The 115,343-nt window shown below is 68.9% G+C and carries 106 protein-coding genes and 8 pseudogenes (1 of these 114 running past the window's edge); 60 read left to right on the top strand and 54 right to left on the bottom strand.

The window, feature by feature from the left end:
• A protein-coding gene (locus tag PZB75_RS00575) for a GNAT family N-acetyltransferase (protein ID WP_275533282.1) crosses the window boundary here: on the bottom strand, positions 1-202 show its 5' end (the start). The gene continues 389 nt to the left of window position 1, outside the view; 202 of the gene's 591 nt are visible here — the first part of the coding sequence; the start codon lies at positions 200-202; the stop codon falls past the left edge of the window.
• A gap of 503 nt (positions 203-705) precedes the next feature.
• Positions 706-1,020 (bottom strand): hypothetical protein, encoded by a 315-nt coding sequence (locus PZB75_RS00570; RefSeq protein ID WP_275538924.1) that lies wholly within the window; start codon positions 1,018-1,020, stop codon positions 706-708.
• Here PZB75_RS00570 and PZB75_RS00565 point away from each other — a divergent pair.
• The 7 genes from PZB75_RS00565 (at position 911) to PZB75_RS00535 (ending at position 7,052) form a co-directional block, all read left to right on the top strand.
• Positions 911-1,717 carry a GH3 auxin-responsive promoter family protein gene (locus PZB75_RS00565; protein WP_275533281.1) on the top strand — a complete coding sequence of 269 codons (807 nt, stop codon included), beginning with the start codon at positions 911-913 and terminating at the stop codon, positions 1,715-1,717. The genes PZB75_RS00570 and PZB75_RS00565 overlap by 110 nt on opposite strands.
• 4 nt (positions 1,718-1,721) lie before the next feature.
• Positions 1,722-2,639, top strand: a complete 918-nt coding sequence (locus PZB75_RS00560) for a TIGR03619 family F420-dependent LLM class oxidoreductase (protein WP_275533280.1) — start codon at positions 1,722-1,724, stop codon at positions 2,637-2,639.
• A 1,431-nt stretch (positions 2,640-4,070) separates the two neighbouring features.
• Positions 4,071-4,310, top strand: a complete 240-nt coding sequence (locus PZB75_RS00555) for a hypothetical protein (RefSeq protein ID WP_275533279.1) — start codon at positions 4,071-4,073, stop codon at positions 4,308-4,310.
• Between the two features lie 230 nt (positions 4,311-4,540).
• Positions 4,541-5,191, top strand: coding sequence for a hypothetical protein (locus PZB75_RS00550; RefSeq protein ID WP_275533278.1), 651 nt, complete (start codon positions 4,541-4,543; stop codon positions 5,189-5,191).
• A gap of 32 nt (positions 5,192-5,223) precedes the next feature.
• A complete protein-coding gene (locus PZB75_RS00545; protein WP_275533277.1) occupies positions 5,224-5,739 on the top strand; it encodes a GNAT family N-acetyltransferase in 516 nt (171 codons plus the stop codon).
• A 405-nt stretch (positions 5,740-6,144) separates the two neighbouring features.
• The gene (locus tag PZB75_RS00540) at positions 6,145-6,588 is read left to right on the top strand and encodes a hypothetical protein (protein WP_275533276.1); all 444 of its coding nucleotides are present in this window, start codon (positions 6,145-6,147) and stop codon (positions 6,586-6,588) included.
• A gap of 101 nt (positions 6,589-6,689) precedes the next feature.
• Complete coding sequence (locus PZB75_RS00535) at positions 6,690-7,052, top strand: hypothetical protein (protein ID WP_275533275.1); 363 nt, start codon at positions 6,690-6,692, stop codon at positions 7,050-7,052.
• A gap of 182 nt (positions 7,053-7,234) precedes the next feature.
• On the opposite strand, the gene PZB75_RS00530 is transcribed toward PZB75_RS00535, so the two are convergent.
• From PZB75_RS00530 to PZB75_RS00520, 3 genes are all read right to left on the bottom strand, one after another.
• The gene (locus PZB75_RS00530) at positions 7,235-7,360 is read right to left on the bottom strand and encodes a hypothetical protein (RefSeq protein WP_275533274.1); all 126 of its coding nucleotides are present in this window, start codon (positions 7,358-7,360) and stop codon (positions 7,235-7,237) included.
• A gap of 1,321 nt (positions 7,361-8,681) precedes the next feature.
• Positions 8,682-11,138, bottom strand: a complete 2,457-nt coding sequence (locus PZB75_RS00525; protein ID WP_275533273.1) for an FtsX-like permease family protein — start codon at positions 11,136-11,138, stop codon at positions 8,682-8,684.
• Entirely contained in the window at positions 11,132-11,869 is a 738-nt protein-coding gene (locus PZB75_RS00520; RefSeq protein WP_275538526.1) for an ABC transporter ATP-binding protein, read from the bottom strand. The genes PZB75_RS00525 and PZB75_RS00520 overlap by 7 nt, the downstream gene beginning before the upstream one ends.
• A gap of 198 nt (positions 11,870-12,067) precedes the next feature.
• Here PZB75_RS00520 and PZB75_RS00515 point away from each other — a divergent pair, with 198 nt between their 5' ends.
• Together PZB75_RS00515 and PZB75_RS00510 are read left to right on the top strand one after the other, a co-directional pair.
• A complete protein-coding gene (locus tag PZB75_RS00515) occupies positions 12,068-13,339 on the top strand; it encodes a sensor domain-containing protein (protein WP_275538525.1) in 1,272 nt (423 codons plus the stop codon).
• Positions 13,339-13,971 (top strand): response regulator transcription factor, encoded by a 633-nt coding sequence (locus PZB75_RS00510; protein ID WP_275533272.1) that lies wholly within the window; start codon positions 13,339-13,341, stop codon positions 13,969-13,971. Before PZB75_RS00515 ends, PZB75_RS00510 begins: the two co-directional genes overlap by 1 nt.
• Before the next feature lie 37 nt (positions 13,972-14,008).
• Here PZB75_RS00510 and PZB75_RS00505 read toward each other — a convergent pair whose 3' ends face one another.
• Positions 14,009-14,218, bottom strand: a complete 210-nt coding sequence (locus tag PZB75_RS00505; protein WP_275533271.1) for a hypothetical protein — start codon at positions 14,216-14,218, stop codon at positions 14,009-14,011.
• A gap of 258 nt (positions 14,219-14,476) precedes the next feature.
• Between PZB75_RS00505 and PZB75_RS00500 the strand changes: the two are divergent.
• Positions 14,477-14,689: pseudogene (locus PZB75_RS00500) on the top strand (Type 1 glutamine amidotransferase-like domain-containing protein); the annotation flags it as partial.
• A gap of 49 nt (positions 14,690-14,738) precedes the next feature.
• Here PZB75_RS00500 and PZB75_RS00495 read toward each other — a convergent pair.
• Both PZB75_RS00495 and PZB75_RS00490 read right to left on the bottom strand, forming a co-directional pair.
• On the bottom strand, positions 14,739-16,280 hold the full coding sequence (locus tag PZB75_RS00495; RefSeq protein ID WP_275538524.1) for an ISL3 family transposase: 1,542 nt from the start codon (positions 16,278-16,280) through the stop codon (positions 14,739-14,741).
• 280 nt (positions 16,281-16,560) lie between these two features.
• A pseudogene (locus PZB75_RS00490) lies at positions 16,561-16,737 on the bottom strand (IS1380 family transposase); the annotation flags it as partial.
• A gap of 749 nt (positions 16,738-17,486) precedes the next feature.
• On the opposite strand from PZB75_RS00490, the gene PZB75_RS00485 reads away from it, so the two are divergent.
• Positions 17,487-18,212, top strand: coding sequence for a methyltransferase domain-containing protein (locus PZB75_RS00485; protein ID WP_275533270.1), 726 nt, complete (start codon positions 17,487-17,489; stop codon positions 18,210-18,212).
• The gene (locus tag PZB75_RS00480) at positions 18,173-18,631 is read left to right on the top strand and encodes a hypothetical protein (RefSeq protein ID WP_275538923.1); all 459 of its coding nucleotides are present in this window, start codon (positions 18,173-18,175) and stop codon (positions 18,629-18,631) included. The genes PZB75_RS00485 and PZB75_RS00480 overlap by 40 nt, the downstream gene beginning before the upstream one ends.
• Positions 18,632-18,979: 348 nt before the next feature.
• Here the strand turns inward: PZB75_RS00480 and PZB75_RS00475 are convergent.
• From PZB75_RS00475 to PZB75_RS00465, 3 genes and pseudogenes are all read right to left on the bottom strand, one after another.
• Positions 18,980-19,090 (bottom strand): annotated as a pseudogene (locus tag PZB75_RS00475) (IS5/IS1182 family transposase); the annotation flags it as partial.
• Positions 19,091-19,118: 28 nt separating this feature from the next.
• Complete coding sequence (locus PZB75_RS00470; protein WP_275533269.1) at positions 19,119-19,544, bottom strand: DUF5959 family protein; 426 nt, start codon at positions 19,542-19,544, stop codon at positions 19,119-19,121.
• 292 nt (positions 19,545-19,836) lie between these two features.
• Positions 19,837-20,625, bottom strand: coding sequence for an SAM-dependent methyltransferase (locus PZB75_RS00465; protein WP_275533268.1), 789 nt, complete (start codon positions 20,623-20,625; stop codon positions 19,837-19,839).
• Between the two features lie 352 nt (positions 20,626-20,977).
• On the opposite strand from PZB75_RS00465, the gene PZB75_RS00460 reads away from it, so the two are divergent.
• The 4 genes from PZB75_RS00460 (at position 20,978) to PZB75_RS00445 (ending at position 23,690) form a co-directional block, all read left to right on the top strand.
• A complete protein-coding gene (locus tag PZB75_RS00460) occupies positions 20,978-21,319 on the top strand; it encodes a hypothetical protein (RefSeq protein ID WP_275533267.1) in 342 nt (113 codons plus the stop codon).
• Positions 21,320-22,005: 686 nt separating this feature from the next.
• Positions 22,006-22,398, top strand: coding sequence for a DUF6624 domain-containing protein (locus PZB75_RS00455; RefSeq protein WP_275533266.1), 393 nt, complete (start codon positions 22,006-22,008; stop codon positions 22,396-22,398).
• Positions 22,395-22,622, top strand: coding sequence for a DUF6624 domain-containing protein (locus tag PZB75_RS00450; RefSeq protein ID WP_275533265.1), 228 nt, complete (start codon positions 22,395-22,397; stop codon positions 22,620-22,622). The genes PZB75_RS00455 and PZB75_RS00450 overlap by 4 nt, the downstream gene beginning before the upstream one ends.
• A 198-nt stretch (positions 22,623-22,820) precedes the next feature.
• On the top strand, positions 22,821-23,690 hold the full coding sequence (locus PZB75_RS00445) for a nucleoside-diphosphate kinase (RefSeq protein ID WP_275533264.1): 870 nt from the start codon (positions 22,821-22,823) through the stop codon (positions 23,688-23,690).
• A gap of 8 nt (positions 23,691-23,698) precedes the next feature.
• On the opposite strand, the gene trpD is transcribed toward PZB75_RS00445, so the two are convergent.
• The gene (gene trpD / locus PZB75_RS00440; RefSeq protein ID WP_275533263.1) at positions 23,699-24,775 is read right to left on the bottom strand and encodes an anthranilate phosphoribosyltransferase; all 1,077 of its coding nucleotides are present in this window, start codon (positions 24,773-24,775) and stop codon (positions 23,699-23,701) included.
• A 134-nt stretch (positions 24,776-24,909) separates the two neighbouring features.
• Here trpD and PZB75_RS00435 point away from each other — a divergent pair, with 134 nt between their 5' ends.
• Genes PZB75_RS00435 through PZB75_RS00410 form a run of 6 tightly spaced genes read left to right on the top strand, consistent with a single transcriptional unit; the run spans position 24,910 to position 31,145 of the window.
• Entirely contained in the window at positions 24,910-25,863 is a 954-nt protein-coding gene (locus PZB75_RS00435; RefSeq protein ID WP_275533262.1) for an NAD(P)H-hydrate dehydratase, read from the top strand.
• A gap of 34 nt (positions 25,864-25,897) precedes the next feature.
• Positions 25,898-27,037 (top strand): hypothetical protein, encoded by a 1,140-nt coding sequence (locus PZB75_RS00430; protein ID WP_275533261.1) that lies wholly within the window; start codon positions 25,898-25,900, stop codon positions 27,035-27,037.
• Positions 27,037-28,578 (top strand): AMP-binding protein, encoded by a 1,542-nt coding sequence (locus PZB75_RS00425; protein WP_275533260.1) that lies wholly within the window; start codon positions 27,037-27,039, stop codon positions 28,576-28,578. The genes PZB75_RS00430 and PZB75_RS00425 overlap by 1 nt, the downstream gene beginning before the upstream one ends.
• A complete protein-coding gene (locus tag PZB75_RS00420; RefSeq protein WP_275533259.1) occupies positions 28,565-29,188 on the top strand; it encodes a hypothetical protein in 624 nt (207 codons plus the stop codon). The genes PZB75_RS00425 and PZB75_RS00420 overlap by 14 nt, the downstream gene beginning before the upstream one ends.
• Positions 29,189-29,226: 38 nt before the next feature.
• Complete coding sequence (locus PZB75_RS00415; protein WP_275533258.1) at positions 29,227-30,138, top strand: NAD(P)-dependent oxidoreductase; 912 nt, start codon at positions 29,227-29,229, stop codon at positions 30,136-30,138.
• Positions 30,135-31,145: an aldo/keto reductase gene (locus tag PZB75_RS00410; protein ID WP_275533257.1), complete on the top strand. Its 1,011-nt coding sequence runs from the start codon at positions 30,135-30,137 to the stop codon at positions 31,143-31,145. The genes PZB75_RS00415 and PZB75_RS00410 overlap by 4 nt, the downstream gene beginning before the upstream one ends.
• Positions 31,146-31,186: 41 nt before the next feature.
• Here the strand turns inward: PZB75_RS00410 and PZB75_RS00405 are convergent, their stop codons facing one another.
• Positions 31,187-32,269 carry a hypothetical protein gene (locus PZB75_RS00405; RefSeq protein ID WP_343286212.1) on the bottom strand — a complete coding sequence of 361 codons (1,083 nt, stop codon included), beginning with the start codon at positions 32,267-32,269 and terminating at the stop codon, positions 31,187-31,189.
• 81 nt (positions 32,270-32,350) lie between these two features.
• Between PZB75_RS00405 and PZB75_RS00400 the strand changes: the two genes are divergently transcribed.
• The gene (locus PZB75_RS00400) at positions 32,351-33,040 is read left to right on the top strand and encodes a PIG-L family deacetylase (protein WP_275533256.1); all 690 of its coding nucleotides are present in this window, start codon (positions 32,351-32,353) and stop codon (positions 33,038-33,040) included.
• Here PZB75_RS00400 and PZB75_RS00395 read toward each other — a convergent pair.
• The gene (locus tag PZB75_RS00395) at positions 33,027-33,506 is read right to left on the bottom strand and encodes an NUDIX domain-containing protein (protein ID WP_275533255.1); all 480 of its coding nucleotides are present in this window, start codon (positions 33,504-33,506) and stop codon (positions 33,027-33,029) included. The genes PZB75_RS00400 and PZB75_RS00395 overlap by 14 nt on opposite strands.
• A 211-nt stretch (positions 33,507-33,717) precedes the next feature.
• On the opposite strand from PZB75_RS00395, the gene PZB75_RS00390 reads away from it, so the two are divergent.
• Complete coding sequence (locus PZB75_RS00390) at positions 33,718-35,124, top strand: hypothetical protein (protein WP_275533253.1); 1,407 nt, start codon at positions 33,718-33,720, stop codon at positions 35,122-35,124.
• Complete coding sequence (locus tag PZB75_RS00385) at positions 35,121-35,645, top strand: GNAT family N-acetyltransferase (RefSeq protein ID WP_275533252.1); 525 nt, start codon at positions 35,121-35,123, stop codon at positions 35,643-35,645. The genes PZB75_RS00390 and PZB75_RS00385 overlap by 4 nt, the downstream gene beginning before the upstream one ends.
• 113 nt (positions 35,646-35,758) lie before the next feature.
• Here PZB75_RS00385 and PZB75_RS00380 read toward each other — a convergent pair whose 3' ends face one another.
• From PZB75_RS00380 to PZB75_RS00335, 10 genes and pseudogenes are all read right to left on the bottom strand, one after another.
• A complete protein-coding gene (locus PZB75_RS00380; RefSeq protein ID WP_275533251.1) occupies positions 35,759-36,592 on the bottom strand; it encodes a class I SAM-dependent methyltransferase in 834 nt (277 codons plus the stop codon).
• A 296-nt stretch (positions 36,593-36,888) separates the two neighbouring features.
• On the bottom strand, positions 36,889-37,572 hold the full coding sequence (locus PZB75_RS00375) for a hypothetical protein (RefSeq protein ID WP_275533250.1): 684 nt from the start codon (positions 37,570-37,572) through the stop codon (positions 36,889-36,891).
• 181 nt (positions 37,573-37,753) lie between these two features.
• A pseudogene (gene istB / locus PZB75_RS00370) lies at positions 37,754-38,523 on the bottom strand (IS21-like element helper ATPase IstB).
• On the bottom strand, positions 38,520-39,938 hold the full coding sequence (gene istA / locus PZB75_RS00365) for an IS21 family transposase (RefSeq protein WP_275533248.1): 1,419 nt from the start codon (positions 39,936-39,938) through the stop codon (positions 38,520-38,522). The pseudogene istB and the gene istA overlap by 4 nt, the downstream one beginning before the upstream one ends.
• Positions 39,939-40,005: 67 nt before the next feature.
• A complete protein-coding gene (locus PZB75_RS00360; RefSeq protein WP_275533247.1) occupies positions 40,006-41,040 on the bottom strand; it encodes an NUDIX domain-containing protein in 1,035 nt (344 codons plus the stop codon).
• An 86-nt stretch (positions 41,041-41,126) separates the two neighbouring features.
• Positions 41,127-41,537: pseudogene (locus PZB75_RS00355) on the bottom strand (class I SAM-dependent methyltransferase); the annotation flags it as partial.
• Positions 41,534-42,025 carry a hypothetical protein gene (locus tag PZB75_RS00350; RefSeq protein ID WP_275533246.1) on the bottom strand — a complete coding sequence of 164 codons (492 nt, stop codon included), beginning with the start codon at positions 42,023-42,025 and terminating at the stop codon, positions 41,534-41,536. The gene PZB75_RS00350 and the pseudogene PZB75_RS00355, both read right to left, overlap by 4 nt.
• 554 nt (positions 42,026-42,579) lie before the next feature.
• Entirely contained in the window at positions 42,580-43,086 is a 507-nt protein-coding gene (locus PZB75_RS00345; protein WP_275533245.1) for a hypothetical protein, read from the bottom strand.
• Between the two features lie 232 nt (positions 43,087-43,318).
• Complete coding sequence (locus PZB75_RS00340) at positions 43,319-44,401, bottom strand: hypothetical protein (protein ID WP_275533244.1); 1,083 nt, start codon at positions 44,399-44,401, stop codon at positions 43,319-43,321.
• Between the two features lie 69 nt (positions 44,402-44,470).
• Positions 44,471-45,340, bottom strand: coding sequence for a hypothetical protein (locus PZB75_RS00335; RefSeq protein WP_275533243.1), 870 nt, complete (start codon positions 45,338-45,340; stop codon positions 44,471-44,473).
• A gap of 347 nt (positions 45,341-45,687) precedes the next feature.
• Here PZB75_RS00335 and PZB75_RS00330 point away from each other — a divergent pair, with 347 nt between their 5' ends.
• A complete protein-coding gene (locus PZB75_RS00330) occupies positions 45,688-46,113 on the top strand; it encodes a hypothetical protein (RefSeq protein WP_275533242.1) in 426 nt (141 codons plus the stop codon).
• Positions 46,114-46,483: 370 nt separating this feature from the next.
• Here PZB75_RS00330 and PZB75_RS00325 read toward each other — a convergent pair.
• The 10 genes and pseudogenes from PZB75_RS00325 to fxlM all read right to left on the bottom strand — a co-directional run.
• Positions 46,484-46,594 (bottom strand): annotated as a pseudogene (locus tag PZB75_RS00325) (PLP-dependent aminotransferase family protein); the annotation flags it as partial.
• A 30-nt stretch (positions 46,595-46,624) separates the two neighbouring features.
• Positions 46,625-47,029, bottom strand: coding sequence for a winged helix-turn-helix domain-containing protein (locus PZB75_RS00320; RefSeq protein ID WP_275533241.1), 405 nt, complete (start codon positions 47,027-47,029; stop codon positions 46,625-46,627).
• Between the two features lie 460 nt (positions 47,030-47,489).
• A complete protein-coding gene (locus PZB75_RS00315) occupies positions 47,490-48,407 on the bottom strand; it encodes a hypothetical protein (protein WP_275533240.1) in 918 nt (305 codons plus the stop codon).
• 316 nt (positions 48,408-48,723) lie between these two features.
• A complete protein-coding gene (locus PZB75_RS00310) occupies positions 48,724-49,026 on the bottom strand; it encodes a tRNA-dependent cyclodipeptide synthase (RefSeq protein ID WP_275533239.1) in 303 nt (100 codons plus the stop codon).
• Between the two features lie 561 nt (positions 49,027-49,587).
• Positions 49,588-50,586 carry a hypothetical protein gene (locus tag PZB75_RS00305; RefSeq protein ID WP_275533238.1) on the bottom strand — a complete coding sequence of 333 codons (999 nt, stop codon included), beginning with the start codon at positions 50,584-50,586 and terminating at the stop codon, positions 49,588-49,590.
• 131 nt (positions 50,587-50,717) lie between these two features.
• A complete protein-coding gene (locus PZB75_RS00300; RefSeq protein WP_275533237.1) occupies positions 50,718-51,593 on the bottom strand; it encodes a thiopeptide-type bacteriocin biosynthesis protein in 876 nt (291 codons plus the stop codon).
• A 15-nt stretch (positions 51,594-51,608) separates the two neighbouring features.
• Entirely contained in the window at positions 51,609-52,850 is a 1,242-nt protein-coding gene (locus PZB75_RS00295; protein ID WP_275533236.1) for a lanthionine synthetase C family protein, read from the bottom strand.
• Positions 52,847-55,915: a lantibiotic dehydratase gene (locus PZB75_RS00290; RefSeq protein WP_275533235.1), complete on the bottom strand. Its 3,069-nt coding sequence runs from the start codon at positions 55,913-55,915 to the stop codon at positions 52,847-52,849. Before PZB75_RS00290 ends, PZB75_RS00295 begins: the two co-directional genes overlap by 4 nt.
• Positions 55,916-56,007: 92 nt before the next feature.
• Complete coding sequence (locus PZB75_RS00285) at positions 56,008-56,190, bottom strand: FxLD family lanthipeptide (RefSeq protein ID WP_275533234.1); 183 nt, start codon at positions 56,188-56,190, stop codon at positions 56,008-56,010.
• Between the two features lie 69 nt (positions 56,191-56,259).
• Positions 56,260-57,477 (bottom strand): methyltransferase, FxLD system, encoded by a 1,218-nt coding sequence (gene fxlM / locus PZB75_RS00280; RefSeq protein WP_275533233.1) that lies wholly within the window; start codon positions 57,475-57,477, stop codon positions 56,260-56,262.
• A gap of 252 nt (positions 57,478-57,729) precedes the next feature.
• On the opposite strand from fxlM, the gene PZB75_RS00275 reads away from it, so the two are divergent.
• From PZB75_RS00275 to PZB75_RS00265, 3 genes are read left to right on the top strand one after another with little or no spacing between them, the layout of a single operon-like run.
• Positions 57,730-57,933, top strand: coding sequence for a hypothetical protein (locus PZB75_RS00275; protein ID WP_275533232.1), 204 nt, complete (start codon positions 57,730-57,732; stop codon positions 57,931-57,933).
• Positions 57,933-58,454 carry a DUF6879 family protein gene (locus tag PZB75_RS00270; RefSeq protein ID WP_275533231.1) on the top strand — a complete coding sequence of 174 codons (522 nt, stop codon included), beginning with the start codon at positions 57,933-57,935 and terminating at the stop codon, positions 58,452-58,454. The genes PZB75_RS00275 and PZB75_RS00270 overlap by 1 nt, the downstream gene beginning before the upstream one ends.
• A complete protein-coding gene (locus tag PZB75_RS00265) occupies positions 58,435-59,283 on the top strand; it encodes a helix-turn-helix transcriptional regulator (RefSeq protein ID WP_275533230.1) in 849 nt (282 codons plus the stop codon). The genes PZB75_RS00270 and PZB75_RS00265 overlap by 20 nt, the downstream gene beginning before the upstream one ends.
• A 251-nt stretch (positions 59,284-59,534) precedes the next feature.
• On the opposite strand, the gene PZB75_RS00260 is transcribed toward PZB75_RS00265, so the two are convergent.
• The 5 genes from PZB75_RS00260 to PZB75_RS00240 are packed head-to-tail and all read right to left on the bottom strand — an operon-like array spanning position 59,535 to position 63,431.
• Positions 59,535-60,251: a type I-E CRISPR-associated protein Cas6/Cse3/CasE gene (locus PZB75_RS00260; RefSeq protein ID WP_275533229.1), complete on the bottom strand. Its 717-nt coding sequence runs from the start codon at positions 60,249-60,251 to the stop codon at positions 59,535-59,537.
• Entirely contained in the window at positions 60,248-60,646 is a 399-nt protein-coding gene (locus PZB75_RS00255) for a type I-E CRISPR-associated protein Cas5/CasD (RefSeq protein ID WP_275533228.1), read from the bottom strand. Before PZB75_RS00255 ends, PZB75_RS00260 begins: the two co-directional genes overlap by 4 nt.
• Positions 60,574-60,996 carry a type I-E CRISPR-associated protein Cas5/CasD gene (gene cas5e / locus PZB75_RS00250; protein ID WP_275533227.1) on the bottom strand — a complete coding sequence of 141 codons (423 nt, stop codon included), beginning with the start codon at positions 60,994-60,996 and terminating at the stop codon, positions 60,574-60,576. Before cas5e ends, PZB75_RS00255 begins: the two co-directional genes overlap by 73 nt.
• Before the next feature lie 3 nt (positions 60,997-60,999).
• A complete protein-coding gene (locus PZB75_RS00245; RefSeq protein WP_275533226.1) occupies positions 61,000-62,226 on the bottom strand; it encodes a type I-E CRISPR-associated protein Cas7/Cse4/CasC in 1,227 nt (408 codons plus the stop codon).
• Positions 62,223-63,431 carry a type I-E CRISPR-associated protein Cse2/CasB gene (locus PZB75_RS00240; RefSeq protein WP_275533225.1) on the bottom strand — a complete coding sequence of 403 codons (1,209 nt, stop codon included), beginning with the start codon at positions 63,429-63,431 and terminating at the stop codon, positions 62,223-62,225. The genes PZB75_RS00245 and PZB75_RS00240 overlap by 4 nt, the downstream gene beginning before the upstream one ends.
• Before the next feature lie 53 nt (positions 63,432-63,484).
• On the opposite strand from PZB75_RS00240, the gene PZB75_RS00235 reads away from it, so the two are divergent.
• Both PZB75_RS00235 and PZB75_RS00230 read left to right on the top strand, forming a co-directional pair.
• The gene (locus tag PZB75_RS00235; protein ID WP_275533224.1) at positions 63,485-64,156 is read left to right on the top strand and encodes a hypothetical protein; all 672 of its coding nucleotides are present in this window, start codon (positions 63,485-63,487) and stop codon (positions 64,154-64,156) included.
• 199 nt (positions 64,157-64,355) lie between these two features.
• The gene (locus PZB75_RS00230) at positions 64,356-64,646 is read left to right on the top strand and encodes a hypothetical protein (protein WP_275533223.1); all 291 of its coding nucleotides are present in this window, start codon (positions 64,356-64,358) and stop codon (positions 64,644-64,646) included.
• 193 nt (positions 64,647-64,839) lie between these two features.
• On the opposite strand, the gene PZB75_RS00225 is transcribed toward PZB75_RS00230, so the two are convergent.
• Entirely contained in the window at positions 64,840-65,724 is an 885-nt protein-coding gene (locus PZB75_RS00225; protein ID WP_275533222.1) for a hypothetical protein, read from the bottom strand.
• Between the two features lie 310 nt (positions 65,725-66,034).
• Positions 66,035-67,188 (bottom strand): annotated as a pseudogene (locus PZB75_RS00220) (ParA family protein).
• 418 nt (positions 67,189-67,606) lie between these two features.
• Between PZB75_RS00220 and PZB75_RS00215 the strand changes: the two are divergent.
• The 19 genes and pseudogenes from PZB75_RS00215 to PZB75_RS00125 all read left to right on the top strand — a co-directional run bounded on the left by PZB75_RS00215 (position 67,607) and on the right by PZB75_RS00125 (position 88,139).
• Positions 67,607-70,438, top strand: coding sequence for a hypothetical protein (locus PZB75_RS00215; RefSeq protein ID WP_275533221.1), 2,832 nt, complete (start codon positions 67,607-67,609; stop codon positions 70,436-70,438).
• A gap of 170 nt (positions 70,439-70,608) precedes the next feature.
• Entirely contained in the window at positions 70,609-71,448 is an 840-nt protein-coding gene (gene mobF / locus PZB75_RS00210) for a MobF family relaxase (RefSeq protein WP_275533220.1), read from the top strand.
• 246 nt (positions 71,449-71,694) lie between these two features.
• Positions 71,695-72,822: a site-specific integrase gene (locus tag PZB75_RS00205; RefSeq protein ID WP_275538522.1), complete on the top strand. Its 1,128-nt coding sequence runs from the start codon at positions 71,695-71,697 to the stop codon at positions 72,820-72,822.
• Positions 72,819-73,162 (top strand): annotated as a pseudogene (locus PZB75_RS00200) (helix-turn-helix transcriptional regulator). The gene PZB75_RS00205 and the pseudogene PZB75_RS00200 overlap by 4 nt, the downstream one beginning before the upstream one ends.
• A 343-nt stretch (positions 73,163-73,505) precedes the next feature.
• The gene (locus tag PZB75_RS00195; protein WP_275533219.1) at positions 73,506-74,171 is read left to right on the top strand and encodes a hypothetical protein; all 666 of its coding nucleotides are present in this window, start codon (positions 73,506-73,508) and stop codon (positions 74,169-74,171) included.
• Positions 74,171-75,097 (top strand): hypothetical protein, encoded by a 927-nt coding sequence (locus tag PZB75_RS00190; RefSeq protein WP_275533218.1) that lies wholly within the window; start codon positions 74,171-74,173, stop codon positions 75,095-75,097. The genes PZB75_RS00195 and PZB75_RS00190 overlap by 1 nt, the downstream gene beginning before the upstream one ends.
• Positions 75,067-75,489 (top strand): hypothetical protein, encoded by a 423-nt coding sequence (locus PZB75_RS00185; protein ID WP_275533217.1) that lies wholly within the window; start codon positions 75,067-75,069, stop codon positions 75,487-75,489. The genes PZB75_RS00190 and PZB75_RS00185 overlap by 31 nt, the downstream gene beginning before the upstream one ends.
• A 271-nt stretch (positions 75,490-75,760) precedes the next feature.
• Positions 75,761-76,579, top strand: coding sequence for a hypothetical protein (locus tag PZB75_RS00180; RefSeq protein ID WP_275533216.1), 819 nt, complete (start codon positions 75,761-75,763; stop codon positions 76,577-76,579).
• Between the two features lie 150 nt (positions 76,580-76,729).
• A complete protein-coding gene (locus PZB75_RS00175) occupies positions 76,730-77,998 on the top strand; it encodes an ATP-binding protein (protein WP_275533215.1) in 1,269 nt (422 codons plus the stop codon).
• Positions 77,999-78,409: 411 nt separating this feature from the next.
• On the top strand, positions 78,410-78,784 hold the full coding sequence (locus tag PZB75_RS00170) for a hypothetical protein (RefSeq protein WP_275533214.1): 375 nt from the start codon (positions 78,410-78,412) through the stop codon (positions 78,782-78,784).
• A gap of 27 nt (positions 78,785-78,811) precedes the next feature.
• Complete coding sequence (locus PZB75_RS00165) at positions 78,812-79,195, top strand: hypothetical protein (protein WP_275533213.1); 384 nt, start codon at positions 78,812-78,814, stop codon at positions 79,193-79,195.
• A 20-nt stretch (positions 79,196-79,215) separates the two neighbouring features.
• On the top strand, positions 79,216-80,223 hold the full coding sequence (locus PZB75_RS00160; protein WP_275533212.1) for an IS3 family transposase: 1,008 nt from the start codon (positions 79,216-79,218) through the stop codon (positions 80,221-80,223).
• Positions 80,224-80,405: 182 nt separating this feature from the next.
• Positions 80,406-81,344, top strand: a complete 939-nt coding sequence (locus tag PZB75_RS00155) for a hypothetical protein (protein WP_275538521.1) — start codon at positions 80,406-80,408, stop codon at positions 81,342-81,344.
• Positions 81,345-81,996: 652 nt separating this feature from the next.
• A complete protein-coding gene (gene mobF, locus PZB75_RS00150) occupies positions 81,997-83,889 on the top strand; it encodes a MobF family relaxase (protein ID WP_275533211.1) in 1,893 nt (630 codons plus the stop codon).
• Between the two features lie 757 nt (positions 83,890-84,646).
• On the top strand, positions 84,647-85,075 hold the full coding sequence (locus tag PZB75_RS00145; RefSeq protein ID WP_275533210.1) for a hypothetical protein: 429 nt from the start codon (positions 84,647-84,649) through the stop codon (positions 85,073-85,075).
• 439 nt (positions 85,076-85,514) lie between these two features.
• Positions 85,515-86,378, top strand: a complete 864-nt coding sequence (locus tag PZB75_RS00140) for a replication-relaxation family protein (protein WP_275533209.1) — start codon at positions 85,515-85,517, stop codon at positions 86,376-86,378.
• A 160-nt stretch (positions 86,379-86,538) separates the two neighbouring features.
• Positions 86,539-87,399 (top strand): TIGR02391 family protein, encoded by an 861-nt coding sequence (locus PZB75_RS00135; protein WP_275533208.1) that lies wholly within the window; start codon positions 86,539-86,541, stop codon positions 87,397-87,399.
• Positions 87,400-87,471: 72 nt separating this feature from the next.
• On the top strand, positions 87,472-87,939 hold the full coding sequence (locus tag PZB75_RS00130) for a hypothetical protein (protein ID WP_275533207.1): 468 nt from the start codon (positions 87,472-87,474) through the stop codon (positions 87,937-87,939).
• Positions 87,940-87,944: 5 nt separating this feature from the next.
• Positions 87,945-88,139: a hypothetical protein gene (locus PZB75_RS00125; RefSeq protein ID WP_275533206.1), complete on the top strand. Its 195-nt coding sequence runs from the start codon at positions 87,945-87,947 to the stop codon at positions 88,137-88,139.
• Between the two features lie 84 nt (positions 88,140-88,223).
• On the opposite strand, the gene PZB75_RS00120 is transcribed toward PZB75_RS00125, so the two are convergent.
• Positions 88,224-88,898, bottom strand: coding sequence for a hypothetical protein (locus PZB75_RS00120; protein ID WP_275533205.1), 675 nt, complete (start codon positions 88,896-88,898; stop codon positions 88,224-88,226).
• Between the two features lie 264 nt (positions 88,899-89,162).
• Between PZB75_RS00120 and PZB75_RS00115 the strand changes: the two genes are divergently transcribed.
• The 5 genes from PZB75_RS00115 (at position 89,163) to PZB75_RS00095 (ending at position 92,986) form a co-directional block, all read left to right on the top strand.
• The gene (locus PZB75_RS00115; protein ID WP_275533204.1) at positions 89,163-90,854 is read left to right on the top strand and encodes a pRL2-11; all 1,692 of its coding nucleotides are present in this window, start codon (positions 89,163-89,165) and stop codon (positions 90,852-90,854) included.
• 16 nt (positions 90,855-90,870) lie between these two features.
• On the top strand, positions 90,871-91,068 hold the full coding sequence (locus PZB75_RS00110) for a hypothetical protein (protein ID WP_275533203.1): 198 nt from the start codon (positions 90,871-90,873) through the stop codon (positions 91,066-91,068).
• Positions 91,069-91,393: 325 nt separating this feature from the next.
• Positions 91,394-92,017, top strand: coding sequence for a hypothetical protein (locus tag PZB75_RS00105; protein WP_275533202.1), 624 nt, complete (start codon positions 91,394-91,396; stop codon positions 92,015-92,017).
• A gap of 179 nt (positions 92,018-92,196) precedes the next feature.
• Positions 92,197-92,478, top strand: coding sequence for a hypothetical protein (locus tag PZB75_RS00100; RefSeq protein WP_275533201.1), 282 nt, complete (start codon positions 92,197-92,199; stop codon positions 92,476-92,478).
• A gap of 25 nt (positions 92,479-92,503) precedes the next feature.
• Positions 92,504-92,986, top strand: coding sequence for a hypothetical protein (locus PZB75_RS00095; RefSeq protein ID WP_275533200.1), 483 nt, complete (start codon positions 92,504-92,506; stop codon positions 92,984-92,986).
• A 74-nt stretch (positions 92,987-93,060) separates the two neighbouring features.
• On the opposite strand, the gene PZB75_RS00090 is transcribed toward PZB75_RS00095, so the two are convergent.
• Entirely contained in the window at positions 93,061-93,786 is a 726-nt protein-coding gene (locus PZB75_RS00090; RefSeq protein WP_275533199.1) for a DUF4145 domain-containing protein, read from the bottom strand.
• A gap of 70 nt (positions 93,787-93,856) precedes the next feature.
• Positions 93,857-94,837: a hypothetical protein gene (locus PZB75_RS00085; RefSeq protein ID WP_275533198.1), complete on the bottom strand. Its 981-nt coding sequence runs from the start codon at positions 94,835-94,837 to the stop codon at positions 93,857-93,859.
• Positions 94,838-95,165: 328 nt separating this feature from the next.
• Here PZB75_RS00085 and PZB75_RS00080 point away from each other — a divergent pair, with 328 nt between their 5' ends.
• Positions 95,166-96,155 carry a DUF4238 domain-containing protein gene (locus PZB75_RS00080; protein ID WP_275533197.1) on the top strand — a complete coding sequence of 330 codons (990 nt, stop codon included), beginning with the start codon at positions 95,166-95,168 and terminating at the stop codon, positions 96,153-96,155.
• A 79-nt stretch (positions 96,156-96,234) separates the two neighbouring features.
• Here the strand turns inward: PZB75_RS00080 and PZB75_RS00075 are convergent, their stop codons facing one another.
• Positions 96,235-97,191: a hypothetical protein gene (locus PZB75_RS00075; protein ID WP_275533196.1), complete on the bottom strand. Its 957-nt coding sequence runs from the start codon at positions 97,189-97,191 to the stop codon at positions 96,235-96,237.
• 94 nt (positions 97,192-97,285) lie between these two features.
• Here PZB75_RS00075 and PZB75_RS00070 point away from each other — a divergent pair, with 94 nt between their 5' ends.
• On the top strand, positions 97,286-97,462 hold the full coding sequence (locus tag PZB75_RS00070) for a hypothetical protein (RefSeq protein ID WP_275533195.1): 177 nt from the start codon (positions 97,286-97,288) through the stop codon (positions 97,460-97,462).
• Positions 97,463-97,510: 48 nt separating this feature from the next.
• Here PZB75_RS00070 and PZB75_RS00065 read toward each other — a convergent pair whose 3' ends face one another.
• Positions 97,511-97,738 (bottom strand): hypothetical protein, encoded by a 228-nt coding sequence (locus PZB75_RS00065; RefSeq protein ID WP_275533194.1) that lies wholly within the window; start codon positions 97,736-97,738, stop codon positions 97,511-97,513.
• A 250-nt stretch (positions 97,739-97,988) separates the two neighbouring features.
• On the opposite strand from PZB75_RS00065, the gene PZB75_RS00060 reads away from it, so the two are divergent.
• Positions 97,989-98,552 (top strand): AAA family ATPase, encoded by a 564-nt coding sequence (locus tag PZB75_RS00060; RefSeq protein WP_275533193.1) that lies wholly within the window; start codon positions 97,989-97,991, stop codon positions 98,550-98,552.
• Between the two features lie 124 nt (positions 98,553-98,676).
• Here PZB75_RS00060 and PZB75_RS00055 read toward each other — a convergent pair whose 3' ends face one another.
• From PZB75_RS00055 to PZB75_RS00035, 5 genes are all read right to left on the bottom strand, one after another.
• Positions 98,677-99,600: a hypothetical protein gene (locus tag PZB75_RS00055; protein ID WP_275533192.1), complete on the bottom strand. Its 924-nt coding sequence runs from the start codon at positions 99,598-99,600 to the stop codon at positions 98,677-98,679.
• 411 nt (positions 99,601-100,011) lie between these two features.
• Positions 100,012-101,313: a hypothetical protein gene (locus tag PZB75_RS00050; protein WP_275533191.1), complete on the bottom strand. Its 1,302-nt coding sequence runs from the start codon at positions 101,311-101,313 to the stop codon at positions 100,012-100,014.
• A gap of 44 nt (positions 101,314-101,357) precedes the next feature.
• A complete protein-coding gene (locus PZB75_RS00045) occupies positions 101,358-102,446 on the bottom strand; it encodes an IS630 family transposase (RefSeq protein ID WP_275533190.1) in 1,089 nt (362 codons plus the stop codon).
• 34 nt (positions 102,447-102,480) lie between these two features.
• Positions 102,481-103,629 carry an NACHT domain-containing protein gene (locus PZB75_RS00040; RefSeq protein ID WP_275533189.1) on the bottom strand — a complete coding sequence of 383 codons (1,149 nt, stop codon included), beginning with the start codon at positions 103,627-103,629 and terminating at the stop codon, positions 102,481-102,483.
• Positions 103,586-104,050 carry a helix-turn-helix transcriptional regulator gene (locus PZB75_RS00035; protein ID WP_275533188.1) on the bottom strand — a complete coding sequence of 155 codons (465 nt, stop codon included), beginning with the start codon at positions 104,048-104,050 and terminating at the stop codon, positions 103,586-103,588. The genes PZB75_RS00040 and PZB75_RS00035 overlap by 44 nt, the downstream gene beginning before the upstream one ends.
• Positions 104,051-104,214: 164 nt before the next feature.
• Between PZB75_RS00035 and PZB75_RS00030 the strand changes: the two genes are divergently transcribed.
• Complete coding sequence (locus PZB75_RS00030; RefSeq protein WP_275533187.1) at positions 104,215-104,385, top strand: hypothetical protein; 171 nt, start codon at positions 104,215-104,217, stop codon at positions 104,383-104,385.
• Positions 104,386-104,492: 107 nt separating this feature from the next.
• Here the strand turns inward: PZB75_RS00030 and PZB75_RS00025 are convergent, their stop codons facing one another.
• Positions 104,493-104,801, bottom strand: coding sequence for a hypothetical protein (locus PZB75_RS00025; RefSeq protein WP_275533186.1), 309 nt, complete (start codon positions 104,799-104,801; stop codon positions 104,493-104,495).
• Positions 104,802-109,191: 4,390 nt separating this feature from the next.
• Positions 109,192-109,626, bottom strand: a complete 435-nt coding sequence (locus tag PZB75_RS00015; RefSeq protein ID WP_275533185.1) for a hypothetical protein — start codon at positions 109,624-109,626, stop codon at positions 109,192-109,194.
• Between the two features lie 1,233 nt (positions 109,627-110,859).
• Between PZB75_RS00015 and PZB75_RS00010 the strand changes: the two genes are divergently transcribed.
• A complete protein-coding gene (locus tag PZB75_RS00010; protein WP_275533184.1) occupies positions 110,860-112,326 on the top strand; it encodes a serine/threonine-protein kinase in 1,467 nt (488 codons plus the stop codon).
• 61 nt (positions 112,327-112,387) lie between these two features.
• On the opposite strand, the gene PZB75_RS00005 is transcribed toward PZB75_RS00010, so the two are convergent.
• Entirely contained in the window at positions 112,388-114,772 is a 2,385-nt protein-coding gene (locus PZB75_RS00005; RefSeq protein WP_275533183.1) for a DEAD/DEAH box helicase, read from the bottom strand.
• Between the last annotated feature and the right edge of the window lie 571 nt (positions 114,773-115,343).

The raw sequence follows: 115,343 nt of genomic DNA, 5'->3' as shown, positions 1-115,343 counted from the left end.
CCTGCTCGGTCTCCCACTCTTCGTGGCTCCGGGCGAGGAAGTCATGGGTTTGCTGTCTGCCGGGATCAGCTGCCCAGGGCATCCATGGCACCAGATGGTCCAAAGACTCGTAGATCGCCCGTTCCAAGGCGTCAAGATCGCTCATGCGCCACCGGCGCAGTGCGACCTGGTCGGAACTGAGGTTTTCGGCGGGCTTTTCCATGCGGCGGATGATCTCGCAGCCTGACTGAGGCGGACAACGTAATATCAGCTGCCCGGTGCCTGGCCGGGCATGGTCGGGCTCCTCAGCCGGGAGCGACGTCACTGCTTGTGCGTGTCCACGGGGTTTTCGGACCGTCCGTCGCCGTCCGAACTGGTGACAGACGCTGCTGCTGGAGAGCGAACGAGGTCATACGCACAGAAGGCGGACTGCATGGTCGCGTTGCTGCGCACGGTGATGAAGACCGCCCGGTTCACGTACTGCGTGGATCACCGGACGGGAGGCTCGCGTGGCCATGCGTGCTTTCCTGTTCCCGGTCGCCGACCGGTTCTGCGTCCAGGCGGCGGGGGCCGGAGGACCAGATCACCAGTGGCGCTTTTGACCAGCGGCAGATCCGGTGCGAGGCCCACCACAGGTGATCGCCGAGAGTGCGGTTTGCGGGCGGCTGCCTTCACCGTGTGCGGCTGGCCCGAGCAGCCGGAACAGGGCCGGTTCGAACGGTTCGGTCAGTTGAAGGCCCGGCGTTTGCTGACCAGGACGCCGACCCGGCACGCTACGCCGCACTGCCCGTCTCCTGCGTCACGGCCCGGCGCCTGCTCTTCAGCCGCGCCCGGCCGCGCCCGGGCGAGGGCGTGCTGCTGTTCGGCGCGACCGGCGGCGTCGCCTGCGCCCGGCTCGCCCTGCGCGCAGGGGCCGGGCCTGTGTTCGTTGGTGTGCTGGAACTCCGCCTCCGCGGCGCTGTACCGGCCCTGGTCGTCCCGGCTCGCGGCCGGTGTGGCGACACTGCCGTTCAGTACTACGGGTACCGAGGGGATCGTCACGCTGCCCGTTGACGGCCATCTCTCGGCGGGGCCGCTCGCTGTCGGTCAGGGACACTTCGCATTCGTACCGAGGCAGGACCTGGATGACGGCGGTCCCCTGCCTGAGGACGCCTCTGCCCTGGGCTATGACGAACTCGAACCCGGCGCGGACTACCGGCTCGTCATGAGCCAGGCCAACGGGCTCTACCGCTATGACGTGGGTGACGTGTACCGCGTCGTCGGCGCGGTCGGTGCCACGCCACGGCTGGAGTTCCTGGCACGTGCGGGGTTCCAGTCCACCTTCACCGGCGAGAAACTCACCGAATCCGATGTGCACACCGCCGTGATGCGGGTCCTCGGCAGTGAGCGCACCGGTCATCCGCACTTCTGCGGCGTCCCGGTCCGGGACACCCCGCCTCATTATCTCGTCGCTGTCGAGTGGGCCGACGTCCACGGCGCGTTGAACGTGCAGGACACCGCCCGCCGCATCGACGCGACCCTTCAGGAAGTCAACGTGGAATACGCCGAGAAGCGCCGCAGCGGACGGCTGCGGCCCCTGCAGGTCCTGCCCCTGGTGCCCGGGGCCTTCGGCCGGATCGCCGAACGAAGGTTCCGCCAGGGCGCCGCAGGAGCCCAGATCAAGCACCACTGGCTGCGGAAGGACTCGGCGTTCCTCGACACCGCGCGCGACCTCGTCCGCGCCCGCCCGGGGACGTGACGGCATGCGCATCGGATTCGCCGCGCCCATGTCCGGTCCCTGGGCCACCGCGGACACCGCCGTGCACGTCGCCCGCACCGCCGAGCAGCTCGGATACGCCTCGCTCTGGACCTACCAGCGTGTCCTCGGCGCGCCCGACGACTCCTGGGGCGAGGCCAACCGCAGCGTCCATGACCCCCTGACCACCCTGGCGTTCCTGGCCGCGCACACCACCGGGATCCGGCTCGGTGTCGCCGTCCTGGTCATGCCGCTGCACACTCCCGCGGTGCTGGCCAAGCAGCTCACCACCCTCGACCATCTCTCCGGGGGCCGGCTCGAGGTGGGTCTCGGCAACGGCTGGGCCGCCGAGGAGTACGCTGCCGCCGGCGTTCCCCCCACCGGCACCGGCCGCCGCGCCGAGGACTTCCTCGCCTGCCTGCACGCCCTGTGGGCCGAGCAGGACGTGGTGGAACACGACGGCCCCTTCTACCGCGTCCCGCCCGCCCGGTTCGGCCCCAGGCCCGTCCAGTCCCCGCATCCGCCGCTGCTCCTGGGCGGCGCCGCGCCCGCCGCACTGCGCCGCGCGGGACGTCTCTGTGACGGCTGGATCGCGAGCAGCAAGGCCGGCCCGGCCGCCATCCGTGACGCCATCACCGTCGTGCGCGACAGTGCGGAGCGCGCCGGACGCGACCCCGCGGCCCTGCGGTTCGTCTGCCGTGCCCCGGTGCGGCTGCGGACCCGGTCGGTTCCCGGCGGGCCGCCGCTGACCGGCACCGCGGACAGCATCCGGGCCGCTCTCGCCGCGCTCGCCGACACCGGCCTGACCGAGATCTTCCTGGACCCCAACTTCGACCCCGAGATCGGCTCACCGGACGCGCCGGCCGGCGACGTGCGACGCCGCGTCGACCTGCTGCTGCATGAACTGGCCCCCGCAACCTGGTGAGAGGACAAGAACACTGCTGATCGCGCGTGCTGCCGTCGGAGACGACGAACGTACGCCCGTGTCGACACCGACGCGGGGCTGATCCATCTCCTGTCCGGCACTCCCTGCGACGAGATCCGGCCGACCGGCGCGACCAGTCGCTGGCCGAGGTCCGCCTGCTCGCCCCGGCCGAGCCCAGCAGAATGCTGGTCGCAGGCCGTAATTACGGCGACGTCGTCACGCCGGACCTGGTGGTCTTCATGAAGCCTCCACCTCCGTCATCGGCCCTGCGGGCGCACGGCGCCTGGCGGAAGCCCTGGCGACGCGGCCCGCAGTCCTGACCGACGACCGATCCCCGGCACCCCGGGCCCTCGGCGATCTACTCATCGAGCTCCGCAGGGCAGGCGCCTCGGCGATCTCGCCGCCGATCTGCGTCGAGTGCGGCAAGAAGTTACGAACCTTCCAGCGGCAGGGCCAGGACTGGTACTGCTCGGTGTGCGGGCAGGAGACCACCGAGTGCACCGTCTGCGGCGACGTCCGACGCGTCGGCTTCCGGGAGCAAGGGCTTGCCGCGCTGCAAGATGTGTCCTGACAACGACGACCGTGATCCGGTAACGGTCGTCCACGAGGTCATCACCGCGATCGCACCGGACGCCGACCGCGACGTGATCGCCGAAGCCCTCCGCAGCACGGCACCCCAGGGTCCGACCTATCGACAGAGAGTGGCCCGGGCCCTGGAGGAGAACCCTCATCTGCTGACCGGAGAGGGCCATCTGGCGCCACATCGCGCCATCCTGCGGTTCATCGACTCGCTGCACGAGGCAGGCGTCGCCGGGATCGTCCGTCCGGCTTGCCCTTGCTGCCACCGAGTTGTCCGCATCGACAAGCCGCTGGACGGTCAGCGGGTCTGCCGCAACTGCATCGCCAAGTCCCGCATCGAAGAATGCGTACGCTGTGGTGCTCGGCGCGAACCGGCCACCCGTGCCCAGGGGCGACCGCTGTGTCCGAACTGCCTGGTCACCGACCCCGCGAACACCGAGATCTGCATCGGCTGCGGCAAACGCCGACGAGTACAGAGCCGCACCGCTGACGGGCCTCTTTGCCCCAACTGTTGTCCCCCGCCCGTCCTGCTCTGCTCGATCTGCGGCCGCACCGCACCCTGCACACTCTCGAAGCGTACCGGCCTGCCCCGCTGCGGCGGCTGCGACAGACGCCCGGCCCACGGCACCGTCTGTGGACGGCTCCTCGGCATCCACTCCGGCACCGCAGATGCTCCCGTCTGCGGCCCCTGCACCAACCCGGACGCCGAGCTCTGGCGCCCATGTCCCACCTGCGGACAGGCCGAACGACTGCACGTTCCTTGCCCATGTCCCCGCTGCACGCTCAAGCAGCGACTCCGCGAGATCCTCGCCGATGGCGCCGGCTCCATACCACCGAAACTGCAGTCTCTCCATGACGCCCTGGCCGACGCCGAACGGGCCGGCACCGCGATGCGCTGGCTCTCCCCAGGGCATAGTCTCCACCGTCCTGTCCGATCTCGGCTCCGGCCGCCGACCCCTCGCCCACGAAGCCCTGGACGAACTCCCCGAAGGCAAGGTCGTCGAACACCTCCGCAGTGTCCTCGTCGCCACCGGCGTCCTGCCCGAACGGGACGAACAGATGGTCCGCCTCGAACGGCACGTGAAAGACTGAAAGACCTCGTCGCCTCCCACGCGACCGTCGAGGGGCGGAAAATCCTGCACCGGTACGCGACATGGCACCTGCTACGCCGGCTTCGCCGACGCAGCCGCGGCAAGGACATCACGCACTATCAGCTCACGGTCGCGCGGCAACATCTGCGGGCGGCCGTCCATCTCCTGAACTGGGTCGAGGACCAGAACCTGACCCCTGCCACCTGCCGACAGACCGACCTCGAACGCTGGATGACCGGAGACGACGCTCGTCTTCGCCAGGAGGCAGGCCACTTCGTGCGATGGGCCCTCTCCCAGAAGATCGCCCGCGATGTCACCTTCCCTGCCGTGCGATGGAACGGCCCCTCCCAGCCGATGGACGAGGAAGCCCGCTGGGGCACCGCCCGCCGCCTGCTGCATGACGACACCCTCAAGCCCGAAGGCCGCCTCGCCGGACTGCTGTTGTTCCTTTATGCCCAGTGGCCCGCAGCGATCTCCCGGCTCACCGTTGACCACATCGAGGACACGAACGGAGCAGCCCGCATCCACCTCGGCGCCGTCCCGGTGGACCTGCCCACACCCGTCGCTGAACTGGCCCTCCAACAGGTCAAGGTTCGCCGCAGCCATGCCGTCCTCGGCCGCACAGAATCGCACTGGCTCTTCCCCGGAGGACAACCCGGCCGACCGATCAGCGCCTGGGCCATGGGTGTACGGCTCCGCGAACTCGGCATCCCGCTCGCACAGACCCGCTCGACCGCCCTGTTTCAGCTCGCCACCGAACTGCCCGCCGCGGTCCTCGCCCGCACCCTTGGCATCGACATCACCGTCGCCGTCAAATGGCAGCGAGCCGCCGCCGGCGACTGGGCCGCCTACGCGGCCGAGATCAGCCACCGCCAGCCGTGATGTCGGCTTTCAAAGCGAATGGAGCAACACAGATGCTGCTACGTGATGTTGAGTATGGCGACGTCGACGCCTACGTCCGTATGCGATGCGACCCGGCCATGATGGTCGAGCTGGGCGGTCCGCTGCCTCGCGAGGGCATGGAAGCGAAGGTCCAACGTGATGTTCAACGGGCGACGGCGGGCACGGACTGGACCAAGATGATCGTGCCCGATGAGGCCGAGCCGGGAGTGGTCGCGGGAACGGTGACCTTGCGGCCTCACGGCGCCGACGCCGACGCCGAGAGCATCTCCGAGATCGGCTGGATGGTGCTGCCGGAGTTCCAAGGACGAGGACTCGGTAAGCAGAGCGTCCGGATGCTGCTTGAGCTGGCCCGCGACGACGGCCGGTGGGGGCTTATACACGCCTTTCCCGCGACATCAAACGCCCCGTCAAACGGTATCTGCCGAGCACTCGGTTTCAGGTTTCTGGACGAGGAAGACGTGCCCTTCGCCGGTCGAGTCCTACGAACCAACCACTGGGCCATCGATCCTCGCACCGATCTGATCTGATACCGGTCCGCAACATGCTGGGGACCCACGCGGAGCCCCTCCCAAGGCAGGGGCATTCAGGAAGTTCCAATACCCGACTCCACCATTACGCCGCCTGGATACGACACGTATCTACCGGGAGGCATACGAGGGGGCCGGAGCCGCTGCCGGGCTGACCGATGATGCGGCCTCCGAGCGAGAAGCCGCGGCCGAGTTCGACGATGACACGGCGGAGGCGATCTGATGCCCGCGACGGTACTTACGGATCGATCCTCCGGGCATCCGGTGCATGTTCAGCGACGGCTCCACGGCGGAGTTCAGGCTGGAGGGGCTGCCCTGCCCGTAGTTGGTGAGTGATCTGCTGACCGGTCTGGTCGAACTGATCCACCCACACGGCAGTCTTGACTCGGCGAACTCGGTCGACCTGTGCTTTCCCCGGTTCGGAACCTCGCCCAAGGGCTGGCCGCGCAGGGGTTCAGCGGCGGGGCCGCGGAACTGGGACGCGGCGTGCTGATCGAGTACCGGATGGCGACCCGCAAGTTCCGCTGGGAGGCGTTTATCCGGCGGATGCTGAGAGGCTTCGACACAGCTACGGGCCGCCTCGATCCCGGAGAGCGGGAGCTGCTGACCGGCCGCGCTTACACCCAGGCTCCGTCTCGGCAGGCACTGCCCCCGTATTCGGAGACCGAATGGGACCGCCTTACGACGCATCTGGCGATGCGCGACCGTCGGACCTGGAGCGGACAGGGACGGGCAACTATCGACCCGAACCACAGTCCCCAGGTGGAGGGCGACCACTATCTGACCGCCGCGACGCCATCCCCGCAGCGGGCGGTGGAGGCGCTCGTCGAGGATGCTCAGCACGACTAGCTGCGAAGAGCTCATCCTCCGGCGGTGATCACAGACGAAGGCGCTGCTGTCCTGGCTCGGGACTACCCGCAGCTGGTCAACGGCCTCCAGCTCGACGAACCGTGGTCGGCGAACTGATCGGCGGGGAACGCGATGTGTTCACCGCGGCGTGCGCTGACCAGATGTCCGGGCTGCACGGCCCCAAGGGCAAGCCGTGTCCGGCCCGGCCGTGGGTGTGTCTGCTCTGTCCACTGGCGGTGTTCGCGCCTCGCCATGCCGCCAACCTCCTGAGGCTGAAGGCGTTCTTCTCCCGGCAGTGGCAGCAGATGCCCGCCGCCCAGTTCATGGCCGTGTTCGGCCCGTACTCCCAGCGGATCGACCAGGTCCTGGACCGATTCGACCCGGTCGTGCTGGCGGATGCTGCTACGGCTGTCGGTGACCATGACGACGAGCTGCCGCTGCGGCCCGAGGAGGCGACACGATGACCACCCTGCACGCGCTCACCTCGTCATCCTCGCCTTCGAGATCGGCCTGGTCGCGCCTACACGCTGAGGTCCACACGGCAGATGCCCCCTCGGCCCCTGCAACCCGGTCAATTCGGTTCCGGAGCCCTTTGACGTCGGGCTTCTCGGCTACATGCGGACCTCAGCGTGCGCATCCCGACTGGTCACACTCCGTCATCGAGCACAGCGAGGCGTCTCTGCTGCTGCTTGCTCAGCTTCTTCTTCAGATCGATGTTCCCGTGGTAGAGGTTGGCTGTCACCGTGGCCAGAGCGTCGAGCTTGCTCTGCAACTCGCTGACCTTCAGGTTGGCTTTCCGGAGTCTTCCCTTGAGTTCAGCGATGGTTTCGTCGCGCTGAACCTCGCCGGGCGTCCGGAGGACTGGTTGCGGGATCAGAGCGTTCCACTCGGCGAGGACGTCCTCGGCCCGGTGGACGCTGGCGTGGCTGACCTGGGCTTCGCGGGCCAGGCTCCTTGGTGAGCGCGCCGTCGCTGTGCCGGGCCTCTCCGGCCAGCAGCCGGGCCATGGCCTCTCGGAGTGTGGCGGCGGTGGCTGCGGACAGCGGCATCAGAGGTTCTCCTTCAGCTTGTCGGTCTGCGCGGTGGCAGAGCGGACTTCCGCGAGGCGCGTCACGGCTTGCTCGCGCAGTGGCCTGGAGAGCTTCTTCTTCAAGAAGTCCACCAAGTCGGCCTCCTCCATGCGCCAGATCCGCTTGTGCGACAAGGTGAGGACGCAATTGCGGCAACGCGATGATTGGCAGGCGCCCAGCAGGGGGCCTGGCCGCGCTGAGCAGAAGGGAGTTGGTTCTGGCACTCGGTGGTGGGCGCATTCCAGAGGCAGTGGTTGACCGTACCCAGGTGGAGGTTCGCGAACTCGTCCCGCAGGAGGGTGATCTCCAGTCGCTCGTCTGCGTCTTGGCCCCGCAGCGTCGGGTTGGCCTCGATGGTCGCGTTGACCTTGTCGAGCCCGGCGTGAAAACGGGCGGCACCAGGGCCGACCGCGATGGCGGCCCCGCTTGGGGCGATCGCTGGCTGAGGTGCTGGAGGATGCCGGTCAGGAGTGATCCGGCGAGGGTGCCGAGGACGGCGACGACAGCGGTAAACACTTCGTGTCTCCCTGAGTGAATGCGGGTTCGGTCAGCAGCCTGGCGCGGTGCTGGGTGTCGGGTTGAGCGCGACGTCGTACTCGAACCGCGGCGAAAGCAGGAACGGCAGGCCGTCGGGAAGACCCACCTCATCCAGCCACGACACCAAGTCGTCGGGCTGTACATCTAAGGAAAGGACACGTGGTCGTGGGCGCGGGCAGGACGCGGCTCACGAAGTGCGCTGTCCACCCAGAGCTGCTCAACACCTGCGGACCCTAACCGGTCAGTGACCGCCTGCTCACAACCGAGCCCGCCCAGCCCCGTGTTTCTGTCGCGGACATCAGGGGCGCCGACGGAACTCGCTGGTCACGACTTGTACGACTGCCTGCGAAGATCCTCTCCCGCGCTGGTCCCCGCGATTTTCCCACGCCTTGAGGTCAAGAGCACACCTACAGTCCACGGGAAGGTCCCTCGCCCCGTGATCCACGAGGTCTGCATCCGGGCAGACCAGCGCCCAGGGCAGAAAGGTCACTCCGGTGTCCCCGCCAGCTCCACCGCCCTGCGGCGCAGGGAGAGGCCGGCCGGAACGACCGCCGAGATCACGGCGAGCGCCGCACAGGCACCCAGGGCCGCCGCGAGCGTCGCCCACGGGATCTCGATGGACGTCCACACCGAGAGCAGGCCCAGCGCGCTCCACATGCCCACCAGGTTGAGCCCGGCGACCAGCGCTCCCAGCAGTCCGCCGACCATGACCACCATCAGCGCCTCGACGCCCACCAGCCGCAGCACCTGCCACCTGGTGGCGCCGGCCAGCCGCAGCACAGCCAGCTCGCGGACCCGGTCGGAGGTCGCCATGACCATCGTGTTGGCCAGCGAGATGCCGGTGTAGAGGAGAGCGATCCCGAAGGCCAGGAGGAACCCCATCCGGGTCGTCCGGTTGGTCTCGGGATACGTCGCTCGCACCCAGGCGTCCCTGGTGAGGACCTCCCCGCCCGACGCCCGCACCGCCTGACGCAGACCGGCGGCCACGGTGCCCGCGTCGGCACCGTCCGCGAGGCGTACGTCGACCCGGTCGACGAACGCCGCGGGGGCGTTGCGCGGGGTGACGTAGACGCCGTTGTTGCCGGTACCGATGGCCATGACCGCGGCGATCTTCAGGGACTTCCTCGTGCCGTCACCGAGCCACACGTCCACCCGCTCGCCCACGGTGTGCTTCTCCCACTCCTCGTTGACGATGATCGAGTCGTCGTCCAGATCGCCCACCTTCCCCGCGGCGAGAGGGAGACGGGCCGTTGCGGCGAGCGGTTCCGGCTCGACGGCCCTGGCATCGGACCTGATGAGCGCCACGCCGTCCTCCAGGACGTACACGGCGCTCGACGAACTCGCCGAGACCTCGGCACCGGACACGGCCCGAAGCCGCTGCGGCGTCGCCTTGTCGAAGCCGGCGTTGCCCGCCGGAGTGACCACGAAGTCGGCGGCCGTCTGATCGCGCACCTCGGTGGCCTTCGCCTCGTTGAGGGTGGCAGTGGCGCCGAGCAGCGAGCCCGCCAGCGCGACCGTGACCAGCACGGGCGCCGCGACGGCGGCGCTGCGGCGGACCCCGGTGGCGGCATTCTCCCGCACCAGCATCCCGCCGGCGCCCGGCAGTTGGGCCGGCAGCCAGGCGATCAGCCGGGCCAGTGGCCGCACCAGCACCGGCGCGAGCAGCGCGACCGCGGTGATCAGCAGCATCGGCCGGCTCACATAGGTCTTGCGCTGCAGCAGGTCGCCCGGGTTCGTCACCAGGGCCAGGGTCAGCGTCACCGCGGCGGTGATCAGCAGGGCCGCGCCGAACAGCCAGCGGCCCCAGGTCATCGGCCGGGTGTCAACGGACGCCTCGCGCAGTGCCTCGGTGGGACCGGTGCGCCCGGCCCGCCAGGACGCGGCCAGCACGCCGCACAGGGCCACGAACAGGCCCGTCCAGAACGCCATGTGATAGGGCCAGGTGTAGCCGCCGATGGTGAACCAGCGGGGCGCAAGGCTCTCGTCGACCGCCCACTCGGCAAGCTTCGGAGCCCCGTAGGAACCGAGCACACAGCCGACGGCCGAGGCGAGCACACCGACCGCGAGCGCCTCGTACACGACCATGCGGCGGATCTGTCCCGGGGTCGCCCCGGCGGTGCGCAGCAGCCCGAACTCGCGGCGCCGTTGGGCCACCGCGAACGCGAAGGTCGAGGCCACCACGAACACCGACACGAATCCGGTGACGCCGCCGGCCGTGCCGAACATGGCGTTCATCGCGGTGAGTGCCTCGCTGTCCCGGTCGGGGTCGGCGTCGGCGTACCGGCGCGCGTCCCCGGTGAGGACCTGGACACCTCCGCTACCGCGTACCGCCTCGCGCACGGCCGCCGCATCGGCGTCGACCACGAGCTGGAGGCTGCGCGGCGACAGTTCGGCGGCGCGGGTGTCGGTGTAGAACACGGCGTTCTCGAAGCCGAGCCCGGCCACGGTGCCGACGACGCGCACCGTGCCGCCGTCGGTCCGCACCCGGGTGCCCGGACGGGCCCAGTCACCGCTGACGACGACCTCGTCCACGGCCTCGGGCGCGCGCCCCGCGTCGAGGTGGTACGGCGCGAAGGCCGCCGTGGACCAGGGGTGGCCCACCAGATCGGCGGGCCCGCCCTCGGCGCGCACGGCGAACGACCGGTCCTCGACGACGGTCCCGAGGTCCCGCAGCTTCACGGCCACGTCGTCGGGCACGGCACGCGGCTGCGCGAGCTTCTGGGTGCGGTCGCCGATCGAGGTGAGCACCTTGATGGTGTCCTGGCCCTTGACGACGACCGGCGCGGCGGCGAACCGCTCCGCCCCCCGGTCGGGAGCGTCCAGCGAGGACGCCAGGGCCAGCCCCATCACGGCGATCAGCGCGACGCCCAGGGAAAGGGCGACGAAACTGCCGACGAAGTTGACCCAGCGGGTACGCAGGGTGCGCAGCGTGGTGCTCAGCACGGCGCCGCCTCGAGCTTGGTCATGCGCGCCGCGATGTCCTCAGCGGAGGCGCCGATCAACTCACCGTTGACCCGGCCGTCGACGAGGAAGACGACGCGGTCGGCGTAGGAGGCCGCGACGGGGTCGTGGCTGACCATGATGATCGTCTGGCTGTCCCGGTCGACCATGCCGCGCAGCAGGGTCAGCACCTCGCGGCTGGTCTGCGAGTCAAGCGCGCCGGTCGGCTCGTCACCGAACAGCACTTCGGGGCGGGTGATCAGGGCGCGGGCCAGGGCAACTCGCTGCTGCTGGCCGCCGGACATCTCCGTCGGGCGGTGCCGCGCACGGTCGCCGAGTCCGACCTGTTCGAGCACCTCGCGCACTTGGGCCTTCTTCGGGCGGCGGCCGGCCAGCCGCAGCGGCAGGGCCACGTTCTGCTCGGCGGTCAGCGAGGGCAGCAGGTTGAACGCCTGGAACACAAAGCCGATGCGCTCGCGGCGCAGCAGGGTCAGCTTGGTCTCGCTCAGCCTGGTCAGCTCGGTGTCGCCCACGGTGACCGAGCCCGACGTGGGCCGGTCCAGGCCCGCGGCGCACTGCAGCAGAGTCGACTTGCCGGACCCGGACGGGCCCATCACGGCGGTGAAAGTCCCCTTCGGGAAGGCGAACGATACCTGGTCGAGGGCGGTGACGGACGTGCCGCCCGAGCCGTACCGCCGGGTTACGGAGCGCAATCGGATCGCGTCGTTGCTCATATGTTCCCCCACCAGTACCTGCTCCTTGGCTCGTTGGTGCCTCAACGAAACCGCGGAAGCCCCTCGTGACGCAGTACGGCCCGAGCGAGACTTGGGGTAGTGCCAGGCATACCCCCGATACGCGCCCTGGACCGATGGCACCGGACCGGTGGGCCACTTACGGTCATGCACATGCACCCTCAGAATGTGTGGCAGGCCATGTCCCGGCCGGGCTTCCTGCTGTCGGCCTGGCCCTGGCGCTCCGCCGCGTATCTGCTCACCGGCGCGGTGACCGGCGTCGCCACCTTGGTGGGGATCGTGACGGTGGCAGCGGTCTGCGGTGCGCTCGCCATCGTCTTGGTGGGGCTGCCCATGCTCGTCGTGGTTGCCCTCAGCGGTATCCCGGTGGCCTGGGTGGAGCGGCGCAGGGTGCGCCTGATCGACCGCAACCCGGTGTCCGGTCGGCACCAGGTGCCGGCCGCGCCGGGACTGTGGGCCTGGCTGACCACCCGGCTGCGCGAGCAGGCGACCTGGCGGGAGCTCGGGTACGCGCTGCTGTTCGCCGGGCTGCTGTGGCCTGTCGACGCCCTGGTGATCACGGTCGCCCTGCTCTTTCCACTGTCCATGGTCGCCACCCCGCTGCTGATGGCCACGGTTGGCGACGGCCACGAGGCGAAGGTGCTCAAGCAGTGGACGGTCACCACATGGCCGACCGCTTTCGGCGTCGCCGTACTGGGCCTGCTCCTGATGGGCCTGTGCGCTTACGTGCTCGGCGTCACGGCGGGCGCCCGCGCCGAGCTGGCCCGGCTGCTGATCACCTCCCGCGAGGGCGAGCTCGGCGCCAAGGTGGTCGAACTGGCCCGCTCCCGCGTCCGGTTGGTGGATGCCTTCGAGGCCGAGCGGCGCCGTATCGAGCGCGATCTGCACGACGGCGCCCAGCAGCGCCTTGTGGCCCTGACGATGGCCCTCGGGCTGGCCCGCCTCGATGCCCCGCCCGGCCCGCTCGCCGACCAGCTGACCAAGGCCCACGAGGAGGCGGGCAAGGCGCTCGCGGAGCTGCGCGAGCTCATCCACGGCATCCATCCCAAGGTCCTCACGGACTACGGCCTCCAAGCCGCGGTCAGCGACGCCGCGGACCGCTGTGTGGTCCCCGTCGACGTCGACCTCGAACTGCCGGGCCGGCCAGCCCAGGCGGTCGAGTCCGCGGCGTACTTCGTGGTCTGCGAGGCGCTGGCCAACGTCGCCAAGCACAGCGGGGCCGACGGCGCGCAGGTGAGCGGCGGTCATCGCGACGGACGCCTGTTCCTCGAGGTGCGCGACGACGGCCGCGGCGGCGCGAATCCCTCGGTGGGCAGCGGCCTCACCGGTCTCGCGGACCGGGTATCGGTCCTTGATGGCAGACTTGCCCTGACCAGTCCGCCGGGTGGACCGACTCTGTTGCGTGTGGAGTTTTCTTGCGAGTTGACCAAGGGGGCCGATCGCTCCGCGTAGTGCTGGCCGAAGACAGCGTGCTGCTGCGGGAAGGGCTAATCGGCCTGCTCAGCCGCTGCGGCCACGAGGTGGTGTCGGCCGTCGGGGACGGGCAGGCACTGGTCGCCGCGGTCGAGGAGCATGCCCCTGACATCGTGGTGACGGACGTACGCATGCCGCCTGGTTTCCAGGACGAGGGCCTGCACGCGGCAGTGCGGCTGCGTGAGAAGCGCCCCACACTGCCGGTCCTGGTCCTCAGTCAGTACGTGCAGCGGACGTACGCTGCCGAACTCCTGGACTCCGGCGACGGATCAGGCGTCGGCTATCTGCTTAAGGACCGGGTCGGCCAGGTCGAGGAGTTTGTAGAAGCGCTGCACAAGGTGGCGGACGGCGGGACGGTGGTCGACCCCGAGGTGGTGCGCCAGTTGCTGCGTCGCCGCCGCGATCCGCTGGAGCAGCTCACCCCGCGCGAACGCGAGGTGCTGGCACTGATCGCCGAAGGCAAGTCCAACGGCGCGATCGCCAAGGAGCTGGTGGTTTCCGAAGCGGCGATCGGCAAGCACATCGGCAACATCCTCACCAAGCTGGACCTGCCTCCGACGGACAAGGCCCACCGCAGGGTCCTGGCCGTCCTCACTTACCTGCGGGCCTGACCCACCGAGCGCACTGGGCCGCCATACCTGGCTGACATCAGCCGCAAGGTACGGCGTCGGCATAAGCCCGTTTTGCCGGTGTTGATACTCGACACGGGCGGTCGGCACTGCCGACCGGGCCGGTGTAGCTGCTGGCCCACGGGTCGGCGGTGCCGTGTTCGACGGGTGGGACCGGCGCGGTGAATCGGATGGTGAGCTGGGCGGTGATGTCGGCGGTGCGGCGGGTGAACTGATCGAAGAGACTCATCGGACGGGCTTCTGGGGAAGGGCGAGGCCGTCTCTCGGCGGTGCGGGGAACGAGGTGGCCGTGCAGGTGGAACACGGTCTGGGTCGCGGACTGTCCTAATTGCTGCCGTTCGACGTCTGCGGTGGCCGTGGTCTGCCCTGGATGGATAGGACCTCGGGCAGCCAGAGGGGCTATTCGATTGCGGACGTAGCCGATGGCTTGGCACGGTTCAGGGCATCATGCGCGTCTGAATCCTGATCTGAGGAGGCACCCTCGTGTCTGTCGTTCCGGAACGTCGTTTTAGCTCTCCTTGGAGGCGGCTTCTCCACCGACGACGATGGTCTGCTGGATGACTGGGTGCTCGATCAGGTGCCCGTTCCTCGCCCCAGGGTGTGCTTCATCCCGACAGCCGGTGGCGACGCCCCCGCCTACATCGAGCAGTTCTTCGGGGCGTACCAGTCACGTCCCTGCGAGCCCAGCGTCTTGCGGGTCTGTCAAACGAGCGGCTCTGTCTCACATTCGGTGGTGACTCTGCGTGGTGTTATCCGAGGAGGATGCGGTGGCGAAGGAGGGTGAAGCCTGCTCGTCCGTGCATCTGGCGGGCAATCCGCTTGGTCTTGGTGTTGACGCCCTCGGTCGGGCCGTTGCTGTACGGGAGTGTGAATGCGGCGATCACAGCGTCGCGGTCTCGCTCGAGAGCGCGGGTGAAGGCGTGCAGATACGGCAGATCGGCCGCGCGGACCTGGGCGACCCATCGGTCGAGTGCATCGGCGTTTTCTGGCTGAGGCTTCAGAAGTAGAGCGAAGGTCCGGATGTGGGTTGCCAGTTGGGTCAACTCGGGGCAGGCGGCGGTGAGCCGGGCCAGGAGGTCGTGGTGCTCGGCCTTGAGGTTGTCGGGCCTGGTGAGGAGCATCCGGGCGAGTCTGCGTGCGGAGATATGGCTGCGGTCGGCGTCCGCGCGCCCTTGGTTGATGTACTTGTGCAGGAGGTTGAGGCAGCCCGTGAAGCCAAGGGCCTTGATCTCTCCGAAGAGGTGCTGGACGGGGACGGCGGGGTCGTCAGCCCGGCGTTTGCGCAGGTGCTCGCGGTAGGGATCGACGAGGCTGGCGCGGTATTTCGGGACGCGGAGCATCCGCTCGGGCCGGTCGGCTCGGGCATAGCGTTTGACGGTATTCAGGGCCAGATGCAGACGGCGGCCGCACTCGAGGAGACCCACGCCCTGGTCGAGGAGGTCGTGAATCTGGTGCCAGCGCTCCAGGGTGGTCCGTGCGCGGGGCCCGTCATACAGGGGCGCCTCCAGCACGGTGGCCCAGCAGGTGCTGTGCGCCTTGATCTCGCTCAGGGCGGCTTCGCACAGGTTGTGCCATAAATGCCGGCGGTCACCGACCTGCACTGCATCGGGCAGAGCGCGGCGGATGGCCTCGGCGTAGGTCGCCGAGCCGTCACGGCACACGATCTCGACGCTCCGATGTTCGCGCAGCCAGGCTTCCAGAGTGTCAGCCGTGCGGTCGGGCAGCACGTCGATCCGCTCATGGGTCTCGGCGTCGATCACCACGGTGGCATAGCGGTGCCGCCGGCGCAGAGCGAAATCGTCGACGCCGATCACGCGGGGCGCCCGTCCCGTGGGCAACGGAATCCGCAACAGGGCCCGCAGAGCCGTGTGACGCGACAGGCCTACCGCGAGTATCGCCAGTACGCGCGCCCCTGCCCGGCCCGCTAACTCCTTGACTACCGCCTTGACCTGCGCGGTCAGGCGGGTGGTGCGTCGCTGATAACGCTCCAGCACCCCGGGCACCTGCTCGCGGAAGGTGTGACGGCAGCCGTGTGTCGGACAGACCAGACGCCGCACCCGTACACGGACCACCACTCGTCGGCCGTCGACCGGTACGTCGGCCACGGTCCGCCAGTGATACCCGTGAACGCGCCCCGACGAGGCCCCGCACACGGGGCAGGGCGCGGTCTTCTGCGGAGTCCGCGCCCTCACCACGACCCGCTCGCCCTCGTCGACCACATCCTCAATGACCAGCGGAGATATCCCCGCAAATACCATCTGCGCAAGCTGGTTGACATCCATCACATCGATGTCAACGACACTCACAACGCAGAGTCACCACCGAATGTGAGACAGAGCCGCACGTTTTACAGGCCCGGCATACCACCAACAACGACCAGAATGTCCCTAAGTTACCGGCATTGTCTCTAGCCTCGATCTTTCGTGAGGGTCCGCCGACGGAGTCGGTGGGCCCTTTCGCGTTCCGGAGCTGATGGTGGGCAGGTCGGCGGCCCGGCTTTCGCGTCGGGTGGGCGCCGGGTTCCACTGCCGGGGCGGGTGATGTTGTCGTGGGGTCGATGGACGTTGCTGGTCAGCCGGGGTTGGGCAGGAGCGCGAGTCGTTCGAGTGCGGCGGTGATCTCGCCGGTCCAGGGCCAGTGCCGGGCGAGGCGGAGGATGCGGCGCCGACCGGTGGTGACGGGTTGTCCGGCTGCGGAGAACAGGCGGAATCGCAGACGGCGGGGTTCCCAGAGGCGGACCTTGCCGCTGCAAGACCGTGAGGTCACGCACCGGCGCCGCGAACTCCTCGCTCCGCCCCGCCGGACTCCGCCCGGCCCCGACGGAGCTGGCGACAACCCGGGTAGTCCGCTCGCACCGCCGCGGGCGGGGCCTCGCTCACCGGCGAGACGCCGGGCCTGCCGGCCCAGGCGGACGCCGCCAGCTCGGCTCGCTCGCGCCAGGGCAAAAGCACGCCGAGCTCGCGTACCACGTCCAACGGACCGGCACAGGTGTGCACCGCCGCCAACCAGCCGGTTTGGGGCTGCCCGCCACCGACCGCAGCGCGTCCTGCGGCCTGCCCGCCGGGACGTTGCCGCCCCTTCAGCCCAAGGTGCAGTGGTCGGCGCAAGGTTCTCAGACCTCGCAGGCCGCAAGCACGGACCGGATCACCGGATCGTGGCTGTGCAGAGCGATCAGCGGGCCCCGCCACACAGCTTGACGTCACCGTGCGGCGCCACCGTCGAGAAGGCATCAGAGCAAGCTGTACAGAAGGCCGACCGGTTGGCCCCCGCTCCCGTACCTCCCCGCCTGCTGTGAGCGGCTGAACACGACCCTTCCTCTCACCGTCCGGACAGGAGAATACGAAGGGTTAGGTTTCTGGGTGGATAAGGAGATGCGATGGGACAGCATGGTGACGGCAAAGGCGGTTCCGAGGGCGACAAGAGGCAGTCGCCCAAGGAGTCGGACGGCCAGTGGAGCGGGCCGGTGAGCAACCCGCCCAAGAAGAAGTGACCCGGCTGTGAGCTCGCCCGCGTCGTTGCTGGACGCTCTGCGGAAGAAGGGCGTGCCCATTGCGCCTTGGGGGGACGCCGTCGCCGACGTACGACGGGACCTTTTCATTCCCGAGGACATCGAGGTCGGGGACGAGGCCATCTCGCGCACCACTTCCCCGGCCAGATGGCTGGAGGCGGTCTACAGCGACGTTTCGATCACCACCCAGGTCAACGACGGCCGCTCCACAGCCCACGACGAGTACCGTCTGCCGACGTCATCGAGTTCGCAGCCGTCCGTCATGCTGGAGATGCTGTCCCTGCTGGACGCACGCGAGACCGACCGGATTCTTGAACTGGGCGCCGGCACGGGCCTGAACGCCTCCTGGCTCGCCCACCGCCTCGGCTCTTCCCACGTCGTCTCCGTCGAGATCGACACGGTGCTCGCCGAGCAGGCGGCCAAGAACGCCGCAGCGGCAGGCCTCTCGCCACTGATCGTGCACGGCGACGGCACCCGGGGCTGGCCACCCGGCGCCCCCCACCAGCGGGTCATCGCCACCTACGCGGTCACGGAGATTCCCTACGCCTGGGTGGAACAGGCCCGACACGGCCGGATCGTCGCGCCCTGGGGAGGATCGTTCTTCCCGTACTCTTCGCCGTCGTCGACATTCGAGACGGCCGCGCGCACGGCACGTTCACCGGCTACCCGGCGTTCATGCGGTCCCGCAACTCCCGCCCCGCGCGTGGCTACCTGAACGACTTCCTGCACCATCGCAAGGACGCCACCGAGACCACGACCAGCCTCTCGCCCCTCGCGATCGCGCAGGACGCCGATGCCCTGTTCTTCGCCGGCCTCGCGCTGCCGGACGCCTGGCACCTGCCCATCACCGCAGACGACGACAGTGGCGAGATCACCTTCTGGATCCTCGCGGACGACCAGAATTCCTGGGCCTCGGCCGACTACATGCCCGACCGGCAGGAGTATCCCGTTGCGCAGTACGGGCCCCGCAGGCTGTGGGACGAGGCCCTGGCCGCCTACCGCACCTGGGACGACCTCGGCCGCCCGGCCCGCGACCGGGCAGGCCTGTCTGTCACGTCTCAAGGGCAGCGGATCTGGCTCGACACCCCCGACAACGTTCTTCCCGATTCGCTGAGCGCGCATCCTCTCATCTGATCCGCCACACCAGCCTGACCGAGAACGGCACCCGCCCGCTTCACCGAACGCTGCCCCGTCCCCGCTTGGACCAGCCACGGCCACGCCGCGCCCGTTGGTCGCGCCCGGCCCCGCACCATGGCAGGCGGAGCCCGTCCGGGTGCCGTCACCCTTCCCTTTGCGGGCGAAGCTGCATGGATGAAACGCCCAGCTCGCGCGCAGGGCCCACCCGCCATGGCCATGGTCTGACACCGAAGGAGGCATATTCGTCTGCATGCGGGCTCCGCCTACGCCATCAAGCACCCCGGTCGGCTCTGGGCAGCAGCACCTCGACGGCCGCCGCCACCTTGTTGATGCTCCCGGCGTCCCATCCGCGCCCTCGGGGCGCGGCGCAGGCACCAGCTTGCCGAAGAGACGCGGGCCCAGCCCCGTGAACGGGGCTGTCCAGGACGGCTTCGACGCCGTGATCACGCCAGACATCGCAAGACCAGGTCATCGCGTCAGATCATCAGGTCGTCTTTTGCGCGACCGCCTTACGCACGTGCTCAAGCCGGAGCCGGTTCTCCTCCAGCCACCCGGACGCCACGTCCACGGGTACCTGCACTGCAATCTGCGTCGATGGCGAGTCGTGCACAGTCACCTCCACCGGATCCTCGGGAAGCACAGACAACCACGCACTACGGCCGCCGGGTGGCCACTCGGCTCCCTCCTCGGCCTCAAGAGCATCGAGACAACGGCCCCATGCATCCAGATCCCCGTCTGAAACGTGCAGTCCGACAGTGCCGTTGACGAAGCCGCTCTCCAACACGATCTCGGCCGCGTAGTACCTCTCTTCCCCTGTCACGATCGGTACATCACACGCGACCCGGAGGGTCACGCTCTGCACGCCGTCAGCGAATCGGAAGAGCTCCAAGATGTGTGCATCGTCGATCACGACCACCTCATAGACCAGTGAGCGAACAAGACACTCCGATCCTCTCGCACCCCGGTTCACAACGATGGATGTGGGGTGCGCGACTCAGACACGCTACGGCAGCTGGCGGTTTCCCGCCTTGTGTGAAGGCCCGCCAAAGCCCCTTCCCCCGTGGGCTTCTCACCTACGGGCGGGGCCTGCATTGCCGAGAGCACATCCATCCAGGCGCTGCACGCGCCCCGCGGAGACGACCGGCACCGGCGATGCCACGCAACGGCTGCTCGCCGCGTCGCTCCGCGGGGGAGTCTGCCGTCTACGGTTTGCGGGCGACGAACCCCCACTGGTCCACCGCCGTCGCACCGCTTGCTTCCGGCCGCCACAGAGAGACCGGCCCGAACCCGGGCTCGACCATCTCCATGCCCTCCGCGCTCGCCGTGATCTCGTCCCGGTGCCGCACCCAGTACGCCGGGGTGTCTCCTGCCGCGTACGCCTCCTGCGCCGCCACCGTGGCCGGTGTCGAGATCGTGTCGCAGAGCACCAGATAGCTTCCGGACACCAGCGGCGCCATGTACCGGCGCAGCAGGTCGACGCCTGCTGCCGGTTCGACGTGTCCCAGCGTGGACAGCACCATCACCGCCACCGGCTGCGACAGATCGAGCGTCTCGCGAGCCTCACGGAGCACCTGCTCCGTATCCATGAAATTCTGGGCGATATACTGCGTTCGTCCCTGCGGGGTGCTCGTCAGCAGCGCCCGTGCGTGTGCCAGAACCAACGGATCGTTGTCCACGTACGCGATGCGCGCAGCCGGATTACTGGCCTGTGCCACTTCGTGGGTGCTGCCGGCGACCGGCAGCCCCGTACCGATGTCGAGGAACTGACCGATTCCGGCTTCCGCCGCCAGGTGGCGCACCGCGCGCGTCTGGAAGCCTCGGGAAGCGCGCGCCAGTTCCTGTGCCTGCGGGTACACGGCTATGACGTCGTCGCCGAGACGGCGGTCGACCTCGTAGTAGTCCTTGCCGCCGATCCAGTAGTTCCACACCCGCGCGGAATGCGGAGCATCCGTCCGTAATACTGCCGCATCGAACGTGTCTTGCTGACTCATCACATGCTCCTCGTCGTGGTGAGAGCGAAGCCCTTCGGGGCGCCGCGAATACGTAACCCTACCGATGGGGCAGCAGGACGCCCATGCGGCAAACTCCCGGCGCTCTACGCGTGTGCGGGTACTGCGCCGCGAAGCCACAGGGTTCCGTCTGCTCTCGCTGCGAGAAGACGAAGCCCATCCACTTCCGGGACGAGAACGGTGACGGCCTCTGTCAGCCCTGTTGGGCCGGTGACCAACGGAACCGGCAAGTCTGCGTCGAGTGCGGCAACCGACGCCGCGTCTACGGGCGCACCGAGACCGGGCCCGGTCTGCCTGCAATGCCGGACGCGCCCCGAGCGCACGTGCGCCATCTGTGGACGTACTGGCCCGGGAACCCATCTCCCGCGCTACGGGAAAGCCGCTGTGCGACCTGTGCAAGGGGCACTGGATCGTCTGCTCCGGGTGCGGTGACAACAGCCTTGTCCGCGGCGGGACACTCAAGAAGCCGCTGTGCGCCCGCTGCGTCAACCCCGAACCGGACTTCTGGAAACGGTGCCGCATCTGCAACACGACGTGGCAGCTGACGACCGCGCCCTGCACCCGGTGCAGTCTTGCCGCCCGCCTGCGCAAGGTCTTCGCCGCCGACGACGGCACCATCGCGCCCGAACTCGACCGGCTCCGTGAGCGCCTGGTCCAGGTCGACCGCCCGATCTAGCGATCACCTGGCTGCGGAAGACCGGGGTGGGCAGGGCGTCGTCGTGGAGGAGGCGTCGGGCGTCGGCCCAGCGCTTCTCGCTGTCGATTGTGCCGAGTGGGCCTGTCCAGCGGACGGTGCTGTAGGTCAGGCCACGGGCATGCCTGTGCTGTACCGACCAGCGGACGAAGTGGCCTGTCTCGTCGCGATAGCTCGCCGTGGGGCCAGCCATCCACCGTTCCAGGTCCGCCTGGGTGCAAGTCCCCAGCGTCAGCCCAGGAAGGTGAAGGCTGCCGCAAGTCGCAGCGGATCAGCTCTCCTGCGCACACAATCGGACGAGTGAGCGACGTAGAGCACGAGACAGCGTCCGTCTTCCTCTTCGCCCGGTTCGGGACGAGCTGGAGGTTCTGCCTGATCTCCCGTTCGCGGGTCGGCGGCCAACTCGCCGCCGGCGGACACGTCGAACACGGCGAAGGACCGCAACAGACGGCCGTTCGAGAGGCGCGGGAGGAGGCTCGGCTCCTGGCCCCGTTGCCGCCTGCTGGCTACCCGTACCCGGTCGCGCCGACGGCCTGGCACGTCGCGGAGATCCCCGCTGCGGCGGACAGCCGCTGCCCGCACCGTCACCTCCACCGCGACCACATCTTCATCGGCGTGGCCGACCGCCTCCTTCACCCCGTCGCCGAACCGAACACGCCGTCCACCGGGTGTCCGCCGCAGACCTGCTGGACCTCGAGATCCCGAGCGACACCCTGGTGATGGGCCGCGCACTGTCCGACGACATCGAGTCTGCCGCCGCACTGCGACATCCGCCGGCCCGCGACGACAACCTGGCCGCCGAACTCCTGCAACGCCAGGAAACCGATCAGGCCCTCCGCACGCTGCTGCCAGCCCTGCGCTCCGCTGACTGGAGCGATGCGGTCGCCCGCATCGACGAGGCCAACACGGCGCGGCTGCGCGATATCATCGCGATCCACGGCTGGCCCGGAGATGCGCTGGTCGGCCTGCGGGCGGCTTCGGCAGCGTGGCTGATCGCCCACACGCCGACCGGGATGCCGGCTTCCAACAGGCGTGCCTGGACCTGCTCGCGGCCAGCGTGACCGCTGGCGACGCCGCCCCACGGCACGGCGCGCTCCTGGAGGACCGGGTACTCGTGGCTCAGGGGCTTCCCCAGATTTTCGGCACACAGCTGATCCCTGGGCCGGACGGGGCGCTGGTCCCGCACCCTGTGCAAGAGCCCGACGCCGTCGACGAGTTGCGTGCTGCCTGGGGGTTCGACCCGTTGGAGGAGTACATCGAGCGCGTGACCGCGAGCCATCAGTGACGAGCGACCAGGCATGCACCTCCCGTGAGCCGACTTAACGTATGCCCGGTACGGGCAAGGCGCGCGAATTCACGGGGTTTCACGCTTTCGCTGAGAATTTCACGCTCTTCACGCCGCTGGCGACTGGGCTGGCGGCCGGGGCCACGGTGTGCTGGTCCTGCTTGAGGAAAAGCAGGATCCGGCCGGGAGGGCGTTGAATTGACTGCGCATGCGGAGGAGAAGGCCGACGAGGCCGCCATGTGGGGCGATATGCCGGTGCCCCCGGTCGATCAGCTCACGGGGGAGCCGGAGAAGGCGGTGCGCTACGGCGCGGATCCGCTGGTGCGTGAGGGCTGGGCGACGCTGGTCGGGGTGCTCGGGCCGGATGAGGCGCTGCGGTTCGCTTGCGAGACTGGGCTGCTGTGGCTGCGGCCGGATGTCGCCGCGGCCGGGGCTGCGGGGGAGGTGATCGAGCGGGTCGCCGGCGCTCGCTTTGTTCCGGTCGGCGCGTGCGCGGTGCGTCTGGACCGGGGCGGGGTGCGGGCGTTGTGGTGGTGGCAGTTGACGCGGGCGACGGCCGAGCGGCTGCTGCTGCTGGACGCCGTGGCGGCGCTGGGGCCCGGACTGCTGGTGCTCTACCGCCATCCGCAGGGCGACCCGGCCGTACGGTTGACGCGGTTGAAGGGCGGCAACGACCCGGCGGGCCGGCCGCGGGACTCGCTGCGGTCGGTGGCGGGCAGCCCGAACCGGCTGCTGACGATGGTGCACACCAGCGACGACCCGCTGGACGTGGTGCGCGAGCTCGCGGTGTTCCTGACCTGGCAGGAGCGGGCCGAGCTGGTGGCGTCCGCATGGGCCAGCGGCCCCGGCGGCTCGTCGGTGATCGAGACGCCGCTTGCGGCGGTGCGGTCGGCCTACCCGGGGTGTCCTCCGGCTCCGCCGGGTGCCAGGCGGGTGCCGGGATGGCGGGGCGAGGCGTTCGCGGCGCTGGTCCGGGACATCGCCGTTCCGCAGACGCCGCAGCGGTGGGCGGCGGTCAGGGACTGGTCGCGCCGGGCGCCGCTGCTGAACGACGGGTCGGGGCGGTGAACTGGGGACTAGCTGGGTTCGGCCAGCGCGGAGGCGAGCTTGACCCAGCGGTCGAGCAGGTCGGCGGCGGCGCCGCTGTCCACCGCGGCGCGGGCCCGGGCCAGGCCGTCGGCGAAGGCGTCCTCGAACGGCGCCGCCTGCGCGCCGTGGAGGGCGCCGCTGTGGGTGGCCAGGGCGCCGGCGGCGTTGGCGAGGACGGCGTCGCGGGCCCCGCCGGGAGCGCCGCTGAGCATGGTGTGCACGGCCGACGCGTTGTAGGCGGCGTCTCCGCCGCGCAGCGCGTCCGGCCGGGGGCGGGCCAGGCCGAAGCGGAGGGTGTCGATGGTGGTCGTGCGTACGCTGCCGTGCTCGCCGGTGGTCCATACCTCGGTGGGGGCGGCGGTGGTGATCTCGTCCAGGCCGTCGTGGCCGCGGACCACCAGGGCCTTCGCGCCGCGGTCGGCCAGCACGCAGGCCAGGACGGGGGCGAGTTGCAGGTTGGAGCAGCCGACCAGGGCGGCGCCGGGGCGGGCGGGGTTGGTCAGCGGGGCCAGGTAGTTGATCGCGGTGGGCACGCCCAGGGTGCGCCTGACGGGGGAGGCGTGCTTGAGGCCCTGGTGGAAGGCCGGGGCGAAGGTGAAGCCGATGCCCAGGTCGGTGACGCACCGGGCGACCTGCTCGGGGCTGAGGTACAGCGGGATGCCGAGGGCTTCCAGGACGTCGGCGGAGCCGCTCTTGCTGGAGACCGAGCGTCCGCCGTTCTTCACCACGCTCGCCCCGGCGGCGGCCGTGACGATCGCCGCCATGGTGGAGATGTTCACCGTGTGGGCGCCGTCGCCGCCGGTGCCGACGATGTCGACGACGTCGCGGCCGTCGACGGGCAGCGGTACGACCCGGTCCATGAGGGCGTCGAGCAGTCCGGAGATCTCGGCTGCGGTCTCGCCCTTGGCGCGCAGCGCGACGAGGAAGCCGGCGAAGGCCGCGGGCGTGTGGGCGTCGCTCATGACTTCGCCCATGGCCCATCGGGTGTCGTCCGCGGTCAGGTCCTCGCGGCGCAGGAGCGCGGCGAGGAGCTGTGGCCAGGTGCGGACGGCGGGTGCGGTCACAGGGTTCCCCTCGGTGCGGCCCGCCGGCGATCGCCGAGCCGGGCCGGTCTGCTTCGGAGTTCGAGCCTAGCCAGTTGCGGGCGTGCGCACCTGCCGTTCCGCGGGACGGGGGAACGGCTGTGGACGCGGTGACGGTGGACGACGCAGCCGCGCGGGCGCTCGCGCAGCGCGCGGCTGCGGTGGCCGGCGGCGGAGTGAAGGGGGATGGCGGGCTGGTGGTGGTGATCGGCGGCTCGCGTGCCTACGCCGCGCCGCCGTTCCTGGCCGGCCTGGCCGCCAGACGCACCGGGGTGCACGGCGTGCGGATCGCCGCGCCGCCGGGGCCGGCCGGCCAGCATACGGTGCTGGAGGCGCATCTGATCGAGGCGGACGGCCCGGAGCTGGACGCCGCGGCCGTCCGTACGGTCGCCGAGGCGTCCGCGCGGATGCACGGGCGGCTGGTGGCCGACGGTGCCTGCGGCCGGGTGGTGTGGCTGGTCGGTCCGGGCCTGGGCGGCAGCCCGCAGGCCGGGCAGGTGCTGGACGCCTTGGTCGAGGCCCGTCGGCAGGACCGGTCCGCGGCGCTGGTGGTCGACGGGTCACTGGGGGGCGGCCCGGCCGCCCGGCGGTGTATCCGGGCGCTGGGCGCGGACGTGGTGCTCCTCAACCGGCACGAGGCCCGTGCGCTGTTGCCCGCCGGGACCGGTCCGGTCGGCGGTCGCGGCGCGGGGGCCGGGATGTCGGAGCTGGCCGCGCTGGCTCAGGAGACGGGGGCCGTGGCGGTGGCCAAGGGGGACCAGGACCTGATCACCGACGGCGCGCGCGCCTGGCAGGTGCCGGCCGGGCACCCGGGGCTGGCGCGTCACGGGACCGGTGACGTGCTGGCCGGCGTGGCGGCCGGCCTGCTCGCGCAGGCGCTTGCCGCAACCGACGCGGCGGCGCTGGCCTGCCACCTGGTCGGTACCGCCGGAGCCGCGCTCGCCGCCGGTATCGGACCGGGCTGGCTCTCGCGGGACCTGCTCGACGCGGTCGCCGTCGCCCTGCGCGACCTGCTCGCCGCCCCGGACGGGCACCGGCCGGCGCAAGCCCCCTGGCCCGCCCACCTGTGAACCTTCGATTCCTCAACTGTGAGTGGATATCGTGATGACCGCTGTCCGAGAGCACCCCGCCTTGGCCGGGGCGCAGGCCGTGGAAGAGCTCAGCCAGGCGGCTGCCGTGCACCGCGAGCACGGGGAGCGGCACGGCACGCTGCACCCGTGGGTGTGGCGGGCGCTGGAGGAGTCGGTGCTGCCGCGCGTCGCGCTGCCCGTGCACTGCGGCGGCCTGGGGTGGGCCGTGCCGCAGATCCTGGACGCGGTGCGGGAGGTGGCCGCCGCCGACCCGGCCGCCGGATGGGTTGCCGCGATCCACGCCCCGGCCGGCGCGTTCCTCTCCCGTCTGGAGGAGGCCGCGGCCCGCGACCTGGCGGGGCTGCGCCCGGTCATCGCCGGATCCTCCCTGCCCGCCGGTACCACCGAGCAGCACGGCACGGCCGTGCGCCTGCGCGGGCGCTGGCCCCTGGTCACAGGCGCGCCCGCGATGACGCTGACCGCGCTCGCCGCCCCCGTCCGCGGCGCCGACGGGACCCCGGTCACCCGCTGGTGGCTGGTGCCGCGCGACGCGGTGACCGTCGAGGAGGACTGGGACGCGCTCGGCCTGCGCGGCAGTGCCTCGTTCACCGTGGCCTGTGACACCGACGTCCCCCTCGCGCACAGCGTCGTGCTGACGGACCCGCCGCACGTGGACGTGCCGCTGTTCCGCTACCCGCTCTACGGGCTGATGGCCGGGTGCATCGCCGCGGTGGCGCAGGCGACCGCCGAGCGGGCGCTGGCGGCGTTCACCGCGCTGGCCGCCACCACCGGCACCCGGCACACGGCCGGCACGCTCGCCGAACAGCCGTCCGCGCAGGCGGCGTTCGCCCGCGCGGACGGCCGGGTGCGCGCCGCGGCCGCGCTGCTGGACCGTGCGACCGCAGCCGCCTGGGCCGCTGCTCTGGCCGGGGAGGTGCCCGGCGCCGAGCGGGCGCTGCTGCGGTCGGCCTGCTGCCAGATGGCCGAGGCCGCCGAGGCCGTGTGCCGGGAGCTGTTCGACGCCGCCGGTACCGCGGCCGTCCACCGGGGCAACGGCCTGGAGGGCGCTTGGCGTGATGCCGTGGTGATCTCCCGCCACGCCCTGGTCGCCGCCCGCGGCCGCCAACTGGCCGGCGCCTTCGAGCTGTCCGAGACCGCCGCGAAGGATCTGTGATGCACGACCGTCTCCTTCACCGCTTCCTCGACCAGCCCGGCGACCGGGCCGCGACCGTCGATCTCGACGGCGCCATCTGGTCGTTCGACGAGATCCTCGGCCGGGCGCTGGCCGTGGCCCAACAGCTGCGCGCCCACCACCAGGTCGCCGGCCGCGTCGTGCTGCTGCGCACCGGCCCGGGGCCGCTGTTCAGCGTCGCCGACCTGGCCGTGCTCCTGGCCGGCGGTGTGCCCGCCGTCCTGCCCGACCTCACCGCCGAGCAGCTGACCGCGGTGTGGCGGGTCGTCGACCCGGCCGCGGTCATCGACACCACCGGCCGGGACAGTCCCCTGCTCGCGGACGCGGCATCCCGGGCCGGGACTCTCCTTCACCGGGTGGACGAGGCGACCTGCCGCCCGACCGGAACACCCCTCCAATGGCGGGCGGTTGCCCGGCGCTGGGCCGGAGCGCGGCTGGAGCAGGCCGCCGCGGTGGTGTTCACCTCCGGCACCACCGGCACCCCGCGCGCAGTCGCCCTGGGCGACGCGGAGCTGGTCCGCGGAGTCCGCGCCTGGACCGCCCAGTGGAACCACCGGCCGGCCCGGGCCCTGTCCTACCTTCCGGTCTCCCACGTCGCCCAGCGGATCATGGGGCACACCCTGATGTGCCTGTACGGGACCACCGTGGTGGCCTCCACGCCCGAGCGCGTCGTGGAGGACCTGGCCGTTCACCGGCCGGACACGCTGCTGGGCGTCCCGCACGTCTGGGCCCGCCTGGCCGCCGCCGCGCACGATGGCGCCGCCGGGCGGCAACTGCGGCAGGCGCTGGCCGCCGTGACGACGGCGGTCAACGGCGCCGCCGCCCTGGACCGGGCCGTCGCCGCCGACCTGGAGCACCTGACAGGGCTGCGGATCGCCAGTGCGTACGGGGCGACGGAGACCACCGTCCCCGCCTTCCACCAGGTCGACGCGGCGCTGCCCGGCCTGGGCCGGCCGGTCGGCATCTCCTACCGGGTCACCACGCAGGGGGAGTTGCTGCTGCGCGGGGCGAACCTGGCCGCCGGCTTCGTCGACTGCTGGCCGCACCTGCGGCCGGTCACCGACCGCGACGGCTGGCTGCGCACCGGCGACCTCGTCCGCGTCGACGCCAACGGCGAACTCCATCTCGCCGGCCGCCTCGCCTCGGCGTTCAAGACCTCCCGCGGCGAGATGATCAGCCCCGAGCCGGTGGAGGCCCACCTTCTGTCCCACCCGGCCGTGACCGCCGCGTGCCTGCTCGGCCACGGCCTGCCCCGCGCCATCGCCCTGGTCTGCGCGCCCGGCACCGCCGGCTGGCCGCGCGAACAGCTCGCCGGTCTCGAAGACCACCTCCACCGCAGCGCCGAGGCCGCCCGGCGGCGCGGCGAGCTGCCGTGGTCCGACCTGGCCGCCGTCCGCGTCCTGCCCGACTCCTGGCCCGACCTCGGCCTGGTCACCAGCACAGGCAAGCCGCGCCGCACGGTGATCGCCGACCGCTACCGCCACCTCCTCACCCTCCCGGAGCCCGCCCGTGTCCCCGCATGACCCGAAGCCCATCCTGTGTCTCGACATGGGCGGCGTCTTCTTCTCCTACTCCTTCCTGTCCGCCCTCGCCGCCTGGGCGGACGCGGCCGACACCGACCCGGACCTGCTGCGGGAGCGCTGGCAGATCGACGCCGAATTCGACGCGTTCGAACGCGGCGAAATCGCCCCCGCCGCCTACCTCGGCCACCTGCGCCACCGGCTGGGCCTATACCAGTTGAGCGACGAGCAGATCGCCGCCGGCTGGAACGCCATCTACGGCACCGTCGACACCGACCTGATCCGGCTCTTGGGCGGCGCTAGCACCCGCGCCCGTTTCGACCGCGTCGTCGGCGTCTCCAACACCAACGTCCTGCACGCCGACTTCTGGCGCGAGCTGTACCGCGACCAGCTCCCGGTCATGGACACCGTGCACTGCTCCCACGAGATCGGCGCGACCAAGCCGCAGGCGGCGTTCTTCGACCACGTCGCCGCAGAGCATGGCGTCCCGCGCAGCCGGCTCGTCCTCATCGACGACATCGCCGAGGTCACCACCGCCGCGGCCGGCCTGGGCCTGCGCGCCCACCACTACCAGGGCGCCGCCGACCTCGCGGTCTACCTCAACACCCTCTGATCCTTCCGCTTTTCCGCCCCACATCAAGGGAACCTGCTGTGGAACTGCTGATCACCGGAGCCGCCGGCTTCATCGGCTCCGCCCTCACCGGCGCGCTGCGTGCCGCCGGGCACGGCGTCACCGCGGTCGACGACCTGTCGGTCGTCTCGCCGCGCCCGCGCCCCGACGGCCTCCAGGTCCGCGACGTCCGCTCGCTGACCACCGACGACCTGGCCGGCTGCGACACCGTCGTGCACCTGGCCGCGCACAAGTCCGTGCCCGCGAGCTTTGAGGTCGGCGGGTTCGAGCACAACGTCGCCGTCGACCGGCACGTCATCCACACTTTCACCGCCTCGACGGCCCGGCGCCTGCTGCTGGCCTCCTCCTGCGAGGTCTACGGCCAGCAGACCGGCCCGCTCGCCGAGAGCGCGCCGCACGCGCCCCGCTCGCCGTACGCCGCGGGGAAGGCGGCCACCGAGCACCTGGCCGGCATCTACCGGCCGCGCCTGGGAGAGGGCCGCCAGCTCGGCATCGTGCGGTTCTTCAACACCTTCGGCGCCCACGAGGACCCCGACGCCGTGGTCCCCGCCTTCCTCGACGCCATCGCCGCCGACCGGCCGCTGACGATCGAGGGCGACGGCAGCCAGGCCCGGGACCTGACTCACATCGACGACGCGGTCACCATGCTCACCCGCATCCTGAACGCCCCCGAGCTGCCGCCGGTCGTCAACTGCGGCTCGGGACGCGCGGTCCCGGTCCGCGATCTGGCCGACGCCGTCATCCGCGCCGCCGGCCGCGGCACGGTGACCCACACCGCCGCCCGCCCGAACGAGATCGCCTCGTTCACGGCCGACATGACGCTGTTCGCCCGCCTCTACGGGCCCATCGAGCACCGCCCGTTGGACCAGGCGCTGGCCGACACCCTCCAGCAGCGCTCCCTCACCTGGGTGCCGGCCGGAGCCACCCGGTGAACCCCGCACCCGCCCCGCCCGCACCGGCGCTCCCCGCCTCCCCGCCGCCGGGGGCGTCGGTCGGACGGCCGGCGCTGAGCACGGTCAGCGGTCCGGCGGCGCTGGGGACCTTCGAGTTCGGCACCCCCGCCCTGCCCCCGACCCGCGCCTACGAACTCCTTGACGCCTATTACGAGCTCGGCGGCCGTCTGATCGACACCGCCCCCACCTACGGACCGACCGGCGACGGCGCATTCCACGCCGAGCCCCTGATCGCCACCTGGCTGCGCACCACCGGAGCCGATGACGTGCACGTCATCACCAAGGCCGGCCTGGACCCGGCCCGGCCCGACCGCGGCGACCTGCGCCCCGAGACGATCCTCGACCACGCCCGCCGCAGCAGCGAGCGCCTCGGCGTCCCCTTCACCCTGGTCCTGCACCGCGACGACCCCGACATCGGCGTCGACGAGATCGCGGATGCCGCCGACCGGGCGGTCCGCGACGGCTACGCCGGCCGCGTCGGCGCCTCCAACTGGACCACCGACCGGCTGGAGACCTGGACCGTCCACGCCCACCGGCAAGGACTGGCCGTCCCCGAGGTCACCGCGCCGTTGTGGAGCCTGGCTCCGCGCGTACAGCCGCCGCCCGAACCCTGGCTGGTCGAGGCCGATCCGGACCACCTGGCCCTGGCCGCCCGGCACGCGATGACCGTCACCCCTTACCGTGCGCTGGCCGCCGGGTTCCTCACCGCCCGGCACACCGGCCGCCACGCACCCCACCACGCCACCACCTACGACACCCCGACCGGCCGGGTCCGCCGAGCCCGGCTCCTTCAGGCCGCCACGGCGCTGCGGATGACCCCGCACGGACTGGCCCTCGCCTACCTGCGCACCGCCGGACGGCCGGCACAGGTGGTCCCGGTCATCGGAGCGCGCACCGCCCGGCAGCTGCGCGAGAGCATGGCGGGCGCCGCCGCGCCCGACCGCGTCACCCCCGAGCTGGTCGCCTACCTCGAAGGCCGCCCGTGACCAACTCCTGCTGCCCGTCCGGCTTCGGCCGGGCGGGCAGGTCACCGAAGCAGCCGGGCGAACCGCTCGGGCACCAGGCCGCGGCTGTTGCCCTCGTACGGGAACAGCCACGTCGCCCGGCGCAGGTGATCGCGCAGATCGTGCCCGAGGTCGTCCAGCACGCCGCGCACCGCCAGCGGCTCGGCGAAGTCGAACACCACCGGCGCCACCCCCGCCTCCCGGCGGGCGAGCTCTACGACGCCGGGACGCTCCCCGTCATCCGCCGCGCGCCAGGCGACCTCCCAGCGCTGAGTTCCGGCGGTCACCGACCACCGGCCCGCGGCACCGCCGGTATCCATCGGCTCGACCGCCGCGCCCTTAAACCGCAGGCGCTCCAGCCAGATCTCCAGAAGGCCGGCCACCGCCTCGCGCCGCGCGGCCACGTCCAGCGCCACCGGCTCCAAGGCCCGCTTGACCTGGGCGGGCACCCCGGCCGCCAGCACACCGGCGGGCAGCGACCGGTTCACGGTGGCCATCGCGGCCACCACTGTGCCCGCCCCCACCCGCACGCCGGGCAGCAGCACCGACCGGAACCCCAGCCACACCCTGTCGCCCACCTCCACCCCGGCGAACGCCGCTCGGTGCCCGTCGCGGACGGCGTGGCCCGCGTGGTAGCCGTGCGTCCAGATCGCCACCTGGGCGCTGATCCCCACCTCGTCCCCGATCACCACCTGCTCGGTCGGGTTCACCACCACGTCCGGCGCGATCTGGCACCGGCACCCGATCCGCACCACCGACCGCTCCTCCATCGACGCGCCCGCGCCGACGCGCAGCCGGTGGCCGATGTAGCTGCCGTCGCCCACCGACCAACGCCGGCACACCACGTCCGCACCCGCATCCACCACCGTTCCCGCACCCAACACGGCCTGATCCGCCACCAGCCACCGGTTGCCCTCGCCCACCTGCGCACCCGGTCCCAACTCCAGGTGCGCGGAGCGCAGATCGCACCCCGACCCGACCACCGCGCCATCGGCCAGCACCAGGTCGTCGGCGACGATCACCGTCCCGGCGCCGATCCGCACCCCCTGGCCGATCCGCACCCGGCCGACCCGTACCTCCACGCCGGGAAAGTCCTTCATCTCCACCGCGTCTTCCTTCCTGTTCACGCCGGGCCGACGGCGACCGCCGCAGGCCGATCCGATCCGTTCACGCGGTTAAGGAGCACCATGACCTCCAGCTCGCGCAGCGTCCTGGCCGTCGCGGCCCACGCCGACGACGAAGTCCTCGGCGCCGGCGGCACCCTGGCCGAACACGTCCACGCCGGCGACCGCGTATACCTGCTGGTCCTCTGCGCCAGCGCCACCAGCCGCCCCGGGACCGGCCACGACGAGACCCGCGCCCACCGCGCCGACTGCGTCCACCAGGTCGCCGCGCTCTACGGGGCCGAGGTGGAGATCGCCGACTTCGCCGACAACGCCTTCGACACCGTGCCCCGCCTGGCGATCACCCAGACCGTCGAAGCCGCCGTCGCCCGCTGGAAGCCGCAGATCCTCTACACCCACAGCGCCGCCGACCTCTCCCTCGACCACCGCATCACCGCCGAAGCCGTCGCAGCCGCAACCCGCCCCCAGCCCGGCTCCAGCGTGGCCACGGTGCTGGCCTGGGAAGTGCGCTCGGCCACCGAATGGGGCACCGGCGACCCGTTCCGCCCCACCTGGTTCCAGCCCCTGACCGCCCGGGCCCTGGCCGTGAAGAAACAGGCGCTGGAGCTGTACGCCTCGGAGATGCGTCCCTGGCCGCACACCCGCTCGGTCCGCGCGGTGCTCGCCGCCGCGCACGTGCGCGGCGCCCAGATCGGCCGCGAGGCTGCGGAGGCGTTCGAGGTCGTACGGCATACGGTCCTCACGCCGGAGTGAAGAACGCGCGCGAGTCGTCCGCCAAGGCCAGCGCGATGCGCTCGCGGACGCTGTCGCGCACCGGCGGCAGGGCGTCCGGCGCGAACCAGCCGACCTCCAGCGACTCCTCGTCCGCCACCCGGGCCACCTGGTCCGGGTCGGCGGGCCGGCACGCGAAGACCAGCTCCAGGTACTGCGCCAGGTCGCCGCCCGGGTGCCGGACCTCGGGTGAGACGGTGACCGCGGCCAGGCGCTCGACCACCACCCGGATCCCGGTCTCCTCCTCCACCTCCCGGACCGCCCCGGCGGCCGGGGCCTCGCCCGGCTCCAGGATGCCGCTCAGCAGCGACCACTCACCGGTATCGGAGCGACGGTGCAGCAGCACCCGGCCCTCCTCGTCCCGGACGACCGCGTTCACCCCCGGCAGCCACAACAGGTGGTCCGGACCGACTGCTGCGCGAAGGGCGGCGACGAAGTCAGGGATCAAGGGGGGCCACCTAGGAGGTGAAGAAGCAGAGGCATGGGCCGGCCGGATGCCGCCGCGGTACGGTCACGGGCGGCTCCGGCCCCCAACCAGCTCAGCACCCCGGCCCCGGCGCGCCCAGGACTCACGGGCGTGAAACCCGTGAACTCGACGGCTGAAGCGTGAAAACCCGTGAAACGTCCCACGCCGCATCACTGTGACGTAGCGTCAACGTGTGGCGACTGAACGCATCCCCTCGCGCCCACACCCCGCTGTACTCCAGGAAGCGCTCACCCGCGCTGACTGGTCGGCCGGGGACCTGGCCAGAGCCATCAACCCCCGCCTCAACGCGATGGGTCACCCCACCGTGAGCACCACCGCGGGTTACAAGTGGCTGCGCGGGCGCCTCCCGCGCTCCTCCGCGGTGCGCGATGTCGTGGCGGTCGTCCTGTCCGAGGCCACCGGCCGCCGCTACACCTCCGCCCAGCTGTGGGGCCGCGAGCATCCCACCACCGAGACGGGAGAGACCGAGGAACTCCTCGGGCCCCTGCCCCTGGAAGAAGTCCTTCGGACCGCGTCCCAGTGGACCAGCGGCACCATCGAACCCGCACTCGTCCAGTCCACCGCCACCGAGCAGTTGACCGCGGCCGTCTGGGACGCCACCCGCCAGGCCCCCGTCCAGCGCATCACCGGGCGCAGCGGCGGGGACTTCGTCGCGCCGGAGTTCGTCGACATGCTCGAAGAGCAACTCGCCGCTCTGCGACGCCTCGACGACCGCACCGGTGGCGGCCTCCTCAGCCAGCGCCAGGCCCGGATCGCCCTCCACGAATCCCTCGCCCTCATCCACAGCGCCCAGTACACCGCCGCGACCGGCAACCGCCTCCTCCAGCACGCCGCCGGCGCCGCGCAACTCGCCGGCTGGATGAGCTTCGACGCCGGACTCGCCCCCGCCGCCCACCGCTACCAGCTCCTGGCCATCCGCATCGCCCGCGCCGCCGCCGACACCACCACCGTCTCCAACGCCGTCGGCATGCTCGCCTACCAGCACGCCGCCGGCGCAGACCCCGCTCTGGCCCTGCGCTTCGCGCACGCCGCCGTCGAACACTCCGCCCACGCAGTGCCTCTCGTCCAGGCCCGGGCCTGGGGGCGCCTGGCCACCGCCCACGCCAGCGCCGGGAACCTGGACGGTTTCCGCCGCGCGACCGAGCAATGCCGACGCCTGATCCAGCAACGCCGCAGCGACGACCCGCCGTCGCTGTACTACCTCACCTCCCAGCAGATCGACGCCGAGTCCGGCCAGGCGCTGGTCGACCTCGCCGCCCACATCCCCCGCCAGCGAACCCGCCTGCTCCGCGAGGCAGCCAACCTCCTCACCCCGATCGCCGACCAGGGGCCCGCCGCCGGCTTCCGCCGCTCCGGAATCCTCCACGGCATCCACCTCGTCCGCGCCAGCATCGGCGCCCGCGACACCGAAGCCACCGCCCAATGGATCACCGCCCTCGCCGGCCACGTGCCCCACGTGCAGTCCGTCCGATGCCGCACGCTCCTGGCGGGCGTGCGCGGCAGGGCGGGCAAGCAGCTGCATGCCGCCGGCCGCACTGATGCGCTCGACGCCCTCAGCACGGCACTATCGAGGGCATGACCCGACTGCTCCCGGCCGCCGCACCCGCGTGGACGATCACCGCCGTCTCCTACGACAGCCCGTCCGCCCGTGCGCTCACCCGGGCCCTGCACAGCGAGCAGGTCGCGACCTACGGAAAGGCCGACGACCCGGCAACCACCCCGGTCGCGGAGTTCGAACCGCCCGGCGGCGTGTTCCTCGTAGCCGGCCTCCCGGACGGAACAGCCCTGGCCTGCGGCGGGTGGCGGACCGTCGGCTCCACCACCGCCGAGGTCAAACGGATGTACGTGACCCCGGCAGCCCGCGGCCAGGGCCTCGGACGGGGGATCCTTCAGGCCCTGGAACAGGACGCCCGTCATCACGGAAAGACCGAGGTGCTCCTGGAAACCGGCGTCAGCAACCACGCCGCGCTCGCCCTCTACACCAGATGCGGATACGCCCTGGTCGACCCCTACGTCTCCGGCCGGGACCCCCGGATCAACCGGGCGCTGAGCAAGACCTTGAGCTCGCAGACAGAGGGGCAGCAGCCCAGAGCGGTGTAACCGGCTACCGCGCGGGAGCGCTCCGAGGGGGCCAGCGGCTTGATCAGTCTGAGGGTGCCGATCGGCACCCTCACTCTCGGTCCGCCCGCTGGCAGGCTACCGGGCCTGCGCGCTCAGGGGGTCCGGAAGCCGCCACCTCCCACCTGATCCCGCTTCCCCGGCTCATTTAGGCGGTGAGGGGCGAACTCGCTGACCTCACCGATAGTCGCGATGGCCACCAGTCGCTTCGCCAGGTCTACCGGCCCGAGCCGGAAATCCCCCCAATACCCTACGGAGCCGAATCCGGCTGTTTGCAGCATGCTGGCCAGCTCAAAGCGGGAGTACAGCCGGGTTCGGCTCGACCGTGACCAGCCTGGACGGGTGTAGCGGACGTAGGAGACTCCCGATTCCCAGTCGTAGCGCGCCTCCGTCGTCACACCTTCCCGTGTCACTTTCTTCGTGCTGACCGGCTCGTTACCTCGGCGGTTGAGATGCTCAGCGCGCTCCCGGGTCGTCAAGTCCAGGACCAGGATGCCACCGGGAGCCAGCACTTGGCGCCATGCGACCAGCGCTGAAAGATCCTCTTCGTCCGATGGCAGAATCCCGAAGCTGGTCCACAAGTTCAAGACCACGTCGAACGGACCCGTGGGCGGCTGACGCATATCCCCGAGAGCGAACTGACCCTGTGGGTAGAGCTGTTGAGCTCGCTTGATCTGGTCTGCCGACGCGTCGATCCCGACGACATGGTGACCGCGCTCGGCCAGCAGACCGGCGTGTCGGCCGAACCCGCAGGCCACGTCGAGTATCCGGGTGCCGGCATCGGACAGCAGCGTGGTGGAGCAGAGGTCGTCGATGTCCTGAACGGTCGCGTCGTACGCGCCTCTGCGTCGGAAGGTCTCCTCGAAGCCTTCATCGAAGAAGGCACCTGCCCAGTCGGAGGGGACCTGATCGAACTCAGGGTGTTCCACGGATTCTCCTGCGGGGGTGAGCGGAGGTAGGTGAAGTACTCGGCGGCCAGGATGCGTCCGGGCCACCAGCGGGTCGGGGCGGGGCACGAAGAGTGGGTTGGGCTGCGCGGGGTGCCCACCGGTCGGTCAGCGGGCACCCCGCGGCCCGGCCTTCCTGGGCCCTACTTGCCCTCGATGCCGACGATCGTTCCGAACGGATTGCGGACCTGGGCGATGCGGCGGCCGGGCTCAATGACGAGCGGACCGACGTGTCAACTTTCGACGTTGGTCGCGTACCGGCCCGGAGAGGGCCGGGGTCAGGGTGTGTCGGGCCAGGTGAAGACGAGCCGGGTGTGGTGTTTGTCCAGGAGGTGGCCGGCGGGAAGCTCGCCGTCGGCCGTGCTGGGGGGATGGACGGTGAGTCCGGGGTAGCCGTGGCCCCGGACGTGCCGGTCCCAGGAGCGCACTGCAGTGGCGAGCCGGTCGGCGAGAGCAGGGCCCTGTTCGCCGAACGCGTGGGCGATGAATTCGGCGCGATGCTCGGCGGGGGTCTCGCCCTCCTGGACCGGGATATGGGTGAGGTAGGCCAGAGCGCCGTCGCCGAGCACGGCGGCGGCGTCGGCGCCGCGCGGAACGGCGGCGATGCCGGTGTCCTTCTTCTTGTTGCCTGCGAGGCGGCAGAAGCCGGGGACGGTGGTTGCGAGGTAGAGCTGCAGAGTCTCGAAGGACTCGTTGCCGGCCACGGTCACCCCCGTGGGCACCTCGTGTCGGGTGCCACGCAGCGCCTCATCGAGCCCTGCGGTGTCGCCGGGAGCCCCGTCTTCGAAGCGGAGCTGCAACTGCCCGTCGGCGAGATTCACGGTCGGGGTGGCGCGGCCGTTCTCGCCGAGGTCGCGGACGAATCCGCAGAAGGTCCAGGCCGGAGCGTGCAGGACGTCACCTTGCCGTTCGAGGGCGATCGCGCGGGTGTAGCCGTGGATCTCCAGCGGCACCACCAACATGGCGCCGTGGGCCAGTTGCTTGCGCCAGTGCGGGGACAGGTCCTACACGTTGTGGGTGATCACGCACCCGTCGAAGCCGCCGCGCGGGACATGCCCTGGTGCGCCGAGCGCGCCGTCGCCCTGGAGAGCTGTCCCCGTACTGATGTGAGTGCTCCATCAAGTACAGAGTTATGTGCACCGCTCAGGCGACGTCGGTGTCCCGTTCGAGGGCTGAAGACGGTTCTTGAGGCGGTAGCTGTTGCCGTTGATCGCGACGACTTCGCAGTGGTGCAGGAGGCGGTCGAGAATGGCGGTGGCCAGGACCTCGTCGCCGAAGATCTGTCCCCATTCACTGAAGGTCTTGTTCGAGGTCAGGATGATCGATCCCTTCTCGTAGCGCTTGGAGATCACCTGGAAGACCAGGTTCGCCTCGGCGCGTTCGAGAGGCTGGTAGCCGACCTCGTCGACCACGAGCACGCTTGGCCGCAGGTAGCTGCCGAGTTTGCTGGTCAACCGGCCCGCCGCCTCGGCGGTCTTGAGGTGGCGGACCATGTCGTCGAGGGTGGTGAAGTAGATCGAGTAGCCGGCCCGGCAGGCCGCGACGGCCAGAGCGACAGCGAGGTGTGTCTTGCCGACCCCGGGTGGCCCGAGCAGGGCAGCGTTGGCCTTGTCCGCGACGAACGACAGTGTCGCGAGGTCTTTGACCTTGCGCGGGTCGAGGTCGGGCTGGAAGGAGAAGTCGTAATCCTCCAGCGTCTTGTGGTGTGGCAGCTTCGAGGTCCGCAGCCCACTGCGGAAGCGCCGGTCCTCACGGACCGCGAGTTCCTCGGCCAGGACCAGATCGATCAGGTCGAGGTAGCCCATCTTCGCCTCGTCCGCCCGCTGGATGTACTGGCTGACGGCCTCCGCCAGGTGGGGCAGGCCGAGCTTGACGGCCGTAGCGCGGACGCGGGTGCTGGTCAGCTCGCTCAACGGACTTCCTTCATCGGGGGCTTGGGAGTGAAGGGACGGGTGCCGGTCAGCTCGTCATAGACGGAAAGCGGTCGGCGGCCGACCTCGACGCTGGCGGCGGAGGCCCGGTTCAACAGGGCTTGCAAGGGGCCTGTTTCCGGTCCCAGCGGTTGTTCACGGCGGGGCGCGGGCGGGCCGTCGCCGCTCGTGACGCGGCGGCCGGTGCCGGTGGGCAGGCCGTTCCAGTGGCTCTCGTCCACGATGCGGGCGCCGCGGCCGACAGCTCGTGGATGGACGGCCAGAAGCGTCATTCCATCCTGGCCGGGCACGGTGGAGTGCAATGTGACCTGGGATTTCGTGGCCCGGATCTCGACCAGCTGTCGGGGGCGGACCTTGCGGGCGGGCACCGAGTAGAGGTTTGCGTCGAACGCGACCAGGCAGTCCTTGCCGACGTGCCGCAGATGCCGCTGAGCCACCACATACGGAGCCTGCGGCAGCGGCCGCAGGGCCACGTGATCGCGCACGGCCCTGTGCCCGATCACCTCGCCGTGGGTGCCATGGACCTTCGCCCGCCGGACGGGCACCCAGGCCGTGAAGGCGGCGTTCATCTCCTCGATGGAGGAGAACGCCCGCCCGGCCAGCACATGATCGCGGACGATCAGCACCTGGCGTTCGACCCGGCCCTTGCCCTGCGGCCGGTAGGCAGCCAAGACGTCGATGTCGAAGTCGTAGTGCCCGGCAAAGGCCACGGCTTCCGGATGCAACGGAACCGCCTCGCCCGGCGCGACGTGCCGGCGCACGACTGTCTTGGTGCGGTCATAGACGACGCTCATCGGCACCCCGCCGAAGTGCGCGAATGCGGCCCGGTGGCAGTCGAAGAACGTCGCCAGGTCCAACGACGTGGTGAAGCAGCAGAAGGGATCTCGGGAATAGGACAGAACCATGTGGAACGAGTAGACCTTCGGGATCCCGACATGGGCGAGGACCCTGCCCTCGTCCCCCCAGTCCACCTGTGCCTGAGCTCCGGGAACCACCTCGAACCGGCGGTGCAGACCGACGAGCTCACCCGGGCTGATGCCGAGTTCCCCGGCAATTCTCGGCCGGGCTTCCTGCAGGTAGATCTTCACCCGCTGGTAGTTGATCGTGATCCCGTACTCCGCCGCCAGACGCTCGTGGATCACCGCACCCTTGAGCAGAACCTCTGCCCGCAGCATCGCATCGATCAGCGGGGCAACCTCGTCCACCGCCCGCGGCCGCTGCCTCTCACTGGCCTCCCGCTGCGGCGGCGCGATGGGAGCCGGCCCGGCGAGGTACTTGGCGACCGTACGGCGATTCAGCCCCGTCTCCTTCGTGATCTGCCGCAGGCTCATCGCACCGGACTCGTACAGCCCGCGAAAACGCCTCAACTCCAGCCAGCGATGCGGATCCAAGACCATCGACTGCCGCCCTCCACCGACGCCCAACAGACGACAGCAGACTCACGGACACGACCCCATCACCGCATCAACTTTGGTGCACTCTCATCCGTACGGAGTGGTGCACGTTCACTTGTACGCCGACAAGAGCCAGGACGCGCCCGCTGCCGGCCTCTGCGGTGAATCGCCGGGTGCGGTGCACGACGTAGGGGTCGATGTCCACGGTGACGACCCGGCCGGCCGGCCCGACGACGTGGGCGATCAGCTCCGCTTGGTACCCGCCGGAGCCCACCTCCAGCACGACCGCCCCAGGCTCCAGCCGGAGCTTCTCGATCATGTCCCCCTGGAGCCACGCCGCGCTCACCGAGCTGGTCGCCTGGCCACTCTCGTCCCAGCGGGTGACGACGGCCAGGTTGTCGTCGTAGGCGGTGACGAGATCCTTCTCCGGTGCGAAGCGGTGCCGCGGCACCGCGTGCAGCGCCTGCTGAACCGCAGGGCTGGGGACCCAGCCGCCGGCGATGACGGCGTCCGTCATCTCATCGCGCAGCCGGACGGCCTCGGCCGGCTCCCCGGGCACGGCCGGCTGGTCGGCATCGTGCGGATAGCGGTGGACGGGCGGCAGCCCGGGGATGACGCCGGGCCAGACGGCGTTCAGAGCCTGGGCGGCCGGGGTGAAGACGGGGCCGAGGCAGCTCAGGCTGTGAGGGTCGTGCCACTCCCAGCGGGTGAACTTCTCCGGCTCCGCGGTGGTGAGGGTGCCGGTGAAGCCGGCGATCCGGATCACGGCGGTCACCCGCGGCACGCCTTGGGCTGCGTCGGTCATGATGGTCAGCAAGGTGGCGCCGGTGGCGTGCAGGCCGGTTTCCTCGGCGAGCTCTCGCGCCCCGGCTCCGTCCAGCGGCTCGGCACCCTCGATCTTCCCGCCGGGGAGCTCCCACATGCCGCGTTTGGACCACCCGAGCAGGACGCGCCCCTGTTCGTCGGTGACGGCGGCCAGCGCCCCGGCCACGGCGTTGCCGGTGGCTGGCACGGACCGTTCCATGGCGACGGTGTCCGCGCACGGCCCGCGCAGGACCAGCGCCGCCAGGTCGTCGACGGCGACGCGCGCTGCACGCTCGTCCATCCGCAAGTGAGGGCGGCGATCTCGTCTTCGTCCAGTGCGCTGTGCCGCACCTCGGCGCGGGTGTGCGCGGCCAGCGGGGTAATGATCAGCAGGGTGCCGCCCTCGCGCAGTCGGCGGCCGAGCGCGTGCACGACGCGGGTACGGTCGTGCACGAACGCCACAGACGAGCGGAAGATCACCACGTCGTAGAGGTCGTCGCCGAGCGGGGCGGGGTCGTCGCGTTCGATGTCCAGGCGGAACCACCGCACGTTCTGGGCGTCGGCGTGGTCGGACCGGGCGCGGTCCAGGACGCTGGCGTCGCGGTCGACGGCGTCGACGCGGTACCCGCTCTTCGCGAGATACGCGGCAAGTTCACCGGTCCCGCAGCCGACGTCCAAGACCGTGCCCCCTTCGCCGGGGGCGGGAACGTGCTCGGAAAGCAGGCCGCGCTCGGCCTCTCCCAGGTCCCGGAAGTCCCCATCGCGAGCGGCGGGTTCGTTCAGTTGGTCGAGCGTCACGGTCGAAGGCTCCTGTGGGTGCGTGGTGAACAGCTGGTCCGGCCCGGCGGCCGGCCCGTGTGGAGGAGGAGAGGGTCATGGTTCGGTTGCGCCGTCGCAGGCCTGCGGTACCGCAGTCCGGGTGCTGCCGGGAAGGGCGCGCAGCGTCCGGAGGGGGACAGACACATCACGGCGGCCGGCGCCAGCAGCAGGATGGCGCCGAGAACGAGGACCGGCCAAACCCCGGCCAGCGCGGCCAGGCCGCCGGCGACGAGCGCCGCGAACGGCCGCGATCCTGCGGTCAGCGTTGTGGACGCCTGCTGCATCCGGCCCTGGAAGTGCGGTGCGCAGATCATCTGCCGCACGGTGCGCTGGGTGGTGCCGCACGCGGGCGTGCAGAACAACTGCACGTTCAGCGCGGCGCCGAGAGAGACCTGCCACAGGCGGCCCGGCCCGGCCAGCAGCAGCGGGATCTGGGTGAGGGGAAGGCCCAGTAGCGTGATGATCATCAGTGGACCGGGGCCGAGCCGGCGGCTCATCCGCGGGGCCAGCAGCGCGCCGGCCAGACTCCCGACATTCGCGCAGCCCAGCATGACCCCGAGCTCGCTGGCGGTGAAATGCAGGCGGGTAAGCAGGTTTGTTTCCGCAGAGACCGTGTCCCCCGGGGGCGTGTCGCTTTATGGCCCGGCTGCTTTTTCGGCCTGTGTCGCATTCGCGTAGCTCAGCGTGTCGCTTTCTCGGGACCGGCACGTGACGGAGCCCACACTCTAACGCCCGGTCTCCTGCTGGGCCGGGACAGCGGGCTTGAGCCGGCCGCCTACCTCGACTTCGAGTCTCGGGATGCTGTTCCCAGCGTGTGGAAGGAGACAGGAGTGCACGCTTGGGGGAACGTTCAGACCAAGGCGGGGCCCGTGGGCTGTTGCGCGAGCTGGAGAAGCTCTTCGTCGACGGACTCCATGCGGTGGCGGATCTGCAGGACCGTCACCACGGGCAGAGTCCAGTGACACTGTGCGGGCATCAGCTTTGCGACGTCTTGCTGCCGCACACGCCGGGCCCGCCGTGTTCACGCCCGACGCCCCGCATTGCGGTAGGCGGAATCACCGGCTGAGCAGGCCGTTGGTCCGATGCCCGGTTGCGCGCGGGTCGGCCACTTGAGGAGGGGGCGGGTGACAGGGCCGAGATCTGGGGCGAGTCTGGGTGGATGGACGACAGCAGCGAGATGTGCCCGGGAGCCGACGACGGGGCGGTGACGGCGGGGGTGGAGGAGGACTGTGCATGGCGGTACCAGCGCTGTGGTGCCGGCCGGTCCGCAGGTGGCGGACCGGGCTGCCGGAGAACTGGGTGATCTGGTGTCCCGGGAGTTTATGTTCAGGTTGAGGTGCGGTCGCGACAGTCGACGAGCTTGCGCGCTCAGTTGGTCCGGCTGCGCCAGCCCCTGGCCGTGTCCGCAGTGGCGGAGGGTGACGGGCATGCCCATCATCACGACCGCTATCGGGCTGGTGTCGAGCTGTTCCTGCGACCGCAGGGACCGTGGGCCGCCCTCGGCCCACGTGTGACGCCACCGCTGCACCGATCGGACACTGACCCGCAGATCCCTGGCGATCGCCGACTGCCCTCGCCACGAGCGAACCGCTCAGCCGCCTGGAGCCGTAACTCCTCGCGCCTGCACTGCCGTTCAGCGGTCAACCCGCCACCCTGTGGATACCTCATCCTCCCGTGATACCGCAGGCAAGCACCCCCGCCAGCCCCTACGAATTCACGAGTTCAATCTCAGTAGCAGCAGTCTGATGGCGCCAGTGATGTCACCAACTGACGAGGCGACTTGCCACAGCGGCCGCCCGCAGGGTGCCTAGTCGTTTATCCAGTTCCAGCAGCCGACTGTCAGTCGTGTCTGGCGCCGACTTACCGGTATGGGTGGCGGCCCGCCATGCCGACTGATACTCGGCTTCCGCTTGAGAGTACATGTCCATCAAAGCACGCTCGTCTTCACTGAAGAGAGTCGTAGAGGCTTTCATCCGATGCTCTGCCACCGAGGCAGGGCATCCAGGTGAATGTATGGGCATAATGGCAGGATAAGCACCCAATTGGACGGAAGTAGGTTCCAGAAGCGTCGCAGGTTGCACCTGGTAGAAGATATAGCCGGAATACAGCCCTGCGCAGGCGCGCAGATCCAGTCTCACAAACTCGTTCTCTTTCGCCTCTATCTCCGTCTGCTCGATATGCGATTTGTTCACCTCTGTTTCTTCTGTCACGGATTTCGTCCACATAAGTTTCGAATCCAATTTGACAGGTATGTTGGGCACCGCGATTCCTGCCTCGCCGGACAGACCCAGCTCCGATCTGTGCGCGCTGGTGTCAGTGACTTTGACGGAAACTTCGGAAACGTACTTTTTCGTCATTCCTGAGAATGGAATTTTCTGCGCGATGAGCGGTGCGTATCCCACCAGTTTTCCCGCAAAAGCCGCTGGCAGTTCTTTACTTGCGCAGTGATCGTAGAGTGCGTAGGGCTGCGACTTCTCTCCGCAGACCCTTGTGTATCTGTCGATCTCTTTTTGAGGTAGCTGATATGGCCATTCGGACCAATTGGCGTGCACCTTTTTGACGTCACCACTGGTTGGTTGTCCAAACAAATTCCGAAATGGACTACGACCGCTCAATATCGACTGAGCTGCACGCCAGTCGCCCACGTCGCTTGTCTTTGTATCTCTGTCGAATGCGCACATCAGCCATTTGGTGCCGTCATCCTCCTTTCCCCATTCGACATGGGGCATTCCTATCGCAACCATAGACGCTATGTTACTCATGCGGTAGGGAAGATTTATAGTCGTCTCCGGAGGGAGGCAGTTGTAGTACCCTATCTGGATGTCGCCGAACTTGCTGCTCACGGGAAGCGTCCTTTCTGAGCGAACGAGGCCGTTGACCTAATAACTGCGCCACCGGTCGTAGGAAGCCAATCACACTGTGCCGACTGCCTTTTTTTCCGTAACGGCGGAAGCGAATCCAGGCACGTGTAGCGCGGTACGCATGGGGTAGGCCGCGAACCTCTGCTTGCCCTGTTCCGGGCGCCTGTAACAGATCCAGCCGTCATAGACTCCGGCGCAGGCACGCACTTCCATCCGACCCCACTGTCCCTCATCGAGCTGAACCGTGGTTTGTTCTCCGCTCGTATGCTTAACCTCTGATGTGTGGGTGGTGGTTTTCGACCATTTGAAGGTATGAGCCAGCTTTGGTGTGAATCCTGAGATGCTGGCTCCTGCCTGGATAGTGAAACCGATTTCCGTTTCTTGCGTAGTTTTATTACTCACTCGAAAACTACTGCTTTCGGTGTAAATCTTCGTCGCCTTTCCCTGCACCGGATTGGTACAGAAGACCAGGGGTGCTACCCCGACGAGGACTCCAACGAAGGCCGACGGACTCCCGAGGAAAGTAGTCTCATGATATAGTGCCCACGGCTGCGAATGATATCCGTAATGCTGAACGTAATTGTAATATATCTGTGTGTCTGTGAGATGGAATGGCCATTCATTCCAACTTTCATGAGCCTTCTTGAAGTCCGCACGATTGTAATTATCCCCGAACCAATGCCCTTTCGTCTCTTCTTCCCAGCGGCTGTGGGCAGCGTCAAGCGGCATGGTGCTGGAGATGGACTTTGCAGTCACCTCTCGATCGAAGGCGGTCCGCACTCCAGAGGGCCACAGCCAGTCGACTTGGGGCGTGGCCAGCATGGTCAATTTTTCGGGCGCATGATAGGGAACAATTTGACTGTTCTTCGGAAGGCAGTTGTAGCTTCCGAGTGTGATGTCACCGAAATGTACCTCACCCATAAATTGGCTCCTTCGATGCAGCATGTGTAGGTAACTGGCGCCGTGGTTCCGCCAATCAATCCGAACTACGACGACCGGAAGGCGCGTTATCTCCAGTGAGGCACGCACGTGCAGCCCCTGCAACCGCAGAACGCAAACCGGGAAGACGGCCCCCATCGCCGCCTGGTGAACACCGTGGCGGTCACAGCCGCCAGGACCCGTGATGTGGCGGCGCAGCGTGGCCAAGGCCTGTATCGGACCCCCGCGCCGGCCGCGCCGCGCTGGCCAACCGCATCAACCGCGTCCTGAACCTGACCGCAGAGCACTGGCAGCACAGCTTCCTCGAGATTTACACCGGGCACGGCGCCGTGCCGCTGCTGGTGGCCGCGCTGGACGACCTGGCCGCACACGGCCCCCAGGGGCCGGTCTGGCACCGGCCCGGCGGCCACATGCCGCTGCGCGGCCTGGTCCAGGCGCTGGACGACACCCGGGACCGCCCGCCCAGCCGTCCCCGTACGCCGGGCCGTGCACAGACGACAGCCGAACGCCACCGGCCCGGCAACCGCACCACCGATCCGCCACGCCGCCACCGGCTCCCCGGCATCCGCGGCCAGCAGCCGGGCATCCTCCCGCACCCAGGACGGCAATGCCCGCGCCAGCACACCCTCCTCGACGCCGCACAGGCCTGCCAGGAGCTGCCGCCCCGCCGTGTTCAACAACACTTCGGCGTCTGCCCGCGCGCCCCCTCCGTCGTGCCGAGGCTGGTGGCTGCGCCACTTCCAGCAGGACCGTAACGCCGTCGCTTTCAGTCCGTAGCGGCTCGCGATGCGGCAGATCAGCGACGACGTCGTCTCTCTGTTCAGGGGGAGCGGTACGCAGAAGGCCGGGAGGAAGGATCACTCCACCACGGTCTCGTGTCCGCCGATCAAGGAGGGCGTCTTCGCGGCAGTTCCTTCCATCCCGCGGCCGTCCTTGGCTCACTTCATCAGGGCCGCAGCTGCCCCTTCCTGAAGCCAACGGCCTCAACGCGACGGGAGATTAGCCCGTTCGAGCACACCGTGATGATCCGATCGCACTAAGTGGTCGGCTCCGGAAGTTTTTCGGGGGTTGACTCCGGCGGCCTCGTGGTGGTCGATGCTGGCGTTGGACCGTGTATCGACCTGTTCAGGGCAGGCGCCGTAGGGCGGCGCCGAGGGTTGCCACACCTTCGCTGATGTCGGTGGGCGCGCTCGCCGCGTAGCCGAGGACCAGCCCGGGTCAAGCCGGCTTCGTCCTCGGAGACCAGCCATGCTCCACGGGCCGCCGCTAGCCTTCCGCGCGGGGCCACACCTCCTGGATCCACCCGGCCATCGCCTCGTCGTCCCGCTCCATGGCACGACGGGCCGGGACCTGGCAGGACCAGCCGTTACGCACCAACAGCTTGCGGACACCCTGAATCGTGTACGTGAGGTGGAAGCGCCGTCCGATCACCGTCTTCACGCGGTTCAGAGTCCAGCGCTGGTCCTCCCAGCCGTGCGCGGCCGGCCCTTTGGCCAGCTCGGACTCCAGCTGAGCGATCTGCTTCTCACTCAGTCGCGGCAGCGACGCGGGCCCCTGCGACCGCAGGGACCGTGGGCCGCCCTCGGCCCACGTGTGACGCCACCGCTGCACCGATCGGACACTGACCCGCAGATCCCTGGCGATCGCCGTACTTCGTACTGCCCTCGCCACGAGCGAACCGCTCAGCCGCCTGGAGCCGTAACTCCTCGCGCCTGCACTGCCGTTCAGCGGTCAACCCGCCACCCTGTGGATACCTCATCCTCCCGTGATACCGCAGGCAAGCACCCCCGCCAGCCCCTACGAATTCACGAGTTCAATCTCAGTAGCTGCTTCCAACCGCCGAACGGGTGAAACATGGTGATGGGACGGGTGCCAGATCGCCGGGGGTCGCCGAGCGCCGGTGCAGGCCAAGCCGGTCACTGCCCTGCCCGCCGCCCGCCCTTCTGCGTCGAGCTAGGGGCTGATCTTCGGAAGACTGGGTGTATCGCCACCAGCGCCCCGAACCTCGTCGCGCAGACCGCACGGATTTTCTGGACCTCGGGGGAACTGGGGCCATGTGTGCCGTAGCCCTCGCCGGGCCGACCGGTCGCGGCTGTACGTATGCAGCACGCTGACGGGCCGATCTCTGGTTTCAGTCGAGGTCGGTGTGCGTCAGGACTCGACGCAGGACGTTCCAGGACAGGTCGGAGTAGGTGGCGAATTTCTTCTTTTTCTTGTTGAGCTCGTCGATGTACTCGAACTCGTCGCGGGAGGGGGTGCCGTCGGTGTCCAGGGCTGTCTCCCACTCATTGAGGTAGACGTGGAAGCTGGCACCGAACTCGCCGGTGGTACTCATGAACTCGGGCCCCGTCGCGCCCCCACCGCCGTCCATCGGGCAGAAGACCTTGTGGACGGCGTAGGTGTCGCCGTCGAGCCAGGCGCACTGACCGGGTGTGAGAGTGACCAGGCCGCGCTTGGTTGCGTCCCACTCCAAGTGGTCGTAGGCCATGACGTCGAGCCGCCCGGCGAGGCAGTGGATGATCCCGGTGGTGTTGCCGTGCGAGTGGATTGGCGAGTAGTGCTGGGCCGGCCAGAGTTCCAGGACGACCGGGGAGCCGATGTCGCCTGAGGGCTCGTCGTCGGCGGGCACGTAGTTGAACTCCGTGGCCCAGTGGTCCCAGGTGCCGCGGCCGGTGCACGCCACCCGGATATAGGGCGGATGGGTCTTGTCCCGACGGGCCTTCTCCATCATGATCCGGCGCAGCAGCCCGGGCTCGGGCAGCGCGCCCAGTCCGGGCGGCGCGAGGTGCCTGCGCATCGCCTCGATCTCCCACGCCGACAGCTGGATGCTGGAAGCCTTGCGGAACAGGTCCATGACCATGGGCGGGACCATCAGCTGCCGGACGTACTCGTCGAACACGGTCGGCTGACCGATCACCAGCGAGGGAGCGACCTCCGCCGCGGCGAGACGTAGCCGCCGTTCCTCCTCCTTGGTGATGTGGAAGGGGTGGCCGGGGTCGGGGGCGGCCGCCGCCGTGGTGGCGGCGGACTGCGATCGGGCGGGCGACATGGAGATGCTCCTCGAGTAGGGGATGGTTCCGCCCGCCTGGTAGACGCTGCATTTCATAAGCGTTCTCCAGTGGCTGACGGTGTGCCCATCCTCTGCTGCTGAGCGGGAGATGGTGGGGCACGGAGCGACGACACGCTGGCGCTCACCGGCACCGACGTGCAACCGGCGGTCAGGGGCACCGTGGTTACCGGTTCGGCATCCCCGGGGGCTGCGGTGCTTGTCGCTGTTCTGGCGGCGAGGAGAGACTCTGCTGACTCCCGTACCGGGCAGTGAGGCGGAGGCGCGCTCGTGTGCCCGACGCGGCAGGCACACATCACTAGCGCACGCGCAGTCCGATGTATCCCTGGCCGGGAAACGCGCGGAAGGCGGAGCCTCCGGTGAAGAAGTACTTGGTCTGCGCAGCCGGTCGGCTGTAGGCGACGACGGACTGCGGCATGCCGAGAATGCCTGCGGCGTTGATGGTGAAGGGCAGGGCCTTTTCGCTGTGGACAAGCCCGATGTCCACCTGTTCTTCCGTGGGCTCCCAGCCTTCAGGCATCCGGGCTTTGAGGGCTCGGCCCGCCAGGCCAGGCCCAGCACCCGGCGGCCGATCGACGGCAGCCGGCCCAGGATGGTCCACAGGCTCGTGCGGGCAGCGGCCCCGTCATGGGTCGTCCAGTACGCGTCCGCCAACTCCTCCCCGAGATCCCCCTCAGCCGGAGCGGCCGGCGCGGATGCCGGCGGCAGCGGCAGGTCGCCGCTTCGGGCACGCGGCACCCTCTCGGTCTGCCCGGCCTCGCCCGGCGCCGCGGTATCCGTCACGGCCGCCCTCCGACCGGCACCGCGTTCCGCATTCGGTTCGGCAGCAGCCAGGCGTGTTCCAGAACGTCTCGCCCTGCGTACACGTATTGGCCTCCGTCCTCGTCGATCGTGAGCCGGTGATCAGACCGTGCCCGGTCAGCGTCACCTCGGTCCGGGCGTACAGGCCGCCCTGCGCCCGGGTCCGCCGAACGGCAACCGTCCAGGGCTTCGGTGTCCAAGCCGACCGGAGGCAGCCGCCTTGTTGCGGGGGCCCGGAGCGGGATGTGCCTGAAGGCACGGCCCTTCCGGGTGATCGCGTACGTTGTCCGCCTCGATGCGATCAGTACAGCAATCCTGGAGGCGCCGGGATCGGTATGCGTGCGTGTTCTGGCGGACGTCATCACTTCAGGGCAACTCCCGTGTCGTGCCGTCGGGTCACGAGTTCGCGCAGCTGCTGTTCGGCCGATGCCACGGTCGCGATCAGGTCGTCGTACAGGGCGTCGTGGATCGTCCCGATGCCGAGTCCGGAAGTGTGAACGAGCCCGTTCAGATCGCGCCGCTGGCTTGCCGTCATGACGGGATCGAGCTGCGGATGGGCGAGGACATCGCGAGCGGCGTGGGCGTCTTGGCGCGCGGCTTCGATGAGTGCTGAGCCCAGCAGCTGCCGCTGCGGGTCGGCGTGGCCGTCGGCGAGGTCGAGCGCGGTCATCCCGACCCTGGTGCGGAAGACCGTGAGGGAAGGGTCGGGCACCTCCGTCAGCGCGAGCGCCGCGGTGAGCATCGCCGTGACCTCGTGTTCGCTGTCGGCTCCGGCCGACCGTTGGCACAGGACGCGCAGCAGGCTCTGCACGGCCTGTTCCCAGGGCTGAGTGACCGCGCTCTGTTCGATCAGCACGGCTGCGTGGTCGGCCTGTCCTTCCTGAACCAGCGCAAGGACGGCGGCTTGCCGGCCGTCGAGCAGCCGCGTGCCGACGCCCCGGTGGGCTGCCGCTTGGTCGGCGGCTTCGCGCCAGCGCCCGGCCAGGGCCAGGGCGCGGGTGCCGTCGGCCAGCAGCGCCGCCCACACCATGGTGCAGATGGTCTTGTGGTCGTCCGAGGCGCTGATGAGATCCCGGAGGTTGACCGACCGCCCGACGATCACCGCGTCCGTCCGGTCCCGGGCTGCCTGGTAGAGCTCTTCGAACAGGGCGTGGGCCTGATGGCCCTGACCCTGGCGGATCATCTGGCGCGGCAGGTTCAGCAGCGGTTGCAGGGCGAGCGTCGCAGCTGTGGCCGGCAGCGGTCGCGCGTGGTCGAAGACGTCGTACTGCCGCCAGCACAGGGTTAGCGCGAGATCGGGCAGGCCGCAGTCGGAGGCGATCAGCGCCGCCTTGTTGCACACCTCGGCGCACCGCACCATCCGGTCATGCGGGTCGGCGTCGTCCGGATGGGCGAGAAGGGCCCGCAGTTCTCCGACCCGGTCCCGAATCGGCCGGCACGGCGGGCGTGATCGGGGGAGGAGCGGAAACCATCCGGGCCTTATCCGCTCGGTCAGTGGTCCTCCGGTGTCCCGCTGCATGGCTCGCCTCCCCGCGTCGACTGGTGTCGGGTGGTGGGATCGGGCCCGAACACGACGGTCCTGGCGGTGTGGGCCAGGGCGGCCTGGGTGGGATGGGGCAGGCCGTGCCGGTTCCAGGCGAAGATGATGTGGTGCGCCAGGATGGCGCGCAGCCCCCGGTGGAGCAGTCCGGTGGCCGTAAGGTCGGCCAGCTCCCGGCCGGCGGAGGTGTAGGCGCGTAGCCAATCGGCGGCGAACGCCAAGCTCGCTCCGTCCGCCGTGAGGCCCGCGATGTCGGCGCTCATCAGCCGCCGGAGGTTGTTCTCCAGCTGGGGCAGCCGGCTCGGGGGAACGTGGTCGGGCCGGTCGCGGTGGTCGGCGACTTGGGCCCAGACGTCTCCCTGCTCGTACCAGTCGAGTCCGGCGCCGCGCAGCAGGGCGGTGCACAGCAGGACCGGCAGCTCACGACGGTAACCGCCCCCGGGCGAGGCCGCGTTGGTACGGGCGAGGTGGGCGAGCAGGTTCCGGCTGTCGAGGTGGAAGAGGCGGTGTGCGGACGCCATGCCCTCGCTGCCGCCGAAGGCACGGGTCTCGGGTTCGTAGACGATGCCGGCGATGATGTCGACGTGGTGCTCGCCGGCGAGGTCCACGAGGTGCCCGGTGATGTAGGCATCGGCTTCGCTCGGGTTGCCACCGGGGAGGTAACGCAGGCGCCAGGAAGGCGATTTGCGGATGAAGAACCACGAACTGATCACCTTCTCGTCCTCCGCCGCCACCAGCACCGGGACGAGGCGGGCCAGGGCGGTGCGTTCGGCTTCGGCCCAGTCGGGGAAGGTGACGTGGACCTGGCGCCACGGGTGGGATTCCATAGGTGCCTCCGGTGATCAGGCCAGCAGGAGGAAGGCGTCCCAGCCCGACGCCGGGGCGGTGCCGGTGCCGGTGGTGTGCATGGCGAGCGCGGCCCCGGCGGCGCCGTCGAGAAGCTCGGGATCCGCCACCGGGTCTGATATCTGCCTGACGAGCCGGGCTGCCAGCGACGGCAGCTCGTCGGTGATGGGGGAGCTCTCGGCGTCGGCGGCCATCCGCCACGCGGCTTGCAGGAGACCGGCGGAGCCGTGGCACAGCCCGATCCCGTCGAGCAGTTCCACCTGGGCCGGATCGCGCAGAGCCGCGAGCATCGCGTCCTCGGCGCTCTGCTGCCGCGCGGTGTCGCCGAGCGCCATGCCGGCCAGTTGCTGGGCGCGGGCGGTGCCGGCGATCCCGTAGCACCACGACGGCCGCGGACGCAGCGACGCCTCGACGCCGTCGGCGCGGACCTGGTCAGCGGTGATGAGTCCTGGCCACCAGGCGCCGTCGGGGGTGTCCTGGCGCCACTGGTCGCTCCACGCGCAGATGCGCGCGATGGCCTCGTGCGCTCCGGGTACCGGCCGGTGGCCCAGCAGGGCCAGGGACAGCAGGGCCAGGGCGGCGCCGATCCCGTGGGACAGGCCGAAGTTCCCGTGCCCGTCCGGGTAGTGCGGGCTCGGCTCGCCGTTAGGCGAGACGTTCGTCCACCACCCGGGAAGCCCGTCGTCGCGGGCGGGCAGCGGCGGTTCGGTCAGCCGCACCAGGTAGCTCAGGACTTCGCCGGTGACCGGGTGGTCGGGATGGCGTTGGAGGTGGAGCGCGCCCAGCCCGGTCAGTCCGCGGATCGCGTCGAACTCCTTCATCTCGGGCCGGTCGCCGCGGTCGATGCCCGCGTGGGCGGCCGCCAGACGTCTGCGGGTGACCGCGATGGTGGCGTCGTCCAGCGCGGCAAGGGTGCGCTGGTATCTCCCGGTGGAACCGGCGGCGGCGTGGGTGGCGAAGGCCAGGGCCGGGGCGCCCATGTAAAGGCCGGCGTTGGCCGCGGCCGTCAGGTCGTCCGACGCGGCCCACGACAGCCAGGCGCGCGCGGTGGCCCAGTCTCCCCGGCCGGAGCGGGCCCGTTCGATATGGAGCAGTGCGATGCCCGCGGCGCCCCCGGCCAGCGACTGCGGCCAGGCCCGCCCGCCCGCCGGCGCGGCGGCGCGGACGGCACCGGGATCGGACAGCGCCTCGGCGAGGGAGTCCGCGGCGGTCAGCGCGATCGGGTCTCCCACCGTCATGCTCCCTTAGTCGCGCGCGCGGACCAGCTCAAAGCCGCGGCACGGGCCAGGTGCAGGCACGTCCGCTCACCGTCCGACGAGATCCCGGCCATGCGGACGTGGTGCAGGTGCAGGAGTTCGGGCAGCAGGTCGGCCGCATGGCCGGCCCGCCCGCGATCGAGCACGCGCCGGTAGGCGGCCAGCGCCTGGCGGCGCCGCGCCCAGGACGCGGCGACGTCTGCGCCCGCGGGCTGAGCGGCCAGGTGGTGCTGGTCATACGGGTTGGCCAGCGCGACGGCCTGGTCGTAGAGGGGGCGCGCCGGGGCGGACGGGGCGTTGCGGGCGTGTGCGATCAGCCAGCGCATCGCCTCGCCCGGGTCGCCGAACAGCGCGACGGCAGCATCGAGCATGCCGGCGGCGGTCAGAGCACGCGGGTCGGGGCCGCCGGGAGCGGAGCCGGCCGTCAACTGCGCGAGCGCCGCAGCGGAGTCCGCGGCGAAGTACGACTCCGCGGCGGCCATCGCCTCCTCGCCGCCGAAGCGGGCGGTCTCGGGGAAGTAGGTGTCCCACTGCACGCGCGCGACCAGACCAGCCCGGCGCAGCTCCTTCGTCCAGGCGCCGATCTGAGCTGCAGCAGCGGCAACGCGGTCGGCAGGGACGGTCAGCCGGAGCCGGAGATGTTCCTGGGGGTCGCGGTAGCGCACGAACCACCACGCGACCTGCTCACCCAGTCCGGTCAGCAGGCGGGGAAGGTGGCGGGTGAGGACAGCGGTTGCACGGTCGGGGTGCCCGTAGAGCTTGACATAGAACCGTCCGTCAGCGCCGGGCAGATGACCGTGCTCCCGACCGCTGACCTGCACAGCGGTATCCACCCAGCCGGGCGCCGGCTGGGGCCGGCCGGTGGCGGCCAGCGGAATCACGACTTCGTGGACGTGCCCGCCCATCCATCCCACCGGAGCGCCGGACGTCGCGCGCAGGACGGCGGTCGCCTTGCGGTCCAGGTGCGCACGTAACAGGGCCCGATGGGCAGGTTCACCCAGGTCCAGGCCGATGCGCCGGTCGCCGTCACCGAGATAGACCGCGGCGGGCAGGCCGGCCTCCGTCCGCCAGGCGGTCAGGGCGCTGTCCCACTCCTGCCAGGGCGCGACGGAAGCGGGCAGGTCGACGGCATCGAGCAGCCACCGCGCCGGGGAGAGGGTCGTACGGCCGCAGCGCAGCGCGGGAAGGAACGGCAGGCCCGCCGCGGCCCCCCAGTCGAAGGCCGCGCAGGGAGTGCTCAAGGCGCTGGTGGCTTCCAGGACGAACCGTGCCAGCGGGTGCGTGTGCAGGACCGGCTCCACGGCGTTGAACACCACCGGCTCGACCGGCCGGCGCCGTGACAAGGAGACCAGGTAGACCCGGTCGACATCCGCAGTGACAGCGAGATCGTCCACGGCGATCCGGTCCGCTCCGCCGCCGTCGTGGAACTCGCCCAGCGGGAGAAGTCGGGGAATCACCTGGGGGGCGCGGGCGACGTTCTCGGTCGCCGCGTACGGGTGACCAGCGGAGAGCTGGACTCGGAGGGCGCCGCAGTTCGCGGTAGGAGTATTCGCGTACAGCGCGGCCATCCGCGTCCTGTCCTCGTCGCCGAACAGGCTGAGGAACCGCCCGGTGGTGGTTCCGGCGCTCCGCGAGACGCCGACGATCGACAGGGCGAACTCGTCCAGGCCCTCGGCCGGAGTGTGGATGCGGACGGTCAGCTCGGTGCTGCGCTGGTGAGACATCTCAGCGTCGACGGCCGCGAGATCGGCAACCATCGCGTCATCCAGGACGATCTCGCGTCGGCCGGCGAGGGCTGCCCTCTGCGCCAACGTCAGCAGCTTCCGGTCCCGGTCGGTCAGCCCGCCGGCCTCAGGAACCGAAGACGAACCGAGGTAGCCGGCCGGGTACCCGAGTCCGGTGTCGGCGTCGACGGCGTCCAGAAGAGGAACGACAGCTCGCGGGCCGTAGCGATCCAGGAACCGCTCGTGCCAAGCAGCCCATCCCCGGTTGAGGTTGCGGCGCGGGGCCAGCCGCACAAGCACGTCCGCGGCCTCGGCCGCCTCTGCTGCTACCGCGTGCGGGACCGTAAGATCCCAGTCCAGCCGCAGGTCGACCGCCAGCGGAGACTCGGCGGGGGCGCACCTGGAGACCATGACGGCCGAAAGGCGCTCGCGCCGGTCACGGCCGGCGGCGGGGGTGGGCGCGGTGTCGTGCTCGGACAACTCGCGGGCGATGTCGCGCAGCCACGCGACGGTCTCGGCGACCTCACCGATCTCCTGCGCGCCTGCGGTCTGAAGTGCGGCCAGAAGGTGGCCGAGCGGTTCGTCGGCCGTCATCGCCGGGCGGAGGCTCGTCAGGAGGAAGCCCTGCGTCACCAGCTCTCCCAGGAGCCGGTCGATGACCCGGCCGGGGACGCCGGGGAAGTCGATGGCCAGCTTGCCGACAAGATCGGCCCACCGGATCGGCCCGCGTGCGGCCTTCAGCACCGCGATGGCCGGCGCGGTAGCGCGTACGGACACCTGCACCGGTGGGCTGCCCACGCTGCCGCTGGAGCGGTGGACAAGGACCAGTTGTCCGTCGCGCTCGAGGATGAGGTTATTGGCCAGCACCGCAAGGCGGGGGCGTAGGGCTGGCTCGTTCTCCAGGCGTTCGATCACCGCCGTCAGCCACCGGGCCTCCACCCGGGCCACGGCTCGGTGGGCGTCCCCTGCCCGCAGTCCGGGGCTGGCGGCGATCCGGGCTGGGGCGACACCGGCGAACAGACCGAAGGGCGTGGCACGGCCGGAGGCCCGCAGCACATAGCGCAGGAGCGCGAGTACCGCGCGTCGCGCGACGGGTTCGGCGACGGGCCGGCCGTCGCCGATATCGCGCGCACGACGGGCCAGGACCGGGCTGGCCTGCTCCAGCGCGGCGGCGAAGCCGGGAACCTCCAAGACTTCCCGGAGCCAGGGACGCCAGGATTCGGGCCCGGCTCCGGGGCCGGTCAGGTCGGGCCACGACCCGATCGCGTGGTCCGCGGGCCAGGCCGTGGCACGCACCACTGCGCCATCAAGGTACTGGAACACCTACCGCTCCCACGGCCGGGGCGGCGTCCGGCCGGGCACAACCGCCCGGCCGGACGCCCCAGTTCAGCGGATCGACGCGCCGACGGCGCGAGCTACGGGCAGGTGGTCGAGCAGGCCGACTGGCACGTCGATCCGCAGCCGTCGTCGGTCATCTGGATGAGCCGGTCGGCGGAGGGACCGGACTCCACGATGGAGACGTCCAGCTCCCACCCCTCCGCGTCCTCTCCTGCCGGAACCGTGACCGTGCTCGATGCTTCGGTGACCGTGGTGGACACAAAAACCTCCATTGGTGGATGCGGTGCGCTCGGCCCAACGCCCGATCGCGTTTCGTGCGGGCCGGCGGCCTACTGCCAGGCGACCTCGACGACGCCGTGCCGCTTGACGATCAGCCCCGACGACCGTGACGAACCAGTCGTGGTCGTGGTGGCCGGGGTGCGGGGGATGTACTGGATACGGGCTGCGCCACGCCGGCGGTGGTCGCTCGCCCACCGGCGCAGCAGATCCACGTACCGGGCCGCGACGTCCTCGGCCTCGGGCCCGTAGGCGAGCACGCCGCTTTCGAATCCGCCGGTCGCCTCGTTCGGCCGCTTGATGCGGTAGGCGAAGCTGCCCCCGCTGATCAGGGCGGGCACACCCCGGGTGGCGGAGAGCGCGAACAGACCCTGCTCGGCGGCTTCGGTACTGGCGCGCAGCAGGACGACCCCGGGCGCGCTGGTCATGAGGAACAGCTCCAGCTCGTCGGGCAGGTCGAAGGCCGCGCCCGACCAGCGCTCCAACTGCGCCGAGCGGACCGCCTCCCGCAGTGCCTCGATATCGAAGCCGGCCTCGCCTTCGACCCACAGGTCGGCCCCGTCGCTGAGGGGGACCCTCTGCTCGGTGCCCGCGCCGTCTCCCTGCATGGGCACGAAGCCGCACAGCCGGTAACTGCTGCTCTGCAGGCCGCTGCTGGTGCGGTCGAAGGCGATCGAGCGGGTCAGGCCCTTCAGCCGGAGCGGCACGACGATCCGGCCGGCCGGGGCGAGCTGCTCCACCCAGGCCGGCGGGATGTCCCACGCACCGGCCGTGACCACGATCCGGTCGTAGGGCGCGCCGTGCGGCACGCCGTTCTCGGCGTCGGCCAGCACCACCTCGACCCGGTCGTAGCCGGCCTCCGCCAGGCAGCCGCGGGCACGCTCAACGATCTCCGGATCGATGTCGACCGAGACGACCTTGCCGCTCGGACCGACGAGCTCTTGCAGCAAGGCGGCGTTGTAGCCCCCCGACCCGACTTCCAGGACCCGCATACCAGGCTCGACCGCGGCCTGCTCCAGCATCACCGCCTGGATGTGGGCGGCGGACAGGGAACTGATGGCCTCGCCGTCAGTGGTCCGCTTGATGACCAGAGCGCGGTTCGCCTCGTACGCCGCCCGGAGCGGCTCTCCGACAGCGAACAGGTGCCGGGGCACCGCGGTGAAAGCAGCAGTGACGGCCTCGGACGTGATCGCCTCGCCGCGAAGCTCACCGACCATGGCGGAGCGCAGCGACGCCGCGTCCCCGACACTCGAATCTCGGACTGTAGTCATGCGGTCACCCTATCGATCCGGATCGCCTCGGCAGACCCTGAGAACTGCGGTCGCACACCACGGCGATCGCGGCCACGGCCCTTCCTCCGGCCGCCGGTTGCGGACCGCCGGACTGGCCTGCCCCTGCACCGTACGAGCGGTGCGCCGCCGGCATCCACGAAGTTGCAGAAACTTGCGGATTGACGCTCGGTGCACGGTCCGTGAGGATGACGTCACCGCAAGTTCCGGCAAGGTCCTACCAAGGAGACGGGCGTGCAGATTACCTTCGTGGCCAAAGATCCCGAGTCGGAGCCCAGCGGATCGCCGACGCTCTACCGTACCGACCGGCAGTCGTGGCTGGTCCAGGGCTGGGTGGTCACCGATCCCGAGGCTCTCGCGAAGATGGGCATACCGGAGGGCGAGACATGCGTGGAGATCCCCGACCGGATGATCCCGTTCTTCCAGCAGAACCAGTGATGCGACCGGCCACCCACGGCGAACTCAACGAGCTCTGCAAGGGCATCAAGTCCTCGTTCGTGCACCTGGAGACCCGGGACGCCTACGGAACCGAGACGGAACTGCCGCACATGGCCAAGTGGCGCCGCGGCGAGCCCGACGACTTCGCGTGGCTGGGCTGGTGGCTGGAGATGCTGCGCGGCCACCGCGCCGCCGGCCGCACCTGCCGCCGGGCCCGGATCGTGTCCGAACCGGTCAGCGACTACCAGCGCTGGACGATGAGCCACGCCCAGGTGTTCGTCGACGCCGGCGAGGACATCCGCTACGTTCCCCGCCCCGCCCTGGCGAGGGTCCCCCTCCCCGGCAGCGGCGACTTCTACGTCTTCGACGACCAACTCGCCCTGTTCCTCCACTACGCCGGAAACGGCACGAACGCCTCGTTCGACATCACTGAGGACGCCCAGACGGTACGCGCATGCCGGCAAGCATTCGAAGACGTCTGGCGCGTAGCGACGCCCTTCCGTGACTACCGACCCCAGTAGCTCAGTCGCCCAGGCGCGCAGCGAACTCGGCTCCCGGCTGCGTCAGCTCCGCAAGTCCGCGGGGCTGACGCAGCAGACCGTCGCCGACGCCACCGGCCAGCACGTCACCCGGGTCAGCCGGATCGAGAACGCCGCGCAACCACCCACCGAACGCAACATCCGCGACTGGTGCACCGTCTGCGGCGCCGAAGCCCAGATCCCCGAGCTGATCGCGACCTTCCAGGCGACCGAGTCCGCGTACCTGGAATGGGCCAGGCAGTCACGCGCCGGCATGCGCCGGCTCGGCGACCTGCACTCCATCGCCACCTACCGGCAGACCTCCACCTTCCGCATCCACGAACCCCTCGTACTGCCCGGCATCTTCCAGACCGAGGCATACATCCGGCAGATGCTCGCCTTCTGGTACACCTTCCTCGACGCCCCCGACGACGCCGACGCGACCGTGGCCATGAAGCAAGAACGCACCGCCGCCGCCCTCAGCCCGACCAAGCGCATCCTGGTGGTCCTCGGTGAACAAGCCCTGCGAACCCGCCGCGGCACCCCGTCCGACCAGTCCGACCAGCTCACCCACTTGCTGTCGCTCATGCGCCTGCCGTTCGTCTCCGTCGGCGTCATCCCAGCCGGTGTCCAGCGCCGGGCGATCGGTACCATCGGATTCTGGATCTTCGACAACAACGCCGTCGCGCTGGAGACACCCACCGCGGCGATCAAGGTCACCAGGCCACAGGAAATCGCGCTCTATGCGGCGATGTTCGGCCAACTGCAATCCGAGGCGGTCTTCGGTCACGACGCGCGTCAACTGATCGCAAGAATCCTCGCTGACCTCTGACACCGCGGCCTCTCCACCGCAGTTTCGGACGGGGCGACTCGCCGCACGCGATCTCGCCGAGCCGAGCCGGACGGGATGGCGGGGCTCCGTCCACCGGATAGTGGGGGGTCGGGCGGGCTCGTCGATTGGGGGTAAGACCGCGGCGCGATCATCTCTTGCGAGGGCCCTCCAACGGGAGGGAAGGGAAATCCCACATCAATTCGTGGGGTTCAGCCTGCCAGGAGGGCGGGAAGGGCGCGTCAGCGCGGTCCTCACTCTACCGGACGCGTGAGCAACAATCCGCACCCGTACGCCTTCGCTCTGCCGAATCCGCCTGCCAGGAGGGCGTGGAACTTGTCCGAGTCGGTGACGATTCCGGTCATGAACATCTCACGGAGGATGATTTTGACGGGATCGTCTCCGTGCATTCCGGTGACGCTTTGGCCTTCGCCCATGGTGATGCGCTGCGGGCTGATGTCGAGTCCCTGTTGGTGGAGTTTGCCGCGGAGCCATTCGCCGCATTCCTGGGCGGTGCGCCTGCTCAGGTTCCGGCCGGTCCGGCGGTCGTGGGCGACGGGGTTGGCGAAAGTGCGGCCTTCGATGATGTCTCCGGTGTTGTAGTGCTGCCGGACGGGAATCGTCGTGGCCGCGGTCAGGGCGCCGGCGCTGAGCAGGTGGCTCCAGTGGGGTTGTTGGGGTGATTGGACGAGGATCTTTTCGGGAGCGCCGGCGCTGAGGCGGCGGGTGCCGGGATCCCGCAGCGGGGTGCTGCGGCGGGCGGCGAACAGGATGCCGGCGGGGCGCGGAGTGCGGGTCGCGGTGACTGTGTGGGGGGCGCGGAAGCCGCGCATGACCAGGCGGTGGAGTTCCTGCACGTCCAGACAAAGGTGTTGCTGCTCGATGGACAGGGTGAGCGCCGAGCGCCATACCCGCAGTCCGGTCTCGCCGTCGGCGACGTGCTGGGCGGCGGTGTTCGTGGGGGCGGTCATGGCTCCTCGGTCGGGGGTGGGGTCGCGGTGGCGGTTTGAAGGAACATCAGGGGGTGGTCGCGTTCGAGATACGTGGCGGGGACTTGCTCGGGGCTCGGGGCGGTGCCCGGCCGGGGGTTGGTTTCGGTCCAGGTCCGCGGTGTAGTGGTGGTTGCTTCGGGCAGCAGGGGAATCCGGTCGGGCCAGGAGTCGGCGCCGAGCGGCGTGGTGCCGTAGGCGGGGGCGTGGGCGAGCGGGCAGCATCGCCGGCCGAGGTAGAGCAGGCCGTACGGGTGGTGCAGGGCCCGGACGATGTGTTCGGCGAGGTGGTGGTCGTCTGTGGTCAGCCCGGCGAGGAACGCGGCGTCGGCGAGATAGTGCTTACGGAACTGGACCGGGGCGCGCTGCTTCCCCATCCAAGGCGCGTGGACGGTTCCGTCGGCCAGGTGGGTCGGCGCCCGCGGCGCTCCGTAGTAGGGGATGTCTCCCCGGGAGCGCTGGTCTCGAAGGCGTAGGAAGGGAACGTCCCGCCGCCGGCGGTCTGGTCGTCGGTGAGGAGGTGACCGGGCCGGTCGGCGCGGACGGCGAAGGTCATGGCGCGCAGGTCGGACAGGTCCGCCGACCAGTGCCGTCCCAGGGCGTTGGCGATCAGGCCGGCCACGGCGGACTTGGTGGGCCTGGGTCCGGTTTCCCGCTCGGTCCAGTGCGAGGAGGCGCCGTAGGACTGGAGCGGGCCAGACAGCCGGATCAGCACGGTGGTGGCCATGGGTCAGCCGGCTTCCACGGTCAGATGCCCGGGCAGCTCGGCCGGCGCGGTTTCGCCGTTGGGGGGAAGCCACCGGGCGATCCCTCCGCCCAGGTGGGCGTGGCGCAGGTAGCGGGCCAGTCGGGTGGCGGCTTCGATACCGGCCGGGGCGGGCACGGGGTCTTCGAACGCGGCGGCTGCGGTGAGCGGCAAGGGGCAGGTCGCGGCGACGGCCAGGGTGGGCCAGGCGGCTGCGCCGGTACGGCTCTTGCCCGTTGAGGGCAGTGTGTAGGTGGCGGCGGTGAGGAATCGTCGCTCCATGGTCCGCGCGTTGGCCTCGACGCTGTCACGGTCGGGGTCGGTGTCGGCCAGGTTGGCGCGCAGGAGACGCCGGTCCAGGGCGGCCCAGCGGTACAGGGTGCCGGAGGCGAGCAGTTGCTGGCCGAGCATGCTGGAGGCGAAGACCCCGGCGTCATTCCAGTCGTCGCGGGTGGCGAAGTCGTCGGCGAAGACGGCCATGGCGTCCACCGAGAAGGCGTGAGCCACCTCCAAGGCCGAGCGTATGTGCCCGTTCGGCGGGGGCAGTTCGGTGAGCATCCGGCCGAACAGTTGGATGTCGGAGCGTCCGGGGCCGAAGGCTTCGCGGGCCTGGGCGGCGATTGCGGGCGGGACGAGCGCGGCAGCGGAGTTGAGCGGGTTTCCCGGGTTCGGCGGTCGTTTGGTGCCGGGCGCGGGTGCCACGGCGCCGGTGATGATGTGCTCGGCCTTCTCCCGGGCCTCCTGCAGGACGTCCCAGTGCAGCGTGACCAGGGCGGACAACACGTCGGGTGCGGTGTCCGGCAGGGAGACGGCGGCGCGGGTGCGGTGCGGTTCGGCGGGGTCGATGCTCATCCCGGCCGCGGCCACGATCAGGGCCGCGGCGGGGTCGGCGTCCGCGGCGTCGGTCCCGGTGTCCTGCAGGCGTCGGGAGACTTCGCGGGGCAGGTAGCGGCTGTTGGCGGCGGGAACTTCTCCAGGGAGCGCGGAGGTGCGCATCGCGTCGCGGATGGCCCGTACCTGGGCCTGGGCGGAGACCCGCATGCGCTCGACGCCACCGATCGCGATGGATTTGGGCCGGCCGAGCTGATCGCGGTTCAGGGCGACGCCGGACAGTGTGGTGAGGGAATGGACGGTCACGAACGGGCCGGGGACTTCCGAGAGGTCGATCGTGAAGCCGGTTTCGGGGAGGTGGAGTTCGGTGGCGCTGGTCACGGTGTGAGGGCTTCCTGGTCACGGGAGTCGGAGTCGGATGAGTGACGGGGGACGGTGCGCCGGCCGAAGTACAGCTGGGTCCAGCGTTCTCGGACGGCGGGGCCGTCCCAGTGCGCAAGATCGCCGAACAAGTGACCCCAGGACGGGGAAATTCCGGCATCGGCTGCGGAGCGGATCTGGGCCGCCAGCAGCGGGCGCATCGCGGCGATGGTGGGCGCGCGGACCATCGTGACCAGGGCGGCGGTGGTGCTCTGGTGACCCCGTCCGTGCACCTGGCGCATCACCCAGGGCACCGGGATGCTGCCGTGGACGGGGGCGCTGCGGCTGCGTCGGCGGTGCAGGGCGAACAGCGCTGCCGTAGTCGCGGCGGCGTCGTGCTGCTCGGCAGGGAACGTACCGGTGACCAGTTGGTAGGCGGGGTTGTCCGGGTCGGGGTGGGCGAGCCAGAAGACCAGGTCGCGCATCGTGCCGGCCATCCGGGGGTTGTAGGCCCAGGCACCCAGGAGCATCGCCAGCCGCCGCTCTCGGGACGGAGTGTCCAGTTCGTCGTCCGGGACCGGGCCCGGGCGGCGGTGCCGCCGCGGTTTGACGGCTTCCAGGCCGACGGTCTCCGCGGTGACGAACAGGTCCCGCGCGGTGAATCCGGCCAGGGCCGGGGACACGGTGCCCAGTTCGTCCGCCGGGGCTAGCGGTACGGCCTGGAGCACCGGTATGCCGTGGTCGCCGACCTGGAACAGCTCCTGCTGCCCGGTGCCCACCGGCGGCACGGACGGGCCGGCTGCTGCACGGGCGGTTGGCGGCCCGTCGGCGGCGCGGACCGCGTCTTCCAGGACGGCCAGTCGCCGGCCATGACGCACCGGGTCTGCGTCGCGGGCCGGGCGGGCGCTCGCCAGCAGGACCTCCTCGCGGTCCTGGCGCGCTGCGGCGCGAAACGCCGGGTCCTGCAGGAGGTCCGAGCCGAAGCCAGGCGGAAGTTGTGTGCCGAGCTCCCGCCGAACCAGCCCGGCGGCAGCGGTGGTGGCGGTGTCCGGATCGGGTGCCGCCCCGTGGGCGCGGCGGCGGAAGACCATGACGGTGTCGGCCGCGTCGCGCAGCGCCGGGTCCGCCATGAGCTGCCCGGGCGCGAAGACCTGCCGGGTGCAGGCGAATCCGGCCTTGGGCGGGACCGCGATGCCGGCGGCTGTCAGGTCAGGCAGGTGGCCCACCTGGTCGGCGGCCCGCCGTGCGGTCGCCGCCCAGCTCCCGGATGATCCGTCGCATGTTCAGCCGTTGCGCCACCACATCACGCGCCGTCGCCCCCGAGGACCAGGCCGTCGTCGACGGATTCCGCGCGATGCTCGCCGCCGTCCGCAACCCGCAGCCCTGGACGCCCGACCTCGCCCAGGACATCGCCGTGAGGGTCGGGACGTTCATCGAGCGCGCGCACCCCCGCCCCGGCGACGATCAGGGCACCGAGACGATCGCCGTCTCCCTGGTCCACCCCGACACCCCGCACGCCGCGGCCTACCTCCACGGCCACCAGCTCGGTTACAACGCCAAGGGCTGGCTGCGCTGCGAGACAACCGCGATCCTCGGCACCTGGCAGCCGGCCTACGCAATGCTCACCCACGCCGCCGCCAACCTGCCCCTCCCCGCCGACATCGGCATGACGCCCGCCCACTACGGCGTCCACGTCGAAGCCCGCCGCGCCGACGGCACCGGCTACACCCTGCTGCGCCTCGGGCCGTACTTCCAGACCTGGGTCGCCTCCCACGACGCCGACCACCTCAACACCGAGCTCGCGGGCCAGGCGGCCACCGTCCTCCCCGGCTTCACCGTCACCGCGAAGAACGCGCTGTTCGACGTCAACGACCACGAGAGCTACACCGACCCGTACCTCACCGACATCACCGCCCTCCTCGCCGACGCCATCGCGGAGGTGAACGCGTGACCACCACGCCCCTGTACGAGATCGAGACCAGCGAAGGCGACGACGGCACCACACCCCGTCGAACAGCGGCTTCGTCACCCATCACGGCCTGAACATCGCCGGAATCGATGACGCCACCGAGGACCACCTCTACCCGGTCGCCTTCATCGTCCTCGGGCACCACCGGTGGGCCGACGCCATCGAGGGAGCCGCCGCATACATGGCCCATGTCCACACCTGGCGCAACCTCCACCTCTACCCGGGCGACGACCCCTCGGAGCTCATCCCTCGCATCCCGCGCGCCGTCCAGACATGGGGTGTGTTCTTACACCATCCCCACGCCGATCACAGGTGCGCCTGCGAGTGGGACGACACCTGGCGCGTGGTCTGGGCACCCGCCACCGAACCCGGCGTCGTCCCGATCACCGCCCTGCGCCACCCCGCTGCCCCGGCGACCGCTGCCAGCATCCCCAACCCCGACGAAGGCGCCCCCGCTACCTGGGCGGCCTGACACACGCGACCGGCACGACAAAGACCCGGCTTCCCCACTGACTGCGGGGAAGCCGGGCCTTTCCTCGTTCTTGGGTCTTCGCCAGGTCAAGACCACCTGCTCATTGCCCTCAACCGATCCGGTGTTGACCGCGGTCAACACACCGTGGGTGCTGCCACGACGGGCCACGCTGATCGGGCCAGGAGGCGACCTGCTAGACGTGCTCTCGAAGAGCCTCGATCAGAGCATTCAGCTCGGCTGTAGAGAGAGCCGAAGCGATCGTCGCCGCTTGAGCTGCTGGCGTCTCCCCGAGCTCCTTCATCAGGACCTGCGCGTACTCCTCAGCCTCCCCGGTGTGCTCCGCCGAGCGACCCTGAGACGGCACGGACGACTGAGCGGGCGGTTTGGAGACCGAGGAGCCCGAGTTGGCTGACGCCTGGCGCGCGGGCACCGGCGGGGGAGCGGAGGTGTTGACCGCGGTCAACACCTCCGGCGCCTCGTCGCCCGGCTTCGTGCCTTCCGCCAACGACTCCGACGTGTTGACCGCGGTCAACACGGATGGCTGCCCATTCGTGGGGCCGCCCGCGCTGACGGTCTCCGTGTTGACCGCGGTCAACACGCCTCCGCTCTTGGCTGCCCGCAGCAGCTTCTTCTCTTCGTCCCGCTTCTGTGCTTCTGCCTCCCGGTGCGAGGCCAGGTGCTCCATGAGGTCGGCGCTGCTCAGACCTGGCTGAGCCTTGAGGCGACGAGCCAGCAGACGGCCTTCCCGTTCGGGCAGTACGCCGGCACTGAGCTTTTCCTGAATGCCTTCAGGCAGGGTGAGCAGGGCCAGCTGGTTGGTCACCCAGGCCTTGGACTTGCCCAGCCGCTCAGCCGCCCGAGTCTGGGCGCCGGCGTCGCCCTCTCCAGCGCAGACCTCTACCAGTGCTTGGACACCACGAGCCCGCTCGACGAGATCGAAGTCCTCACGATCGAGGTTCTCCTTGAGGAGAAAATCTACGAAGTCTTCCCGCGACGAGGCGAGATCGTTCCGCACCACGAAGTCGAGCGCCTCGAGCCCCACGTGATCCGCACTGCGGTAGCGGCGCTCCCCGTTCACGAGCACGTAGTCGGCCCCGCCGACGTGATCAGCGTGCTCGGGCCACAGGGACAGGTATGCATCGCGCGATACAGCGACACACGCTGCGAGCTGTACAGCCCGCAGCTCCTCACCGAAACGGGCCTTCTGCTCGTCCGTGCCGAAATTCCGCCGAGGGTTCAGGGAGTGGGCTTCACCTCCCTCAGGCGGAGCCGCACCAGCTCGTACGACGGCACATCACCCTGCGCCACTGCTTTGGCCCGCCCACGGTCACTGCGACCGCGCGGCACCTTGTTGAACGATGACCCAGTCCCCAGACGGTCCGCGGCCTTCATCCCTTCACCGCCAGAGCCACAGTCCGCATCGCCTCGGACTGCTCACAGTTCGGCGCAGAGGAAAGCAACGGAGCCTTGAGACGGTTCGCTTCACGCTGCTCCTTCCGCTCAGGGACCACGGCCAGAACCGGCGGATCACCGATGGCCTTCCAGCTTTCGAGGGACGACGTAGCGATGAAGCCCTTGCGGCTGTCGTACATGTTGACGACGAACCCCAACTTGGCGATGGCCACGTCCAGGTCCTCCGAAAGGTCCTCGATCTGGTCGTACAGCATGTCGTAGGCGTCGGCCGAGCTGTCCTCTGCCAACACCGGGATCACCACGCCTGACGCGCTGGCTTCCTCACCGTCCCGCGTGCGGGCGTAGTAGAGCGCCGTGTCCATCGAGTAGCCCAGGCTGGGCGGACAGTCGATGACGATGAAGTCGAACTCGCTCTCCAGCGGCTCCAGCGCCTTCTCGAGGGCGATCTCCTTGATACGAACATGACGCGTCGTCGCCAGCTTCGCATCCAGCAGGAACGCGTCCTTGCACCCGGGCAGGAGGAACAGCCGGCCGCCGAAAGCACCCTCTTCTATCGGCACCAGCAGGTCACGCAGCGCACCTTTTCCTCGCCAAGCATGTGCTTGGCCAGACTGGGCTCATCGATGGCGAGCATTTCGTAGCCAAGCTGCTTGGTCAGATGGCACTGAGGGTCGAAGTCGACGAGTAGGACGCGCTGGCCGATCTCCGCGAGAGCCTCCGCCACACCGGCTGACGTCGCCGTCTTACCGACACCGCCCTTCTGGTTCCCGAATACAAGACGCCGCGCACCGGTCGTGCGGGGGGCACGGCGGGGCGACGGGTGACTGTCGAGCCAAAGCCGGATCGACTGGGCGATGCCCTGGTTGAACGGGATCCCTCGGGCCTTGCAGTCGTCCTTGAACTCCCCGTAAAGGCCTGTCGGGAGATACGTGGCGAACGAACCGCCGCCCGACGTGTCGACCTGAGGGCGAGGAGCGTCGGCGCTGCGCCAGGCATGGACGCCTTCCGTAACGGCATCTTTGATATCCACGCCCAACTCTGCGGCACGGACCTTCAGTTCCTGTCGCAGCGGCGCGGGGAGCTTCGCAACTACCTTTTCCCGATCATCGGGACTGTATGGGGCGGTCATGCGGATACCTTACTCACCTATTGCGCGGGCGTAGCCGGACAACACTCGTCCTCACTCACTCCGTAATGCGGTAACTCCGTCGTGCTCGGGGTGCTCACAGCGACAGAGCGCTGGCCTACCACCGGCACCTGAGACGTCGTGCCTGCCGATGTAACGCCAGATGACTCCGATGTGCCCCCATGGACGAGGTGATCTCGTAGACGCCGGGGGCACGGCGAACGTCTTTGTTCCGTAAGCCGGGGCGGGGTGTGGTGCTGGAGGTCGGCGGTGAAGCGGGGTGTGCCCTTTGTCGCTCGGAGGTCGATAGCTCGCGCGCATGGCGCCGCAAGAACTGAGCCACCTTCACCGAAACGCACTCGGACGCTGACAACGCAGGGATAGCATCCGCAGGTTCTGCACCTCGAGGGAAGGCGGAGGGATGCTGCGGCTGCGGGCCTGGCTGGAGCTATGGGCAGCGAGGGCCTTCGATTTCGTCGATGGTGAGGACAAAACGGGGATCTACCACCGGTGTGTGGAGTTCGCGGTTGATGGGCCTGCGACGGAGCGATTGCTCGGCAAGCGTGCGGGCGTAGACCGTGAGGCCGTTGTGGATCGGATGATGACGGCGCGGTACCGCCGCTACACCATCCTCCGCTGTCCCTCGCCCTTGCTCGACCGAGCGATCGAAGACCTGGCTGCGGCCCGGGATAAACACGAGCGAGCAGCACGAGCGACGCAGTGGAACTGGCGAGTGGTCTGCTCGCTGGTCGCCACCGTCTCGATGGTCCTGCTGATATTCAGTGGCCTGCTCGCTCTGCTCATCGCAGTTGTGGCGGCAGCTGTCTCGATGGTCGGGCTGTACATCTGGCGCGGGTATGCGCTGTGGTCCAACCTGAGGCAGTGCCTGATAGCAGCAGGGCTCAAAGGCGCCTGGCTCGTTCAGCGCATCGAGGTAGGACTGTGCGCTGCACGCTGGGGTGAAGAGCTGCTTGAGACAGGTACTGCTCCCGTGGTGGCCGACCTGGTCCGCCATATGCTGGGCGACGACCCCGACTCCCTCTTCATTCCGGACGACTACGAATGGGGCCTGCGCGCGCCTCGAGCGCCCGGCTTCGTCATCGAGAACGGGGCCCGGCGTCAACTCGAACGCAAGCTCACGCATCTTGAGGACGGCACCATCGCCGTCTGCGGACCGCGCGGTGCGGGCAAATCGACGCTGCTGGAGCAGTGCGTCAAGAAAGCCGGCTTTGGCGTGATCGTCCAGGCGCCGGCCACCTACGCTCCCCATGACTTCCTCCTGTCGCTGTCGGTCCAGCTGTGCGAAAAGTACATGCGGGCCCGGGGCTATGAGCCCACCGGTTTCGCGCGCCTGTCGCCCGCGCGCCGAGCACTGCGGCGAATATGGCTCCAGGTCAAACGGCTGAGCCGGTGGAGCTCCTTCGCGGTGCCCGCCACCGCCCTGGTGGTGCTGGGCCTGTCCGCCTCGATGCGGTCCTTCTACAAGCAGTACGCCACGTCCGCGTCGGACGCCGCGCACGCGTACACTGACGCGATTGGCCACGACGTCACGGCCATCTGGCAGGGCCACACCGTTGTCGCGAGCTTGGCCGTCACGATCGGCGGGATCGTCTGGTGGAAGTCACGGCATGAAGCCTGGCTGCCCCGCATGCTGGGTCGCCTGTGGATGCGCGGCGTCAGACCTATCGGTTTGCTCCTGGCCTGGGCATCCGCTGCCACTCTGCTGCTCGACGAACAGATACGCCAGCAGGCCCTAAACCTCCATATCGCCCAGCCCGAGGCTCTCTACCGCGCTGTCGGCTATGCAGGAGGGCTGCTGCTCGTGTGGTGGTTCTTGCGCTTCGTTCGTGATTCGGGAGTCGAGTTCCCTCTTGGAAGATGGCACATCTTCCTAGAGAGAATCTTCCGCCCGATCAGCGCCGCCGCAGGAATTTACTTGGTGTTCTTCCTCATCACGAACCCGCAGATACGGTCCTTACTGGCGGACCCAGAAAACCCGCTGCGACTGGCAGGGATTATCGCCGGAGTCCTGGTGTCGAAGTTGGGGGACTGGCAACCGCATGCGGAAGAACCCGAGTTGGTCACGCGATGCCGCAACCACCTCTACCGTCTTCAGACGATCCAACAGGTGACCAACGGCGTGACCACGGGGGGCGCTGCCCAGATCCTGAGCCTGGGCACCAACCACTCCGCGTCTGTGTCCACAGTCCCCCCGAACTACCCGGAGCTTGTTGAGGAATTCCGCGAACTGCTCAGGTCCATCGCCGTCGAGAGGACCGAAGCGGGCAGGACCGTCGTGATCGCCATCGACGAAGTAGACCGCTTGGGCGCGGACACCGATGCGCTCGCGTTCCTCCGGGAGATCAAAGCCATCCTGGGCGTTCCCCTGGTCCACTACTTGATCTCGGTCGCCGAGGACGTGGGAGCCGCCTTCGTCCGCAGGGGCCTTCCTCACAGGGACGCCACCGACAGTTCCCTGGACGACATCATCCATGTCCAGCCCAGCACCCTCAGCGACTCACGCGCCATCCTGGCCAAGCGCTCACAGACACTGAAGGAACCACACATCCTGCTCGCCCACGCTCTGTCAGGCGGCATCCTGCGCGACCTGCTCCGCTATGGCCTGCAACTCCGCGAGACACAGGACAAGACCCAGTCCTACGAACTCACAGACATCTCGCGGCAACTCATTCTGGAAGAACTCGCGGAAACCTTCGCCGGCTTCCGGACCCTGCTGAGCAAACTGCAGTGGTCGCATGACACCAACGGCATCCTCGCCTCTTTCCGCACGCTCAGCAGCTACTTGCGCGACCCCTGTCCGTGCGTCGAAGCGGATGTGGTGCGCACGCTTGATCACTTCGCCTTTCACGCCTACGACGCCAGACCTCTTCTTGCGACCGTCGGCGACTCATCACATCGACCACCCGACGAACCAGAGATCAGCAGCAGTGCACGCCAGCTCATCGACGAAGCATCCACGTACGCCTACTTCTCACTCACCCTGCTCGACATCTTCAGCACCGACGGACTTGAGCGCCGTAAGCAACTGGCAGCCGAGCACGGCCAGGACGGCGATCCTGAACGGCTTGCCGACGCACGGCAAGAACTCGGGATATCGCCTTACAGCGCCCGGCCTCTGATCGACAGCATTCGCAAGGCTTGGGCACTGTCTCTTGGACCGGCCCCCGGTACTCGTCTCCCGGCATCGACCGTGAGGTGTCTCCGCCACAGAAGCTGCCCGAACATCCCATGAGGATCGACCGCCGGAGCGCAGCATTTACATGGCCCTAGTGGTGTCCGCCGGGCGGGCACGGCGTCGCCACGAGCGCCCGCTGTGCGGGAGCGGTGGTGAAGTTCCGGTGAAGTCTTCCGCCTCACGGGATCGTGCCTTTTCGCAGGTCAGAGCCGGTGTCTGCTGTGACGATGCTGAGTGTCGCGAAGATCCAGAGGCGTAACGCGTGGCGGTACTACATACGCGGAGTGGCGTTCGGGGACGGCCGCCGTCCGGCCGGACAGTCGTTGAAGGACGCCCAGGAGCTGGCCGGGCTCCCACCGGGACGGTGGCTGGGGCGTGGTCTGCGTGCGCTGGGACTCACCGAGGGCGCGGAGGTGTCCGAGCGTCAGCTGGAGCTGCTGTTCGGCGAGGGCCGGCACCCGGACGCCGACCGCATCGAGCGCGGCCTCCTGGACGACGGCGTCGACGCGACGACGGCCCGTCGGCCTACCGTGTTGGGGCAGCCGATCGAGGAGATCGAGGCCCGCAAGCAGACTCCGCTGCTCGGCATGGACTTCACGTTCCGGCCGCAGGCGTCGCTGGTCGTGCTGTGGGCGCTGGGCGATGCCACCGTTCGCCGGGTCATCGAGCGGGCCCACGAGCGGGCCGTCGCCACGGCGTTGCGCTGGCTGGAGGATGAGGTTGTCGAGACCCGGTGGGCGTCAGACCGCGGCCGCGCGAAGACGCCGGCGCTCGTGGTCGCCGCCTTCCGTCACTTCGACAACCGCGACGGGCTGCTGCTCCTGCACGAGCACTGCCTGATCCTCAACCGCGTCCAGCGCCTGGGCGCCGACGGCGTTCCGGTCTGGGGTGCTCTGGACACCTACCGCCTCTACCAGAACGTGGTGGCCGCCGGGACGCTGTACACCTTGGCGATGACGACCGAGGTGTGCGAGGCGCTCGGGGGCGTGTTGGGGCGGAGTGCAGGCCCGTATTGCCAGGTGGCGCGTCCTGCGGGTCCAGCGCCCATGGACCACGCGAGTTCGTAGATGCCGGATGCGCGCTGGACGCGCTTGACTGGTGGAGTACGTACGGGTTCGTTCGTGGCCGTCTGGCGTGTCGACGTCGCATTTCAGCTGGTAGATCGGCGTGCTGGGCCCGTTCACTCGATGGTGTGAGATCTCCGCAATAACTCGCAGATTCTGCGAGTGATCGCCGTAATCTGCGGCTTTGTGTCGGATCTCGAAAGTCGCACCCTGTCGCTCGTACGCACCGTGCCGGAGCCAGGCATGCCGGTGGACCCGGCCTCGGTGTCGGTCGAGGCCGGGCTCGCTGACGTTGTGACGCTTCAGCGGCGCCGGCAGGCAAGGATCTCGGCGCACGACGAGGAGAGCTTCTTCCTGGACACGCTGTCGGAGTATCAGTGGGCCCGGGACGCGGCGGGGCTGGCGCAGGAGACGCTGGATGGGCTGATCAAGCCGGTGATTGAGGTCTGTGAGTTCTACGGCACGGTGCCGTGGCAACTCTCTTCCCGCGAGGTCGACCGGTACTTCGCCGGGCCGGGGAAGCGGGCCCAGTCGACGATGCGGTACAAGATCGGCAAGATCGACCGGTACTTCGCGTTCCTGGAGCAGCGGTACGCGGGCGAGATTATGAGCCGCTTCGGGGCTGTGGTCGAGTCGCCGATCGATCCGTTCAACAGGCCCCGGCACCGAGGCGACTTCGGGCTGAGAATCCCGCCGTCGCAGGCGGCGATGAAGATGTTCTTCGGCCGCTGGCGCGAGGACCTGCCCCGGGCGCGGAAGTACCTGGTCGCCTGCCGCGACTACGTGATGACGAAGATCGCCTACTTGTCGGGCGTCCGTGCGGCGGAGTTGTGCGGCGTCTGCATGGGGGACGTGCACTGGGAGCACGGTCAGTGGGGCCGGTTCGTCGTCCTGGGCAAGGGCGCGAGCGGTTCGGGACCGCGGCCGCGCGAGGCGTACCTGTTCCAGGAGGGCCGGGCTCTGCTGTGGTGGTACATCGAGCAGATCCGGGGCGAGTTCGGTGATGATGCCGAGCACCCGCGGGCGCCGCTGTGGCCGTCGGAGCGCAAGCCGACGGCGATCGCGGCGCTGAACCTTCCGATCGCGCCGGCGATCGTGCCCTCGACGTTCCGTCGCGCCCTGCACAGCGCGGCGGCGAGCTACCTGAGCGGGCCGGTCACCGACCTTTTCCCGCACCTTCTCCGGCACGCGTGCGCGACCCACAACTACGAGCGCGGGATGACGTTGTGGGAGGTACAGAAGGTCCTCGGACACGCCTGGGCAACCACGACTCTTCGGTACATGGCGACCGCGCAGGCCGATCCTGAGCACGCGAACGTGGAGGCCAGCTCCCGGGCGGCCCGACGACTGGTGATGGACAAGGGGAACCTGAGGTGAAGTGGAATCTGCGGATGGTGGCCGCGCAGCGCGATCTGTGGCGGCCGCCCGAGGTACTAGCTGCGTTCCGGCAGGTCGGGTTCAACCCGTCGCTGAGCAAGGTCGCCGCGCTGTGGGGCGGCACTCCGGTCACGGTGCGACTGGAGGACCTGGACCTGATGTGCGCCGCGCTGGGCTGCACCGTCGCGGATCTGCTGCAGGCCGAGCCCCTCGCCGGAACCCAGGCGCTGCCGGAGGAAGGGGAACGGACGGCCGACGGCGCGGAATTGCCGTCGGGGCCGGTGCGGCCGGTGCCGGAAGCCGCCGGGGGAGTGGGCCGCGCCCGCTCCCGCCGAGCTGAGCGCCGGTGGCCGCGGACCGGGCAACGGCCCGGAGCTGCGCGGACTGTCTGGGCTGGGTCGTCCTCAACCAGCGGGGGCCTGCGCCGGGTGCAGGCGCTGGCGACAGCACTACCGCGAGCGGGGAACGTGTCCGCGGTGCCGGCACGAGCGGCTGCTGAACTCCGACGGTCTGTGCCGCTCATGCCTGCAGGCGATCCGGCTGCTGGACGACGCCGAGTGGGCCCTGGGCATCGAGGGGCACCGCCGCGTAACCTCCAGCTGACAGTCGGCGTCTATCACGACCGCGCGGACTCAGCCCGCCAGCTGAGCCGGGCCGGCGGCACCGGTCCGCGGACCAGCGAGGTGTGGAACCTCAGACTCCGGCAGCAGCGCGCGGGCACCGAGCAGCGGCCCGCGGTGCTGGAGCCGGGCGCGTGGGGGCAGATCCCGCTGTTCACGATCCCCAGGACTCTGACCGCGGACACGGCCCGGGCGGTTGCGGGCCGTCCGGTGCCCGGGTGGGAGAAAGCCCAGGCAGTGCTGGAGGAGATCGCCGCCGAACAAGGGCTGAGCCGCGGGAACCGCTACCGCAAGGCCGCGCTGCTGCGACTCGCGCTGGCGATCCGCGCGGCCGAAGGCACCTGGCTGCTGCCCGAGGTACTCCTGCGGGACCTGCCCGCCGGCCGCAACACCATCCGCCTCGTTCTCCAGCGGGCCGGGCTGCTGGCCTCCGAGCCGGAACCCTGCGACTGTTCCCAGCAGTCCGCCGCCCACCCCGGACCGTGGCCGGCCGGGTGCCCTGGTGCCGGACGCCGCATTCGTGTGCGGACTGCCAGGCGTGGATGCCCTCTGGCCAGTACGGTTCCCGCTGCACTCCCTGTCAGCACTGGCACGCCAAGCTGGCGCGGAGCACCTGCACACGCTGCCACCGGCGGGAACTCCCGCTGCGGAAGGGCCGCTGCCGCGGCTGCCGCCCGTACCGTCTCCTCGACGACGCCCAGCCCGCCACCACCCGGTACACACAGCTGATGGTCGACGTGCCCGTCGGAGGATCCGGACCGCCCCCGCCGATCCCGGTCGACGAACCGTTCCAACCGGGGCTGCTACCCGCGCCGGTGCACACCGCTGCCGGGCAGGAGCAGCTGTTTGCCATCCGGCGCGACTGGACGCGGCTGCTGTCGGGCCTCCAGGGCCGGAACACGGCCGACCTGGGGCTGACCGGGACGACTGCACGGCTGGTCGAGGACTTCAGCCGGGTTCTGCACGAGCGGCAGTCACCCGGCCGCGACAGCAACATCCGCACCCTGAGCATCCTCGTCTATTGGTGCGGCGCCGAAGGGGCCATCTCCGAACGGGACATCCACGAGCTTGCCCGGACCGGACCGGGCCTCAGAGCCAAGACCGTCTGCCAGTTCCTGCGCGACCGGGGCCTTCTTCTGGAGGACCCCGACCTCCACCGCGATGTCGATCTGGCGTGGATCGAAGACACCATCGCCGCGATGCCGGAGGCCCTCGCTGGCGAGGTAGGGCAGTGGGTGAAGGTGCTGCGAAGCCGGGGCCGCCATGAAGGGGAGACCCGCGGCTACGACGCGATCCGCCCGTACCTCGCCTCTGTCCAGCCGGTGCTCACCGATTGGGCGGAGGCAGGCCTGCTCTCGCTTCGAGAGATCACCCGGCGCCACGTCGACGCGGCCGTGGACGGCCATGCCGGACGTGCCCGCCGGCAGCTCGCCCTCGCCCTGCGCAGCCTGTTCAGGACGCTGAAGCGCGAACGGGTGGTTTCCGCGACCCTGCCCAGCACCTTCGCGTCGGGAACCCGACAGGGATCCCGAAGCCGGTCCGCAGCGACCTGCTGGCCAACGCGTTGCAGCAGACGAAGACCCCGCTCGGGCGCATGGTCCTTGTCCTGGCCGCTGTTCACGCCGTGCCCGTCCATGAACTCCGCACGATTCTGACGTGCGACCTGGACCTTGCACGCGGCACCCTCGTCATCCGGCGCGGCCTTCGACGGCACACCCTTTACCTGGAGGAACTCACCCACCGGATCACCGCCGACTGGCTGGACTACCGCCACGGTCGCTGGCCCGCCTCGACCAACCCTCGCCTGCTCGTCAGCCAGAGATCGGCACTCGACCCCGACCATCCCGCAGTCAGCAAGACCCTGCTCCGCGACGACCTGCCCCAAGGGCTCACCCTGGTCGGCCTGCGCCAGGACCGCATCCTCAACGAAGCCGCCGAAGCCGCCGACCCTCTCCGGCTGATGAGGCTCTTCGGGATCACGGAGAAGACCGCCATGCACTACGTCACCGTCGCCCACCCGGAGCGCACGGCCAAGCTGCCGAGGTGAAGCGGGCCGTCAGCCTTCCAGGGGATCTGCATGCCAGGGGGCGTCGGCTCGGGTGGGGCGGGCACCGGCGGCGATCCGCAGTACGTACACCGGCCGTTAGTCGTAGGGCCTTATCTGCATCTGTTAAGTGCAACGGCTGGCCACAAACCCATAGCTTGTGCAGGCACATCAGGCACGTTCCTCGCCGCCGAGGCGAGAGGATCGGCACGATAGGGGCACGGACGAGGCACTCGAGCGGAGCGAGGACGAGGGACCTCCTCAGCGACGACTAATGGCGATCTCTGAAAACGGCCGTGTTGTCGGCGCAGCCTTCTACAGTTCCGTCATGTCCAAATATCAACGGCTCCAAATGAATCGAAAGTACATGCTGGTCGAGTTCCCGGCCGGCACCCACCTCGACCACTCCCGTGCCTCCTCCGGCGGTATGCGGGGTACCGCCCGCGATGACCGGGACAACTCGCTCGTTGCCCAGGCCGAACTCTTCGACGCCGACGACCGGTACGACGAGGGCTACGAGGACGGCCTAAGGAACCTCCTCGTCAACTGCGCCACCGACATTGCAGTTGAGGTCGCTCAAACCGTGACGGTCGCCGCCGTGGAGGTTGCCACCCCGTACCTCAAGGAGGGGGCACGCCGATTCAAGGAGAAGCTGCGACGCAGGCCCAAGGACGCCCCGGCCGCTGAGGTGGTACAGGAGACTGCCCCCGAGGGGCCGACTGCGTCTGGTCTCCGACCGGTGACTGCTGCCGCCAACGGCCGCGACCAAGTGGACCTCGTCCTGCGTGCCGACCAGGGTGACGCCAATATGCAGGCTGCGTTGGAGCGAATCAACACGCGCGCGGCCGAGACATATGGCATCGCCGCGCACTACTCCGCCAGCCTGCCCGCGGCAGACGTGGTCGGCGAGGCCATGCGCCAGGCGCTGGCAGCAGCCGCGCCCGGCTACGTCGCCGCCGCCCTTGAACGCCTCGCCTTCGACGACGAGCTCGGCCTGACCCCCGCGCAGCAGAAGCGTCTGCGGGGTTGTGCTGCGGAGCTCGACCCCGGTGTGGTCGAAGACCTCACCGGCGCCAATGCCCCGCTCGCGTAGCCCGGACGCTCCGGGGGCGAGAGCGGCCGCTGCGCATTCGGCCCCCGGTCGGGCGGATCCCGGCCGGCGGCGCTGCCGTCCTGGAGCTACTGGTCCCTTCGTGGCAGCTTCAGGAGGACAGGGCACAGAGGGCTTCCCTAAGCTTGCGCCATGCCTTTCACGCCACTTCACCGCATACTCGGGCTCGCGCCTGGGCCACTGACCGGTGACATCCTGGACGCCGCCGTAACAGCTGGCGTGACGGAACACAGCGACTTGGACTGGAAGTCCGAGCTGCCGCCCGCCAAAGGTCTGCCGCAGACAGACTTCCCGAAGGATGTCGCGGCCATGGCGAACAGCGGCGGCGGTGTGATCGTTTACGGCGTACAAGAGACGCAGAAGGCGGCGACTAGCCGCGTCGATGTCGGCGAGTTCGATGAGGGCCACGAGCGGGCACTGCGAAGCGCCGCGATCACTGCGATCTCTCCGCCAGTGTTCGGGCTGGGTGTGCACCGTGTGGGCGAGGCAGGGAACAGGGCCGTGGTGGTGGAGATCCCGGCTAGCGTCGACGGTCCGCACCTGATCTATCGGCACGACTATTTTGGCGCTCCCGTCCGCAACGACGCCGACACGGTATGGATGAAGGAACGCCAGATCGAGGCCATGTACCGTGCTCGCTTCGACGAGCGCCGCCACGCGACCGAGGCCCTGGACTCGCTGTTCACCGAAGCCGCCGCCGGGCGCGACAGCCGCAAGCGGGCGTGGCTGATCGCGGTTGCCCACCCGCGGCTCCCTCTCGTTCGCGAGAGGCTGACGCGCGACCAGGCGCAGAAGGTGATGTCCAAGGCAGAGAGCCTTGCCTTGATGTACGCGGGGCGGGGTGGTGTTCACCCCCTGGAGAGCGTGAACCGGCTCAACCCTCGCCCTGGCCTGCGCCGGTGGGTCCTGGTGAACACGGCAGCGGCCGCCTACTCCTTGTGGAAGGAGGCGTGGGCCACCATCCACCACGACGGATCGGTCACCCTGGCGGCCGCTGTGGGCGGACACCGGCGTGCTGCTTCGGGCGCTGAGGGCGGGGAGTTCTTCGAGGGCCGCCACGTCGAGTCCTCTGCCATCGAGTGCTCGATCGCGGACATGATGGCGTTGGTCCGAGCGACTGCGGACCTGACCGGTGCCGGCGAGTACGACGTGCGTGTCGGAGTCGAGTGGGCTGGCGAAGGGCCGCTGACAATTCTGACCCGGGACACCATGGGCTTCGTTTACGACGAGGTGTCGACCCCTCTGCATCGGTATACGCCTGTCGAGACGACTGTGAATGCAGTTGCTTCTGACCCGGACTTTTTCTGGCAGGTGCACGACCTGGCGCAGGACTGCGTGAACCAGGGCGGTGTGTCGAACGTTCTGATGATCCGCCCTCCAGAGCGTGACGGGTCGGCGTAGCTGAGCTGCTCCCTGCGGGCCTGCTGTTACCGATTCGTTCGTCCCAGAAGCCGGTGCGAGCGATGGCGTCGGCGGTGACAGGTGGGGTGCGGTCGACAAGGAGAGGGTGGGGACGGGACCCGCGGTCTCCTTCTTGCGGGAGCCGGTTCGTGGCTACAGTCCAGGCCATGGCTTCTCCCGAGGCACTCGCAGCGCGCGCACTTGCCCAGGCCGCGGTGAAGCTGGCGCAGAGAAAGACCGCCTGCCCCGGGCCGCTGCCGGGGCAGGTCATGGCGCCTCGCATCTGAGGCGTCCATCGCGCCATGACCAGCACCGCTCGGCCCTCCGCCCAGCACTGCGAGCCTGACTCGACAGCCGTCCTGGACGCTGCAAACTGCTGACTGCCCGGCGAAGTTCTGGGATCATCGGCTGATGGTCAGCAGCAGGTACCGCTCGGGACTTCGGCAGCAGCTGGACGCTGTCGTCTCGCGCCACCTCAGCGGGAACACGCACGCCACCCTCAACGCAGCGTTCGCGGAGCTGGCCATGCCGGAGATCCCCAAGGAGGAGGGATCGCTGCGTGAACGAATCGAACGCAGCTACGCCCAGGTCTCCGACAACGACCTCACCCACGTCGCGCAAAGCATCCTGGCTCGTGGGAGCCTCACCGCTGCGACTCGCAACGGGATACAAGATCTACTTTGGGCGGAGTCGTCACCCCCGGGGATATCCAAGAGGGTCCGACGCGAACTGGCCCCCTCTCTGCCAGCCTTGGGTGAGACATCCCGCTCTGTCGGGTTAGCCTGAGAGGGTAGGACAGGAGAATCGCCCCTTATGACCAGCACTGAACCGGTCGGGTCCGACCCGGCACCGAGGCCGAAGCGCCGCACTTTCACCTCGGAGTACAAGCTGCGGATCGTCGCTGAGTACGACGCGGCGCCCAGGAACGAGAAGGGCGCGGTCCTGCGCCGGGAACGGCTCTACCACTCGCACGTCAAGGAATGGCGGGCCGCCCGGGACGCCCGGGCCCTGGAGAACCTGGTCGACCGCCGCACGAGCCCGGCCCGTGGGAAGAAGTCCGCCGCGGAGGTGGAGAACGAGAAACTGCGGCAGCAGGTGGCACGGCTGGAGAAGGACCTGGCCCGGAACAGGGCCGCACTCGAGGTGATGGGAAAAGCTTCCGCGCTCTTGGAAATGATCTCCGAGAGCGCGGACTGAAGCCTGCCGCAGTCCCTGTCGTGGACGAGGCGTTCACCGGCGTCGAGGTTCAGCTGGGCATCACGGCCGCGTGTCGGCTGACCGGTCGCTCACGTGCCACGCACTATCGCAGCCTCAAGCCCCCGACAGTCCGCGCACCCCGCTCCCACGCGCAGGTGCAGCCCTCGGCCCTGACGGACCAGGAGCGCTCTGCCGTCCTGGAACTGATGAACAGCGACGAGTACGCCGAACTGGCGCCCGCCCAGATCTGGGCCCGCGAGTTGGACGCCGGCCGCTATTACTGCTCCGTCTCGACGATGTACCGGATCCTGCGCGAGCAGGGTCAGTCCGGTGAGCGCCGACGGCAGGCCGCTCATCCCGCCAAAGCAGTGCCCGAGCTGGTCGCAACCGGACCCTCGCAGGTGTTCACCTGGGACATCACCAAGGCGGCCGGACCGGTCAAGGGCACCTGGTATCACGCCTACGTCATCATCGACATCTTCAGCCGCTACATCGTCGGCCACACCGTTGAGCGGGCCGAATCAGCGGTGCGGGCCGAGGAGTTGATCCGCGAGACCATCATCCGCAACGGCATCGTGCCCCAGACCGTGCACGCCGACCGCGGCACCTCGATGACCTCCAAGAGGGTCTCGCAGCTGCTGGTCGACCTCGGCGTCACCCGGTCGCACTCGCGGCCGAAGACCTCCAACGACAACCCCTACAGCGAGGCACACTTCAAGACCACGAAGTACATGTCCGACTACCCCGAACGATTCGACTCGCTGGCCCATGCCCGCGAGTGGTTCGAGGCATTCATCGCGTACTACAACCACGAACACCGGCACTCGGGCATCGGCTGGCACACACCGGCCAGCGTGCACTTCGGCACCGCCGAGGAGGTCCGCGACCAGCGGGCCGTCACCCTCGCCGACGCATACATCCGCCACCCCGAACGCTTCGGCCGCCGCCCCCGACCACCCCGGATACCCCAGCAGGCATGGATCAACGACCCAGCCAAGCGCAGGGAACCCGCACCACAAACCTCATAGCATCACGACCGTCTCACTGGACTTGAAATCTTCCGGCCCGAGCCCTGGACCTGGCGGACATGGCACGCCACGAAGCCCGATTCATGACGCTGCTGGAGCGCTTCTGGGTGCTCGACCGTGAAGAATCCCTTGCCGACCTGCTACTTCCCAGCACCAACCGCCCGCCTGGGCTGAGATAGCACATCCAGCAACACGTCTTCCGCAACCCGGAGGACTGGTCGACCGAGGACCTCTTCGAACACCTCGGGGCGTTCGAGGCCGGCGACGCGCGATTCGCCCGCTTCCTCGCATCGGCCGTCTCCGCCGACGTGCTCCTCGACGAGCCCGCCCAACGTCACCTCGTGGCACAGATCAACGAGCAGATCCGCAGCGCGGGAGTCGAGCTCCGTGAGACCGGGGCCGACGGCGGCTACCCGCGCTTCACCGTGGTCTCCACCCGGCTCGCCGACAACCGACGGCCGAAGAACGTCATCTTCGCCTCGCTCACCAAGCCGGACATCCGATTCCTCTCCGCAGTGGACAACGACATCGAAATCGTCGGTGACCCCGGCAACGTCCTTGTCTACGACCGCGAGATCACAGGCGACGGCATCCGCTGGCGAGACCTCCAAACCTGGTGGCAGGACACCCAAAAGATCGCAGACGAGGCCGAAGCCAAGAAGACCCTTTACCACCGGCTCCGCCGCAGCCTGCCCGGCAACTCACCCGGGCAGCGCAACGTCTTCGAGCTCTACCACCACATCCTCGGCTCTGCCGTCTATGACCTCCCGGCGCTCCTGCCCGAGGTGTGGCTCCACTGGGACCACAAAACAGTCCGTGAGCGTGGCCCTGAAGCGCTGCTGCGCTCCCGCATGGACTTCCTGCTCCTACTGCCCCACGGCCAGCGCGTCGTTCTTGAGGTCGACGGGTCCCAGCACTACACCCGCGACGACGGTCAGGTACCCGACAGCTGTAAGTACGCGGAGCTGGTGGCTGGGGACCGCGAACTCAAGCTCAGAGGTTACGAGGTCTTCCGGTTCGGCCACGACGAACTCAGGGACGCGGAACGTGCCAGGCTCCTGCTCCAAGAGTTCCTGCTGGCCCTCTTCCAACGTTTCGAAGTGAACGGCCGCACCAGCTGACACAGGAGGCCGGAGCACGGGCCGGATGAATACGGGTACCTATCCGGCCCCAGCCGTGAAGTCTGAACTCGCACGACCACCGCCGAAGACAGGGAAGTGGCGTCCCGGTTCGGCGTACTCCGGCTCCGGGATTTCGGGAACCTGCGCGCTTCCCGTAACCCGGGGCGGAACTGGCGGCCGGTGCGCAGGTCGTCGACGAAGGCCGCCACGGTCCGGCGGAACCGGCGGTGCTGGTCCGGGGTGAGGTGTTCCAGGTCGCGGGTGAAGCGGGGCAGCGTCTCGTAGGTCGGCACGTCGGTCCTCCAGGCAGCAAGAAGCCCCCGGCGATGCCGGGGGCGGCGGGTCCTACTCGGGTTGAAGGGAGTCGGTGACGTGGTGCTGGGACGGGGCGCCTTCCGCCCGGTCGTGGGGGAGCGGTACGTAGGTGTACGCGTTATGGCGTTAGCGGTGTCTGCTGGCGGTTTTCGTTGCCTGTGAGGCGTGTGTGACCGGGTGCCGCACAGGATTTGCATGGCCTCGGGTGCGTCCGCAGGGCGGGCGCGATGTTGTCGCCGGCGCCCGTTGTGCGGGATCGGCCGTGAAGTTCCGGTGAACTCTCCCGCCCCACGGGAGCGCTCTTTTGTGCAGGTCAGAGCCGGTGTTCGCTGCCGGGATGATCAGTGTTGCGAAGGTGCAGCGGCGGAATGCCTGGCGGTACTACATGCGCGGGGTCGCGTTCGGGGACGGGCGCCGTCCCGTCGGCCAGTCGTTGAAGGACGCTCAGGAGATGGCCGGGCTCCCGCCCGGGGTGTGGAGAGGCCGCGGCCTGTCCGCGCTGGGCCTCACCGACGGGCAGGGGGTGACGGAACGGCAGATGAAGCTGTTGTTCGGCGAAGGCCGGCACCCGGACGCCGACCGTATGGAGCGCGAGCTCCTGGACGACGGCGTCGACCCGGCCACGGCACGGCGGGCCACCGTCCTCGGCCAGCCGATCGAGGAGATCGAGCACCGCAAGCAGACCCCGCTGCTCGCCCTGGACTTCGTGTTCCGGCCGCAGGCCTCACTGGTCGTGCTGTGGGCGCTGGGGGACGACCGGACGCGCCGGGTCATCGAGCGGGCGCACGAGCGGGCCATCGCCACGACCCTGCGCTGGCTGGAGGACGAGGTCACAGAAACCCGGTGGGCGTCCGGCCGGGGGCGCGCGAAGGCCCCGGCCTTGGTCGTCGCGGCATTCAGGCACTACGACAACAGGAACGGGTTTCCGCTCCTGCACGAGCACTGTCTGATCGCCAACCGGGCACAGCGCCCGGACAGCTCCTGGTACGCGCTGGACACGGCCCGGCTCTACAAGAACATCGTGGCCGCCGACACGCTGTACACCCTTCAGATGACCACCGAGGTGTGCGAGGAACTCGGGCTGGCGACCGTGCCGAGGGAGGTGACGCCGGGCCTTCGCCCGGTGATGGAGATAGCCGGCGTCGACCAGGAGCTCATCGACTGGTCCTCCACCCGCCGCCGCCGGATCGAGGACGTCCTCGAGGGCATCACCGACGACTACGTGAAGAAGCACGGCCGGCTGCCCGGCGAGCGCGCCCGCCACGGTCTGGCGTGGTGGGCGGCGCAGGAGACCCGCCCGGACAAGAAGACCCCGCGCCCGCTGGACCAGCTGCTCGCGTGGTGGCGTGTCTCCGCGCTCCTGAAGTTCGGGCAGCGGATGGTCGACGAGCTCCTTCAACGGTGCCAGGCGGCCGGGGCGGCGATCCGGGCCCGGGTGGGCCCCTGGGTGGACACCGCGCTCGCCACGGTCGACGTCGCCGCGGTCGTCTTCACCGTGCGCGGAGTCTTCTACCGCCGCCACGTCCTGGCCGAAGCGCGCCGGCATCTGCTGGAGACCCTGCGCGGCCGCGCCTACGCGCCCGGCATCGACACCTACATCGCCGACCGGGCTCTGGAGCGCTACAGCCGTCAGCTCACCGTGCCCCAGAAAGGCCGGCGGGCCCCGGCCCCGGACCAGCTCTCCTACACAGCCGAGTTCACCTCGCCCAGCCGCTGGTGGATCGCGGGCACCGATGGGAAGCCACCCCGGGAGTCGACCCGGTACGAGCGGGCCAAGGTCGCCAGCCACGCCCTGCAGAACGCGATCCGTACCGCCCTCACCGCACCGCCCGCACGGGACGAAGCCCCGGCCGCGACCGCGTCGGCCGCACCCCCACCCGCTGGCGACCACGACCAGGCCGCGCCGCACGGCGTCGACCATCCCGGCGGGGATGCCGCTCAGAGCCCGGCGCAGCGGGTCGCCGCCATCCACGCCCACCAGCAGGCCGCGATGCCGCAGGAGTACCTGGAGGGCCGCACCACTGACCCCGAGACGTGGATCACCTCGCCGCAGAACCTCGCCCACCTCGCCGCCCTCACCCGTGCAGCCGAGGCCCGCGGCCGCACGGTCGAAGAGCAGGCAGACCAGACCAAGCAAGCGCACCAGGCGAAGCAGGCCCCGGCCGCCGACGCACAACAGCACCACACGGCGCAGCCCGACCAGAGCAGGGCAGTTGGCCCCGACCTGTGAAGGGACGCCAACCGGACGGCGCGCGTCGGGCCGGAGTGGACTCCACCCCTGATGTCCGTCGGAGAAGGTGGAGCCCACCGTGGCGCGCATCGAGTGGAGTGGAGCCCACCGTGATGTTCCACCCGCCGCGTGCCACCGCACCGACAGTGCGCGGCGCGATGCGCACCACGAGACCGCACGGGTGGGGGTGGACACCACTTCCGCCTGTTCCACCCGGTGTGCGTACGGAGGGTGACGGCGCATCGGATGCGGTGCACTCGATGCACCCCCTTGACCAGGTGCGCCGCCGGATTCCACCCAGCCCATCGGGCGGAAAGCAACCCTTGTCCAGCTACGAGTTTCCGCGTGATCTTCGACGTTTCCCCTTGACCTCGTCCGCTACCTCTCCGGCATCGACCGGCGCCGGGGTCCCAGTGCACGGTGGAGGAGGGGAGATCTCTCCCTCCCGGCACACCGCGCACCGTCACCGTCCGTAGGCCGGTGCGGACGATGCCGCGCAGCGCCGTATCGAGGCGCGTCCCACCGGGTGGAAGTGCATGACACCTTCCTCACCGGATGGAGAGTGGCGGCCACCGCGAAGCGCACCAGGAGTGGGCGGAGGCCACCCGGTGCGCTCCACCGGGCGGGGGAGTGCGTTCCATCGTGCGCAACTCAGCGCACCGTGCGCGCGCCGGTCCGCATCCGCGCGCCACCGCTTGGGCCCTCTGGTGCGCGTGGCGTGCGCCGCTCGCCGCATGTCGGCTTCTATGGTCCGCGCGTGGGACAGAACCCGGCACAGAAGGCCGCCCAGGCGGCACGTGGGCAGCAGCCGAAGAAGCGGCCCGGCAAGGCGCAGCGCGAGGCGTCTCTGCGGGCGCAGGCGGCGAGGAAGAAGGCGGGTGGCGGGAAGCCGGCCGCGAAGAAGGCGGTGGCCAAGAAGACGGTGCCGCTGCCGCGCGGGTCGCTGCGGGCCGCGTACGGCGGCACCTGCCCGGCCTGCTTCAAGGACTACGCCAAAGGCGAGGTCATCACGAAGGTCACCGAGGGCTGGGGACACCCCGGCTGCGCACCCCGGAAGCTGTCGGCAGCCGAGCGGGAGTTCACCCGGAACAAGGCCCGGATCGAGAGCGGCGAGACGTTCCGGGCCCAGAAGCCCTCGGACTGGCGGCGCGGAGCCTCACCCTCCAGCACACGCCCCGCCCGCTGATCCCCGCCTGCCGGTGTGGCGTCAGCCACGGACAAACCGGGAGAACGAACGGTGGTCAAGGGGCGTACCGGGCACCGGTGATGGTCGGGCGTCAGACCGCGGTCAAGGGGTGACCTCGCACGGTGGCTCCGGCCCGTACGCACATCCGCGTACGGGCCGGACCTGTCACCGATCCGGCTACGTAGGGCCGGAGAACCGCGAGGACCCGATGACCGCCGCACCCGATCCACACACCCGCCCTTCCCCGGCGCACCCCGCTGCGACAGCGAGCCCCGTTCCGAGCCCTGGGGCAAGCCCCGCACCCAGCCACGCAGCCACTCGCCGCCGTCTGAGCGTTGTTGCTGATCAGACCCCTGATTCGCCTGCCCCGGCCGGTTGCAACTCCTCTTCTACAAGTACTGATGTACTGGGAGAAGCGTCCCGGCCAGGGAAGAAGGCGGTGGCGAAGGCCGGCGCGGACCTCCGCGGCGAGGTCTTGCTGACCCTCGCTCAGCTGCGCCTGGCCACACCCCGCCAGCTCAAGGCGTTGCTGCTGCCGCACCAGCAGGACACCGACCACGTACGCCGGGCGCTGCGCAACCTGCTGGAGGAGTCCCCGGCCCTGGTCGGCCGGACCAACCGCGCCCAGCAGAGCTACTGGCACTGCACCCCGGTCGGCCTCGCCGAAGCAGCGGCCTCCGGTGAACTCGCACCCACCACCGGCCGGACCACGGGCAAGCGCATCGCCGCGAGCAAGACCGGCCTCCGGGAGCACGGCCTGGCCCTGGTCGACACCGCCATCGCCTTCCACCAGGCGCAGCTTGCCGATCACGCGGACTGGCGGGTGGAAGCGCCCCACCCCACCCCGGCAGGGAATCTGCTGCCCGACGGCGTGGTGCTCCTGGCAGACGGCTCCAGCGCGTTCGTGGAGATCGACCGCACCATGTCCTACGCTCGCCTGATCGCCAAGCTGGAACGCTACGACGCCTACCGGGGCGCCCCGGTAGCCGGGCGCGGGAACGCCGCCCGCCCGCCGCGCTCGCACTGGCAGGAGAACTACGCCGGGCCGTCCCTGGACCGCCCGTTCCCGCCGGTGCTGTTCGTCTTCGCCCCGGCCCGGCGCCGCGCGGCCCCGGACACGAGAGAAGCCGCCTTCCATGAGCGGGCCGGCCGGGTGGGGAGCGTGGGCTACCGGCTCACCGTGGCGACCACGACTCTGTCCCTGCTGACGGAGCACGGCGCGGGCAGGGCGGTGTGGCGGGTCGTCGGCAACCACCGCGGCGAGGAACGCCGGACCCTGGCCGCACTGCCGAAGGCGCGATGAGTACGACAGGCCCGGCCTTCACCCCTGCCGGTCCTCCGGCCATCGGGACCGCGCTGTCAGTGGTGGCTGGAAGGCTGGTCGGATGAAGGCCGACGACGAGCAGGCGCACTCTTCTAGCTCTCGGTGGCGGGCAGACATGATCCAGAGGAGGGGGTAGGGCGTGACGACGTACAGCGCTGACTACTTGAAGCGGTTGTGGGCCGCTGTGGAGCGGTTCGAGGAGGTCTTCGGGCGTTGGATGGAGACCCAGGAGGAGTCGGACCACGTCCAAACGCGCGGGCTGTTCCCCACGGTCCGGCCCAAGGACGGGCAGGACCGGGCGGCGATACGCCGGCTCGAGCTGGACGTGGCGGAGGCTGCGGGGGCCGCTGCCCGGGCGGTCACGGTTACTGGGGCGCAGATCGCCGTGGACGGGGTCGGGGTCCTTGACCCGATCGAGAACTGGTCGTTGATGTCGGCCCCCAAGGCGCTCTTCACACCCCAGGAGGTCCGCACCACGGCGGCCAGGGTCCGGGGCCGTCTGAGCATGATGATCAGCGAGGCTGAGGCAGCGGCGGAGTCAGCGACGCCAGGATTCGCCCCTTCCGAACTCCATGAGGTCATCTGGACGGCGGCGGCCGCCCACTGGACGACCCACCAGTACCGGGTCGCGGTGCGCGAGGCGTCGGAGGCACTGACCGTGCACTGGAAGAAACGCTTGGGCCGCAACGACGTGACCGACACCTCGTTCTGGCAGCAGACCCTCTCCGCGGGCGACCCAGAACCCAGCAAGCCCAAGCTCGCCTGGCCAGGCCCGGCGGAAGATCAGACTGCCAAGAGCATGCGCGGAGGGCTGGCGCCGTTGGCTGGCGCGCTCAACAACCTCGCGACCGGACTGAACCTCACGGTCAGGAACGTCGCAACGCACACCCGCGATGAGCTCACTGAACAGGAAGGGATGGAGCGACTCGCGGCGTACAGCTACTTCGCCCGCCTGCTCGATCAGTGCGAGATCCGTCGGAGCGAGGAGGCGGGCACCTGACCCGGCCTTCGCTGGCCAGGCCCACCTCCTATGAGCCGGACGGCGCCCCCGCTCGGCTCATAGGCTCTCGGCATGACGATGACACCGGCTGAAATCGAAGCGCAGACGGACACCCTGGAGCTCCTCAACAACGAGGTGGCTTCGCGTCTGGCGCGGCAGTCGGAATCGCTGGCGAAGATCGACACCAAGGCAGTTTTCCTCATCGGTTTCGCTGCGACCGCCGCGCAGTTCCTGGCGACGCACCAGCGCCACGAGGTCCTCGCCTACTGCGCCTTCGCCGCGTACGCCATCGCCTTGGTCACGGGTGTGCTGACGTTCCGGGTGGCGGAGCACAAGGATCTGGAGCCCCACCCGATGCTGGCGGCACACGTTGGGTCCCCCAAGGGGCGGGTCCTGGCTGAGCTGGCGGCGTCCCGGGCGGTCATCTTCGAGAAGAACAAGGAACGACACGAGGAGAAGGTCCGGTACTGGGCGGTCAGCCTCTGGTCGCTTGGCGCAGGCCTTTGCCTGTCGACTGTCGCACTGCTGCTGCACACTTGAGGACCATGAGCAACGAACCGAACCAGGGGAGCGGCCAGCCCGACCCCGCGCCGGCCGCACCCGCCCCAGCTCCGGCGCCTCAGCCGGACTTCGTCGACACCTTCGCCAACCAGGCGCTGATCGGCACCGACAAGAAGAGCGACACCAACCCCACCTTCACCACGGCGGTGCGGCCGCAGGGGAACACCGAGACCCGCTGAGACTGCACCTCAAGATCGTCGGGCCCGGATCTCCACAAGGAGGCCCGGGCCCGACGCGTGACCGGCAGTTCCGGCCTGCCGCTGTCAGAGCAGGCGGGTGATGTGCCGCTCCCACCGATGCTGCCATTCGCCGTGCTCACCCTCGCCGGGGGCAGGAACTGTTTCCAGGTCCTCGGGCAGGGTGATTTCTTCCGGTGCGTACGTGCCGTTGTCGAAGTAGCAGGCCCATACTGCCTGGCGGCCGGAGTCGATGACGACGGCCGCCACGGCACCGTCGTCGGTGAGGCCGCCTTCGTCGACGGCGGTGCGCCCGGCCTCGATCGCCTTGCTGCTGCTGCGGAACACCTGGACGGCCCTGCCGTGCGGGTGGCGCTTGCCGGTCAGGAGGTAGAGCGCCCAGTGAGTGCCGACCGCCTCCGGCCACCGCTTGCGGGCGGCCTGCCGGGTGATCCCGGCCGCTTCGCCCAGTTCCGCGTAGGAAGCGGCAGCCCGGCCTGCGCGGGTCGCGGCGTCGTTGGCCAGTTCCCGCGCGGAGATACCGGCTTCCGTGGCGACCTCCAGGTAAGCGATGTGCAGCACCTTGGCGGCCGCGGATGCAGGGGCGAGCGCATTCGGGCTAGTAGGTCCCCCGTGTTCGCTGAGCCCCAGGAAGCTCACGCGCCGCCTCGTCTCGTTCCACACCAGATCGCGAACCTGCGCCCGGAAGGCGACCCGCGCCTCGAAGGGTTCGTTGTCGAGCAGCTCCCACATATCAACCATGCTGAAACTGTAGGGCACGCAAACGCTTCGTGACAACTAAAGTTTCGATCGGGCCGGGAGTGCAGTGCGCGATGAGACGTATCGAAAGTCGCACCACTGCCAAGCCTTCCCGCGGTCGTCGCCTGATCTTCACGGGCTCGCCGTCCACAGATCTGCAGCTCAGGGCTCGTCAATCGCCAGAACTTATGCACAGGGCAACGCTTTTACGGTCGGTGTCCGGTTCCGGGTGTGAGGTGCCGGGACGCAGATCGAAAGGGCACGGCCATGGCGCAGACGAAGTTCGACAAGCAGGTGGATGAGTCCGCCGATTCCCTCGCGCGCGGGATCGCCCGGGTGCTGGCCGGCCGAGACCTGGACGGGGTCCGCCGTACGGACGCGACGTTCTGGCGTGCGGGTACCCGGGTCCTGCCGAAGGTGGAGGGCAAGGTCCGCCGCCGCTCCTACAAGCCCGGGTGGCGCCGGTTGTCCTTCCGCCTCGCTCTCGGTGGCGGGGTCGCGGAGAGCGGCTACCTGACCACCCGGGACCTGGACGCCACCCGCGAGACCCTGACGGAGTTGTGGGAGAACCGGGAGGCGGCGCTCGCGACGCTGGAGCCCGGCGGGATCGCCGCCGCCTCCGTCCTCACGGTGGGCACCGCGACGTACATGGTCCTGACCCGTGAGCGCCGGGAGCTGATGCGCGAGTGGGTGGGCCCGCTGCACGACGCCCTGCATCAGCCGCTCGGGCTGGCGGAGCAGACCGACCCGCGCCGCTACCTCCACATCCCGAAGAACTTCACGGACGACGACGCGCAGATCCGTATCGATCTGCCCACCCGGCTCGGGTTCTCCCGCGACGTGGTGGCCGACCTCATCACGCAGAAACTCGCCCTCCAGGGCGTGACGTTCTCTTGGCACCCGGAGGGCCGCAAGCCGTACGTGCTGGTGAAGAAGACCCGCAAGCCCCCGCCCACGGCTCTCTTCAAGGACCCCAAGATGCGGGACCTGGTCGCCAAGGCCAAGGAGTCCGCACCGATCATCGGGTTCGGGGCCGCCGGGCGGATGATCGTCTCCGTCGACCTGGACGCCGAATCCCCGCACATCCTCGTCAACGCCAGTACGGGTGGCGGCAAGTCGGTGATCCTGCGGTGCATCGCCTGCCAGATGCTCCACCACGGCAGCCGGGTCTTCATCCTGGACACCAAGCGGATCTCCCACCTCTGGGCGCGCGGCCTGCCCGGCGTCACCTACTGCGCCGACGTCGCCGACATCCATGACCAGCTCATCGCCCTCGGCATCGAAGGGCGGCGCCGTACGCGGGTCGCCGACGAGCTCGGTATCGGCGCCGATCCGAAGGCCATCGGCCCACGGTTGTTGATCCTCCTCGAAGAGGTCAACGCGACGATGAAGCAGCTGGCCCGCTACTGGGAGAAGATCCGCGAGTCCGGCGACCCGAAGGTCTCCCCGGCCGTCGACGCGCTCAACGAGATCCTCTACATGGGCCGCCAGCTGCGCATGCACGTCCTCCTGGTCGCCCAGTCCGCCACCGCCCGCGCTCTGGGGGGTCCGGAGGTCCGCGAGCAGTTCTCCACCCGCATCCTCGCCCGCTACAGCGTGAACGCCTGGCGGATGCTCGCCCCCGAGGTCCACCCGGCGCCGAAGTCCACCAAGCACGCCGGCCGCGCCCAGGTCGTCACAGGCGGCAGCGCCACCGAGACGCAGGTGCTGTTCTTCACCGAGGCCGAAGCCCACGAGTGGGCCAGCACCGGCAAGACGACCGCGGCCGAACCGCAGCACCCGGGCCTCCCCGAACAGCCGGGCCCGCCCGTGCTCCACAAACCCGACCCACCCGCCGACTTCCCGCCCCCCCGACACCTGGAACAGCGACGCGTCCCTGCCGCCGGTCGCCCCCGCCCCGGCCCCGGCCGCCGAGCCCGTCACCGTCCCGGCGACGTCGCCGACGGATCCGGCACCTGATGACGACGACCAGGAGGTGGGACTGCGCCAGGCCGCCGAGCACCACCTGCCCGGCCTCACCCTGGCCGCCCTGCGCTTCGCCCGCGCCAACGACCCCACCTTCCCCACCTCGGCCGCCAAGCGCGGCACCGAACTCCTCTACAGCGTCCACGACCTCAAGAAGTGGGCCCGCAACCGGCCCCGCGCCCCCACCGGCACCACCGACCTCGACTGAACCCCGGAACCACGGCGGGTCAGAAATCTGACCCGCCCCTCGATCCGAACCTGTCCGCTTTCACCGACACGATCCCCCGGACCCGGAAGAACCCCCGGCTCTCCCCGGCACCACACAGAACAGGAACACCGCCCCATGAAGAAGACCGCGCTCCTCACGATGCTCAGCTTCGCCGACCCCGACCTGCGGGAGCAGATAGAGGCCATGCCCGAGGGAAACCGCCCTCATCGGCATCAGCACCACCGGACAGGCCATCGCCGTCGACCTGGACGGCGAATCCCCGCACGTCCTGGTCTGCACCGCCAGCGGCGGCGGCAGCACCACCATGCTGCGCTCCCTGACCGCCCAGTTCCTCCACCAGGGCGCCCACGCCCTGGTCCTGGACACCAAGCGGATCTCCCACCTGTGGGCGAAGGCACTGCCCACGGTCACCCACCGGGGCAACATCGCCGGCATCCACGACGCCCTCCTCGGCCTCGCCACCGAGCTGGAGCGCCGCCTCGACCTCGACGGTGACCTGGACACCGTGCCCCGCCTGATCGTCGCCATCGACGAAGCGAACACCACGCTGAGCCGCCTCGCCCGCTACTGGGAGACCTTCCGGCAGAAGGACGACCCGAAGACGTCACCGGCCATCGCCGCGCTCGAGGAAGCGCTCTGGGTCGGGCGCGCGGCCCGCGTCCACGTCATCTTCGACGGACGCCCCCAGGCCACCGTCCTCAGGGGCGCGGCCCGGGAGCTGTTCGCCACGGTGATCCTGGCGCGGTTCACGGCCGACACCTGGCAGGTCCTCGCCCCGGCCGCCGGCCCCGCCCCCAAGCAGCGCCACCCCCAGCAGGGCCACCTGCACGTCATCCAGCACGGCGAGGCCGAGGAGACGCAGGCGATCCGGATGACCGACGCCGACGTCGTCACCTGGCTCACCGACCCGGACGACCCCACCGCCTGACCGAACGGCCGACACACCGCGGGCCCCGGGGGACCGCCACGGCTCCCCCGGGGCCCGGTCGGGCTCGCACTGTTCAACAACCGCGGAGCTCCCCGCCGTCACGCGTTCCGCGACCGCCTGCGACACGGCCGGACCGGAGCAGGGGGAACGAACCGCCGAACCTGATGTACACCAGAACCATGGACACGACCCAGCACGTGTTCTGCGTGCGATGCGGCAGCGCAGACACCCGAGTTACCCGCCTTGACCCCACCAGCGCGGGAGGCACCTGCTCCCGCTGCGACAAGCCCTTCCACGCCACCCCGTGCCAGAACTGCGGAGGATTCCGCATCGACGGCTCCTTCGGCGTCTCCGGCACACGATTCGAGAACCTCCCCGAAACGGTGCGGTGCTGGGACTGCTCCCACCCCAACCCGCTGCGCGACCCCGGCCCGGAGGAGACGGCGGGCGCGGTGACCTGAGAGGAAGTAAGTCGGTTAGCCCGGCGTGACGATCTCGCACCTGCCCGCCGGGCCCACCGATGATGTTCCCTACGAGCCGTGGGACGGCGAGGACGAAGCCCTCGCCGCGGCCGCGGCCGCCGGCCGCCGCGCGGCGGAATGGATCCGCTCCCTGCCCCAGGCGCCGACTCCCGGCCCGGTCGGCTCCTGGCTTCTTGAGGATCTGCCCGAAGCGATCGAGGAGGCGACGGCAGCCTTGGACCCGCAGGACTGCGACCGCATGGAACCCGACGGCGTGATGGTCGACGGCGCGGGCGGCCTCGACGGGGAAACCCGCCGCAAGCTGGTATTCGTGCCGTGCGCGGTCCAGGACGCACGGTGGCTCACCCCGGACCAGCAGATTCGGCTGGTGGCGGTGGCCTCCCTGGTGTTGGGGGCGGTACGGCTGCTCGCGGAAGACCCGGGCACAGCCATCACGACGGGCGAGCTGACGCGGATGTGGGCCCTGCTGGATCACGCCATCGGATAAGCGTGGTGGCTGGCAGCGGTGCTGCGCGTCCCCAACCATGCCTGCCTCGTCCATGCCCTCTTTGGGAGGCGGAACTACGGGTTCTGCTGGGCCGTTTCGTGACGCTCTTTGCGGGATTCCGCCATGCGACGTCGCTGCGCGGGCTGGACATAGAGGAGAACCGTGGCTTCGGCGACCAGCTCTGCGATGTCGGCCAGTTCTTCGGCTGAGTAGGCGACGCCTTGGTGCACGCTGTCGTTGCCGACGACTCGTGTCTCGTCCATAGCCGTGATGATGTCACCAGGCAGGTTTTTCGCCGCGAGTTCCCGGATCTTTCCGTGCAGGGTGTTGTGGGTGGCGCCCTGGTCCTTGCACAGCTCCTCTACCGCTGACCGGTACCCGACGCCGGCGAGCCGGGCCGCACCGGCGTTCTCGGCCCGTGAGGCTTCTTCGTACGCGCTGCGGATCCGCTCCGGTACATCTGGGTGCAGCACGCGAGGAGCGGGGGAGGGCCACAGCACCAACCGTGTCAGTTCTTCGATGCGAGCTTCCCTGCCCCAGCCGGTCTGCTTGCACTCGATGACCTCCAGGATCGAGCGACCGCACAGCTGGCACACCCAGCATTCCTGCTGCGTCCATGAGGAGAGGGGGAAGACCGGCAGGGATCCCTCGTTGCCGAACTCGTCAAACGCGTAATCACGGCTCTCCGGAGCGATCATGCGCCGATCAACCATGTCCATCACGGTGCCAGTGGCGCATTCCGCGTAGGGGCATACGGCTCTGCGCTGCTCAAGTGAAGTCAGTTTCTCCTGCTCAGTCATCACAGCACTGTAGTGAGCGCGCATCTTGCGCACACCGGCTTTCGATGGCAGGCAGACCGAGACCGGCCCGTCAGCTTGACGAGTCGGTGTGGTCGTGGCGGCGTAGGAGCCGTTCGAAGAAGGCAGTGAGCATCTCGGGAGCCGCTGCATCGCATAGTTCCTGGCCGCCGATGCGGTAGACCTCGTAGCCCTGGAGCGTGAGCTCGCGGTCCTCGGCCACCATCGACGCGTAGCGCCCGGGGTCAGGGAGCCAGTCGGTGTCAGGCCGCTGCCCGGCGGCGCGGCCGGCAGGGCGGGCGTAGTGCTGGATGCCGTCGATCTCGATGACCGCGCGGGTGCGATGGTTCATCAGCAGCAAGAAATCCATGCGCTGGCGGGCAAGGCGTCTGGCCCCGCCCAGCTCGCTCATGCTGTAGGGGTCGTAGTGGAGATAGACCTGAGGGATAAGGGCGGGGAGGTCAAAGCCGAGCTTGACATAGGTGTCGAACACCAGGAGCTCAGCACCGTTGTCCCCGAGGGAGCGTCGCAGCCGGTCCCGCAGAGAGATCCGCGCCTGCGTCGGGTCGTCCGCGTGCTCAGGGTGCTGGCGAACCCACCAGGTGACCAAGTCCTGCCAGCTCAGCCCGCGGCCCTCCAGCGGCTGGTCGTACACCAGGCAGTACTGCTCGTTCTTGACGATGCGGATGGTGTTGCTGATGGAGTCCGGCAGGACGATCTGCGGCTTGGGGCCGTCGGCCGCGAAGATGAGGTTCTTCAGCTCTCCGGAGACGCCCTGCAGGCCCAGCTGAGCCAGTAACTGCTGCAGGTCGTCATCGCCGTACTCCTCGATCACGCGACGGGCTATCTCCATCAGATCCGGGAGCGACTTGTCCTCCAGCCGAGCCAGAACGTAGCCCCTCTTGCTGTTGAACGGATCCTCGTCCGCGCCCTGCGGGGCGAGCCCCAGGTACTCACAAACCGCAGCGAGTCGGTTGGCCTTGACGTAACCCCACAAGGCCTCCGCGATGGCATCCCGCAGTTTGAACACTGGCACTCCGGACGGCAAGTTCATCCCGCCATCATGCAGACCAAGCACACGCCACGGCAGCGCGTAGGTGAAAGCAACGACCGCGACGGGGCCGTCGCACACTACGATCCGAAGACGCGCTGCGGCCACCACCTTCTGCGAGCGCGGCGCATGGACTGTTCGCGTCAATGATTCCGGCTCGACTCACGGCCGATGTCTGGCGGCGCTCGGGCTCCCCGCAGCGCCCACGAACGCTGTCCCTATCCCGCGTATCTGGCGTCACGCGGCAGCCAACTCCGGCTACGGGAAGACCCGGACTGAGGGCGGACCGAAAATCCGTCCGCTTGTCGGACCTGGTTGGCACACTGGGCAGATGAACGAGGGATCACCCGCCCAGTGGCTGGCGGCGGCGCAGAAGATCGATGCCCGGATCGAGAAACTCCGACCCGAGGCCGATCGCCACGTGGTCGGGCAGCACGTGATCTCCCAAGTCCTGCTGAAGCGCTTCGCCGCTCCGTTCGGCAGCGATGGGCTCAAGCTCGTGCCCTTCAACCTTGACCACCCCGACCGTTTGCACAAGATGGCGAGTCCGCGCCAGTGCGGCAAGGTCCCGCACTTCGCACGCTTCGCCTCTGCCTCCCTGGAACAGCTATGGGGCAAGCTCGAGACACGGATACCCGACGCCGCGCGCGCGGTGGATCGAGGCGACGTCTTCCAGCATGAACAGCATGTGCAGACCCTGAAGGACCTGATCGCCCTGCACCTGGTCCGCTCGCTGAACTACCGCAAGGTCCATCAGCGCATCTTCACCAAGATCTACACCGAGCAGCGCACCGCTCTGCTTACCGACCAGTCCGACCTGCTGCGCCTCGCGGTACTGCAACGCAGCGGACTTCACCTTCCCGGACCGCAGGGCCTGGCTGCCGCGGCGGACGAGATCTTGAGCCCGCACCTGGCGAACTTTGAGAACGGTGCGGACTTCCGGGCGCGGATCGAGGACACCTTCGCCAAAGCGAAAGAGATGATCAGCGATGCAGGGTTGGAGATTCTGGTGCCCGCCGCCGGGGAGTTCCTCCTGGGTGACACCCCGGCCCTGGCTATTCAGCAGAGTGAAACCAGAACCGCCTTCAACGTAGCGATTGGCGACTCCACCTCCATCGTGTTGCCTTTCGGTCCCAGGCATCTCTTGGTCGGACGGACCCCCCGCTACGGACTGAGCATCGCCACCGAGGAGACGGTTGGCTTCCTCAACCGGCTTCAGATCGAGGCGGCGGAGCAGCGCGTCTACTTCCGGCCCCGCAGAGGCCTGGACACCATCGTCCGCAGTTACCTAAAGCAGGGCATCCGGAGTGCCAGGAGCTAAGCCTGCCAGCCGCTTCACCTTCTTCCCGTGCTTGGCCGGGAGAGGGGTAGCGCGATGGCCGGAGGAAGTCCGCCGGCTGTCACGGTTGCGGTGGCAGTGGCAGGTTCTTGGTCACCGCGGAAGTACTGAGGAGCTGAACGAGGAGCACGGCGATGTGGACGGCGGCCTGGGCGGCCTCCAGGGTGATGGGCGCGCTGGTCTGTCCTCCGGGGTGCCGGTCGCGGTGCCCTTGCCAGAGGAGTCTCATGAGGGAGAGAACCGTTTCGACCTTGGCTGGGACCGCCTTGTTGTCAAGGATCACCATCGAGTAGGCGGCCTCGTTGTCGTCCAGTTCTCGGATGACGGTGCCGAGGGTCGGCTGGGGTTTGGTGCTGGCGTACAGGGGGATCGCGACATCTTCCACTGCCCGCACCGCATCGACGTAGGCGCCACTTGCGTCGGGGTGCAGTGCGTACGCCTTGGCCCAGGAACTGCGTAGATACGAGCTGGCGTCGTCGCGGCCAGACGATTCGGCGTGTTGCATGGCCATGACGGCGGACTCGGCGACGGTGGCGTCGACAACCCGCTCCAGACCGGCGTGCGAGACGTCATCGGCCTCGCGCACTTGGTAGGCGGAGGCGGCATCGCCGAGCAGTGCGTCCAGTGTGTTGACCGGATCCACGAACTTCGCGTGCTTGGAGAATATTGCCGCCAAGGGCGAGGCTGCGTTCGGGTGCTTGACGAGGTACTCGTGGTGGGCGACCTCGCCGATATCGAGGTAGAGCAGACAGTCGACGACATCGAGAAGCAGGCCAGCCGACACCCTGGACAGATCACGTGCGCTCGACGGGAGGCGGCTGTTGTCGAAGACATGAGCATCGGCGGTCAACTTCAGCCTGGCTATGACGCGGTGGACAAGCGATTCCGTCACCACCGAATCCCGGATCCACGACCGCAGTCCCGGTTCCAGGTGCTCGGGAACTCCTTCATGGACTGTCCGGTCGACGGGTAGGCCGGCCTCGCGGGCGGAGAGCGGCTGCCACGGTGATGTCGTCATCCCTAGACCGTAGCGCCAGCTACCGACACCGAGCGGCTCGATCCTGCCCACGAGCAACGGCTTCGACGAGGAGACCCGCAGCACGCCGGCGGCCGTGCCGTGTGCGGTCCAGGGCGCGCTGTGGCTCATCCCGGACCAGCAGATCCGGCTCGTGGCGGTCGCCTCCCTGGTCACCGGGGCGGCACGGCTCCTCGCGGAAGACCCGGGCACGGCCATCACGACCGGTGAACTGTCTCGGATGTGGGCCCTGGTGGACCACGCCATCGCCTGAGCCGACGACCGCCGAGCCGTGCTGTTCACCAACAGCGCGGCTCCGACATCACGACGTCGTCGCCAGCTCCGGTACTTCGAGCACCTCGGCCACCTTGCGGGCCATCGCGGCCACCTGCGGCGGCAGGTAGCTGTCCAGCGAATCGACTTCGTCGCACAGCTTCGCCCGCAGCCCGTGCAGGCACGCCTCGGTGAACAGCTTCTGCGGTTCCTCCTCGGGACGCTGCGCCTGCTCGGCCTGCCGCACGGTCGTACCGCATCCGGTTCGTCGGCGCACGCATCGCCTCGTACGCGAGCGGCTCGCCCGTCAGGCCCGCCACGTGCCGCGTTCGCGAGAAGCTGCGCGTTGCCCTCAACCACCATGCGTGGGTGGACGTCCGTAGAGGCGAACGTGCTCGCTGCGTACGCTGCGAGCATGAGGGCGTTCTGGGGGAGTAGCTGCTGATGCTGAGAATCCCGTCTGTGCCCACCGCTCATCGGGATACGGCGACACACGACGAACGGTTGATCTGGGGCTGGGATCCTCCGTGACTGAGGCCGCGCATAACACCGTGGGCACCAAGGACACGCGTCTGATCGTGGTCCGTGGGAACAGCGCCTCGGGCAAGTCGTCCGTCGCGGCCAGCCTGCGTGAGAGTTTCGGCCGCAACCTCGCCATCGTGGGCCAGGACAACCTTCGCCGGATGGTGCTCCGTGAACGCGACCGGCCCGGCGGCGCCAACATCGGGCTGATCGACCTGACCGCCCGCTACGCCCTGGACAACGGCTTCCACGTAGTCGTCGAAGGCATCCTGTACGCCGACCGCTACGGCCCCATGCTGCAGGACCTGGTGCGCGCCCACCGCGGTGTCTCACGCTGCTACTACCTCGATGTGCCGTACGCGGAGACGGTGCTACGGCACGCGACGAAGCTGGACGCCGCGTACCTCCAGCAGGTCACCCCCGATCACCTCAGCGACTGGTACCGGGCCAAAGACCTGCTGCCCGGCGCCCTGGAGACCGTCATCGGGGCGGACAGCTCCCTGGAGGACACCGTCGCGCAGATCCTGTACGAGAGCGGGCTGGACGAGATCGCCCCGATTGACCGCTGAGCCCGCAACCCGCTGCTCGCCACCCGAACCGGTGACGGGGCTGGCCCGACCCAGTCTGTGCCGCGCGGCCGTGCACGACGGGTGTCGACCAGGAGCCCAGCGCGTCCGCCGGCTCTTGGCACTGTCACCCGTTGCTGTGGTTTCCCAGCGCGTGGCGTGCTGCGGAAAGGAACGTCCTACGGGTCTCGGTCAGGCGAGTGGACTGGCCCGTCATGTAGTCGAGGACGGTGACCCGGCCCTCGTGGACGGCATCGCGCAACAAGACAGCAGCCTCTTCGCGTGGCAGGTCGGTCCTCTCCAGGAACTGAACCGCGGTCTCGTACACATGCCGCACGGCGGCGTAGGCCTCACCGATGGATTCGAACGGGTGGCCACCTCGGGGTACGTAGTGGCCGAGCGCGCTGATCGTTCCCGGACGGACACCGGGCGGCGCTTCCACAGCCGTATAGGCGTCACGCATGCCGGCGAGACGGACCTGGAGGTCGAGCAGCGCGTTGACCGCATCGGTGACCGGTGTGCTCGACTGCTCCCGCCGCGTGACAGCGTTCCTCTCCTCCACCTGCCTGGCATAGAGGGCACGCCAGGTGCGGGCAGCGAAGCTGCTGCTCAGCGCCGCTTCGGCGATCTCATCGCAACAGGCCACCAGTTCCTGGGCGGCCCCCACCAGTTCCGCGTCGCCCTCCAGCTCCAGGACAGCCAGCGCCCGCTGGAGATCACGGTTGGCCGGTCGCAGACTGTCCGGTACGCCCGTGCTGTCCAGGACCTGGTCCAGGATCCCGACCAGTTCCCCGATGGCGAGGAGGAAGACCGAGCATGCTTCCCGGCGTACGCCGCGCAGCCACTGGTCGTGAGCCGAGTCCGACTGTGCTCGGACCGTGTCCAGCGCGGCTTGGTAGGCCGTTTCCGCCTGGCGGAGACCCGCCTGGTGCGTGGCACCGGCAGTCTGGAGGGCAGCACGGAGCTGCCAGCGCCCGATCAGTAGCGTGCACGGCACCCCCACGACAGCTACCGAGGTGGTGACGACCAGCGCGATCCCTTGTAAGTCCATCGCAGCTCATCGTGCCAATCCGCAGCAAGCAGGTCAGGGAAATCAGCACACAGGCCGGACCAGTTTCCTGTCGAAGGAGGCCAGCGGCAAGGGTACGGAGGTCTGCGGTACTCCATAACCATGAAGACACAGGAACTGTTCTGCATGCGACACCGCAGCAGGCCCGTTACCCGCGACCACCAGGCCGGTAGGGAAAGAGCCTGCCCTCGCTACGGTTAAAGGCTGTCCCGTAACTGCTGGCTCCGTTCAACGGTGTCCCGGTATGCGCCGATTGCTTGAGGTTTCGCTGAAGGCGGCAAGTCGGTCCGGAACCGGACAACCTGACACCTCAGTGGAGCTCCAACCAGGCCTGCGTTGAGTTACGGGACAGCCTTTAGAGTCGATAGCGACCTATTTTTGTTCTGCGGTAAATCAGGCGCCCGTCTTTCGGGGTCGTGGATACCGCTGAATAGCATCTGTGTCAAATTCTTCTAGGCCGATTACGCTGTTCGCGTACTGCAGGGATATGCTCAAATCCTCGATCTGCTTAAGTGGAGTGATGTCAATATTCTTAGATAAGAAATTGTAGCAATTGATGAGTACGCTTCTTAGGTTAGGAAAAATATACGGGATTAGGTGTATCTGTGTATCTGTATCGGTGACTGACAACTGAAGGCGTGTCACGTTGAGCATCGGGGTGGCCTGTGCCAGATCAAACTCGGAGATAAAAAGGTCGGTCAGTTTTGGCAGCGAGGAGATTTCTCGCCACTCCGCTGGGGTCGGTCCCGAGTTGATGACCAATTTTTCCAAAAGTTGCCACTTTGAGATGCCTTCTAGTGAGGCGTCGATCGTGCGGACTAGGCGTAGTTCGGTTAAGCCCGGTGGTGCGGGCATCTCCTCAAGCCTGTTCCAAGGCAATCGAGTGTAGAGAGACAGCTCGGAGAGTTCTGGAAGGAGAGCCAAAGCATCGAAAGAGACTGCATCCGGAAAGCGGAGGAGGCTCAAAGATGTCAGTGGTAGTCCTGCGAGGTCTTCAATGTGTGTGAGTTGGCTGCACTCGGACAGGGTGAGTTCTCTCAAGGCGGGTAGACGGTGCACAAATTGCAAATCAGCTAGCAAGCTGCCTGCGTCGATTCGGAGTCTCTGGGTGTGTTCGGGAGAGAGGTGTTCGATTATTTCTTCGTCGGCGAAAGCTTCTCCGAAGTTGACGTCGAGGATGGGTTTTAGCGCCTGCAAGGCGTTGCGCTGGTCATTGGTATTTACGACAAGGGTTAGGCGGTCCTTGACGGGGAGTAGGATCTCCCGCGCATAGGGAAGCGATTCGAAGTTGCCCCAGCCATTGACGAGTTCGTAGGGTACTGGTCCGGAACTCAGTGACTGGGTGAAGTTGCTGAGGAAGGCGTAGGCGTGATCGCCTCCGATGGTGGCGGCAGTCTGGATGACAGCGCCTACTTCGTCATACTCCAGGTCTTCAGGCCCCGGTAGCAGGTCCAGAATGCCCGGTCCGAGCGCCGCAAGACCTGTCGCTTCTTCCGGTGAGCGGGGCGGCATCAGAACACGCGCATGGTGTTCGACCAGTTTGCGGACGGCGGGTTCGATTTCTGTGGCGTACTGCAGGCTGGCAGCCGCCAGGAGGTGAAGTCTGCTCCTGTGCTCAGTCTCGGCGTCACCGCGTTCGATGAGTCGGCGGAGCAGATCAGCGCTTTCGGTGGGGCGGGCGTGGGCGACGGCCATGCGTACGACGTCTTCCCATTGGTCGTCATGGGCATTGTTGACGACTAGTGTCCTGAGTCGTTAATTCGTGTGCAGTATGCGGCGAGTGTGTCGAGGATGTCGTCGGCGGTCTTCGTCCAGACGAACGGCTTGGGGTTCTTGTTCCACTCGTTGATCCAGCGGCGGATGTCGCGTTCGAGTTCGATGACGCTGCGGTGGGCCGAGCGGCGGAGTTTGCGGGAGGTCAGCTCGGCGAACCAGCGTTCGACGAGGTTGAGCCAGGACGCCGAGGTGGGGGTGAAGTGCAGGTGGAAGCGGGGATGCCGCAGCAGCCACTTCTTGACCGGTTCGGTCTTGTGGGTGGCGTAGTTGTCCAGGACCAGGTGAAGTTCGAGGTCCTTGGGGACGGCGGCGTCGATGACCTTCAGGAAGCGGAGGAACTCCTGGTGGCGGTGGCGGCGGTAGTGCTGGGCGATGACTGATCCGGAGGCGATGTCGAGGGCGGCGAACAGGCTGGTCGTGCCGTGCCGGACGTAGTCGTGGGTCATCTTCGCCGGCGTGGCCGGTGCCATCGGCAGGACGGGCTGGGTTCGGTCCAGGGCCTGGATCTGCGACTTCTCGTCCACCGCCAGGACCAGCGCGTTCTCCGGCGGCGACAGGTAAATGCCCACCACGTCACGGACCTTGGTCACGAACTGCGGATCGGTCGACAGCTTCCACGTCTCCACGATGTGGGGCTTGAGGCCGAAGGCCCGCCAGATCCGCGAGACGGCCGACTGCGACATGCCCTGCGCCTGGGCCATCGAACGTGTCGACCAGTGCGAATCGCCTGTTGGTGGGCTCTGGCCGAGCGTCCTGGCGACCATGGCTTCGACCTGCTCGTCCGTGATCTTCCGCGGTGCACCCGAACGCGGCCGGTCCACCAGGCCCTCCAGCCGGTCCGCGACGAACCGGGACCGCCACTTACGCACCGTCTCCCGCGAGACACCCAGGTCGTCCGCGACCTGGGCGTTCGACCGGTCCTCCGCGCACGCCAGCACGATCCTCGACCGCAGAACCAGTGCCTGCGACGCAGTCTGCTTGCGCAACCAGCCCCGCAGGACCCTGCGTTCGTGATCGGACAGCTCCAGCGGCAACGGCTTCGGACCAGGCATCGCCACACTCTACAACCGCACGCGAACTAACGACTCAGGACACTAGAGGGAAATCGTGGGCTTCGATGGCGGCTTTGGCCCCGAGGTAGTCCTGGAAGGTGCGGTGGACGAAGTCGATGGTGTCCGCCGTGGGCTGGCGCAGGAGCCCGCTGCGGCCGACCAGGTGTGTTAGAACCTGGTCGCGGGTGCCCTGTTCGGCCACGGCCTGCATGGCTGGCAGCGCGTCGCCGATCAGGGCCAGCGCAGTGGCTCGTTCCATCTCGGTCTGGCGGTTGCGGATGAGCCAGTAAGCCAGACGCTGCAGTAGCTGGACGCTCTGGTGTTCGGTGAGCTGGATGCCTTCCGGGTCATCGATGCTGCGCTCGAGGTCGCGGCGCACGAGCAGCATAGACAGCGCTGCCTCGTACAACTCCATGCGGCTGTGAGGCAGATGACCGCGGCGGTCCCTGTGCAGCGCGCAAATCAAGGCACACATCAAGGGTGTGCTGGACAGCTGCGCCAGATCGCGCTGCGCACGCACGGTGACCTGGAGCGCTGTCTCGAGATCATGTAGCTGTGCCCGCTCGGTCTCGGTCGTAGAACTGTGCTGGGCTGCGGTATGCCACCGGTGAACGAAGACTCCGGTGTCGGCCGCACTCATGGGCCGCACTGACAGTTCGGTGAAGTGCGACGAGGCCAGCCAGCCTTCCGGGACAGCGGACGGACGTGTGGTGACCACGACGCGTGCGTCCTTGTAGGCCGCAAGAAGCTGCTCGAGCCAGTCCCGCGTGGCGCCGCGGTGCTCTTGAGGAACCTCGTCGATGCCATCGACCAGGACGAGTGCCTCCCCCCTGTCGAGCACAGCATCGGCCCAGCCCTCAGGCTGTGATGCGGCCAAGGGGGTGCCGACCGCAGACAGGAAATCGTGCGGCTCAGGAAGCGGGCCACGCCTCACCAGCGTCCGCAGTGGCAGGACGAAAGGTACGCGCCCCCGCCAGTCCGCCAGTTCCTCCGGCAGCTCATTGCGTGCCGTCGCGACAGCCAGCCACTGCAGCAGTGTTGTCTTTCCGCTGCCCGCGAGTCCTCGCAGAAGAACTCGGCGGCAGTTGGCCAACGCGTGCTCCGCACGCTTCACGACGACGGACGGCCGGTTGGCTTCCTCATTGCCCGCAAGCCAGTCTTCCGGCCGCTCCGCCAGTTCCAAGCTCAAGGTAAGCCGCGTCCAGTGGCCAACGCGCACGTTCCGGCCGACTCAGATCCAGCCCCACGACCGTCAGCTGGGAATGCCGCTCCGCCACGTAACGGAGGTACCGCTCCTCGAACGAAGGCTGTGCCTTCAGCCGCGTTGCCCTAACCAGCTGCGGATAGTTCCTGCGTGCCTGCGGCACGGGGGAGGCGGCGTTACGTAAGGCCAGCAGAGGCTCCACATCTGCACCCAACGCCTTGGCCAGGGCCACCAGCGTGGCCTCGGAAGGCAACGCCTGACCATTCAGTGCCTGGCTGACCGTTGTCCGCCCCAGCCCGGTCCTCTGCTGCAACCCACCCATCTGCAAACCACGCTGCACCCTGAGGGTACGCAGCCGAGACGCGAGCTCCGCCAACGGATCCTCGTCCACGTCCCCCATGTCCCGCTTCTCCGTCCTGCAGGGCGACCGCCTTCGTTCATCTTTGTTCACCCCGAACCCCGGCGAACACCGAAACCGAGAAATTCCTCGGTGTCACCTCGTCAAGCGTCCCGGGAAGAAGCCATGAACACCTCATCCAGCACCACCTGATGCTCCTGGTCCTGTTGCTCGCAGTCGTTGCGATCTTCTGCACCCTTGTAGGAGCAGCGGCCGGCAAGCTTGCCCGCATCGAGGGAGCCACCTACGCCGGCGCCCTGCTACGGGGTGCCCTGGCTTTCGCAGGCAGCGCCACCCTCTCCCTGGCACTGCTGACCTTCCTCCTCGCAGCACTATGAAGACGGATGCAGTGCTGCACTGCGACAAGATGCACACACACGGCGCCGGGCACGACGGCGGACTCGGTCGCGAGGGACGGGGAGGCCCATAGCCAGTTTCCCCGGCGTTACCTGTTGCAGGTGCTGTTCCTGAGGTTGGCGAAGAGCAGTGCACCGTGGTAGATGATCTTGAACTCGTCGAGAAGGGCCTGCTCCGCCTTACTCGCGTGCGGCGTCGGCCGCCAAGCCACGACCAGCGTGTCCGAATCGGCCAGTTGCCAGATGTAGCGGCCGCCCCAGTGCCCGGCTCGCTGACCGGTTCCGTGCCGGCGATACGCGGTCAGCCGCTGGCGCAACCCGTTGCGGCCTCCAGCCTTGCCCACATAGACGACCGTCGCCCCGTCCACCCAGGCATCGGCGAGCTTGCAGGGGGCCACGGACGGGTTGCGACCCTTCCAGATGTCCGGCCGAGCTGGAGGAGAGGAACGCCGGGGGAGCGACGGCCATGCGGATCACTACATAGACCCCGTGCCCGGCGGGCACATCGCTGACGGGCAGGTCACGGAAAGGCACGAAGCCACGAAAGCCGCGGGCGGCCAAAGCCTGACGGCTCAGCTCCGGCGCATGAGGTTCATGCTGCGCATCGTGCCAGGCGGACGGGCGGCGCTCCTGGAACGGCTGCAGACAGGCGCACAGCACGATGCCTGGCTCCGTCTCCGCCGCTTTCACCCGGTCCTGCGCCAGGGCCGCGATGCTCCGCTCCAAGGTCCCTCTGGGCTGGCGCAGTGAGTGACAAGGACACGTACACCAGCTACGTACGGCCTCCCCGGATGCACCTGCGGATGCCATGAGGTGCCGGACGATCCCAACGAATACTACGCCGATCCGCGTGCATATGACGACCCGTCCTTCGTCCCGGCGTTCATCTGCGGCTGCTGCGCTCATGAGGTCCTTCCGCGACGACCCCGTCGGACAACGCGAATAGCTGTGCTCGGGCGCGACGGCTTCCGGTGTCTTGCCTGCGGTTCCGAGGACGATCTCAGCATCGATCACATACAGCACCAATCGGCAGGCGGCCGACACGGTATGGAGAACCTGCGCACGCTCTGCCGCTCGTGCAACAGCCGCCGCGGGACTGGCCACCTCCCAGGAATCGACGGAGAGACGGGGCATGAGCCGGCGAAATTCCGCCTCCAAGGTCAGTGGTCCGCCATATCGTCTGAACATGTCGTCGTACCGCAGAGACCTGGTCAGCCGCGCTACCCGAAACCAGTTCCGGTCGCTGGCGACCGACATGACAGTGCGCCTCGTGGCCGAGCTTGGCAGAACCACAATTTCGCCCTCGTTCCCGAGGACGAACTGAACTACGACGACACCAGCGTGCGCCGCATCCACCTTCGAGACGTACGCCGCTGCAGTCGACTGGACGGACTACGCCCAGGTCCATCGCCGTCCTCTTCTCGTGCTTGGAGGACTTCCCATCCGCTGCTACGCGACAGAGCGGCTGGGAGAGTAGCTGGCTGGAAGTCGCGCTCGAACTGGAGCAGCGACAGCTGAGCGTCGACGGACGTGGACGGATCTTCATGGCTCACGCCGATCGGTCTCCACGGGGCACCTGGAGGAGCTGACCGACCCGTCGGGCATCCTCGCGGGGCTTGAACAGGTCGGCCGCACCATCGCAGACGATCCAGCCGCCGCGATCGGAGCGCGGACCAGCTGATCGAGGCAACCGCGAAGACCGTGCTCCAAGGGCGGAGATTGCCTTCGATGAGTACACCGAAGGGTGCCTTCCTCGTCGGCGAGGCCGAGCGCAAGGCCCTCCATCTTGGCGCCTCGTCCATGCAGCTCCCGGCCCAGATGGCACCGACGCGGTCAAGAAGATCCTCGGTCGGCGTGGCCTCGGTTGCCGTCGGTGCAGCGGAACTCAGCAACCGCGGACAGGGCACTGGGCACGGCCGGGCAGGTGCGCCCCTCCAACCTTGGAATCGTCACGCCCAACGGCGCGGCCAATGCGACCATCTACCATGGTGCCCCAATAAAGCTCCGCGCCCTGGGACAAGGCCTCGCAGCGCTTTGGAGGAGTACGCGGTTCCAGCCCAGCAGTAGACGCCGCTCTAAGCTCTCGCGGCCCTCCTTCCTCCGGCGGCCAGGCGTTCGCGGCGCTTTGCGTGTGTACCGTTCGCGGGCCGGCCCAAGCCGACCATGTCCAGCTCCCGTTCCGGGTCCTTCGTGGGGATCTTGGTGACTTTCAAGCCGGCGGCTCTGACGCAGGTGTGCTGACCGGTGTCACGGGTCAGCGGGTGTACCTCCCGGTTCAGCAACGCCTGAATGTGCACAGCCCGGTCGATGATTTCGTCGTCCGAAATCAGGTACCGTACCGGCCAAGGCGAGTCGAGGACGGTCCCACAGTGCAGTCCTCCTGGACGTTCGAGGCCCGCTCAATGCGGGCACGTCGCCGCTCCGCGCGAGTTGTAAGGCGATGGGCCGTTCCGTGGCCAGTCATGAAGTTTGGGCGCTGTGTTTGGCCGACGCCAGCGGCCATGTTGCTTTTCCGTCGCCCAGAATCCATCGAGTTCGTCCACGGCGGTGCAATTGAAAATTCGCCGGACGCTGGTGTCGGGACGCGGGTCGAGGATGAAATCCAGGTCGGTACCCTCGAGCTTTTCTGGGTTATGGCTGACGAAGCTGGAATCGCCATCCCCGCAGAACCTCCTGGCCGAACTCGGTGGCGGTTTCGATCGTCGAAGGCCTCCACGGCGGCGCCGAGATCGGCGACGCGCTCAGCGAGCTCGAGGTGCTGTGAGAACGAGGACTGGGGCGCTCCCCGTCGCTCCAGCAAGGGTGCCCCCCATGCCGAAGGGCCACCTCGCCAGCGCCAGGTCTGGGTCAGTTGGCTGATGTCAAAGTCGCTTATCTGGTGCCGCAGTCTGTCCGAAGCGGCCTTCGCCCCCCCCCGGTGGGTCAGGGGCCAGGTGGTCGGTGCTGATGTCCTGCGCACCGAGGACATCCTCGGCTGCGAGGTAGGCGCTGCTGAGCGCGTCGCGGATGTTCTGGGAGTGAGCGCCGAACCTCGAGGTGATGAGCATGCTCACGATCCATCAGCAGGCCGGTTGAGTTCTGCAGACTTCCCTAGGCCCCCGGCCGACGATCGAGGAAACCGTTCGGCCGCTCAGGGCGCGAAGTTCGCCCTGTGCTGGTGGAGGTGGTCTTCTGCCCATTCGCCTGGCCATTCCTCGGCTCCGGGAGTCGAGGCAGGCAGCCGACCACTCCACCCCGAAGCCCGAAGTCGACCATGGCCCAGAAAAGTGCAACGCGCCCTGTCGCCAGCCGGACAAGGCCGCCAAGCCTCGCTCCTCGAAGTGGAGTATCGAGCGCGGTCAGCTCGAGCAGCACGGCTGATTCGGCGACGAGACCTGGAGATAAAAAAACCGAACGAGCAAGACCCCCTGGGGTGCAGAGTGAACCTACCACTCTGCGCGCGACATCATTTGCCGGTCAAGGGCCTGTGGGGTGCTGCTTCAGGCAGTCTGAGGCAACTTTTTGAGCATGATTACTTTCGTCCAGCACCCGCTGGCGCTCGGTGCCTGCTGCCCCACTGGAAAAAAAAAAAAAAAAAAAAAAAAAAAAAAAAAAAAAAAAAAAAAAAAAAAAAAAAAAAAAAAAAAAAAAAAAAAAAAAAAAAAAAAAAAAAAAAAAGGGGGGGGGGGGGGGGGGGGGGGGGGGGGGGGGGGGGGGGGGGGGGGGGTGCCGTTTTGGCGAAATGTGATCGCCGATCCATCGACACGGATGTTCTCAAATTTTCTTACCTCCGGTGTGTGCCAGTGCCGCACAAAAAACTGCGAGCATGCGCCAGGTCTTGGAGGACGCTGTTGTCGGCTGGCCTGCCCTGGTTGGCACGCCCCGCGACCGCGGCCCGCCGCTGCCTTGTGCCCCACCACCCTCGCCGCTTTTGACGCAGCACCGGGGCTCCGCTCCTGGCGAGACCGTGCTGAAAAAAACCACCGAGTTCATTGACCCTCGTGCTAAGTCTTCGCCGGCCTCCCTCTGGACCGCGCACCGTACGAAGCGCTCATCACCGCCGTCTCGCGTGGAAGAACCGAGACCTCCCATGCGACTACGAACAGATCGTGCTCCAGCAGCCAGGCCCCGCCAGCGCTCCCACCGCCGACGTCCGACGCCACACCGCCGCCCTGCTTGAAAACGGCGCCCCGGCCCCCTCGGCGAAATCGTCCTCCGCGAAGCCGACGGCCGCCTCTCCGCACCGATCGAAGAAACGGCCCGCTGTACCCAGAACCGCGCCCGCGAAGTATTGGCGCTCCACCCCCGGCGGGCCGCTTTCCTGGTAGCAAATCTTGGCCGCCGCGGCAAGCAACAAGCCCGATGGGTCAGGCGCCCCCTGAGAACGATTGCGTCCGCGCCCGGAGACTCAAAGCAGCTACGCCTCGTCTTCTTCTTCGTCGGGGCGATCGAGGGTCTGGTCCAGCGCACGCAGCAAGGCGTGGGCGAGGAGGATTGCCGTCAGAACGAAAATCAGACGGTAGGCGTCGGGCGAAGCCTGGTGTGCCCGGAGGTGGCGGTTGAAGGTGTCCTGGGTGGCACAGGGCCTGAAGGGGTATTCGCCACCCTGCCGGCCTGAGCAGGCGGGAGTGCCTGAACTGCCGCAGGGTAGGTGCGCCCCAATCGTCCGCGTCGCCCGGGCACTGCCGATGGTGCCGTGGTGTCCGGCCTTCAGGCGGAAAAATCACCCAGGGAAGAACGCAGGGTCTTGGCGACGCGGCGCTTCGCTGTCGCGGTCTCGAGCACGTTGCCGCCCGAGCAAGGAAAAACTCATCGAAGCAGGCCCGCGCGGTGCGTGTCGACGCCGGGATGCAGGCCGGCGCCGAAACCGTTTACTTCGGGATGGGTGACGCTCTGGAGGCTGGCGTCGACGTCGTCGAAAACGTCGTCGCGGCGTTCGCCGAGGGTCGCCCAACGCTCTTGGCGCTCGCGGAAGACTTCAGGGCTTTGACGATCTCGGCCCGGGAATTGCCCATGCCTGGGACAGCCCGTCGTCCTCACCCATCTCCAGAATCGTGAAGAGGTCATCAGCTCCCAGGCTGAGCAGGTCGCGGGCAGGAAGAAAATCACTGTCGCCGCCAGTTGGTCATGTAGCGTGCGGGGAAGCGACACGCCAAGTACGACGTCGTTGCTGCGGCAGTGCCGATCGTAGATGTCCCTCAGATCGCTCTGCAGTGCCGGTATGGGCTCGGCGATCTCGCCCATTAATGGCGCTGGGCGTTCGGTGCGGCCTGGTAGGCCATGTTGAAAAATCCCATACACTTTCGATGTTCCGGCGGCTGGACTGCATCTGTCGGATGTGGCGGCGAGCGGGCTCCAGCATCTTGTCTTGCCAGGCCGAGATCTGCCTGATCGACTCCATGAAGCCGGACAGGTCGTAGTTGGCGCCACGGCCCTGACCAGCCTCGCCCCTTGGCCGTTTCTTCATCGCCGTGCTGCATCCAGGGCATCCTCGCGGATCCGGCGCACCTGATCCTGATCATCCCCCGACGATTTACGCCCTCGCCTGTACAGCAGCATGCTCCAAGCGGGGTAAAACCTTCGCGGCAGGAATCGCGCCCGCCCCCTGCCGGGTATCTGCATGTTGCTGGACCACTCAACCTGGTACTTCCAGGCTGCCACGGAACCAGCAACGGAAACGCCCAAGGTCCCAGGGGCTCTTAGCGCACCAGTGCGATGCCGCCGCTTCCAGACCTCGGCGTCGCACTTGAGCGCGTGTAGCCTCCGCAGAACGCGATACCGCTGGCACCGGGGGCGAAGTCGGCGCTGGTGGGTGACACCTGCGCCCTGCCGTTCGTTGATCCCGCATGCCTGTACTGCCATCCCCTGAGGAGATCCACGCCGCCCGCACAGAAAAGCCCGCACAGAAAAGGGTGCCTGGACGCGTGCCACGCTCGCCGAATGGGGCATCCCCTGGCCTCCAGTGAAGGGCTGGAAGGAAAAGCTGATCACGCGCTGGGAGGCCGCCCAGCGGGGCCACACGCCCCCGACGCCGCCTCCGTCGGCGCCGCCCCCGGACACGCTCGACTTCGGCTGACCACACAGCAGCGGGGCCGAACCGGATCACCCTGCTCGGCCCCGCTGCTCGTTCCCGGCTGCTCACCTGCTGAGGTGGACCTGCGGGCCCCACACAACTCGAGGTCGTCCAGCAGGGTGACAAGTGGCGCGGTGTCGGAGCTGAGCTAGGGGCGAACCATTAACTCCATCCCGTCAACGGAGCTGGCACTTACAGCTTCCCGCTGCCCCACGGACTCGCGCGCGACAGCATGCTGAGGTTCCGCGGCGGGGACGGCCTCATCGAAATGCTCCAGACCGTCATGCAGCCGGCAGGGGCACGCCCTCCTCAGCATGCCCGCTTGAGTGAACGCGGATCGGGTGTCGGAGTGCTCCGGCATGATGATTCAGACAGAGCGGTCGAAGATGGCGAGGCGCGTGCTCATGAGATTGAAACTGGCCCGTGAATGGGTCGTTGGCGAGCCCATCGGGGAGCGAGGCGGCTTCGGCGCCGTCTACGCAGCGCAGGATGTCAACGGCTTGCCCGCCGCAGTGAAGATGGTCCCGAAGCGGCCTGGCGCAGAACGGGAAATGCTGTTCACCGAACTCGATGGCGTACGCAACATCGTGCCGATCCTTGACAACGGTGAGCACGAAGACCACTGGGTACTCGTCATGCCCCGGGCGGAGAAGTCCCTGCGGGCACACCTGCAGCAGCACGGGCCTCTCGCCCTGGCCGAGGCCGTGCGCGTGCTTACGGACATCGCCGAGACCCTGACCGACCTTGACGGCCAGGTCGTCCACCGCGACCTCAAGCCTGAGAACGTCCTGCTTCTCAACGGCCGCTGGTGCCTGGCCGACTTCGGCATCGCCCGCTACGCCGAAGCGACCACTGCCCAGCAGACCTATAAGTTCGCCGGCACCCTTGCCTACATGGCCCCGGAGCGCTGGAAGAACCTACGGGCCACGAGCGCCAGCGACATCTACGCCTTGGGCGTCCTCGCCTACGAGCTCCTGGAGGGCATCACGCCCTTCACCGGGCCGTACGAGCACGACTACCAGGACCAGCACCTCCACGGCACTCCACCGCCGCTCACCACCGCACCCGCCCTGCTGGCTGCGCTGATCACCGAATGCCTTTTCCGCGCTCCCCAGGGCCGCCCCGCGGCTGGCAACGTACTAGAGCGACTGAGCCGCATCCCCACTGCATCTCTGGCAGGCGGGCTGGCCGCACTGGCAGAGGCGAACCGGGCCGAAGCCGCACGCCGCTCCGAAGCCGACCGCCAGGCGTCAGCAGAAGCCACCGAAGCCGAGCGGCGCCGGGACCTCCTGGACGCCGCCCGCACATCACTCAGCCTAATCTCCGACCAGCTCCTGACAATGATCACGAACATCGTCTCCACGGCCGAGGTGCGCAGGGCCCCGGCAGGCTGGACGCTCCGCGTGGCCGAAGCCGATCTGACCTTCAGCAGCGCCCAGGAGACCAACCCCAGTGCCTGGCACGGTAAATCGATGGCGCCGTTCGACGTGATCGCCCACGCGACCATCAGACTCACGATCCCGCAAAACCGGCTGGGCTATGGGGGGCGGAGCCACTCCCTCTGGTACGCGGACGCCCAGGCGGCCGAGCGTTACCAGTGGTTCGAGACGGCCTTCATGCACATGCCGCTGCGCAACGTGACGTCGAAGATCGACCCGTTCTCCCTCAATCCCAACCATGAGGCTCGCGCGGCGGTCGGCCCGAGCATGGCCATGCACCAGGTGGCCTGGCCCTTCACGCCCCTCTCGGTCGGGGATCTGGACGAGTTCATCGACCGGTGGACCAGTTGGCTCGCCAAGGCGGCCAGCGGGGAGCTGGGACACCCCCGCCGTATGCCTGAGCGGGAGCCGCAAGGGTCGTGGAGGAAGTGACGAGCTGAGTACCCAGGAGCCCGCCCCACTCGCTGAGGGCGGGCTCCTGAGGTTCTCGTGGCTAGGCAGCCCAGTCGAGTCCGAGGTCGGCCAGCGCGGCGAGCTTGTCGGCGGTCAGCTTGGCCCGGCGGCTCTTGCTGTTGCTGAGGAACACTCCGAGCTTGACCTCCGACCCATCCGGCAACGTCTCTACGTGGGCCCTGGGGACCTTCACAGAGCCTTCCCGGGCCTTGTACTGCTCCAGGGCCGCTACGCCCTTCTCGAAGGCGCTCATGGCCGCCTTGGGGGCCTTAGTGGGCTTCGTCTGCTCCGGGGGCAGCGGCACGATGCCGACCGCTTCCAGGAGGTCGCGCTGCCCGTCTATCAGTCCCTCCCAGACCGTGTGCTGACGCTGCTTCGCCAGCCACTTGCCCACGTCCATGCCGTGGACGGTGAAGCCGGGCAAGACCTCGGAGCGGTCGTCCTCGTCCGTCAGCAGCTCCCGCAGCGCGGCGTAGTGCCGCTGCCACTCCGGCGGCCACGCGGGATTCCAGTGCGTGTCCACGGCCTCCAGCGCGGTCTTCCACTCAGGGTGGCCCTCCAGCGCACCGGGGCGCCGCAGATTGCTCAGCCACTGCCCTACCGGCCTGTCCAGAGCAGCGGCGGACCTCGGAGCGCAGAGGGTCCAATGGTCCGCGTAGTACGCCTTGGCGGCCTCAAGGTTCTCCTGGAACCGCTCATCGGCCGGGTTCCAGACCATGCCCAGCTTCTCCAGCCGCTGCGCGCGCCTGCCGGTCATCTGCCCCGCCCCGTAGGCCCTTCGCTGTTCTGCGACAAAGGTCCCCAGGGGAAACGCGCCCTCTTTGTACCCATAGGGAACTCGGGCGTGAAGCTCACGCTCCGTGAACGTCTTGAGCGCCGACCAGCCGCGCGCCCAGTCCTGGCGCTCGGTGTCGATGACGTTGAAGGAAATCCAGTCCGCGACCATCACCGGGTCACGCGGAGCCGCAAAACGCAGCAAGAGACGGGATTCGTCCTCACCTTCCTCGGGCGGCGAACCGATGTACTCGGACGGCTGCACGACGTCCTTCTGAGGCTCCTGCGGAATCGCAAGCAATTCGATTGCCTCTTCGTCGTGAGCGCGCAGACCCTCCAATACCTTCACCAAAGGCCGATACGATCCGGAGGTGAACATGTCTTCCGGCTCCTCTCCGGGCTGGAGGAATACCGGCACGATCAAAGAGGCGACTTTCCCTTGTCCGGGCTTTTGACGCAGCGCCCGGCCGATCGCCTGGACGATGTCGTGCGGAGCGCCCTTGGGGTCCAGGAAGGCCACCGAGTCCACAGCCCGGATGTCGACGCCCTCACCCAGCACCCGGCAGTTGCACAGGACAGCCCGCAGCGCCGTGGACCCGAACTCGCCCAGAACCCCCCGCCGACGCTCGGGGACGTGCTCACCGCACAGCCAGTCCGCCCAGATGCGCGCCGGGTACTTCTCGGGCCGGTCAGCGTGCAGCCGCTTGGCGACACGCTCCAGGCCCTCCGCGAACGCCTGCGCCTCTATCGTCCGATGGTGGAAGGTGATGCACGTCTGGAGGTGGTGCTCCGCCATCGTGTGCAGCAACGCCGCCTGCAGCGCCCCCAGGCGCTCACCGCGCACCCTCTCGCTGTGCCGCTCCTCGCTCATCAGCCGCTCCGGGGTGACGACCGGGTCCTGGAGCTCCAGGACGATGATCTGGTACCGCGCAAGCAGCTTCCGCGACACGGCCGATGCCAGCGAGAGCTTGTAGAGGACCGGCCCGAAGACCTTCTCGTCGTCCATGGAGGCCGCCATCTCGCGCGGCAGCGGGTCACGCACCCCCTCCGCGACCTCACGGTTCGGCCGCTCCTCCCAGATCCGCGGCGTGGCCGTCAGATACAGCCGCCGGTAGGAGGGGATGACGTCCTGGTCGTGGACGTCGGCCCAGGCCTTGCCCATCGAGCCACTTGTCCTGTGGGCCTCATCGACCACCGTCAGGTCCATCGGGGCCAGCTGCTGCCCGTAGGCACCCTCGAACGCCTTCGCCAGGACACCCAGGGACGCGTAGGTGGCGTAGACGGTCACAGGCCCCGTGCTGTGCCACAGCGCCAGCTGCACGGGGTTCGTGGTGGAGCGCACCTTGAGGTTCCACAGCTCCGGGTCATCGGTGAGGCTGCACACCGCAACCGCCGGCCCCGTGTGCCCAGCCTCATGCCATTCACGGACCGTCTGAGTCAGAAGGTCCAGCGTCGGCACCAGGACCAGAATGCGCCCCTTGGGCACAATCCGCTTTGCCGACACCGCGGCAATGGTGGTCTTTCCCGTCCCGCACGCGGCATGCACCTGTCCGCGCAGGCCATTGACAGGAATGCCATCCAGTGGAACATCGAGACCGCGCACAATGTTCGCAACAGCCTCGATCTGGTGAGGAAACAGTTTCCTAGCCATTCCCGTGGTCTCCTTTTCGCGGAATGCCGCGCGCAATAAGAATGGAAGGTCCCGGGCGCAATGGTTGGTCCGGGGTTGTGGTGTGTAGACCCAAACACTACACAGGCGTGGTCCGTGATGCATCACCCGCACGCCAACTTTCACCCCCAGGGTGATACATGACCGAATCTCGACCCGATGCGGCCGGTTGTCCTGTATGCTGATGGGGCATTGATGAGCGTCACCGGGCGGGTCTGAGAGTGAGGGAGGGGTCAGGGTGGAGCGCAGCGAAACCCGTCACTGCAGCAAGGCCGGCACCCGTACAACCCGACGGCCCGTCACATCCGTTGCAGGGGTGGTGGCCAGGAACCCCAAGCCCTACACAGGCCCGAGCGTGATGCACCTCCCCTTGCTGCCAGCCCAGGCGACCGCGCTTGCGCGGATGCCCGCAATGAGCGCTTGCGCGAATTGCATTCCCTCCCGGAATTCCGTTCACGGAATTCCATTCCCGCGTTTACGCGGGAATATGAATTGCGCTTGCGCAATTCATTCACTATGACCCGGCTTGCCGGGTCATATCCCGCTCCGCGGG

The sequence above is a fragment of the Streptomyces sp. AM 4-1-1 genome (genome assembly GCF_029167625.1).
Lineage (GTDB): Bacteria > Actinomycetota > Actinomycetes > Streptomycetales > Streptomycetaceae > Streptomyces.
The sequence above is the reverse complement of the archived record's forward strand: the minus strand, read 5'-3'. Positions and strand labels throughout refer to the sequence as shown.

What these genes read in the sequence shown, in the direction of transcription:
- PZB75_RS00560 (WP_275533280.1), top strand. Translation starts at nt 1,722, where the DNA reads ATGCGCATCGGATTCGCCGCGCCCATGTCCGGTCCCTGGGCCACCGCG.
- PZB75_RS00555 (WP_275533279.1), top strand. Translation starts at nt 4,071, where the DNA reads ATGACGCCCTGGCCGACGCCGAACGGGCCGGCACCGCGATGCGCTGGC.
- PZB75_RS00550 (WP_275533278.1), top strand. Translation starts at nt 4,541, where the DNA reads ATGACCGGAGACGACGCTCGTCTTCGCCAGGAGGCAGGCCACTTCGTG.
- PZB75_RS00545 (WP_275533277.1), top strand. Translation starts at nt 5,224, where the DNA reads ATGCTGCTACGTGATGTTGAGTATGGCGACGTCGACGCCTACGTCCGT.
- PZB75_RS00520 (WP_275538526.1), bottom strand. Translation starts at nt 11,869, where the DNA reads ATGAGCAACGACGCGATCCGATTGCGCTCCGTAACCCGGCGGTACGGC.
- PZB75_RS00515 (WP_275538525.1), top strand. Translation starts at nt 12,068, where the DNA reads ATGTCCCGGCCGGGCTTCCTGCTGTCGGCCTGGCCCTGGCGCTCCGCC.
- PZB75_RS00505 (WP_275533271.1), bottom strand. Translation starts at nt 14,218, where the DNA reads ATGAGTCTCTTCGATCAGTTCACCCGCCGCACCGCCGACATCACCGCC.
- PZB75_RS00480 (WP_275538923.1), top strand. Translation starts at nt 18,173, where the DNA reads ATGCGGTCCCGCAACTCCCGCCCCGCGCGTGGCTACCTGAACGACTTC.
- PZB75_RS00465 (WP_275533268.1), bottom strand. Translation starts at nt 20,625, where the DNA reads ATGAGTCAGCAAGACACGTTCGATGCGGCAGTATTACGGACGGATGCT.
- PZB75_RS00430 (WP_275533261.1), top strand. Translation starts at nt 25,898, where the DNA reads ATGACCGCTGTCCGAGAGCACCCCGCCTTGGCCGGGGCGCAGGCCGTG.
- PZB75_RS00425 (WP_275533260.1), top strand. Translation starts at nt 27,037, where the DNA reads ATGCACGACCGTCTCCTTCACCGCTTCCTCGACCAGCCCGGCGACCGG.
- PZB75_RS00400 (WP_275533256.1), top strand. Translation starts at nt 32,351, where the DNA reads ATGACCTCCAGCTCGCGCAGCGTCCTGGCCGTCGCGGCCCACGCCGAC.
- PZB75_RS00385 (WP_275533252.1), top strand. Translation starts at nt 35,121, where the DNA reads ATGACCCGACTGCTCCCGGCCGCCGCACCCGCGTGGACGATCACCGCC.
- PZB75_RS00375 (WP_275533250.1), bottom strand. Translation starts at nt 37,572, where the DNA reads ATGTTGGTGGTGCCGCTGGAGATCCACGGCTACACCCGCGCGATCGCC.
- istA (WP_275533248.1), bottom strand. Translation starts at nt 39,938, where the DNA reads ATGGTCTTGGATCCGCATCGCTGGCTGGAGTTGAGGCGTTTTCGCGGG.
- PZB75_RS00360 (WP_275533247.1), bottom strand. Translation starts at nt 41,040, where the DNA reads ATGGACGAGCGTGCAGCGCGCGTCGCCGTCGACGACCTGGCGGCGCTG.
- PZB75_RS00350 (WP_275533246.1), bottom strand. Translation starts at nt 42,025, where the DNA reads ATGATCATCACGCTACTGGGCCTTCCCCTCACCCAGATCCCGCTGCTG.
- PZB75_RS00335 (WP_275533243.1), bottom strand. Translation starts at nt 45,340, where the DNA reads ATGGGTGAGGTACATTTCGGTGACATCACACTCGGAAGCTACAACTGC.
- PZB75_RS00315 (WP_275533240.1), bottom strand. Translation starts at nt 48,407, where the DNA reads ATGTCGCCCGCCCGATCGCAGTCCGCCGCCACCACGGCGGCGGCCGCC.
- PZB75_RS00305 (WP_275533238.1), bottom strand. Translation starts at nt 50,586, where the DNA reads ATGGTGCGGTGCGCCGAGGTGTGCAACAAGGCGGCGCTGATCGCCTCC.
- PZB75_RS00300 (WP_275533237.1), bottom strand. Translation starts at nt 51,593, where the DNA reads ATGGAATCCCACCCGTGGCGCCAGGTCCACGTCACCTTCCCCGACTGG.
- PZB75_RS00295 (WP_275533236.1), bottom strand. Translation starts at nt 52,850, where the DNA reads ATGACGGTGGGAGACCCGATCGCGCTGACCGCCGCGGACTCCCTCGCC.
- fxlM (WP_275533233.1), bottom strand. Translation starts at nt 57,477, where the DNA reads ATGACTACAGTCCGAGATTCGAGTGTCGGGGACGCGGCGTCGCTGCGC.
- PZB75_RS00270 (WP_275533231.1), top strand. Translation starts at nt 57,933, where the DNA reads ATGCGACCGGCCACCCACGGCGAACTCAACGAGCTCTGCAAGGGCATC.
- PZB75_RS00260 (WP_275533229.1), bottom strand. Translation starts at nt 60,251, where the DNA reads ATGACCGCCCCCACGAACACCGCCGCCCAGCACGTCGCCGACGGCGAG.
- PZB75_RS00255 (WP_275533228.1), bottom strand. Translation starts at nt 60,646, where the DNA reads ATGGGGAAGCAGCGCGCCCCGGTCCAGTTCCGTAAGCACTATCTCGCC.
- cas5e (WP_275533227.1), bottom strand. Translation starts at nt 60,996, where the DNA reads ATGGCCACCACCGTGCTGATCCGGCTGTCTGGCCCGCTCCAGTCCTAC.
- PZB75_RS00235 (WP_275533224.1), top strand. Translation starts at nt 63,485, where the DNA reads ATGTTCAGCCGTTGCGCCACCACATCACGCGCCGTCGCCCCCGAGGAC.
- PZB75_RS00230 (WP_275533223.1), top strand. Translation starts at nt 64,356, where the DNA reads ATGGCCCATGTCCACACCTGGCGCAACCTCCACCTCTACCCGGGCGAC.
- PZB75_RS00215 (WP_275533221.1), top strand. Translation starts at nt 67,607, where the DNA reads ATGCTGCGGCTGCGGGCCTGGCTGGAGCTATGGGCAGCGAGGGCCTTC.
- mobF (WP_275533220.1), top strand. Translation starts at nt 70,609, where the DNA reads ATGCTGAGTGTCGCGAAGATCCAGAGGCGTAACGCGTGGCGGTACTAC.
- PZB75_RS00190 (WP_275533218.1), top strand. Translation starts at nt 74,171, where the DNA reads ATGGTCGACGTGCCCGTCGGAGGATCCGGACCGCCCCCGCCGATCCCG.
- PZB75_RS00180 (WP_275533216.1), top strand. Translation starts at nt 75,761, where the DNA reads ATGGCGATCTCTGAAAACGGCCGTGTTGTCGGCGCAGCCTTCTACAGT.
- PZB75_RS00175 (WP_275533215.1), top strand. Translation starts at nt 76,730, where the DNA reads ATGCCTTTCACGCCACTTCACCGCATACTCGGGCTCGCGCCTGGGCCA.
- PZB75_RS00170 (WP_275533214.1), top strand. Translation starts at nt 78,410, where the DNA reads ATGGTCAGCAGCAGGTACCGCTCGGGACTTCGGCAGCAGCTGGACGCT.
- PZB75_RS00165 (WP_275533213.1), top strand. Translation starts at nt 78,812, where the DNA reads ATGACCAGCACTGAACCGGTCGGGTCCGACCCGGCACCGAGGCCGAAG.
- mobF (WP_275533211.1), top strand. Translation starts at nt 81,997, where the DNA reads ATGATCAGTGTTGCGAAGGTGCAGCGGCGGAATGCCTGGCGGTACTAC.
- PZB75_RS00130 (WP_275533207.1), top strand. Translation starts at nt 87,472, where the DNA reads ATGACGATGACACCGGCTGAAATCGAAGCGCAGACGGACACCCTGGAG.
- PZB75_RS00125 (WP_275533206.1), top strand. Translation starts at nt 87,945, where the DNA reads ATGAGCAACGAACCGAACCAGGGGAGCGGCCAGCCCGACCCCGCGCCG.
- PZB75_RS00120 (WP_275533205.1), bottom strand. Translation starts at nt 88,898, where the DNA reads ATGGTTGATATGTGGGAGCTGCTCGACAACGAACCCTTCGAGGCGCGG.
- PZB75_RS00115 (WP_275533204.1), top strand. Translation starts at nt 89,163, where the DNA reads ATGGCGCAGACGAAGTTCGACAAGCAGGTGGATGAGTCCGCCGATTCC.
- PZB75_RS00105 (WP_275533202.1), top strand. Translation starts at nt 91,394, where the DNA reads ATGCTGCGCTCCCTGACCGCCCAGTTCCTCCACCAGGGCGCCCACGCC.
- PZB75_RS00100 (WP_275533201.1), top strand. Translation starts at nt 92,197, where the DNA reads ATGGACACGACCCAGCACGTGTTCTGCGTGCGATGCGGCAGCGCAGAC.
- PZB75_RS00090 (WP_275533199.1), bottom strand. Translation starts at nt 93,786, where the DNA reads ATGACTGAGCAGGAGAAACTGACTTCACTTGAGCAGCGCAGAGCCGTA.
- PZB75_RS00085 (WP_275533198.1), bottom strand. Translation starts at nt 94,837, where the DNA reads ATGAACTTGCCGTCCGGAGTGCCAGTGTTCAAACTGCGGGATGCCATC.
- PZB75_RS00080 (WP_275533197.1), top strand. Translation starts at nt 95,166, where the DNA reads ATGAACGAGGGATCACCCGCCCAGTGGCTGGCGGCGGCGCAGAAGATC.
- PZB75_RS00075 (WP_275533196.1), bottom strand. Translation starts at nt 97,191, where the DNA reads ATGACGACATCACCGTGGCAGCCGCTCTCCGCCCGCGAGGCCGGCCTA.
- PZB75_RS00055 (WP_275533192.1), bottom strand. Translation starts at nt 99,600, where the DNA reads ATGGACTTACAAGGGATCGCGCTGGTCGTCACCACCTCGGTAGCTGTC.
- PZB75_RS00050 (WP_275533191.1), bottom strand. Translation starts at nt 101,313, where the DNA reads ATGGCCGTCGCCCACGCCCGCCCCACCGAAAGCGCTGATCTGCTCCGC.
- PZB75_RS00045 (WP_275533190.1), bottom strand. Translation starts at nt 102,446, where the DNA reads ATGCCTGGTCCGAAGCCGTTGCCGCTGGAGCTGTCCGATCACGAACGC.
- PZB75_RS00035 (WP_275533188.1), bottom strand. Translation starts at nt 104,050, where the DNA reads ATGGGGGACGTGGACGAGGATCCGTTGGCGGAGCTCGCGTCTCGGCTG.
- PZB75_RS00015 (WP_275533185.1), bottom strand. Translation starts at nt 109,626, where the DNA reads ATGGGCGAGATCGCCGAGCCCATACCGGCACTGCAGAGCGATCTGAGG.
- PZB75_RS00010 (WP_275533184.1), top strand. Translation starts at nt 110,860, where the DNA reads ATGAGATTGAAACTGGCCCGTGAATGGGTCGTTGGCGAGCCCATCGGG.
- PZB75_RS00005 (WP_275533183.1), bottom strand. Translation starts at nt 114,772, where the DNA reads ATGGCTAGGAAACTGTTTCCTCACCAGATCGAGGCTGTTGCGAACATT.